This is a genomic window from Peribacillus asahii (assembly GCF_004006295.1).
Taxonomy (GTDB): Bacteria; Bacillota; Bacilli; order Bacillales; family DSM-1321; genus Peribacillus; species Peribacillus asahii_A.
The window spans coordinates 3,267,549-3,382,891 of record NZ_CP026095.1 but is presented as its reverse complement, the minus strand read 5'-3'; the positions used below and the strand labels follow the sequence as shown (position 1 = coordinate 3,382,891).

Here is a 115,343-nt window from a genome sequence, read left to right as displayed (position 1 = left end):
TAATGCGTTACATGCCAGTTTTTAACGTGGCCATCTTCCTGACTAGAATACATACACATCGGTGCCATAACAATTCGATTTTTAAAAGTTACACCTTTGATAGTATAAGTAGAAAAAAGCTTAGCATTCATGTTAATCTCACTCCTTATTTCCTTAAATATGAAATTTAGTATAGCAAGTAAAAAAACAATTAGCTAAACATTCGATTTATCCCACACTTAAAGAGTAAAAAGAGCATGAATCAAAAGAGGCATATCCTGTCCCTTTTAATCAGGCTCTTTTTATACTTAAGAATCTAGCGAAATTGGCATAAAATCATGCCGATTTAGCGGGGAACAGCATATTGTGCAAGCTTGTCACTAATTTGTTTCCCCATTCGTTTGGATTGTGCAGTTGCTTCCTCAATACACGCGATAAAAGCTTGATCGACTTCATAATTTTGTAGTACTTTTAATCCTGCTTCGGTCGTTCCGCCTGGAGACGTCACTTCTTTTCTTAAAGTAGCTGGTGATTTTGTGGAATGCTTAAGCATTTGGGCAGCACCTAGCATTGTTTGAATGATTAATTGTTTAGCAGTATCGGCATCAAGGCCGAGATCTTGTGCTGACTTTTCCATTGCTTCAACAAGATAATATAGGTAAGCAGGGCCGCTGCCGGATAGACCTGTTACAGCGTCTAGCTGCTCTTCTTCAACAACGACGACAGAGCCGATCGTTTCAAAAAGCGTAATCGCTGTTTGACGTTGTTCCGCCGATGTGTACGCATTTGTACTAATCGCTGTGGCTGATTGCCCGACCGTTGCGGACGTATTAGGCATCGCGCGAATAACGGCTACCTCTTTTGCCGCAATTCCCTCAAGGCTTGCGGTATGAACACCTGCTGCAACAGAGACGAGCATCATCTCAGTTGTAATATATGGTTGAATGGATTGCATGGTAGCTAACATATCTTTTGGCTTTACAGCTAGTAAAACAACGTCGGCTTCTTTCATAGCTTCTTGTATATTCCGTGTCCCTGTTACACCATATTTTTCGTTTAAGGATGCTAATCTAGCTTCATTTGATTTGTTTGTTACGTTAATATTTTTAGGATCTACCACTTGTTGGGCTACTAATCCTGAAATAATAGCCTCAGCCATAGAACCTGCCCCAATAAAGGTTATTTTCTTCATTTTCTTTCGCTCCTTTGTTAAAGTCAAAGGCTCTGTTAGCGAATGTAGCCATGTTTACATCGCATTATGTAACAAAGCCAAATAAAAAAAGATCTCTCATCCATAAAGGACGAAAGATCTTGCTTCCGTGGTACCACCTTTGTTCAACTTTCTCTTTTACGTTCGCTGAAAGCTGCGCTTTAAGATCCTTTAACGTTGGATATACGTCAGGTTTTCCTGAAGGCTCATAAGGTAGGTTCAATACATGAGAGGGTGGTGAAGCCTTGCAGCCAAAAGCGAGCCTCACTCTCTATTCACCGTCATCTATTTACTTGGTCTTACTCATAGCCAAACGATTTAATTACTTGTGATTATGCAGGATAAACAAGTAAACTGTCAATATATAATGTATGCACGATACAAAAAAATAACCACAATTATGCGAAAATAATGACAACATCCAAGAGAAAATGTAAAATATGGATTATATAAGTGTAAGGCTGTTGTGTAACAAATTTTTAATATAATGCTTTGTTAAAGGCTCTTGGCAATCAACAGCATCGTATAACAAAGCCCAATATAATGTTTAAGGTGGATAAAATAATGGTGAACTGGGAGAATAATATCGCAAAGATTGCATTGCCAACACCGTTTGCGGTTGGTGACGTAAATGTATATGTTGTAAAAGGAGATGCTTTAACTTTAATTGATACAGGTCTTAAAACGAAGGAGTCAAAAGAAGCGCTCGATTATAAATTAGGTGAATTAAAGTTGAAAGTAGAAGACATTGAACAAATCGTTTTAACGCATCATCATCCTGATCATGCTGGTGCACTTGATTTATTTGCCCAAGATGTGCCTTTGTATGGCCATAAAAATAATCAGCGCTGGCTTGATGGGAGCGATGAGTTTTTACATATGTGTAATCAATTTTTTCTTGAATATGCAGATTTACTGGGAATTGAAGAAGAGTTAAAAGGGAAACTAACTTACTCTAAAAAAGAGAGAGCATTTTATAATGGAAGAAAGCTTGCTGCTTTTTTAACAGAAGGCGATGAAATACCGGGTTTACCTAATTGGAGAACGATTGAGACGTTAGGTCATGCACAAAGTCATATATCATTGTATCGAGAAAGTGATGCCGTATTAATCGGCGGTGACCATGTAATTGCTAAAATATCACCCAATCCGATTATAGAGCCTCCACTTTCCCCTGGTGAAGAACGTCCAAAACCATTGCTTCAATATAATGAATCGCTAAGGAAAATACTGAATTTTCCAATTTCGAAAGTGTATTCAGGGCACGGAGAGGAAGTTGAAGGTGTAGAAGAATGGGCTCAATTTCGTATGAACCGCCAGCATGAGCGTGCGATGCAGGTGAAAAAAATGCTGGAAGAAAAGCCGTTAACTGGATTTGAAATTTGTAAGCGTCTATTTCCGAAAGTGTACCGCAAAGAAACTGATTTGACGATGTGGGAGACGATTGGTCAATTAGATTATTTAGAAGACTTAGGGGAGATTAAAAGTGAAATCCAATCGGGTTTAACACTTTTCTCTATTGCGTAATAAGATGACAAGATTAAGAGGAAAAATTGTTGTTATTACAGGAGCTTCTGGCGGGTTAGGAAAAGAGATTGCAATTCAAGCAGCTAAACAAGGAGCCAGTATTGTACTGCTTGCAAGAAGTATGGATAAATTAGTAGCATTGCGTAAGACACTTATTGATACGTTCGGTGTTTCTGTATTTGCATTTGAACTTGATGTCGCGAATTCGAATGAGGTGCAAGCCGTTTTTGAACGAATTGTGAACGAGGTTGGGGAAGTTGATATTTTAGTGAATAATGCGGGGTACGGCATTTTTAAAGAAGCTGCTGAAACCGATATAGATGAAGCTAAAGCGATGTTTGATGTCAATGTACTCGGTTTAATGGCTTGTACAAATAACGTACTTTCTTCGATGAAACGTCGGAAAGCAGGGCATATTATTAATATTGCGTCCCAGGCCGGTAAAATGGCTACACCTAAATCATCGCTCTATTCGGCAACTAAATTTGCTGTACTAGGTTACTCAAATGCGCTGCGAATGGAAGTAAAAGAAGAGGGGATTTCTGTTACAACCGTGAATCCTGGCCCTATTGAGACAAGCTTTTTTGAAACGGCTGACGAATCGGGTAACTATGTCAAAAACATTCAAAAATTTATGTTAAAGCCGGAAGCGGTTGCTCAAAAAATTGTTGAATCCATGTTGACGAATAAACGAGAAATCAACTTACCGGGTTGGATGAATGTGGCGAGTAAGTTGTATTATTTATTTCCTGCAACAGCTGAACTAGTTGGGAAACGAGCTTTTTTCAAGAAATAAAATACTAGCAAGCTGTACTAAAAAGATATACTTTGGTACAGCTTTTTTGTTCAAGGCTATGTTATGGAAGTTTCACTTTATTTTTAATAGCGTTTGTTTCTTGATCCTGCCTTTTGGAAGATGAATGGGTACATATATTTAAAAAACATAAGGAGGCAACATTTTGAAGCGAAAGCTGATAAATTTATTATGTTTGTTTGTGATAATCGGGTTAGTCGGTTGTCACCCTTCTGATACTCAGAAAGAGCGGATTGAAAAAGGGGACACAGGGTTTATTACCGACCTTGATGACAAACGGGTTTTAATTAAAAGTACCTATTATAAGATGACGAAGGAGACCCTTATTCAAGATTTGAAGGGCAGAGAGCTCTCCTATGAGGATTTAGAAATTGGAATGAAAGTAAAGCCATGGTATATAGGAGAGATTAAAGAATCGTTCCCGGCGAAAACGAAGGCAAAGTTCCTTCTTGTGCTGACCGACACCCAAAGCATAGCTGAACAAGAGGCCGTCACGAAAGCGATTAATCACGTGACAGAAGCTGCAAGTCAACGATTTATGGTTCTGCATGTACTCTATGAGGTGAAGGAAAAAGTTTATAGCATTGAGATGATGAATCGTTCTAATACAGACACAAGTTTTACGGTTATGGTAGATGAGCGTAAGAATGAAGTTCTGTATTAATCTGTATAATTAACATTAAAAGCTGTGCAAGCCGATATGCTGCATAATGGAAGGTTATTTGGAAAAAGTAATCCGTCACGAAGATTACGTGAAACCTATTTCTTTGCAAACTTAACTCCAGCGGTTAAGCAATTAGAAAAAATGTGACACAATACTGTGACAATCAACTAAAAAGAAGCTGGCTTGAAAATTTGCATTTTCGAGCCAGCTTCTTTTTCTATTTGCAGAAGTATAATTATTTTCCGAGAATCTCTTTATCTTTAAATGGTTTTGCTTTTAATATGCCTGTGTTGGCAAGCTTAACATCTATATGAATGGCTTGAAGGGCATCTCTGTGTAAATAATCATTTGGCTCATTAAAGTGATGAGCTTGCCAAAATCTGAGCTCTTTTCGATAGAGCGTTCCACCTAAATTAAGCGGGTCAGCGTTGTTTCTTAAGCCTGCTTCAAATGTTTTTCGGATGTCTTGGGCGATTGAAGATTTTAGTGATTTCTCTAGAGCCTTTATACTCTTATGAGATGTAAGTCCTAGAATACGTCCTGATACAGAACAATGAATGATAAACTTTGCTTGATTTCCTTCTATGATTGGTTTAATCTTCGTCTTTGGATGTGCCATGGAAAAATAGGCAAATCCATCTTTTGTTTGGATGTCAACAGGCGTTCTCGTTGTATCTTTTGTCATCCAGCGAACACCTGCCAATTCTTCTTCTGAATACCATGGTTTGGATTTATTGTAGAATAAGGTATAGGCACCATCAATGGTGAATGTTTTTAGTTTCTTCTTACTATTATCCTTCCAATCTTTTGCATTCCATGCAATGGACGGGACTATGGCTGTTACTGCTGCTTCTCGATATTCGGCAATAAATTCTTGAATCGTAATGGGCCTGATGAAAGAGCGGTTTCTATATACTTCATCAGGAAAATGAAGCTCAGAATACATAGGAGATAAATTGAAAAAGCCAGTAATCTTAAGGAGCTCATCTAGTGGCTTTTTCGTAACAAAAAAATTGCTTGAATAACGGATAAAGTTATTACGAAAAGCAGCGTCAATAATGTCATTAATATCTTGCTTTAAGGCATTTTCTGTCAGGATAAACGTATGAACGTGTCCAAGAAATAAACGTTGCTGTGCTGTTTTGTATAAGTTATTAATCGCTTCTGTAATCGTTTTTCCACTATTATGACCTATATAGGATCTTGAAGGAGTAGTTGGCTTTACTTCTTGTTTGGCTACTCCAGCGAAATCAATTAGTTGGACATATACAATATACTTTCCGTCTTTATAATCAACCCCGAAAGTTGTGACATAGTGTATGTCCTGTATGTTTTTTTGATCCCAGCAACCAGATAAGAATAGCAGACAAATCATGAGTACCAAGCCTTTTTTTATAATCCTTTTCATGTTTGCCCCCCTTTTCTTGTTTGATCGATTGTTGATTCGTTCCTTTTGCTCGCCCATTTCCACGGCTTTTTTAAGAAGGAAACAACCATTTTGTGTAGAGTAGCAGGTGAGAAATCATTCATGTATGGAATGCCAAATGATTCTAAGCTTGATAGGAGAGCGGTTGTTATAATAAAACCGATAATTAAGCCATATATGCCAAGAATAGAGCTAAGAAACAGAATCGCAAATCGAAGTACTGTGACAGCACCTGTTAAAGCTTGGTTAACAAGTGTAAATGAAGCAACAGAAGTGATGGCTGCGACTACAAGCATTGTTGGGGATGTTAAGCCTGCACGAATGGCTGCATCTCCTACAATTAATCCTCCAACAACAGCAACCGTTTGTCCAACAGCTTTTGGAAGACGGACGCCTGATTCGCGAAAAAGTTCAAATAATGCAAGCATAAGAAACATTTCCATAGTTGCAGACAGCGGTAAACCAAGACGTGAGACACTGATTGTGGCAAGTAAGGTAAACGGGATTTGTTCGATATTAACGGTAGAAAGCGCGACCCAAAATCCAGGTATTAATATTGAGAGAAAAAAACCTCCAATACGCAAAATTCGCTCAAATGAAACGTAAAAAAAAGGAAGGTTAGAGTCTTCCGCTGTTTTTACTTGTAGAAGTAATGTCGTGGGAGCGACGATAACTGTTGGCTGCCCATCAATAATTAGTATGAATCGCCCTTGATTTAAACACTCGACACAATAATCAGGACGACTTGTATAATCTGTCAGCGGAAAAAGGTTGAGTGTATGTTCTGAGATTAACTCTTGTAGTTGTTGACTACTTGTTAGAATATCAATATTTAGCTCATTTATTTTTGCTGTAACGGTGGTCACTAAAGAAGGTTCAATAATATCATCCATATATAACAGGACAACTTTTGTTTGACTACGTTTACCAACAATGAATTCTTTTACTGTGAGGGTGGAAGTTCGTAATCTTTTTCTGATTAAGGCGACATTGACGGATACATCTTCAATAAAGCCATCGCGTGGTCCACGAATAGACACTTCAAAAGCAGATTCTTCTGGCTGACGATTTGGGACTTCGGGGACGGCAATTGAATATAGTTGTTGTTTTTCTTCAATAAAAATAAGTACTTCTCCACCAAAAATGAATTGGTATAAAGATTCGGAGTTACCATCAAAGGGTATTGAACGAAAATCCATTAAGGTATTTGTAAAGGAGTCATCTCGTTGTTTATTTTTATCTTCTTCAATATAAATAATTTTTTCGAGATCTTCTAAAATATGGTCATTCAATTCTGCCATATTGACGAGACTAGGAGCAAAAAAAACGAGCATTTTGACTGGACGATTGGTCGTACTTGAAAAAATTGTTTTAAAATGAACATCAGGGCTATTGGAAAATTGATTACGAAAGGTATCATCTGTATATTTTTTAGTTTCGTTTTTAAACAGCTTCATTTTTCTTCACCTTTCTTCTTGGTTTCAATAGGGCACAAATAAAAAACAGAAGTCCGAGTGCGTGTAGAAAATAAGCGGTATTTGTAAAATAATAGTTTTTCATAAAGGTGTAAAACGTAATATTGCTCCATGGGATAAGCGGCATGATTACGACTAATAAAGAAAGAAACATAAGAATGATTTTTTTGACAGCTGGTTTTTGAAGATTTAATAAATCGACAATCATAAACATAGGTAAAACAACGCGAATAAAGGCACCTGCCAGCCATTGATAAATAGAGAAAAAATCTGTATGTGAAATGTATTTGCCAATTTTTAATAAGCGCCATTGTTCATAAGAAGGATGGCGTAATTCGCTAGATAAAATAGGACCAAATTCAGCAAGTGCGCCAGTAATCGGCCCAACCATAAGGATGATTAACATAATCGTTAAAGAGACGAGTGTTTTCGCTTTAAATCGTTTGGCATCTGTAAAGTGATGTTGCAAAATAACAAGAAAAAGAAGCTCTAAAAAGCCATTGGAGGCATAAATAATCGCTTTTGCTCCATGAAAATAGCCTTGTTCAAACAATGGAAATAAAAAATGAAAATTTTTCTTTGGCATATTCCCAGTAGAAACGAGGATGCCTAATACAACGACAATAGGTAGCAGTAGAGCTGAATTAATCGATATAGCACGAAGCCCTGCCTGTGCAAGAAAAAAACAAACAATAGCAAAGGGAAGGACGATTGCAAGTAATGGCGTTTCAAAAAGAAAGCTCGATATAACCCAATCTACCGTATCTTTAATGGTGACGAGTATAATTGATAGTAGATAAAGAATGATCAGCCAAATCGTTACTTTAGCGAATCGTTTTCCTATTCTATTTTCAAGCCATATATGGAGGGGTTCCTGTTGCTTTCGTCGTAAAATAAATAATAAAAGAACAACAAAGAAACAAGCAATTCCGCATGTAACTAACGTCCAAAACCAAGCATCTCGACCAGCTGTATCAAAAAGAATAGGTATAATCATCACATGATTAAAGAGACCGATGGATAGGGAGAGTACAAAAAACATCTGCGTCGAATCAATTTTTTTCATAATAAAGACTCCGGCTATTTTTTTATAGCTTAAGCGGAAAAGTAAAAAATATTCAGTAGGGGAATGATTCAACAGAAAACGATGGATTATGTATAATGAATAAGTTAAGGAGGGGCTTATATGTATATTGAATGGACAGAGAAAGCTTTAACGAAAGTAACGGAGAAGATGAATGGAGATAGTGGGTATCTGCTATTAAAATACGATACAGATGATTGCGGCTGCGCAGTTAATGGAGTAACCGCGCTTTGGCTCGTTCAGGAGCTGGATGCAGATTTCGAGAAGATTGATACGAATGGTCCAACTATCTATGTAGAGAAGTCGAAAATGATTTATTTAGATGAAATGATGAAAATTGATTTTGTAGAATCAGCGAATTGTTTTATGCTTAAAAGTCCGAATGAAATTTTAAACCCGCGGCTTAGTTTTTATCGGAAATAGTTTACACGAATAAGGCTGTCTTGAAGTTGATTAACTCTTAAGACAGCCTGGTGTATGTTCAGCAACATACCACTACCACATTGGTTCATCCTTATTGTTTAGCTTATATAGAAAGGGCATCCAAATCAGTGCTAAAACAATTGTTATGAATTGTAAAGATACAATGACTTTAATAGGCAAGTTGAATGATACTAATGGCACGGAGCTTAAGCAAGGCATGACTGACAATAGGCTTATTTGGTTTCTTGACTTTTTTGATATATATTGAAATGTTTTGCAGGAGGAGCATTTGAGCTTATTTTTAAACGTAAACATTTTGCAAAATGTTTCTCTCCAACTCCATTTAGCATAACAATGCTGACAGGTCGGCATAATTAAGCACCTTCTTCTTTATCATAAACATATGTTTCTAAAAATAGTTTAATTTGTGTTTCATATTCTTCAGGATTTTCGTTATAGGACTGGGCATGAGCCCCTTTTTTCGCTAAGTAAATCTGTTTTGGCCCTCTTTTTTGCTCGTATAAGGCTTGTGTCATGGAGGCAGGAATGAAACGGTCGGGTTCACTATGGATAAATAAAATGGGTTTTTGAATATTGTTTACATAGTCAATTGGAGAGACCTCACTTGTCCAGTAGCCATCGCGAAGTTTAATGAAAGCGCGACCGATTGGGAAAACAGCCCATGACGGTACAGGAACTTCCTGGCTCATTTGATGTTTAATTTGTTCCTCGAAGTTTGAGAAGGGACAATCAACGATATAAAAATCAGCCGTATCTTCAAGCATCCCAGCGTATAAAAGTGTCGTTACGGCTCCCATCGATTCACCGTGAATACCAAGCATAATGTCGTTTCCTTTGCGTTTCTTTACCTCAGCTATAACGGCTTGTAAATCAAATTTCTCATAATGACCGTAACTGCTCGTTTTACCGCCGGATTCACCATGACGGCGATGATCGTAGATAACGGCATTAAATCCAAGTTTCATAAACATATCGGCATATTTAAAAGAATTGATTTTATTTTCGGTAACACCGTGACAAATAATGATCCATTTTTTTGTATTATGGGGTTCGATTAATACACATTTTAACGAATAGCCTTCTGGAGAGGGAATGAGGAGTTCTGTTCTTGGTAATGCTCCGAACTCTTTTACACTAAAACGTTTCGCCTCAATTTCGCGATTTTGTATAAAGGCATCTTCTTTTTTCTTCATAAACATAATGCGATTGGACATATACATTCCGATGCCTATTACATAACTTAGAATGCCTGCGATAATAACCCACCATTTTTTCATGAAATTCCCTCCTCTTGCTATTATTGTATCATTCTAAGCAAGAAATCAAAACAGAAGTTGTGTCCCATGATATAATAGTGGCAACGTAAGGGAGGGGTTTACTAATGAGCAAAAAACAATCGCGTACTCATACGTCAAAAAAACAAACTCAAGATGATTCCTTAAAATTAGGGGATCTCATTAATGGAGATATCATGTCTAAGCTTCGCCAAACACAAAAAGAATTAACAGAAGCTGCACAGGTAAAAAAAGAAGCAGAAGAAGCGAGAAAGCGTGAAGAACGGAAACGACGCGAGAAAAATAAATCGTTTGAAGAGCTGTTAGAGGAAAGTAATTTAGATTGGAAAAATTATAAATAAAGAAAAGTCCCATATGTCATGAAACGGATATATGGGACTTTTTCGCAGATAAAGGATTAATCTCGATGGATATGATACACATTCGCTTTTGTAAGCTGGCGTAATACTTGCAGTTCTTCAGAAGATAGAGTTTTACTTCGAACAGCTTGACAATTTTCACGCAATTGAGCGACAGAGCTTGCTCCAGGAATTACAGCAGCGACAGTCGGTTCAGCGAGAACATATTGCAGAGCTGTTTCATTCATTTTTCGAGGAGACAACTTGTCCTTTAATAACGGAAGCAGTTCTTTTAATTCATTATAGCTGTAGTCTAAATATCCGTCCGCGTTTAATTTACTTAATATGCGTTCACTTAATAATCCTTTTGCCACAGGCCCGCGAGCGATGATGCTAATGTTTTGTTCTTTTAATAAGGGAAGCCATTCTTCAGGACGACGGTCAAGCAAGCTATATTGCATCATAACTGAATCTATATGAGATTTCGCTGCATATTGTTTAATGACATTTGGTCGAATAGAAGAAATCCCGTAAGCGCGAATATAACCCGCTTTTTTTAATTCCTCAAATGTATCAATTACTTCGTCTATATTGTCTTCCATTGTTCCTCCATGAAGTTGATACAAATCGATATAATCCGTTCTTAGACGTGTTAAGCTATCTTTAACGACTGTTTTGATGTAAGCACTTGAAGCATCCCAACTCCAGCCATTTCGGGCTTCATTCCAACGATTTCCGACTTTCGTTGCGAGGATGACTTGATCTCGGCAGGTTTTTAAAGTTTGACCGACAATTGCTTCATTCATGCCGTAATCATATAAATCAGCTGTATCAAAATATGTAATCCCTTCCTCTAAAGCAGCATGAATAATATCCGCCGCTTTTTTTTCATCGGTTCCAAGTGACATACAGCCTAATCCGATTTCTGAAACCTTTATTATAGAGCTTCCTAGTTTTCTTGTTTTCATTGTATGTACTCCTATTTCTCATTTTCTTCCTCATTTTACCTTAATTTTTAGTGGAGCGTGAAATGATTTGTTTTTTCATCATTTCATGAAAAAGAGGCTATTTGTTAGCCTCGATAGATTAAACAGTTTTTCGTTGTGAAGCAACAGTTTGTTGATGAACATCAGTAATCCATTCGTTCACATATCGATAGTGATGTTGCGATTCTTGGAGTTTTTGTTTAATTTCCCACGCTTTACCCGAGAATACAATACCTTTTTCCAACACGTATATTTTCATCAAATCGACCTCCACTGTTATTATGGTAAAATATATGAAGTTTCATGCTAAATAGAACAAAGGAAGTGGACAAGTTGAAAAAATTTGAAGAAAAAACATTGTCGTCACAAAAAATATTTACGGGAAAAGTGATTAGCTTACAGGTAGATGACGTTGAATTACCGAATGGAAAGACAAGTAAGCGAGAAATTATTAAGCATCCAGGTGCGGTTGCGGTCATTGCTATTACAGACGATGGGAAAATTGTGATGGTTGAACAGTATCGAAAAGCAATGGAAAGAAGCTTAGTGGAAATTCCTGCAGGAAAGCTTGAACCAGGGGAAGAGCCATTAAAGACGGCAGAACGTGAATTAGAAGAAGAAACAGGCTATGTATGCGAGCGACTGGAGCATGTCATTTCTTTTTATACATCCCCAGGGTTCGCCGATGAATTAGTGCATGTATATGTCGCTCATCAGTTATCGAAAAAAGAAGATGCTGCGTCATTAGATGAAGATGAATTTGTTGAAGTGATTGAGCTAACACTAGAGGAGGCGCAACAATATATAGAGGAAGAAAAAATTTATGATGCAAAAACAGCGTATGCTGTGCAGTATTTGCAACTAATGGAGGCGTTACAAAAATAGATGAAAGACTTGTATGCTGATTTACATATTCATATCGGCAGGACCAAGAGCGGCAAGGCCGTTAAAATTACCGGAAGTAAATCATTAACACTTCAGCATATTCTTGAAGTAGCTAGTCACCGTAAAGGCCTAGATTTAATTGGTATTATCGATTGCCATTCACCAGAAGTAATTGGAGAAATAGAAGAGCTTATTCAAAGTGGTGAACTATTTGAACTGCCAGGAGGAGGCCTGCGGTTTCAACAGATGACAATTATTCCGGGAGTGGAAATTGAAATTTATGATGAACATTGTTACGGACCGATTCATGTGCTTGGCTTCTTTCCGAGTATTGAAACGATGAAAGCTTTTTCAAGTTGGATGAGTGGTTATGTGAAAAACATTCATTTAAGCTCACAGCGTATCTATTGTGATGGAGTGACTCTGCAAAATAAGGTTCGTTCATTAGGGGGACTGTTTATTCCAGCACATGTGTTTACTCCCTTTAAAAGCCTTTATGGAAAAGGAGTCAAAACAAGCTTAAGTGAAGTGTTCGACCCAGCAAAGATTGATGGGATTGAACTGGGTCTTAGCTCGGATACACCAATGGTACAGGATATACAAGAGTTGCAGAAATACGTATTTCTAACAAATTCTGATGCGCATTCATTAGGAAAAATTGCTCGTGAATATCAAAAGCTTCGATTAGAAGAAGCGAGCTTTTTAGAATTGAAAAAAGCATTGCAAGAAGTAGAGGGGCGAGCTATCGTTGCGAATTATGGCTTGAATCCGCTGCTTGGCAAATATCATGAAACGGTTTGTGGAGAATGCTATCAAAAGGTGAATGCCGGAGAAACATCTTGTCCAATATGTCACAGCAAACAGATTATCAAGGGAGTTTCAACGAGAATTAAAGAGCTATCTAGTAAAATTGAACATCATCGACCACGCCCGCCTTATATTCATCAAGTACCACTCGATTTTATTCCAGGCCTCGGGCCAAAATCATTGGAGCGATTGCTTCAGGCGTTTGGGACAGAAATGAATATTTTACACCGAGTAGCGATAGAGGAATTAGTCGAGGTTGTTCCCGACAAGCTAGCTCATTATATTGATTTAGCTAGAAATGGGAATTTGTCTTTTGAAGTAGGTGGAGGCGGCAAATACGGGAAAGTTAAAATGTAACGCATAAATCCAAACAACTCACATAGATTCTAGTAAGTGGAGTTGGGAGGATGAAAAATGAAAAAACGATCTGCCGTACAAAATGCCGTAATCCATCATATTACTGAACATTCCTCACTATACGTATTTATTACTGTCCTCTTTTTAATGGGGGTTATTTTTGGAGCCGTGCTTGTGAATAGTTTAAGCTTTACACAAAAAGAAGATTTGTTCTATTATTTATCGCAATTTTTTGGACAAGTTTCAGATGGGCAAATCGCAGCTACACATGAAATGTTTCAACAAAGTGTGCTTCATAACTTAAGATATATCAGTTTCATTTGGATTTTAGGTATTTCGATTATTGGTTTACCAGTCATTTTAATTTTATTATTTTTAAAAGGCATGGTCGTGGGCTTTACAGTTGGTTTTTTAGTCAATCAAATGGGATGGAGTGGATTTTTATTATCCTTTGTTTCCATTTTGCCGCAAAATATTTTTCTTGTACCTGTTTTTATTATTATTAGTGTGTTAGCTGTGTCGTTATCGATGAAAATGATTAGTCGTATTTTTTTAAAACAAATTCGCACACCGTTAAAGCCGGTGATTATGCGTTACATATTTTCTCTTGTTTTTTCACTAGTATTTATAGTAGTGGCAGGAGGGATTGAAGCATATATATCACCATCTATTATGAAAAGTGTCGTAAGTTTACTTGCTGAATAATGTAGAAATTCATGTATTTCTACTATAAAAGCTTATCCGTACTATTTGTTTAAAAATTTATTTGGAAAATTTCTTTTTATTTCAGAGGAAATGTATTTTGACAGTTTTCCCTCATTTGATATAATGGAACAGATATAGCGGCGCGGGAGGGAATTACGTATGGAAGAAAGAATAGATAGAATCAAAAAACAGTTGCACTCGTCCAGCTACAAATTGACACCTCAACGAGAAGCGACCGTCCGCGTTTTACTTGAACATGAAGAGGATCATTTAAGTGCTGAAGATGTTTACCTCCTTGTCAAAGAAAAGTCGCCGGAAATTGGCTTAGCAACCGTTTACCGTACATTGGAGTTATTAACGGAATTAAAAATCGTAGATAAAATCAACTTCGGAGATGGAGTATCCCGTTATGATTTAAGACAAGAAGGCGCTGCACATTTTCATCATCATCTTGTTTGTGTTGAATGTGGTGCAGTGGATGAAATTCAAGAAGATTTGCTTGAAGACGTCGAAGCGATTGTAGAGCGTAACTGGAATTTCAAAATAAAAGATCATAGACTAACCTTTCATGGTATTTGTCATCGCTGCCATGATAAAGAAAATGACGATAAAGATGAATAATAGAAAGCCTTTTCCTGTACCCGGAAAAGGTTTTCTGTTTTTTTACAGCTAACAATTGTATCCTGCTTCAAGGCTCTATGAGAAAGGAGTACTGTAGGGAATGAAAATGAAGTTTCAATCTATCTTTCATCTATATGTATAAAACTTGTCTTACTGGGCATAGATTGGACATATAGAGATTGGTTGAGAGGAGAGAGTGAATGAAAGCTTCATTAGCCCTTATACTGCATACTTGTAAAGTTTTAATTCTTTTTGTGGGCTTCACTGTTCTTTTTTATATTGGAATGGTATGGTTAAATCAAGAATATCAAAGTTATCATCGTTACGATGAACCAGAAGGAGCAGCCATTAAAGTAACAAAAGCTGTTGACTCTGATAGCAATACATGGCTTGACCGTTTATTGTTGTTTTATTTAGATGGGGAGTAATGCAAATGGAAGATCAAATACGAGATTTTATTCATTTTTTAACAATTGAAAAAGGACTAGCTAAAAATACGATTGTCTCTTATGAACGTGATTTGAAATCGTATTGGCATTATCTTAAAAATATAGAACAAATTAATGAGTGGAATGATTCTAGGCGAGTCAATATTATGCATTTTTTAGCTCAGTTAAAGGATCAGGGAAAATCGTCGAAAACAGTAGCGCGTCATATTGCTTCCATTCGCTCGTTTCATCAGTTTCTACTTCGCGAAAAAGTAACGAATCAAGATCCAACCGTACATATTGAAACACCGCAGCCTGAGAGAAGTTTGCCCAAGGTACTGAGTATGGAAGAAGTAGAGGCCTTGTTAGAGGCACCGAAAGTGATGGATCATTTCGGACTTCGCGATAAAGCGATGCTTGAGCTTTTATATGCAACTGGGATGAGGGTGAGTGAAATCATTCAACTAGATATAAGTGATGTCCATGCGGCGATGGGGTTTGTTCGCTGTGTCGGGAAAGGGAACAAGGAACGAATTATCCCGATTGGCCAGACGGCATTAACTGCGATTGAAGCCTATTTGCAAAAAGGGAGAGGAAAACTAGCTTCTCATAATCGCACCAATTCGCTCTTTTTAAATCATCATGGCAATCGACTGACGCGCCAGGGTTTTTGGAAAATCCTTAAAAAGTTGACGAAGGAAGCGAATATTGAAAAAGAGATTACACCGCATACATTACGCCATTCGTTTGCAACGCATTTATTAATGAATGGAGCAGATTTGCGTGCTGTTCAAGAAATGCTTGGGCATGCTGATATTTCTACCACTCAAATTTATACGCATATTACGAATGTCCGTATTAAAGATGTGTATTCAAAGTTTCATCCACGTGCTTAGTAGGTACATAGATTAATAGAGAAAGGTCTCTTAGCTGCGGTTGAGAGGCCTAGTTTGTTTTTATCCTGTATTTAACGGACTTTACTATGAAGCTTCACTATATAATGTGGTCGTAAATTGCTTATTGGTCCTTATGAATGATACTATGATGGGTACAGGTTAGCAGTTAGGATATATCCGATTGATTTACTTTTGTAGGAGGAATCGTAATGGGAAAATTTAAACGTATATTTGTCATTGTAATGGACTCTGTTGGGATTGGTGAGGCACCCGATGCCGAGAAGTTTGGGGATAAGGGGGCCGATACGTTAGGACATATTGCAGAGCGGATGAATGGCTTACATATGCCAAATTTGGCTAAGTTAGGATTAAGTAATATTCGGGAGATAAAAGGTGTGGAAAAAGCGGAACATCCGCTTGCCTACTATACGAAAATGCAGGAAGCATCAACAGGAAAGGATACGATGACAGGTCACTGGGAAATCATGGGTCTTAATATTACGCAGCCTTTTCAGGTGTTTCCAAATGGTTTTCCCGACTCTTTAATCAAAGCTTTGGAAGAGAAAACAGGGCGCAAAATAATTGCGAATAAGCCAGCGAGCGGCACAGCTATTCTTGAAGAGCTTGGGGAAGAACATATGAAGACAGGAGCTCTTATTGTTTATACATCTGCTGACTCTGTACTCCAAATTGCTGCACATGAAGAGATTGTTCCACTTGACGAACTGTATAATATTTGTGGAATAGCCCGGGAAATGACGTTAGCGGATGAATACAAAGTCGGCCGTGTCATTGCTCGTCCGTTTATCGGAGAGCCAGGTCACTTCAAAAGAACGTCAAACCGTCATGATTATGCGCTAAAACCTTTTGATCGAACGGTAATGGATGAATTGAAAGATGCAGGCTTAGATGTACTAGCTATCGGGAAAATTTCCGATATCTTTGATGGGGAAGGAGTAACGGAATCTTTACGAACTGTGTCCAATATGGATGGTATGGATAAACTTGTGTATACAGTTGAGAAAGATTTTACGGGTCTAAGCTTCTTGAATCTTGTTGATTTTGATGCCTTGTTTGGACATCGCCGCGATCCATTAGGCTATGGGAAAGCATTAGAGGAATTTGATGCACGATTGCCAGAAGTATTAGATAAACTAACGGAGAATGATTTATTAATGATTACGGCTGACCACGGAAATGATCCCATTCATCATGGAACAGACCATACACGTGAATATGTGCCTCTATTGATTTATTCAAAACGTTTTCAATCCGGCGGTCGACAACTGCCTATTCGTCAAACATTTGCAGATATTGGTGCGACGGTAGCAGATAATTTTAAGGTGAAGATGCCTTCGTATGGAAAAAGTATGTTAGCTGAATTAAATGAAGGAGGGGCTTGATGATGTACGAGCAATTAGAAAAGGCAGCTGCTTTTATTAAAAGTAAGATAACAGACGTTCCTTCAGTTGGTTTAATTCTTGGTTCAGGCTTAGGTGTTTTAGCGGCTGAAATTGAACAGCCTATCGTATTACCTTATCAAGAAATTCCCAATTTTCCTGTGTCTACTGTGGAAGGACATGCAGGGAAATTGGTAATTGGAAAGCTGAGCGGTAAAACAGTAGTGGCTATGCAGGGGCGTTTCCACTTTTATGAAGGATATTCTATGAGTCAAGTGACATTTCCGGTCCGGGTTATGAAATTATTAGGTGTGGAAACACTAATTGTGACTAATGCTGCGGGAAGTGTAAATGAAAGCTTTACTCCTGGAGATTTAATGCTCATTACTGATCACATTAATTGTATGGGAACTAATCCTTTAATCGGTTCCAATGATGCACGTTTTGGCCCGCGTTTTCCAGATATGTCAGAAGCGTATAATAAAGAACTGCGAAGTTTAGCTAAACAAATTGCTGCAACGCAAGGGTTAGATCTTAAAGAAGGTGTGTATGTCGGTAATACTGGTCCCGCTTATGAAACACCAGCAGAAGTAAGAATGGCAAGGGTAATCGGCGGGGATGCAGTTGGAATGTCGACTGTTCCTGAAGTGATAGTGGCAAGACATTGCGGTTTAAAAGTACTTGGTATTTCTTGTATGACTAATATGGCTGCCGGTATTTTGGATCAGCCACTATCTCATGAAGAGGTTATTGAAACAACGGAAAAGGTGAAAAGTCGTTTTTTACGCTTTGTTAAAGAAATTGTAAAAGAGTTGTAAGCCATTTACGAAAGTGAGGAACTTCAGATGAGAATGGTAGATTTGATTGAAAAAAAGCGGGATGGACACGAGTTAACGACGGAAGAAATGACGTTTATTATTCAAGGTTTTACCGATGGTTCGCTTCCTGATTATCAAATGAGCGCCTGGGCGATGGCTGTATATTTTCAAGGACTAACGGAAAGAGAATGTGCGGATTTAACGATGGCAATGGTTCAATCAGGTGATCAGATTGACTTATCTAAGATTGAAGGAATTAAGGTTGATAAACACTCTACAGGCGGGGTAGGCGATACGACAACACTCGTATTAGGACCATTGGTTGCTTCTGTGGGGGTGCCTGTGGCAAAAATGTCAGGGCGTGGTTTAGGTCATACAGGTGGAACTGTAGATAAGTTAGAAGCAGTTGCTGGTTTTCATGTTGAAATAGAAAATGAACAATTTATTGAACTTGTAAACAAAAATAAATTGGCTGTCATCGGTCAAAGTGGAAATTTAACACCAGCGGATAAAAAGCTTTATGCGCTTCGTGATGTCACTGCAACGGTTAATAGTATGGGGTTGATTGCAAGCTCGATTATGAGTAAAAAAATTGCAGCGGGTGCCGATGCGATTGTTCTCGATGTGAAAACAGGCGCAGGGGCTTTTATGAAAACCCTCGAAGACTCGGAGGTATTGGCTCATGCGATGGTTCAGATTGGGAATAATGTCGGTCGCCAGACAATGGCTGTTATTTCTGATATGAGCCAGCCGCTTGGCTTTGCGATTGGGAATGCACTTGAGGTTAAAGAAGCCATCGATACACTGAAAGGTGAAGGCCCTGAGGATTTAACAGAGCTTTCTTTAACACTTGGAAGTTATATGGTTTATTTAGCGAAAAAAGCAAGCTCTTTAGATGAAGCAAGAGCGCGATTGACACAAGCTATTCAAGACGGTTCTGCACTTGAAACGTTTAGAAAATTTCTAATTGCTCAAGGTGGTGATGGTTCTGTCGTTGATCATCCTGAAAAGCTTCCACAAGCATCCTTTGTTTATGAACTTCAAGCAAAAGAGTCCGGTTATGTTTCTGAAATTGTAGCGGATGAGATAGGTACAGCGGCTATGCTGCTAGGTGCAGGAAGGGCGACAAAAGAGTCCGAAATTGACTTAGCGGTTGGCTTAGTGCTTCGTAAGAAAATTGGTGATTATGTTGAGCAAGGCGAATCACTCGTTACCATTTACAGCAATGTTGAAGATGTAAAAGTTGTTAAGGAAAAGTTATATAATCACATCTCTATTTCTAAAGAACAAGTATCGCAACCGACACTTATTTATAAAGAGATTTTACAGTAAATATAGTGACAAAAGGGCATCTCAATAGTTGAGGTGTCCTTTTTATTCATTTCTTCATAACTTTGGCTCGGCTGAATCCAATAATGCCCAAATTGTTCAATCAACAATATTGTTTAATATAGCGTAACTTTTAAAATAGCTTCTGTATAAATTTGGATTTAGTGGTAAAAATAAATGCTATACAGAATGGAGGGTATGGAGATGAAGCGGATTCTTTCTCTATGTTTAACGATGTTATTAACAACAGGCTTGACAATTCCTTATGCACAAGCCGTAGAAAAAAAAGAAGTAGAGCTAGCCGAAAATGCAAAATCAGCCATCTTGATTGAACGAGATACGGGAACGGTTTTATACGATAAAAATGCGGATGAAAAGCTTTCCCCTGCTAGCATGACAAAAATTATGACGTTGTTATTAATTATGGAAGCGATTGAAAAAGGAGAGCTTTCTTTAAAAGAAAAAGTCCGAACGAGTGAATATGCGGCTTCCATGGGTGGTTCACAAATTTTCCTTGAGCCAGGAGAAGAAATGACAACCGAAGAAATGCTCAAAGGGATTACGATTGGTTCAGCTAATGATGCATCGGTAGCGATGGCAGAGAGATTAGCAGGATCAGAAGAAGCGTTTGTGAAGAAGATGAATGAAAAGGCCGCACAGCTAGGCTTGAAAAATACAAAATTTCAAAATGCAACAGGTCTTCCAGTAGCTGATCACTATAGCTCAGCCCACGATATGTCTGTTATGGCAAAAGAATTATTGAAATATTCATTAATTACGAAGTTTACGAGTACGTATGAAGATTATCTTCGTGAAGATACAGATAAGAAGTTTTGGCTTGTCAACACCAATCGACTAGTAAAGTTTTATCCAGGTGTAGATGGATTAAAAACAGGATATACAGCAGAAGCAAAGTATTGTTTAACAGCTACTGCTAAAAAAGGAGATATGCGTGTAATTGCCGTTGTATTTGGGGCCTCTACTCCAAAAGAACGTAATGCTCAAGTGACTAAAATGTTAGATTATGCTTTTGCACAATATACAACTCATCCGATTTACAAAAAGGATGAAAAACTAGCTGAGGCTAAAGTGAGCAAAGGAGAGTCGAAGCTGGTTACAGGTGTAACAAGTGAACCTATTTCGATTTTGACGAAAAAAGGAAGTACAGCTAAAGACTTTACAAAGAAAATTACGATGAATCAAGACTTAAAGGCACCGATTAAAAAAGGAGACCAAATTGGTACACTTCAATTGAAGAAAGACGGAAAAGTATATGTAGAATCACCAATTATTGCTAAAGAATCAGTGGAGGAAGCTAGCTGGTGGCAGTTATATAAGCGTGCATTCGGCATGTTTTCACAAACAAAATAGCATAAAATGTCATATCCACACATAAATGTACTAGTTTAGGCGAATGAACACTACTTTTGCCTATAAGAAGGAAAATAGTAAAGAAAAGGAGAATTTGACTCATATAGAAACGAGAGAAGGGAGCTGTTTCGTGTGAGTCTTGCTATTCAACTGGAAGCAAAGAATGGCGTATTATTAATTCGCCTCAATGGAGAATTAGATCATCATACAGCGGAGGAGTTACGTACACAAGCAGAAAATGCAATTCAAAAACATCAGATAAAGCATATTGTATTGAATTTGGAAGAGCTTCATTTTATGGATAGCTCAGGACTTGGTGTGATATTAGGACGCTATAAGCAAATTCAGAAGAATAAAGGGGAAATGGTTATTTGTGCAATTTCCCCAGCTGTAAAGCGGTTATTTGAAATGTCCGGGTTGTTTAAAATTGTGAAAGTAGAACGATCAGAAAAGAACGCTTTGCAAAGACTGGGGGTAGCGTAAATGATGAAAAATAAAATGGAAATTCAATTTTCGGCATTAAGTCAAAATGAATCCTTTGCCAGAATTACCGTTGCAGCATTTATTGCCCAGCTGGATCCAACAATGGATGAGTTAACAGAGATTAAAACGGTTGTATCGGAAGCCGTTACGAATTCGATTATTCATGGGTATGAAAATGACCCAAATGGTGTGATTTATATTGCAGTCATCTTAGATGGAGACACTATTGAACTGACAATTCGTGATGAGGGTATCGGTATTGATGATGTAGAGGAAGCGAAGCAACCGCTTTTTACGACAAAACCCGAGCTTGAACGTTCCGGCATGGGCTTTACGATTATGGAAAACTTTATGGATGAAATTCATGTGATTTCTCATCAAGGCGAAGGCACCATTATACGATTAAAAAAGCACTTAGCGAGAAATAAAGCGTTGTGCAATTAAGGAGACTTGCCTATGGATGTGGAGGTTAAGAACGGGAAAACAAAAAAAGACCAGGTCCATTTAAAAGACGAAGAATTGCGGAGACTAATCCGAAGCAGCCAGAGCGGGGACCAAGAAGCGCGCGATTTAATCGTTCAAAGTAATTTAAGGCTAGTATGGTCCGTTGTTCAACGTTTCTTAAATAGAGGGTACGAGCCGGATGATTTATATCAAATTGGTTGTATCGGTCTATTAAAGTCTGTTGACAAATTCGATTTATCGTTTGAAGTCAAGTTTTCAACATATGCTGTACCAATGATTATTGGTGAAATTCAACGTTTCATTCGAGATGATGGTACAGTTAAAGTAAGTCGCTCTTTAAAGGAAATGGCTAATAAAATTCGCCGTGCTAAAGAAGAGCTTTCAAAGACGTATGGACGCGTTCCGACTGTGAACGAGATAGCTGAACATTTGGAGCTTTCTCCAGAAGACATTATTTTAGCACAAGAAGCTAATCGTAATCCATCCTCTATCCATGAAACCGTATATGAAAATGACGGCGATCCCATTACGCTGCTAGATCAAATTGCGGACCAAAGCGATACAAAATGGTTTGATCAGATTGCTTTAAAAGAAGCGATTCATGAATTGGATGAACGAGAGCGGTTAATTGTATTTCTAAGATACTATAAAGATCAAACACAGTCTGAAGTAGCCTCGAGACTTGGGATTTCTCAAGTTCAAGTATCTAGGCTGGAAAAGAAAATTTTACAACAAATGAAAGACCACATGAATCATTGATTCATGTGGTCTTTCATTTGTGTTGTTTGTTCAATACTATTTAACACAACTAAGAAGTGAAATTTGTTTGTTAATTATTGGTTATCTATTTCTTTCTGCATTTTCACTTAGTTGCCAATCCATACTACATATAGGAGAAAATTAACGGTCTGGATGTGAAAGCAATGGATTTGATTTATCTTAGAATGCGAAATCGAGTACACGTACAGAAAAATCAACAAGTGAGGTTGAAAGATGTTGCGAAATTTATTGGAGATGATAAGCAGGTAAAAAAAATTGAAGAAGAGGTTCTACTTACTGTAACACACGAAGATAAAAATATTATTATTATCGATTTGGTTCAGGTTATTGAAGCTATTCAAGCGATTGATCAATCTATAGAAATTCAAACATTTGGTCCATCTCAGACAATTATTGAAGTAATCTATGAAAAACAAAAAGTTTCTTTTTTAGCTTTTACCGCTGTTTGGTTGTTGTTATTCCTTGGAGCTGGCATGACGATTATGAACTTTCATGTAGATGTCAGTATGGGGGAAGTGCATCAAAAGCTCTTCACGCTAATTACTGGAAGAGAGGATAGAAAGCCGTTGCTTATTCAAATTCCGTACAGTTTCGGTCTTGGAATTGGGATGATTCTCTTTTTTAATCACTTCTTTAAAAAGCGCTTTAATGAAGAGCCAAGTCCGCTCGAAGTGGAGATGTTTAACTATCAACAAGATTTAGATCAATATGTCATCATGAATGAAAATAAGGAAAGTAATCGTCATCTTGATAACCGGTAAAGTTGTACTCGGTCTCTTTATTGGTCTTGCGAGCGGTTTTGCGGTTGGAGCGGGCTTTGTAGCATTTGTAACCGTGTTGGGAGTTATTCCGAGACTAACTCAGCTTACAAAAACGATGCAGTTTATTCATTATTATGAAGCGGCTATTATTGCAGGCGTTGTAATTGGAGGTTGGCTTGGTTTACAAGAAATTAAGCTTTTTTGGACGAAGTGGCTGTTGATGCCGATTGGTCTTGCCGATGGCATTTTTAACGGTATGCTGGCGGCTGCATTAACAGAAGTGTTAAATGTATTTCCGATTCTTGCTAAACGAATGGGCATTCAAGAAAAAGTCATTTATTTAATGATGGCGCTTGTGTTGGGGAAAATCATTGGCTCCTTATTTCAGTGGATTTATTATGTGGATTTATAAAGGAACTTGGTACCGAAAGGAAGACATTGGATGGGACAGAAGAGAAAAGTGATTTTGATAACAGACGGCGATATTTATGCAAAAAAGGCTGTAGAATTTGTTGCTCACGAAATTGGAGGTCGCTGTATTTCGATGTCACAAGGAAATCCAACTGCTTGTTCTGGAGCAGAACTTGTTCGCCTTATTCAACAAGCAAAGAATGATCCCGTATTAGTAATGTTTGATGACAGCGGCTATGTAGGAGAAGGCGCTGGCGAACGGGCAATGCGCTATGTTGCTAATGATCCTGCGATTGAGGTTCTGGGCATTATTGCTGTTGCCTCAAAAACGAGAAGGGAGGAATGGACGAAGGTAGATGTATGTATTGACCGTGATGGTAACTTAACACCAAATGGAGTCGATAAGTATGGAGTAGAGGAATTTGAATTAGGGCAAATTACAGGGGACACTGTTTATATAATAGATGAATTGAAGGCGCCTATTGTCGTTGGGATTGGGGATATCGGGAAAATGTCACATCGAGATGATTATAAAAAGGGTGCACCAATTACGAGAATGGCCGTGGAAATCATATTAGAAAGGAGCGGTAACTATGAGTTCAGAAAGCAAAAAGAACATGACACCGATCTCTAATAAAGTATCAGAAGTAGAAGCCTATATGAAAGAAAGAGTGGGGCTGGGTAAAAGTTATGATATAGGCGTAAGAAAGATAAAGATTTTAAAGAAAGATGTTCATATGTATTATGTAACGGGTCTCGTCGATTCGGCTTTGATTGTTGAGATTCTAGAAGAATTGGTTGATTGTAATGATACGGAACGAGCAACATCGAAAGTAGCAGAAATCGTAGAAAATAGAATTACTCACCAACAGGTTACACCGATTGAGACGATGGATGAACTTGTCGATCAAGTTCTCTCAGGTTTAATTGTCGTCGTGGTTGACGGGACACCAATAGGATATGTGGTGGATGTCAGAACTTATCCGGGACGTCAGCCGGATGAGCCAGACACAGAAAAAGTGGTTCGTGGATCGCGGGATGGCTTTATTGAAAATATTGTGATTAATACCGCACTAACAAGAAGAAGAATTCGAGATGAAAGACTGCGCTTTGAAATGTTAAAAGTAGGCGAAAGATCTAAAACAGATGTCGCACTTGCTTATATAGATGGCCTTGCAGATGCTGATTTAATAGATATTATTCGTAAGGAATTGAATAGAATTAAACTGGATGGTTTGCCAATGGCTGATAAAACCGTAGAGGAATTTATCGTGAGGCAGGGCTACAATCCTTATCCGCTTATTCGCTATACAGAACGAGCGGATATAGCAGCTGCCCATCTTCTAGAAGGTCATGTTATAGTCTATGTTGATACTTCACCGAGTGTTATTTTAGTACCGACAACGATTTTTCATCATATGCAGCATGTTGAGGAATTTAGGCAGTCCCCAGCGGTAGGGACATTTGTTCGATGGGTGCGTTTCTTAGGAATTGCGGCCTCATTATTTTTACTGCCGGTTTGGTTTTTATTCATTCTTGACCCAGGACTATTACCAGAGAAACTGGAATTTATCGGACCGAATGATAAAACGAAAATTCCGATTGTTGTACAAATCTTTATAGCTGAAGTGGGGATTGAATTTTTACGATTGGCCGCCATACATACTCCGACCTCGCTTGCAACCGCAATGGGCTTAATTGCGGCCGTATTAATCGGGCAAATTGCGATAGACGTTGGATTATTTGTTCCTGAAGTGATTCTATATGCCGCTGTAGCAACGATAGGTACATTTGTGACACCAAGTTATGAACTAGGGGTCGCCAATAAAATAGCCCGCTTAGCCATACTTGCTTTAGTCGCCATATTTGAGGTGCCGGGTTTAATGATAGGTTTCACTTTATACTTTATTTTGTTAGCGGGTATAAAGGCATTTAATACACCATATTTATGGCCATTGTTACCTTTTAATCCAAAAGCTTTTTCTCATATTTTATTGAGAAGACCAGTTCCGGGCTCCATCCTAAGACCGAGTGTTGTGCATCCACGTGATAAGTACCGCCAGCCACCTGAATCTAATGGTTGATGTTGTCGAAAAGTTATGGTAATTTAATTTTATTCGAAAAGCGCGAAAGCTGAAATAACATGAGACTGACTATAGGATGAGAGCTAAACTCCGATTTGACAATCTTATAAGTCTGCCTCATTTATATACGATATCGCTTTTTAAAGGGAGAAAGGTGGAACAAAGATGCATTTGTACGGAACTGGGCGCGTCAATGACTTAGGACATCTTGAGATTGGCGGGGTCGATACGATTGAACTTACGAAACAATATGGAACACCGTTATACGTTTATGATATAGCACTAGTTCGCGAACGAGCAAGAGGGTTTAAAAAGACGTTTGAGGAATTAGGAATTGCAGCACAAGTTGCCTATGCAAGTAAAGCATTCTCCTCAATTGCTATGATTCAAGTGGCAGAGCAAGAAGGTTTATCGTTAGATGTTGTATCTGGAGGAGAGCTATATACAGCGATTAAAGCGAATTTTCCAACAGATCGCATTCATTTCCATGGGAATAACAAAAGTGAAGAAGAACTGCATATGGCGTTAGATTATCAAATTGGTTGTATCGTCGTAGACAATCTTTCAGAACTAGAGTTGCTAGAAGAAATTTGTGCAAAGCGCGAACAAAAGATGAGTATCTTACTTCGTGTAACACCGGGGATTGAAGCACATACACATGATTACATTTTAACAGGTCAGGAAGACTCCAAGTTTGGTTTTGATTTAATGAATGGACAGGCGGAAGCTGCATTACGCCAAGCGTTAAAAAGTAATTGGATTGAAGTGTTAGGATTACATTGCCATATCGGCTCTCAAATTTTCCAAACAACAGGATTTATACTAGCTGCTCAAAAAATCATCGGTCAATTAAGAAATTGGCAGGCAGCTTTTAACTATCAGCCAACAGTATTAAACTTAGGCGGTGGTTTTGGTATTCGTTATACAGAGGAAGATGAACCACTTCCAGCTTCACAGTATGTAGAGGAAATTGTACGTGAAGTACAAGCCCAAATTGCAGATTCAGACTTAACAATGCCGGAAATCTGGATTGAACCAGGTCGTTCACTAGTCGGTGATGCTGGTGTAACCTTATATCAAGTCGGTTCAGAAAAAGAAGTGCCGGAAGTAAGAAAGTATTTAGCTGTTGATGGAGGGATGAGCGATAATATTCGACCAGCTTTATACGAAGCAAAATACGATGCAGTCTTAGCCAATCGTCCACTTGATCCCGTGGAGGAAACGGTAGCCATTGCGGGGAAATGTTGTGAAAGCGGCGATATGCTAATTTGGGATTTACCTTTACCGAAATCAGGCCGCGGCGATGTGTTAGCTGTTTTCTGTACAGGAGCTTATGGCTATAGTATGGCTAATAACTATAACCGGATTCCAAGACCAGCTGTTGTGTTTGTAGAGAACGGGGAAGCCCGTTTAGTTATTAAGCGTGAAACATATGAAGATCTTGTTCGTCTTGACTTGGCTCTTCATGAAGTGGTCGATTGTAAATAATATAGTCTATCAAAAAAAGAACGTACTCGAACACATACACTTTAATAATAATTTAGTACATCACGATATAGTGGTGTACTTTTTTGTATATATAAATTTGATAGTAAATCTAGATCTGGAAAATAACCATTGTCCGGCTTGATTTATGTATTTTACAATATATGAATCTTCCCTTAACAAGCCCTTAATACTATTAAAATATGATAAAACTTGTAGACAATATGGGGAGGGGAAAAAATGTTTAATAAAAATTTCAAAAAGAAACTATTACCTTTTGCAGTCGTTTCATCATTAGCTCTTACAAGTTTTACGGGATCTGTCTCAACTGCTGAAGCAAAAGGGGAAAATCAAAATAATGCTAAAGTGAAAAATGTCATTTTCCTTATTGGGGATGGAATGGGTGTATCTTATACATCGGCACATCGTTACCTTAAAGATGATCCTGCTACAAAATTTGCAGAAAAAACGACTTTTGATCAGTATTTAGTAGGTCAGCAAATGACATACCCGGAAGATCCAGCTCAAAATGTAACAGATTCAGCTTCTGCAGCAACTGCTATGTCGGCTGGTATTAAAACGTACAACAATGCAATTGCGGTTGATAATGACAAAACGGAAGTGAAAACGGTTTTAGAAGCAGCAAAAGAAAAAGGAAAAGCAACGGGACTTGTTGCAACATCAGAAATTACTCACGCTACGCCTGCTTCATTTGGTTCACATGATATTAGCCGTAAAAATATGAATGCAATTGCTGATGATTATTATGACGAGCTAATTAACGGAAAACATAAAGTAGATGTTCTTTTAGGTGGAGGAACAGACCTTTTTATACGTCAAGATCGAAATCTTGTAAATGAGTTTAAAAAAGACGGCTATAGCTATGTGACAAATCGTGACGATTTATTAAAGAATAAGGATGAACAAGTTCTTGGTTTATTCGCTCCAACAGGTCTGCCTAAAATGATTGACCGTGAAAAAGATACACCATCATTAGAGGACATGACACAATCAGCAATTGATCGTTTAAAGCAAGATAAAGACGGTTTCTTCTTAATGGTTGAAGGCAGCCAAATTGACTGGGCTGGACATGACAATGATATCGTTGGCGCAATGAGTGAGATGGAAGATTTCGAAAAAGCATTTAAAGCAGCTATCGAATTTGCTAAAAAGGATAAGCATACACTAGTTGTTGCAACTGCCGACCACTCTACAGGTGGATATTCAATTGGTGCTGACGGAATCTATAACTGGTTTGGCGAACCGATCAAAGCAGCAAAACGTACCCCTGATTTCATGGCTCAACAAATTATAGATGGGGCAAGCGTTGAGGAGACATTAAAACAATATATTAATCTCGATTTAACGGACAAAGAAATTCAATCTGTTAAAACTGCAGCTGAAACTAAAAACTATACAAACATCGACAATGCCATTGAAAACATTTTTAATGAACGTTCACACACTGGATGGACAACTGGCGGACATACCGGTGAAGACGTACCAGTCTATGCTTTCGGACCATCAAGTGAAAGATTTGCGGGACAAGTCGATAATACAGATCATGCCAAAATTATCTTTGACTTGCTTAAATCTAAAGTTGTTATTAATGATAAATAATAACAACCGTACAAATGTCTTAATCAGCCTTGGGGTGTAAACCCCTTCAAAATCGTTCCTTTTCATTTTGGAGGGACTAGACTCTACAATAAAAAAGTTCCCATTGCTACATTTTGCACAATGGGAACTTTTAGTAAAAAAACGGATGGGAGCTCTATTATGAAAAAAGCAATTTTTCTATTTATATCATTATCTCTTCTACTAATAGGTTGTTCAAATAACAATACTGAACAATCTGTCGCTACAGAAAATCAATCCGATACAACAAATTCCTCTAGCACAATTCCTAGCTACTATAATGATTATATTCTTAATCCTCAAGTATCAGATGACAGATCCATACAAGATGTAGGAGAATCCTCTCGAGATAAAAGAGGTGAATTAACATTACAGGCAATAAAAAATGACAGCCAAACATACAAAATAGATTCAATTGAATTGACAATAAGAGAAGCAAAAATTCTGCATTTTAAACCAGATTACAGTTTGATTGATTTCTTTCATTCTTATACACACGATGAAGAGTTTGATTTTGTGAAAATGTTCGTAGAAATAAAGAATACATCGGATAAACCTCTTAAATTCGCACCGGCAGCAATCGTTAGTACAAGTTTAGGTGAAAAAAAGACATGGGAAGATGATATTTACCTTGAAGAGTTAAATGGAGAAATTGAAGCAAATGAAACAAAAAAGGGTAATGTAGGTTTTATCATTAAAAAGTCTAAAATTGACTTCATTGAGATTACGACAAGTGATGTTTTTAATGAAAAAGAAGAAAAACTAAGTGACGCTGAAAAAATCAAGCTTGAATTCTAAAATATTAAGAGGAAACTAGAGTGATGCTTACATATAGGCATCGCTCTTTTTATTCAACGAATTTAACAAAAGTAGTATAAAAAAGGATAGATAAGGCAAGTGGTTTTCCTTATCTATCCTTATGTGCAATATTTTATGAAATTTCACCGTTATTAAGTAAGTGATTGCGTTAAGTGCAGGATAAACCTATTGGAATAGCGCTTTAATTGCTTCGATTAAGTTGGCAAAGCCTTCTTTAATTTTATCAATAAAAGATTGACCTTCTTCCGATTCAAGGAAGGCATCTAGTTTTTCTTTTGCTTTTGTTAATTGATCGCCTACAGCGTTCCAATCAATATTTAATTCTTTTAATTTATTAAATAAATCTTGTAAATTTTGAATTTGTTCTTCTGTTAAGGTGATATTAAGGTCCTGAGCAGCGGAATCAATAATTGTCCGAAGCTCCTCTGGTGTTTCCGGTTTATTGGCTGCCATTTCTTCTTTGATTTTTGTCATTAAAGCAGCGGCTTGTTCTGTACCAATCTCATCGCCAAGTTTTGCTGTTGTAACCATTTCCTCATTTGCGGCCTGTTTGACATCTTCAGGAATCACTTTATCAGAAGAAACTTCATATGCTTTAATAATTCCTGTTAAAGCAGCGGTTCCAGATACTGGAATCGGGGCTGTAACATAAATTGTAGCGTCTTTTACCCCAGCTGTCGCTAAAGCATTAATATACATTTCCTCGGTTACCCAGTTAATATTCTTCGATTCGACCTTTAATCCTGTCCCGGCTTGTTCAAATGTTACAGCAGAAGATGAGATCGCCTTTGTACCGATTAAGGCTTTTGAAATATAGCTTCCTAAATATTCATGTTCTTCGGCATTGCTAACTGTAATCGTTTGTACATCTTGTGGAGCTTTCATTTCTGCTAATAATGTATTTTTTTGTTCAGGTGTTAGATTTTCACCAAGCGTTACAATCATTTCTCCAACGGCTACATCAGCGAACGCTTTATATGGAACAAGCATACAAAGCATAATCGTTAAAATGAACCATTTTTTCATTAGTTTTCGATTCATTGTTTTTCCTCCTTCGTCTATATAGACGAATGTAATTATACAAAAGCAACATTCTGTGTATCATTTAAATTCACTCCTCAAATGTAGTAAAAGACAAGGAGAATTGCAAGTGAAATTTATCGATAATAGTATTGATCAAATGATTTTTAGAGGATGAACCCCTCGTTTTATACGTAATTAGCTAAAGATGAGTAAGGAAAGAATTACTATTTAGATAAACCTGTTTGAGCAGTAGATAAAGGACATTTTGGGGATATTGAAACGGATTGAGTTTTTATGTATGATAGTAATGTCATAGATGAGCTCTTGAATGTGAAACGGAATCGCTGAAATCATTAAGTGAATAACAAAACGTTATTTAGTAACGAGGGATAATATGTTAATCAAGTATAAAAAGATGTATGAGAAGTTTGCTATGGGTTTATTGTCTTTTATGCCGGATGAAAGAGATATTAAACAGCTTCAGCAAACAATGAAGAATTATGAAACGAACGAAAACTTTCAATTATTTCTTTGGAAAGATGAAGACATTATCGGTTTAGTAGGAGCTGAAATTTTTACGAATTCAATTGAGATTCATCATATATCTGTTAACCCTGCATTTCGTCAACAAGGTGTCGGAAAATCAATGATTCAAGCTTTAAAAGAGGTTTATTCTGATAAAGAATTAAAAGCAAATGAGTATACGGGTGCTTTTCTAGGGAAGTGTGAAAACAGAGGGTGACGATTTCGTCAGCCTCTGTTTTCACGTATACGAATCATTCGCTGTCGTTCCCGCTCTTGGATAACCTCTGAACGGTCACGCATAAGATGCTTATGGATAATGTGAGGATTATGAGGGTCACTGTCATTACACCAAGTGAACCCTGCTTTGCGGCATTCTTTGATACATTGTTGAATGAGTTGTTTATCGCGTAATGGGAGATGGATGCTTTCATACGGCTGGTGATTCATCATTCGCTTGCGAGTATATTCAAGCAAGCGTAAAAGCTCGTCTACCTCTAAGCCGAGTTGCTGTAATTCTATCGTATGAGAAGCTAAATTGTTAATGGCTTTTGAGATTGTTCGAATTGCACCAGGCATATTGCCTCTTCGTTGATGATACAAGGCGACAGCGATCTGGATTAGCCCGACCCAATGCGAGTCTTTTTCTCTTGGAGCTACTTTTTTCCAGTATTCTTCAAGGATTTCATGACACTCGAAGTAATCTCGATCACCATGGAAGTGAACTAAGAACAATATATATTCATTAGGATAGTTCAATATAATCCTCCTTTGTAGGTATAATATTTCATTTTATCATAAGCGATTTCTTAGATTATGGTAAACAATATTATTGATTGACAGAGTCATATAATGTGGTGATTTTTTATCAGCGTGTGTTCTTATTAAGTTTATGTACCATCATTCAAAATAGTAAAGGCTGATTGCATAACAATCAGCCAAGTTTACGACGGTTGATTAAAACCAAGATGCACCAACGATTATTAATAAAATGAACAATACTACGATTAACGCGAAACCGCCACCGTGAAATCCTACATTACCCATATAAGTACCTCCTTTGAATGCTTACTTGTTATTACATTTCTAGGTTATGTAAATTTGAAGAATATGATTGGGCAAGGGCCTAGTATTATAAAAACTACGAAAGAAAGATTTCAGTTTCATAGTTAGGATGGGACTTGGACAAACTTCTGGAATCCTCTATACTGAGACTAATAACAATAGCACAATAATGGGCTAAATTGATTTAAATGCGGGGTTTGAAAATGAGTTATAATATAAAAATTGATGCTTTTGAAGGTCCGATGGATTTACTCCTTCATTTAATCAATCGCCTTGAAATAGATATTTATGATATTCCAATGGCTGAAATTACGGATCAATATCTTGGTTACATTCATACGATGCAGCATCTTGAACTGGATATTGCTAGTGAGTACTTAGTAATGGCGGCTACGCTTCTTGCGATTAAAAGCAAAATGCTGCTGCCAAAGCACGAAGAAGAGCCTATTTTTGATGATGAGGATGAAGGATTTGAAGCTGATCCACGTGATGAACTTGTTGAAAAGCTGTTAGAGTATAAGAAGTATAAACAGGCTGCTCTTGAATTTAAAACATTGGAAGAAGAGCGAAGTTTAATGTTTACAAGGCCGCCAAGCGACTTGTCGCAGTATGCAAAGGATGCATTAAGTGGACCGCAAGATTTAAATATTAGTCTTTATGACATGCTTGGGGCACTGCAAAAGCTACTTCGAAGACAAAAGCTACAAAAGCCTATATACACAAAAGTAACCAAACAAGAGCTTTCTATTGACAAAAGAATGGCTGAAATTTTATCTGAATTAAGAACGATAAAGGGCAGCAAGCGTTTTTATGATTTGTTTTCAGAGCCTGTGAAAGAACATATTGTCATTACGTTTCTTGCCTTGCTTGAATTGATGAAACAAAATGACATTGTCGTCAAACAAGATGACAACTTTTCGGATATAGTAATTACAGCTAAGGAAGGTGTAGAGTAAGTTGGAGAGTAGTAAATGGAAGGGAATTGTAGAAGCTTTGCTTTTTGCCTCAGGAGACGTTGGATTGTCGATTGCACAACTGGCTTCTGTCCTCGAAATCACGGAGTATCAAGCAACGGATCTTATTGAAAGTTTAAAAGAGGATTATGAAAAAACAGAACGAGGCATTCAGCTTGTCGAAATGGCCAGTGTGTTTCAGTTCGTTACCAAACAAGAGCATTCTGAGTATTTAAAAAAGCTCGTGGAATCTACTAGTTCACATAGCTTATCACAAGCAGCGTTAGAAACATTAGCCATCATCGCTTATAAGCAGCCCATTACAAGAACGGAGATTGAAGATATTCGCGGAGTGAAGACGGAGAGACCCATTCAGACACTTGTTTCGAAAGTACTGATTAAAGAGGTTGGGCGAGTAGAAGGAACAGGCAGAGCCTATTTATATGGAACAACGAAGGAATTTTTAGATTATTTTGGTTTAAATTCTTTAGAAGAATTACCGCCAATCGCTGACCCGATAGATGAAGGCTATGAAAATGAAGAAGCGGATTTATTTTTTGAAAAATTTCAGCAAACAATTGAATAACCTTTTTATATATAATTGTGATAATATGGAAAAAATGAATAAATACTGAAGCGATTTGGGGAGGGTTCTCGAATGGGGAATACTATTGTAAAATCTCAGCTTAAAGATGTACAAATTTTTTTAGAAACAACGGTAGCCAAGCTCGAAGATTTTTTAAATGAAATAACGTATTCTAAGCTTCAAGAAGAACGAAGCGGTGGAGAAAGTTATTATAAAGGAATTCTTTCAACTCTTCGTAGATTGCTTGTTGGTTGTGAAGAAGGTTTAGAAGTGTGTCAAATTATTCTTCATAACGAAATCTTTAATAAAGCAGCAGCCGAAAAAACACTATATAAAATTTATCATCAATGTATTGAAGAGTATTTTTCCCCTAAATCTGATTGTTGGTATGAAGATAGTCGTGCTGCTTACACAGGAAGAAATTCGATTAAGTTTCATGAAGCTGTACCTGATTCCATTCCAGCGATTTTAAAAGAGTTAGAGAGTGGATTTCAGGCGATGCGTGAGGAATTAGAGTTTTATGAAACGGATTATCGAACGAAAATGATGCAATCCAAATAAGGCAAAAAACAGCGAGGAGCGTAGTCCTCGCTGTTTTTTTGTACGAAGTTGTATAGGTGCAGCTTAAGCCTCTAGCTAAAAGAGAAGTTAGAGGCATTCAAAAATCTTTGCATAAGTTACTGTTTTTTTCATATCTACAAATGAGAGAGAATTTGATTAGAAAAGGAGCGATTGAGATGTCACAAATTCAGGACTATGCGAAAGAGGTACAAGCTTGGGTTACGGAAATGACAGGTTTTTTAGAAAAAAATCGTCTGACAGAACAACATGTTTTGGAGCAGCTTAACAGATTGTCTCAGTTATCATATCAATTACAAAAGGATGATGCCACGAAGGAAGAGATGACAAAGGTGGAGAAGGAAGTAACCCTCGCTTTTCGGGAAATCAATGATTTAATGAACAGAAATACTAGAAGCCGTATCGATCAATCTGTTCCGATAGGGAAACATACACTGCCGCCGCTTCCTTATCCTTATAATGCTTTAGAGCCTGCTATCTCCGAGGAAATTATGCGCCTGCATCACGACAAGCATCATCAATCCTATGTAGACGGACTAAATAAAGCGGAACTGATGATGAAGCGTGCAAGAGAGACAAATGATTATTCACTATTAAAGCATTGGGAAAGGGAAGCTGCTTTTCATGGGTCAGGACATTATTTACATACGTTATTTTGGGAGGGGATGAGTCCGAAGGGAGGCGGCCAGCCAAAGGGAGCGTTACTGAAACAAATAGAGAAGGATTTTAGTAACTTCGCAAGCTTTAAGAAGCAATTTAGCGAGGCTGCTAAGCAAGTGGAAGGTGTGGGGTGGGCATTATTAGTGTGGGTGCCGCGTACTCGGAGACTTGAGGTTCTTCAGTCGGAACGGCATATGAATTTAACGCAATGGGATACCATTCCGATTCTTGTCCTAGATGTATGGGAGCATGCGTACTATTTACAATATAAAAATAACCGGGCAGCTTATGTGGATCAATGGTGGAATATCGTAAATTGGCCGCAAACAGAAAATCGCTTTATGGAGGCAAAGAAATTAGTTTGGAAACCGTATTAACGGTTTAATTCCATAACATAGCTTAAAGAAAAGGCTATGGTGAAAGATGTGTGGAATCGAGTTTTTATACAGCAGGCTCAAAAATTGTATGAGCAGCAATAATATTCACTAAAGCCTGACGAAAAAGAAGAAAAGAGGTGCGTTTTCTAATCATAACCCTTGTCCTTCTGCATAGACTTGTACAAAGACATGAGAAGGAACGAGGGGAATTCATGCAGGCTAAAGTGAGAGGTTTAGCGATCATTTGTATCGTAATCCTATTATTGATAGCTTACTTTCCAACAAAAGCAACGACCCAAGGGATAGATGTTAGTGCTCGCAGTGCGATTTTGATGGATGAAACGAGCGGTCGAGTCATCTATGAAGTGAATGCACATGAAAAAAGCCGGATTGCGAGTATTACAAAAATTATGACGGCAATTCTTGCGATTGAATCAGGGGAGTTAGATGAAATTGTAACGGTAAGTGGGAATGCAGCGGGTACAGAAGGGTCGTCTTTATATTTAAAAGAAGGAGAAAAGATTAAACTGGAAGACCTTGTATATGGGTTAATGCTTCGATCGGGTAATGATGCAGCTATAGCAATCGCAGAGAAAGTTGGAGGGAGCTTTGATGGATTTGTTTGGATGATGAATCAAAAGGCAGAGGAGATTGGGATGAAGGACACCAATTTTTCCAATCCGCATGGACTAGATACGACAGAAAATCATTATTCCACAGCCTATGATATGGCGTTGCTTACCCGTTATGCCATGCAAAATGAAATATATGCAAAAATCGCGGGAACAAAAGAGCATCGTGCTCCAAACTCTACAGAAGGCTGGGACTATGTCTGGAAAAATAAAAATCGATTGCTTACACAATTATATGAATATACTACGGGGGGGAAAACAGGGTACACAAAGCTTGCGAAAAGAACGCTTGTAACGACAGCAACAAAAAAAGAACATGACTTAATTGCTGTTACAATCAATGCCCCAGATGATTGGAATGACCATATCCATATGTATGAGTCTGCTTTTAAAGCGTATAAACCGACTACGGTGTTAGAGGAAGGGGTTTTATCTGATCTTAATGTAAAGTTCTATAACAAACATGTATATATTCAAAATGAATTCACGTACCCATTAACAAGAAAGGAGCAAGAACAAGTTGAAGTCAAAATTAAATTATTAAAGCCGAAAAAAGAATGGGATGAGCGAGAGAGGATTCCTGAAATTGTGGGGAAAGCTCATATTTACTTAAATGGCGAAAAAATCGGTACACGTACGATTTTTTATGGACAATCACAGGAGACATTTAAGCAGGAATCATTCGGGTCATCCTGGTTGAATTTGTTTCAAACCGTGTTAGGAATGAAGCGTTATGGTTAATTATATTTGGGTTGGTATGACGGTGATTGGTGTTTTATTTGCTATCGTTAACGGGACGATGGATGAGGTAAATAAAGCGTTATTTGTTAGTGCAAAGGAAGCAGTTACCCTAAGTATAGGACTTATGAGCATTCTTGTTTTTTGGCTAGGTTTAATGAAAATTGCCGAGAGTGCAGGATTGCTTGAAAAATTATCTTTCTTATTTCGTCCGCTGATGAGATGGCTGTTTCCTGATATACCGATAAATCATCCAGCAATGGGCTATATCTTATCGAATATGATGGCGAATACATTTGGTTTAGGCAATGCAGCGACACCGCTTGGAATTAAAGCGATGGAACAAATGAAAGAGTTAAATGGCGGCAAAGCTAAAGTAAGTCGTTCGATGGTTACTTTTTTAGCGATTAATACGTCAAGTATTACGCTTATTCCGACGACCGTCATTGCGATTCGAATGAATTATGACTCAAGTAATCCAACTGATATTGTGTTCCCAACTATTATGGCGACGGCGATATCCGCGGTAGGTGCGATTATGATTGACCGATATTTTTATTATAGGAGAAAGCGGAACGGGAGGGAGTAGCATGGCTTGGATCACAACGATTTCAGTTTGGCTCATTCCACTTCTGATTTGTACAATTTTACTGTACGGAACGTTTAAGAAGGTTCCGACGTATGAAACATTTGTTGAAGGCGGAAAAGAAGGTATTACAATGGCTTTTTCCATTATCCCCTTTTTAGTAGGGATGCTTGTTGCTATCTCCGTCTTCCGCGCTTCCGGGGCATTAGATTATATGATAGGCTTTGTGAAGCCTGTACTTGCTTTATTGCATGTTCCGGCAGAAATTGTACCGCTTGCGATTATTCGACCGATTTCCGGAACAGCTGCCCTTGGGATGACGAGTGACTTGATTTCCGTATATGGACCTGATTCTTTTATTGGACGACTTGCAGCGACGATTCAAGGAAGTACAGATACAACGTTTTATGTACTAACCGTTTATTTTGGTGCTGTTGGGATTAAGAAAATGGGGGATGCTTTAAAAGTTGGGCTGCTAGCGGACTTGATAGGAATTATAGCTGCTATTCTAGTTGTTAGTTTTGTATTTGGAATGCAGTAAGTGACAAACAGAGCGACTTTTACGCTCTGTTTTATTTTATTTTTATAATATTTTACATAAAATACATAATTTTGGAATAAAAAGTAGAGCTATGCTACACTCAGAGTAATCACGATTATAAAAAACCTTTTGTTTTTGCATCACACTATGTAATAATTGTATGATTGTGTTGAAATATACAATGAAAACAGAATTATTATGAGGTGAGAATAGATGGAAAGACTGCAAAAGGTGATTGCTCATGCTGGATTAGCTTCACGTCGTAAAGCAGAAGAGTTAATTAAAGAAGGAAGAGTAAAGGTGAATGGAACGGTTGTGAAAGAGCTTGGGGTTAAAGTAGGGCCGAATGATCGAATAGAGGTAAATGAAGTACCCCTGCAAAAGGAAGTACCTGTTTATTTCTTATTTTACAAGCCGCGCGGTGTTATTTCGGCAGTAGCAGATGATAAAAATCGCAAGGTAGTGACGGATTACTTCCCGCATGTTGAGGAAAGAATTTATCCAGTTGGTCGTCTTGATTATGATACATCTGGTTTATTGCTAGTAACGAACGATGGAGAATTTGCAAATGTACTCATGCATCCAAAGCACGAGGTGGACAAAGTATATGTAGCAAAAGTAAAGGGCATTCCACTTCGAGAACAGTTAAGAAAATTAGAAAAAGGAATTATGCTTGAAGACGGAAAAACAGCTCCGGCGAAAACAAAAGTGCTGTCGGCTGATAAGCGAAAACAGACGGCGATTATAGAAATTACGATTCATGAAGGTCGAAATCGTCAAGTTCGTCGAATGTTTGATGCTATTGGTCACCCTGTGCTGAAACTAAAGCGAGAGCGCTATGGCTTTTTGACACTACATGGCTTATCTGCGGGCGATGCGAGAGAATTAACGCCGCATGAAGTGAAACAAATGAGAGCTCTTGCTTTAAATGAAGGAAAGAAAAGATAATGAAGAGCTTTAGTTAAATAGGACATGTTTGTCATCTACCCTTTAAACATAAAAAAACGTTATTGTCGTGTTGGTCGATGATGTAATGTTAAGAAAGAATTTTGCGTGGCTTTAGGGGGATTTGTATGGATAAAAAGAAGCGACGCCTAATGATGAGAACAGTCATTCTTGTACTTTTAGGTGCAGCTTTAGTGTATGCGCTTTATACGAATTTTACAAAAGATACAGCTAATCAAATACAAATGGGCTCAGAAGCCCCTAACTTTGTGTTAACGGATATGGATGGCAACGAACATAAATTATCTGATTATAGAGGTCAAGGCGTGTTGTTGAATTTTTGGGGTACGTGGTGTAAGCCGTGCGAATATGAGATGCCTTATATGGAGAATCAATATCACGCTTATAAAGATCAAGGGGTGCAAATACTGGCCGTTAATGTTGGCGAATCAAACTATGCTGTAAATAATTTTGTCTCAAGACATAATCTCTCTTTTCCGGTTATGATTGATAAAGGGCAAGAAGTTCAAGTAGCTTATCGTGTCGATCCACTTCCTGTCACATTTTTAATAGATAAAGAAGGGAAAGTGATTGATAGGATTACCGGAAGTTTAACAGAAGCAAAAATTCAACAGCATATGGAGAGAATTAAACCATAATAATGGGGAGTTTTTGGTATGGATGAATTGAAATGTGAATGCGGTCATGCGAACCCGGTTGGCACAATTTTATGTGAGGCATGCGGTAAATCATTGGGGAATCGTCAAAATGAAAATAAGCTTTTGGATATGCGGTATGAAGGCAGTGCAAGGCGATCACAAACGTATAATAAATCAATCATTGATAAGATTTGGAACTTTTTTTCCTCTGTAAAGGTTGGTGTATCACTTATTGTCATTGCGCTCGTCGCATCGTCAATTGGTACTATTTTCCCGCAAGAAACCTACATACCAAGTACCATCCCAGCTTCAGAATACTATGAACAAGAATACGGCGTTTTCGGGAAATTGTATTATCTTTTAGGTTTTCATAATTTGTATAGCTCTTGGTGGTATTTGGTGATTATTGGGATGCTGGGGATGTCAATCCTAATCGCTAGTATTGACCGCTTTTTTCCCCTTTATCGTTCATTAAAAAATCAAAAAGTAGTTCGTCATGATAGTTTTATGCAACGACAGCGTATATTCGGAATAACGAATGTATCGGATCAAGAAGTGAATCTTGAACAAATTACAGAACGTTTAAAGAAGCAGCGTTATCGGATTCGTGAGGAAAATGGGAATATATTAGCTGAAAAAGGTCGCTTTTCTCGGTGGGGTCCTTATGTAAATCATATTGGATTAATTATCTTCTTAATAGGTGGCCTGCTTCGATCAGTTCCAGGCATGTACGTGGATAAAGTAGTATGGCTGCGCGAGGGGGAAATGAAAGAAATTCCGGGAACAAACGGAGAATATTACTTGAAAAACAACGCTTTTATTTTTGAAGTATACGATAAAGAGAATAAAGAAGACGAAGCATTTGTGAAAGCAATTGAGAAAACAGGAACGGCGATTGCTAAAAACTATCAATCGAATGTGACTTTGTATAAGCAGGAAGGAAAAGTACTTCCTGGTGAAAAGCCGCGGCTCCAAAAAGTAAACGACTTTGAAATTAAGGTGAATGAGCCGTTAAAACATGATCATTATGCCTTATATCAAGTAGATTACAAGCTTAGCGAGTTTAGTAAAATGTCTTTTCACTTAATGAATAAGAAGACCGAAGAGAAGTTTGGTACATTAACGATTGATTTAAATGATCCGCAACCTTCTTATCAGCTCAAAAAGGGGTACGCTGTGGAATTAATGAGTTATTTCCCAGATTTTGAGTTTAAGGAAAATGGCGAACCAACAACGAAAACAAGACTACCGAATAATCCTGCTTTTATTTTTAAAATGATTACACCGGATAAGCCTGAAGGTGAAGTGAGCTTTGTCGCTATTAGAGAAAATATCGAGCCGGCAGGAGAAAACGTATACAAAATGGCATTTGCCGGCGTTGAAACGAGAAATGCGACAGCACTTACAGTTCGTAAAGATTTAACATTAGGTATTTTGTTTGCGGGTGGAATCATTTTTATGATTGGTGTCGTTCAAGGGGCTTATTGGAATCATCGCCGAATTTGGGTGAAACGAAAAGGGGAAGAAATTTGGATAGCCGGTCATACAAATAAAAACTGGCACGGTTTGAAGCGGGATATTGCACTAGTCGTGCAGACAACACCTCTTTTTGAACCGACAGATCAACTGAATGAGGAGAAATCCTCTAATAAGGGGGAGGAAATGAGTGGCTGAGTTAAGTGGAAATCTTCTATATGCCTCGTTCTTTTTATATTTAATTGCTACTTTTCTGTTCGGAGGATCTATTCAAGATAAAAAAGGGGCAGAAGAGAAGAAACAAAATAAATGGGCGAAACTAGGCATTATGATCACGATTATAGGATTTGTTGCTCAAATTGGCTACTTTATTATGAGATGGGTGGCAGCTGGGCACGCTCCAGTTAGTAACTTATTCGAATTTACGACCTTTTTTGGAATGATGTTGGTAGGAGCGTTTATATGGATTTATTTCCTTTATAAAACGCCTGCACTCGGTTTGTTTGCTTTACCAGTTGCTATTGTTATTATTGCCTATGCAAGTATGTTTCCAAGAGAGATTTCGCCATTGATTCCAGCACTTCAAAGCGACTGGCTGCATATTCATGTCACAACAGCCGCATTAGGACAAGCTGTACTAGCCATTAGTTTTGTAGCGGCCATTATCTATTTAGTAAAGGCTGTCGACCAAACACGCTCTAATAAGCGTACGTTTTGGTTAGAAGTTGTGATGTTTGCTTTAATGTGTACCATTGGCTTTGTTATTGTGAGCTCTACCTTTGCGATGACAGGTTATAAGGAAAGTATAACTTGGGTCGATAAAAAAGGAGCTGAAGCGGAGTTAGAGTATCATATTCCATCGCTAATCGGGCCGAATGAATGGACACTAGCTGATGAAAATCAGATGAAACCACTTATTGAAGTACCTGCCATTATTAATGCTAAAAAGCTTAACACGGTTGTTTGGTCTGTTGGAGCAGGTTTTATTTTATATGGTCTATTCCGATTAATTGTACGAAAACGGGTGGCGGCTTTTATTCAGCCCATTGTGAAAAATGTAAATTTAGATTTAATTGATGAAATTAGTTATCGCTCCGTTCTTATTGGATTTCCAATCTTTACGCTTGGTGCCTTAATCTTTGCGATGATTTGGGCGCAAATAGCCTGGACACGTTTTTGGGGATGGGATCCAAAAGAAGTATGGGCACTCATTACTTGGCTATTTTATGCAGCGTTCTTGCATTTGCGTTTATCACGAGGGTGGCAAGGAGAGAGATCTGCTTGGTTAGCTTTGATTGGCTTTGGAATTATTATGTTTAATTTAATCGCTGTTAATCTTGTACTTGCAGGCTTACATTCTTATGCTTAAATGAAGAAAGATAGATTATTAAAAATAGAGGGCTTTCGATAGAAAAGGAAATTTCTATGAAAGCCTTTTTTATTTTCTTGGCTCTGTTATACGATGCTGTTGATTTTGTTTCATTTATGTAAGACAAAACTAACAAGATTATTTAACAAAGCTATTTTCTTAGCAGTTGTGGCAAAATGGTGAAATATTTACCGGAATCTTATGATTTACCTGTTTTTAGGTAGTTTCTTTTGAAAAAAAATTAGAAATAATAGTATTGATTTTGTAGAATAAAGAGTAAGGAGGTTGGTTAATAAATGGATAATTCTGTTAAAATTCTTGTAGTGGATGATGAAGAAAGAATCCGCCGATTATTGAAAATGTATTTAGAAAGAGAAGAATACATAATTGATGAAGCTGAGAATGGCGATACTGCCTTAACAAAAGCACTAGAAAATGACTATAATTTAATCTTATTAGATATAATGATGCCTGGGAAAGATGGAATAGAGGTTTGTCGTGAATTAAGGGAGAAGAAGGCAACGCCTATTATTATGTTGACCGCTAAAGGAGAAGAGGTTAACCGAGTACAAGGCTTTGAGGTGGGGACGGATGATTATATCGTGAAGCCATTTAGCCCTCGGGAGGTTGTTCTTCGTGTGAAAGCGCTGTTACGTCGTTCAGCAAGTACGAATTATATTCAGGCAGAAACGACAGCAAAGGACGTGATTGTTTTTTCTCATTTAACAATCGACAATGATGCACATCGTGTGTTAGCTGATGAAAAAGAAGTTTCGTTAACACCGAAGGAATATGAATTGCTGTATTTTCTAGCGAAATCCCCTGATAAAGTGTTTGATCGCGAACAATTGCTAAAAGAAGTTTGGCATTATGAATTTTTTGGAGATCTTCGAACTGTGGATACACATGTAAAACGGTTGCGTGAAAAATTAAACCGTATTTCCGAAAATGCCGCCAAAATGATTGTTACCGTTTGGGGTGTCGGCTACAAGTTTGAAGTTATTAATGATTAATGTTATGGCGTAGTGTAGTCGGGAAACTATGGGGAACGATTTTATTATTAGTATGTTTTGTTTTATTGGTGTTAACGGTTTTATTGGTAGAATTTTTTGAGAACTTCCAAATTGAAACCGTAGAGAATGATTTAACGAAGGTAGCAAAACAAATTGTCTCTGTTACGAATGATCATTCTAATACTATTGATGTATTACAAATTTCCTCAGAATTAATAGGGGATGAAACAAAAATGCTTGTTTTACATGATGAGGAAATTGTTTTTTCATCATTAAGTGATGTGAATAATCAAATTACACCTCAGTTTCTTAAAGAAGATAAGGATTTATTAAAAGTTTTTACCGATGAAAAGATTGTCAAAAAGGAAATGATGCTGCCAGCTAGTAGTAAGGATGAAGAAAAAGTTTCGGCCATTGTCGTTGGAATTCCTCTTGAGTTAAATGGTGAAAGAGATGAAGTCTTTTTAGTTCAATCTCTTGAGTCGATGGAAGAGGCGATTCAGTCAACGACTCGTTTTATTTTATTAGCAGCTGGTGTTGCCATTATTTTGACAACGATTTTTGCTTTCTTTTTATCTACAAGAATCAATGCTCCACTTAGAAAAATGAGAGAAGCGGCACTTGCTGTTGCTCGCGGAAAGTTTGATACAAAGATACCTGTTCTTACACAAGATGAAATTGGCGAACTAGCGATTGCTTTTAGCCAAATGGCAAAGCAGCTGAAGTACAATATGACTGCTCTGAGCGAAGAAAAGGAGCATTTAGCGAGCATTTTAAGCAGTATGGCGGATGGAGTCATCACCTTTAGTAAAGATGGTACCATTTTAGAAGTGAATCCTCCGGCTGAACGTTTTTTACAAGGAGTATATTTTGAAAAAGGTTTTTCTTCTGAAGGAAGCAAGAACGTACCGCAAGTTTTGATGAATTTATTTGATGAATCAGAGCGTCAAGGAAAAGAGCAGATTGGTGAAATTACATTACAGGGGCATCATTGGGGGCTGATTGTGAGTCCTTTATATAGTAATGATGGAACGATTCGAGGGGCTGTTGCTGTGATTCGGGATATAACCAATGAGAGACGTATGGATAAACTGCGTACAGATTTCATTGCGAACGTATCTCATGAATTAAGAACTCCGATTTCGATGCTGCAAGGCTATAGTGAAGCGCTTGTAGATGATATTGCTGGAAATGAAGAGGATAAAAAAGAAATGTCCCGTATTATTTATGATGAATCGTTAAGAATGGGACGGCTAGTGAATGATTTACTAGACCTAGCAAGGTTAGAATCGGGAAATATGCGCTTAACATATGAGCAAGTGGAATTAATGTCGTATTTAACGAGAATTACAAGCAAGTTTCAAGTTATTGCTAAAGAAAAAGACATTAAGTTATCAGTTGATTTAGAAGATACTAAAATAGAATGGGATTTCGATCCAGATCGCATCGAGCAAGTTTTAACGAATTTAATCGATAATGCGATTCGTCATACTTCGAAAGATGGAAGCGTTGAAGTCGGTCAAAGAAAGAGTGATCGAGGCGGTTTGATTATTTATGTAAAGGACACAGGTTCTGGTATTCCTGAAGAGGATTTGCCATTTGTGTTTGAACGCTTTTATAAAGCCGATAAAGCACGAACAAGAGGACGTTCTGGAACAGGACTAGGCCTTTCAATTGCTAAAAATATTATTGATGCACATGAAGGGTATATGTCGGTTAATAGTCGGTTAAATGAAGGAACGATGTTTAGTTTTGTGTTACCAATGCGTAAAAAAAATAAGTAATAGAAAGACAAGGAGTGCAAGCTGGTTTCGTGCACTCCTTGTCTTTTTTTGTAGCAGTTTATGATAGAGAGGGTAGGAGAGCTATTTTTTCGCTAAGGCTATGTTCAAGAATCTTGTTGATTTATCCCACACTTAACGGGCAGTAGAAACCCGCTGATGGAAGTTTCACTTTATAGAACTTTTGACTTGTATGAGCCAAAAATCAAAAACGTTATGTAACAGAACCTCCGCTACAAGGCGCGTTTGCTAAATAGTATTCATTTAATCATAAGAAAATGTTCTAAAGGGGCGATTATTGTCATACTTTAAGCAAGTAGAATGCTTAGGAGGAATGATGGATGCTGCGGGAGTATAGTATACGTTTTTTAATTGTTATGATTATTGGGGCTTGTGTAATGCTGCTATTTATTACAGGCAAATTAGGACAGGCATCAAGTAATGAATTGAATCGGTTGTGGGAGAAGGAGGGTGGAACGACGATTGTATATGTTGATTGTACATACGATATCGAAACGCATATAGGATAAGTTTTTAGTGGAAAGGCTATGTGAGTCATAGTATTAAGTCATACGTTTTTGGCTCATTTGTGTGAGACTGCGCTCTCTCTAAATGAGCCAAAAATCGTATGGTAACAATATTGATTAACCAATTCATTAAAATAGAGACATATTTTCTACAAGCGTAATACCTGCAATCTTTTCTACCATTTTTTTTGTTTCCGGATCTAATGATTTGTCGAATGTAAGAACCATAATTGCATCGCCGCCGGCTTGTTTACGACCGACTTGCATCGTTGCGATATTGACACCTTGATCTCCGAGAACTTTTCCGACATTCCCGATAACACCTGGTTTATCTGTGTGTTGAATATAAAGCATATTCCCTTCAGGTTCAAAGTCAATTTTAAAGCCGTTTAGGCTGACGATACGAGAGCTGTAATTTTCAATATAGGTTCCGCTAATTGTTAATTCGCGTTTTTCACTTTTTACTTTGAGGCTAATTAGGTTTGCGTAGCCTAACGTATCTGCAGCGATTTTTTCACCTATTGTGATACCGCGTTCTTTTGCAACTAATAGTGCATTTACTTCGTTGACGGGTAAATCAATTCTTGTTTTGAAGAATCCAGAAAGTAAGCTCTTAGTTAAGATAGAGGTATCGAAATCTAAAGATTCACCAGCATATGTTACTGAAATTTCCTGAATGCCTTCTTTGATGAGTTGAGAAGCAATCATACCTATATGTTGTACAAGTTGATAGAATGGTTGAACTTTATCAAATACTTCTTTTGAAATAGCGGGCAAGTTAATAGAATTAGAAACAGGATTTCCATTCAGATAAGTCAGAACTTCTTGAGCGACTTGAACAGCTACATTTAATTGAGCTTCTTTTGTTGAAGCACCTAAATGGGGTGTTGCAATCACTTGATCAAGCTCTAATAATTTGTGGCCATGCGGCGGCTCTTCAACGAAGACGTCAAGTGCTGCTCCGGCTACTTGTCCTTCGATAATTGCTTCATATAAATCATCTTCATCGATGATTCCACCACGAGCGCAATTTAAGAAATATACGCCTTTTTTACAAGTTTTTAAGTTTTCCTCATTGATTAAACCTCTTGTTTCATTTGTTAAGGGGGTATGCACCGTAATAATATCGGCTTTAGGTAATAGTTCTGCTAACGGTAGGACTGTAACGGCCATCTTCTTAGCACGGTCAGTTGTTAAGAATGGATCAAATACAACAACTTCCATTCCGAATGCTTTTGCACGCTTTGCGAGTTCTCCACCGATACGACCGAATCCAACAATACCAAGTGTTTTTCCGCGGAGTTCAATACCTGTGAAAGAAGAACGTTTCCATTCTCCAGCCTTTAAAGAAGTAAATGCTTGTGGGATGTGACGGACAAGAGAAGACATCATTGCAAATGTATGCTCACATGTAGAAATGGTATTTCCATCTGGAGCATTTACAACAACAATTCCACGTTTGGTTGCGGCTGGAATGTCAATGTTATCAACACCAACCCCTGCACGTGCAATAATCTTTAATTGCGGCATGCGTTCCATTAATTCTTCGGTTACTTTTGTTGCACTTCGAACTAGAATTGCATCAATTTGGTCAAGCTGCTTCTCTGCTTCGCCGACGGTTTTTTGAATAAGTTCAATGTGGGTTGCTTCTAATAGGGGTCCTAATCCTTCAGGTTTGATGGCATCTGCTACTAAAATGCGATACACGTCATGAACACCTTCCTAGAAAAAATTATCTTAAACTTCAGTTAATTTTACAATCGGAACGGATAACTGTCAATGTTATGGGGATTAGGCAAGGGAGTATAAAAAGCGAATAAATGTAATGTGAGATATATAATTATACGTATTTTATGACATTTTTATTCAAAAAACATTTTTTGTTTGCGTTATCATTTCACATAAACGAATAATGTTTGATTGTTAAATATTGTATTTCTATTATAATGAAGAGAGAAGGCTCATTCTTTTTTGATTATGTAAGGGAAATTTTTTAACCTGGTTAATTTTAGAAAAAAGCTATTCAAATAAAGAAAAAACAGATATAATAAATGCGTAGTAGTATAATAATTTTATAGGTCTATCTTCGGGGCGGGGTGTGATTCCCCACCGGCGGTGATGAAGGAGATTCCTTCTCAGCCCGCGAGCCTTGGTTAAGGCAGGATTTGGTGAGATTCCAAAGCCGACAGTATAGTCTGGATGGGAGAAGATGGAGGTTCTTGTAGACGTTCAAAAGATGATATATTGAGCGTGTGTTTGTCGAATCCTTTAATTTCTCCTTTTAATTCCATCGGAATTAAAGGGTTTTTTATTGGACACAAACCGTTTAACAGAACTTGTCCTCTTTTTCGGAGTAGATTAGAAAAAGAAGGAGAGAGAATGATGAAGGTACAAAAGTTAGTGACTTTAGCAATGCTTACGAGCGTCTCTTATGTTTTGATGCTCCTGAACTTTCCGTTTCCGGGGTTCCCAGTTTTTTTGAATGTGGATTTTAGTGATATTCCCGCTTTAATTGCTGCGATAATCTTTGGTCCTGGAGCAGGAATACTAGTAGAATTTGTTAAAAACTTGTTAGATGCGATTATGACAGGAAGTTTAACAGCGATTCCAGTCGGACATATTGCGAACTTTACAGCAGGGATTTTATTTGTTTTACCAACCTACTATGTATATAAAAAAATTCGTTCTGTAAGAGGAATGACTTTTGGGTTATTTGCTGGAACGATTTCAATGGCTGTGTTGATGAGTGTTTTAAATTATTATATCTTCTTACCTGCCTATACATTTTTCTTAGGAGCAGAGGCGATGTCTGGTTCAGAGGCTCGAACATTTGTCACGACTGCTATTTTGCCATTTAACCTTATAAAAGGTATATTGATTACAGTTGTGTTTATGTTGATTTTTGCTAAAATGCAAACGTGGCTTAATAAACAAGCCTTATATAAAAATATATGAAGAAAAAAATCGAACGTTTACCGTTCGATTTTTTTTGTCTAATTTGACTAAATAGTATGGGGTAAGGATATGCTAAAAGATGGATGGGAACGATAGTTTTGCATGAAGTGAATCTCGAATCGTTCGATTAGCAAAGTTAAAAAAAAGCCATTTCTGTGTAGGGAAATGGCTTGTTCTTTTATTCGAATTTTAGTGCATCGCCGTCAAATGCTTCATCAGCCACTTTAATAGAATCTGTTGGGCAGCCTTCAAATGCATCCATCATATCATCTAGTAAAACATCTGGAACTTCAACTGTTCCTTGGTTATCATCTAAAGTTACGAAAGCAATGCCTTCATCATCGTAATCATAAATATCTGGGGCAGCTGCGCCGCATGCGCCACATGCGATGCATGTATCTTTATCGACGATTGTAAATTTTGCCATATATAAAACTCCTCCTAATTGGATAATAACATGAGTTATTTATTCACATAGTTTCACCTTATTCCTATTGTACGGCTGAATTCCGCATTTTTCAATAGGAAATCTAGCTAAAAAATTCCTCATGGTATACGAATAACCAACAAATGAAATATCATGTACTTTTTATTTGCTAAAAAAGAACAAAATTTGTCTTATTTGGAGGATTAGAAATACACTTTATCTCCATCTTTGTTACAATGAAAGCATCATTAGGGAAAACAAAGGGTGTGAGTGTACATTTGGCAAATTATTTGCAAGTTATCATCCTCCATACAATCAAAAAATTTCAAGGTGAGCGATCCATTTATGCCATTTATCATATGTTGCAAGGAAAAAAATCTTCACAAACTATTCAAGATGCTCATTTATTTCGTTTGACTAATGTTTTTGGAACAATTCCTCACTTTACTCGAAAACAGCTGGTTGATACCATCCAAAATCTTGTTGAACATGGTTGGATTACAGCTAAGGAAAAATCAGATGTTTTTATTATTACACAAAGTGGAGAGGAAGAGCTTGCTCAATGTGAACCAATCCCAACTCGATTAAATGGATGGAAGTATCAAAATGTGGCTCCTGTTTTTTGGGGCAGATTGAATTTGTTAATTCAAACGCTCTCCCATATTGTTCACAATGAAACCAAGTTTTATCCGATTCAACGGCATACTAAAATTCAACAATCCGTAAAACAATTTTTACAAAAGAATCGTCAAAATCGAGAGTTGATGGCTCAGCATTTGTATGAAGAGTTAACCGATTTATTGGAGAGACAAAGTGATAGGCATCAAACGATTTTTGTTAGAAAATTAACAGGTATAAATCGGGTAGGACAGACTTTTGACCAAATTTCAAAAACGATGCAGCTTGATGAGTGGTATGTGCGTTATGTATTTCTAGAATCCCTGCACTGGATGTTTTATGAAATAGAGAAAACATTTACGCAATATCGCCTTTTATCTTCTCTTATAGGAGATTTACAGCAGTCCCGTTTAACGCAGTCTACACAAACGACGCTACAGTTTATTCAAGCAGGTCGAACGCTAACTGAAATTGCGAACATTCGTCGCTTGAAGGTTAATACAATTGAAGACCATCTCGTTGAAATTGTATTAGTGGATAAACAATTTCCGATTCATGAATATGTGACGAGTGCTGTGGAAGAGAAAATACTGCAGGTAATGAAGAAGCTTCAAACAAAACAGCTAAAGGCTATTAGGCAATCGTTAGCAGATGAAGCTATTAGCTTTTTTCAAATTCGGCTTGTATTAGCGAAAGCGGGTGACGAATTGTGAATTCTTTGGAAGAAATACTGGAACACTACTTTGGATTTACTGAATTTCGGCCAGGGCAGAAGGAAGTGATTTCTTCCTTATTAGCAGGACAACATCTATTGGCCATGCTGCCAACGGGTACAGGTAAATCTTTATGCTATCAATTGCCTACTTATGCCTTAAAGAAACCGACATTAATTGTCTCGCCATTATTATCTTTAATGCAAGATCAAGCGGAACAGCTCAAAGTGAGAGGCGAGAAAAGGGTATTAACATTTAACTCTTTTTTAACCCTTCAGCAAAAGAAGGAGGCACTTAGTCAATTATCTTCGTTTCGATTTATTTTTATATCACCTGAAATGCTGGCGTTAGATTATGTAATCGGGGCGATTCAACAAATTGAAATCGGGTTATTTGTTATTGATGAGGCACATTGTATTTCGCAATGGGGCTATGATTTTAGACCGGATTATTTAAACTTAGGAGAAGCTCGACAAAAGCTGGGGGAACCATTAACGCTCGCTTTGACAGCTACAGCAACAGAAGAAGTTCGAAAGGATATTATTGAAAAGCTTGAGATAAAGGATATGAAACAAATCGTTTCGACTGTTAATCGACATAATATTGCACTGTTTGTGGAGAAGCTGTCTCGTTATGAGGAGAAGTTAGAACGGTTGGTACAGCTTGTTCAACAGTTTTCAGGCAGTGGCATTATTTATTTTTCTTCTAAGAAGGCAGCGGAGTCCGTAAGTGAATATTTGCACAATCAAGGAGTCAATCGAATTGCTTATTATCACGGAGGAATGGAAGCAGATCAAAGAATGCTCATACAGCAACAATTTATTACGGGTCAATTGCAGATAATTTGTGCAACAAGTGCTTTTGGAATGGGAGTTAATAAACCAGATATACGGTTTGTCATCCATTTTCATTTGCCGGCGACAATGGAATCGTATGTACAAGAAATTGGAAGGGCAGGTCGTGATGGAGAACAAAGTGCTGCTGTTTTATTATATAGTGATGGAGATGAGGGACTGCCATTACATTTGATGGAGCAACAGCTTCCAACAGATTCTCAAATAGAAGGTGTACATGCAGAGCTTTTGAAGAGTGGCGAGGGCATGATGGACATATTAAAGCCTATGCAGGAGCAACTGTGTCATCAATTTTCTTTAAATGAAGTTCAGTTTCGAATGATTGCTCAGTTTTTGGCAACAAAGCAGGATGTAGCGAAGCCGATTGAGTTGTTTAAACAGTATTGTTATACGCGAAAAAGCAGGCATGCGCAGAAGCTGGAGCAGTTATTGCAATGGGTTAGAGACTCAACTTGTCGACGCCTAGGGATTGTGCAGTACTTCGAAGAGAATCAGGCTGTTGACAATCCAGTTTGTTGCGATTGCTGCGGCATGGCGATTGAGCAAGTCATGGAACGATGGCCTCCTATTGTTGAACGACAACAAGCGAACTCTTTTTATTGGAAAAGGGAGTTAGCTTCTATTTTATCCATTAAAGGAACAGAGGAATGAAAAATAAACAAGCTGAACTTATTAACCAACTTTCTGATAAGGAATTACTTTATAATTTGCTTTTGACGCAAATTATTCTCTTAACGATTTCGTTTTTTTTAGGTATTATTTTATTTAGAGATTATTCTGCTTTTTTCGACTTGTTTCATCTCGGTGATATTCGTATTATAACCATTGGTCTACCTATAGGAATTCTCGTCGTCCTGTATGATTTGTTTATGATGAAAGTCACACCAGCTCGCTTTCATGATGATGGGGGGATTAATGAAAGAATCTTTTCTAGTCTCTCCTCCCCAATGATTATTGTGGTCACGTTTCTAATCGCCTTTTGTGAAGAAGTGCTGTTTCGCGGAGTTTTACAAACACATATTGGGCTAGTTTGGACAAGTATCATTTTTGCTGTTGTCCATTATCGATATTTATTTAATTGGTATCTATTTGTGAATGTTATGATGCTGAGCTTTGGTCTCGGTTGGTTATATGAGGAGACCAGGAATTTGTGGATAGTTATTATGGCTCATTTTGTTATTGATATGCTTCTCGGCTTAATTATTAGAAAAAAGAATAGAAAGGGGTGCCTTACATGAGTGCAGAAAGAAAACCAAAGGAACTAGATATACATACTGAACCTGCTCAGAGATTGACACCTCTTCCGACTCGAAAATCGGTACACCAGAAGAAAAAGAAAAGAAGTAAAATGAAAGTTAAAATCCCTGTTATTCAGCTATTAGCTTTATTCTTTATTTTACTTCCAATTGGATTTCTTACTGCATACTATTATTTTCAAAACTCGGACCAAAAGGCGGCTCAAAATGAACCGAAGGAACCAACAAGTACTACCGAGGTTGTGGAACAGGTGGATGATGATGAGCTAAAACAAAATATTCCGACGATGGCAACGGCTGAAACAAAAGAGGATCAAGAGGAGAAAACGCAAGAATCGAAAAAACAAGCGAACAAAAGTAATGATGAAGAAGAGAAACAGGCTTCGGTAAAAAAAGAGAATGACAAACAAGCGAGAACAGACACAGAAAAAGAAGAAGAAAAATCAACAACTGTAAAAGAGAAAGAGCAGGGAGCAAAAGAAAAGTTAACAAGTGCTAAAGAAGAACAGCCGAAAAAAGAAGAATCCTATAACGTTGTGTATCATACAGTTCAACCGCAGGAAACGGTATTCAGTATTTCAATGACCTATTATAAATCGAAAGAAGGGATTCCGTTAATTCAAACATGGAACAACTTAAACGGAAATAATATATGGGTTGGACAGAAATTAAAAATTCCAATAAAGAAATAAGCAGTAAACATTCTGAAAGTTATTTCAGGATGTTTTTTGCGTTGGTATCATAGGATGTCGTACTTGTACATATAATGGGGTGAGTGTTTTTTATGCCGTTCTAAATTCATCCCACACTTAACGGGCAGTAAGACCCCCACCTCAAGCTTATGAGGAGTCAAAGAAGATAGGTGGGGGACAACTGCCCGTAAAGGTCCGATTGGTAAGTTTCACCAATCAGGTTCGTACGGTCACTTGATTGAAGCGAAGCGAAAATCTTAGTGATCGTAGAACGTGGCTAACCATCAGTGGGGGATGAAGGAAAACCCCCACTGATGGAAGTTTCACTTTATTGAACAAGGAGGCGCTTATGAATGGAGTCAGCTATTATTATGTTAGATGAACATACAGATCAAGCGACGAAACAAATGCTGCAACATGTAGTTGAGCGAAAGAAGAAGTTTGAAGCATTACAACAAAAACATCAAATGATTTTATGGATCACGATTAGTGTCACCGTTGTTTTTATCTTATATTTGTATGTCTATGTAATGGTACCTTACTCTTATTCTTTTTTCGACATGTTCTCAGCTTTTGTTAATCAATCTAATCACGTTTTCTTTCTCCTAGTTACAATGGGGATATTCGGATATTTAACGATGGTAAAAAATAAAATGGAGAAAGCAGAGAAGGAATATCAACTATTACGTTGTGAAATTATTAATAAAAGTAAAATGTTATGGGAAAAAGAATCTGAATGGAAAAATCGTCATAAGGTATTTGAAATGATGAAGAAAAATTATGATATTAATCTTTATCATGAGAATAAATAAGTCTGAACATTTCGCATTCTGCTTACAAATATGGTTAGATAGATACAGGCAGTTTTTGTAGAAGAAAGAAGGGTAAAACATGCAGTATATTGTGGTGTTTATCATCATTGTTTTGATTGTGCTTATAATTGCGCTAACAGTGCTTTCGTTTTATATGTACCGAACAGCTCAGTTAGAGCGGATTGTATATCAAGATTTATATTTCTCTAACTTGCCTAAACATTTTGGAGATGTACGGATTTTTTTTATTTCAGATGTACATAAACGAATTATTTCAGATCAAATTATTGCTAAAGTGCAACAGCAGGTGGATCTTGTGATTATTGGAGGAGACTTAACAGAGCGTACTGTACCTTTTGCTCATGTTGAACAAAACTTAGCAAAATTAAAAAATATAGGGGCCCCTCTTTATTTTGTATGGGGAAATAATGATTATGAAGTCGATGTTCATGAACTGGATGCGCGACTATTACAATACGGAGTTACAATTTTGGCGAATACGGCTGTACATTTGGAAGCAAAACAAGGAGAGAAAATGACGTTGCTCGGCATTGAGGATATAACGGTGGAACGAGATCGTTTAGATATGGCGTTAGCAGATGCATGCAATGTCAAAGACGCCTTTCGAATTTTAGTGAGCCATAATCCGAAAGTGAAAGCTCAGGTGCAGGAGGAACATAGGATTAGTCTTGTTCTTTCTGGTCATACGCATGGGGGGCAAGTTCGTTTCCTTGGATATGGACCTTATAAGCTAGGCGATACGGAAATGTTTAATAACTGTGTATATGTAACGAGCAATGGGTATGGGACAAGCACTATTCCGATGCGACTTACGGCAAAGCCTGAAACTCATTTGTTTACGTTAAAAAGGGGACATCATACGAGCATCGGTGAAAAGAAGGAAGTACAATTTTAGAGCAATGTTTTAACGATTCAGGCATGAAGAATCGTTTTTGATAAGGTTTTGTTATAGAACGCTGTTTATGCACCTTGATTATCGATCTTCATATGATGTATGAAGATGGTAACCAGGGGGCATTTTTTATGAAGTCGGAGAGGCTTACAAATAATAAAATTAAAATCTTTTTAACTCTCGATGATTTAATGGATCGGGGCATAACAAAAGAAGAAATTGTAGGAAATTCCCTTAAGGTGCATAAGCTTTTTCAAGCTATGGTAGAAGAAGCATGTGAAAGTTTAAATTTTATAATGAGCGGATCGATTGCTATTGAAATATTTTCACTGCCTGCACAAGGATTAATTATTATTGTAACAAAAGAGGAGGAAGAAGACTTTGCAGAGGAAGAAGACTTTGTCAACCTACAAGTGAAGTTCGATGAGTCTCCCCATATTTTATATGCTTTTGATGAGTTTGAAGACGTTATCCAGTTAAGTCATCAACTGCTAAATCAAGGTGTATTCTTGAGTACGCTATATGTTTATAATGAACGTTATTATTTACTAATCGAAAATGTGTCAGAGGAAATCTATCATAAAGTGATTTCATTGGCTGCAGAGTACGGATATGCGTCTACATTGACACTATATCGAATAGGGGAATATGGAGCGTGTATTCTGGAAAAAGAAGCGATTGAAGTGCTCACTTCTTATTTTCACTTATAGAAAAAAGAGTTCCCTTGCATAAATTTGTGTAATCTAATTACTATATAGTATAAGATTACAATTTCATCACAAAGTAACGGCGAGTTAAGTCCTCGGCTTCAGAATCGAAAAAACAAACGAAGGATTAGTGAGCCGCGACTTGTAGAACGGGATGAACACTCAGTGCAGGAAATAAGGGGAAATCCTCACTGAGTGACGTTTTATTTTATCACTCTTTTAGTGATTGTAGAATAGAGTTACCCATCTGTGAGTCTTTTGCGGTTAGAAGGAATTTTAGTTGGAAAGTTTTCGTTATTTTTTTTAAATTATGAAACATTTTGATTCTGTTTTTTAACCTTTGCATAAATATATGGAAGGTGTATACTATCACATGAGTGCCGTATTATATGATAAAGTAGGAGGTACATAAATGGTGTCTACAAAAGGGAATGACCCTCAACATGATGAAGAAAAAAATGACGTGTTAAGATCAACTCAAACCATTATACATAAAGCTTTAGAAAAGCTCGGATATCCTGAAGAGGTGTATGAGTTATTAAAAGAACCATTGCGTTTATTAACGGTGAAAATACCTGTGCGTATGGATGATGGTTCTGTAAAAGTGTTTACAGGTTATCGTGCGCAACACAATGATGCTGTTGGACCAACAAAAGGTGGAATTCGTTTTCACCCAAACGTAACAGAGCGTGAAGTAAAAGCGCTGTCGATTTGGATGAGCTTGAAATGTGGCATTGTGGATCTTCCTTACGGAGGCGGGAAAGGCGGAATTGTGTGTGATCCGCGCAATATGTCATTCCGTGAGTTAGAAAAATTGAGTCGAGGATATGTGCGGGCGATTAGCCAAATCGTTGGTCCTACAAAGGATATTCCAGCTCCAGATGTGTTTACAAATTCGCAAATTATGGCATGGATGATGGATGAATATAGTCGAATGGATGAGTTTAATTCTCCGGGCTTTATTACAGGGAAGCCGCTTGTACTTGGTGGTTCTCACGGGCGTGAATCGGCGACAGCCAAAGGTGTGACCATTTGTATTAACGAGGCGGCTAAAAAACGTAATATCGATATCAAAGGGGCTCGTGTTGTTATTCAAGGCTTTGGAAACGCGGGCAGTTTTTTAGCGAAATTCATGCATGATGCGGGGGCAAAAGTAGTTGGAATTTCAGATGCTTACGGTGCTTTGTACGACCCGGAAGGTTTGGATATCGATTACTTATTAGATCGTAGAGATAGCTTTGGAACGGTAACAAAGCTGTTTAAAAATACAATTACAAATCAAGAACTGCTTGAATTGGATTGTGATATTTTAGTACCAGCAGCGATTGAAAATCAAATCACAGAAGAAAATGCAAACAATATTAAAGCGAAAATTGTTGTAGAGGCAGCAAATGGTCCGACAACGATTGAAGCTACACAAATTTTAACCAATCGTAACATCCTTCTTGTACCGGATGTACTAGCTTCCGCTGGTGGCGTAACTGTTTCTTATTTTGAGTGGGTTCAAAATAATCAAGGTTACTACTGGAGCGAAGAGGAAGTCGATGAAAAGCTTGAAAAAATTCTTGTGAAGTCGTTCGATAATATTTATAATTTAGCACAATCTCGTCACGTAGATATGCGTTTAGCTGCGTATATGATTGGTGTGAGAAAAATGGCAGAAGCATCTCGCTTCCGCGGCTGGATTTAACATTGAAAAGAAGAGAAAAAACTTCTATCATTAACTTGATAGAAGTTTTTTTATGCACTTAAAATATATGGCAAGTTAATGTATGGAACGTTTTAGTGTTAAGACGGTGTGGAATCATTCAGGATTCATATACTATTCATAGAACGAGTGTCATATGAGATAAGGTGGTTATATAGAGACCGTGTTAATATAGAACCTGATTGTAAATGGATGTACATATGTTTTAGGTAGAACGGATGTAGTGCAGAGGAGCGAGTAAACGTGCAGAAGGAAGATGTAATCATTATTGGCGGAGGTCCTTGTGGGCTTGCTGCGGCTATTGCTTTAAAAGATGTGGGGAGAAGCGCTTTAATTATCGAAAAAGGAAATGTAGTAGAATCCATTTATCGTTATCCAACACATCAAACATTTTTCAGTTCGAGTGAGAAATTAGAAATTGGTGACGTGGCATTTATTACAGAAAATCGGAAGCCAGTACGAAATCAAGCATTATCTTATTATCGCGAAGTCGTGAAACGTAAACAACTTCGAGTAAACGCATTTGAACGAGTGCAACAAGTTCAAAAACTTGCAAACGGTACTTTTCATGTAGTGACTTCGAAAGCGGAATACGAAGCATCCTTCGTTGTTGTGGCAACTGGTTATTATGATAATCCAAATTATATGAATATTCCCGGTGAAGATCTTCCGAAAGTGTTTCATTATTTTAAAGAAGGTCATGAATACTTTGATTGTGATGTAGCGGTTATTGGAGGTAAAAATTCGAGCATTGATGCGGCGCTTGAACTTGTGAAAGCAGGGGCTCGAGTGACCGTGCTATACCGGGGAGCAACTTATTCTCCAAGTATTAAACCTTGGATTTTGCCAGAGTTTGAAGCGTTAGTACGCCATGGTATGATTAAAATGGAGTTTCATGCTGAGCTAATGGAAATACAAAAGGAACAAATTATTTATCGAGTGAAGGATGAAGTCAAAACGATGCGCAATGATTTTGTGTTTGCTATGACGGGATATCATCCTGATCATCATTTCTTGCAAAAAATGGGTGTTGAAATTGATCAAGACACAGGACGTCCGCTCCATCACCCTGAGACGATGGAGACAAATGTAAGTGGTATTTATATTGCAGGTGTTATTGCAGCCGGTAATAATGCTAATGAAATTTTTATTGAAAATGGCCGCTTTCATGGGGCTTTGATTGCAGCGCATCTTATAAATCAGCATATGAATGATAGTAAGTGAGGACAACTATAATGATTCATGGTGTGTTATGATGATATTGGAGGATGTAAGAAATGAAACAAAAAATCTCTTTAATTACAACAGGCGGTACAATTGCTAGCCAAGAAACGAAGAATGGGATGCTTGCCTCTGGTGCTCTAAGCGGAGAGGAACTCGCTTCATTTTGTCAATTACCAAAAGAAATTGATGTGAAGATTGTAGACCTTTTGCAAATTCCAAGCATGTTTATGGACTTTACTACAATGGCACAGTTGAAACGAGCAATAGAAGAAGAATTAAAAGATCCAACTGTGACAGGTATTGTTGTGACGCATGGCACGGATTCATTAGAAGAAACAGCGTATTTCTTAGATATTACACTTGCAGATGATCGGCCGATTATCGTAACAGGCTCACAGCGTTCCTTGCAACAAGCAGGTACAGATGTATCTTCTAATTTAAGGAATTCTATTCTAGCAGCGGCTAGTCATTCATTACAAAACATCGGAGTTGCTGTTGTTTTTAATGAACGAATTTACTCGGCTAAGTATGTAAAGAAGGTGCATGCCTCTAATTTACAAGGATTTGCAACGTTTGGATATGGATATTTAGGTATTATTGATAATGATACCGTTAGTGTATATCAAAAACCGGTACATCGAGACTATTTTCAAATAAAAGAAGCTATTCCGAGAGTGGACATTATAAAATGTTATACTGGAGCGGATGGAATCTTTATTGAAGCGGCAGTAGCCCAGGGTGCACAAGGGATTGTATTAGAAGGTGCTGGAAGAGGACAAGTCACTCCAAGCATGGTAGAAGCTATTCAAAAGGCTCTTAATCAAGGTGTTATGGTTGTTATAACGACAAGTACCGAAGAGGGTCAGGTGTATCCTGCTTATGATTATGAAGGAAGCGCTTATGATTTACAGCAAAGAGGTGTCATTCTTGGGGCGGATTATGATAGCAAGAAAGCGAGAATTAAACTTGCTGTTGCGTTATCTAGTGGTATCGAATTAAAGGATAAGGAGCTATTTTAAAGGTTACTTTGAAAATAAACGAATAGTATACAATAATGTTTATATTTCAGGTTGCCTGTAATATAGCCAAACCAAAAAGAAGAGAGGTCAGTAAATGCTGATCATATTGTCAGCTGCCATTGCCCCTGGCTTGGCTCTGCTTAGTTATTTTTATTTAAAAGATCAGTATGATACGGAGCCTATTTCAGTTGTATTAAAGACGTTTTTATATGGTGTCTTTCTTGTATTTCCAATTATGTTTTTACAATATGTGTTGGAAACAGAAGGTGTTTTTAAGACGGATTTTGGTACAGCTTTTTTCTGGGCATCCCTTTTAGAAGAGTTTTTTAAATGGTTTATTTTAATGTTCGCAATCTATCAACATGTTGCTTTCGATGAACCATATGATGGTATTGTTTATGGAGCAGCTGTTTCATTAGGGTTTGCGACGATGGAAAATATTTTGTATCTATTAGCCAATGGTGTGGAGCATGCTTTCGTAAGGGCGATGCTGCCTGTATCGAGTCATGCTCTATTCGGTGTGATTATGGGGTATTATTTAGGAAAAGCCAAATTTGCAGTCGTAAAAAACCGCTATTATGTATTGGCTGCTTTAGTTGTGCCGTTTCTTCTTCACGGTGTATATGATTATATTTTGATTACCCAGAAAATGTGGGTGTACTGGATGATGCCGTTTATGATTTACTTATGGTGGTTTGGTTTGAAGAAGGTGAAACGAGCACGAATTTTATCAGATTTTCATGCAACTAAAATGGCTTCTAGATATTAATAGAAAATAAAGTGAAACTTCCAGCAGTGAGGGGCTTACTGCCCGTTAAGTTTGGGATGAATTTCGGAGTGTTGGCATTATTTGCCCACTCCGTTTTTTATTGACTTGGAATAAAAATGTCGCCACAGCAGAAAATAGGGTTACGTTAATTTATGAAAAGAGGAGTGTTTTTGATGAAAGGAATTTCGTCAAAATGGAAATGGCTCATAGTCTTTGTATGTATCATGATGAGTTGTGTGTGGATTCCTGATGCAAGGATACAAGCCTTTTCAAGTCAAGTAATCCAGCGTGGTTCAATAGGTGATGACGTAATTGAGCTTCAAGCAAGGCTGCAAAACATTGGATATTATCATGGAAAGATTGATGGGGTATATGGCTGGGGAACGTATTGGGCACTTAGAAATTTCCAACAGGACTTCGGTTTACCGGTAGATGGTTTAGCTGGTACTACAACGAAAAACAAGTTAACAAAGGCATCTAATTTTAATCGGGAATTTGTTCATGGCCAAATCAATAAAGGAAATGAATTTACTTATTATGGTGGAGTGGATATTGACAAGCAGGTAAAGCAGAAAACAACAACGCCTCCCTCAAATGGGACTTCAAACGCGAATAAGGGTACTGCAGGCTCGCAAAATGCACCAGCACAAACTGCAACAACGTCTGCTAGTTTACCGGAAGGATTTTCGCAAAATGATATTCAATTGATGGCAAATGCGGTATATGGTGAATCACGCGGTGAGCCGTATGTTGGTCAGGTTGCGGTTGCTGCTGTCATTTTAAATCGAGTGCAAAGCCCTTCGTTTCCGAATACGGTTTCGGGAGTTATTTTTGAACCTGGAGCTTTTACTGCTGTAGCAGACGGTCAAATTTGGTTAACACCGAATGAAACGGCGAAGGAAGCAGTCGTTGATGCTATTAATGGGTGGGATCCAACTGGAAATGCCGAGTATTACTTTAATCCTGACACGGCAACAAGCGGATGGATTTGGTCAAGGCCTCAAATTAAAAAAATCGGCAAACATATTTTCTGTAAGTAAAGAGGTGAGATAGATTGATTAGGAATATATTGATTGGTTTATTAGCAGTTGCTGTTGTTGGAACAGGGTTTTGGGGGTATCAAGAGCATAAAGAAAAAAATGCCGTGCTTGTTCATGCTGAAAACAATTATCAACGTGCGTTTCATGATTTGAATTATCAAATGGATTTATTGCATGATAAAATTGGTACAACACTTGCGATGAATTCTCGTAAATCATTAAGTCCAGCCTTAATAGACGTATGGAGAATCACGTCGGAAGCTCAAAACGACGTCGGCCAACTCCCACTTGCATTGATGCCGTTTAATAAAACAGAAGAGTTCTTATATGATATCGGTAATTTTAGTTATCGGACGGCCGTCAGAGATTTAGAGAAAGAACCGTTAACCGACCAAGAATATAAAAACCTTAAATCACTTTATAGTCAGTCAAGTGAGATACAAGATGAGCTAAGAAAGGTTCAATATGCCGTAATCAAAAATAATCTTCGTTGGATGGATGTGGAACTAGCTCTAGCCTCAAATGACGAAACGGTAGACAATACGATTATCGATGGATTTAAGACGGTTGAGAAGAAAGTGTCAGGCTATACGGAGACAAATGCCCAAAATCCAACCTTTTTATCAACAAACGAAAAAGATGATATCTATCAGCATGTAGAAGGGAAAAGAATCTCCAAAAAAGAAGCTATTGCAATTGCAAAAAAGTATGCGAATTTTGAAGGAGATTTAGAAGTAAGGGTTGAAGAAAACGGAAAAGGGTCGGACTATGGCTTTTATAGTGTCAGCTTGTTAGAGAAAGCGACAGATGTTGAAGTCAATATGGATATCACGAAAAAAGGTGGTTATCCAATCTGGTATTTAAACAATCGAGCGGTCAAACAAGCGAAACTAGATTTAAATCAAGCTTATACAAAAGCGAGCAATTTTTTAAAGAATCATCAGTTTGATTCACTCGATTTATTTGAGAGTTCACAGTACGATCAAATTGGTTTATTTACTTTTGTTGCATCTGTGGATGGGGTGCGAGTGTATCCGGATTCGGTAAAAGTGAAGGTTGCTTTGGACGATGGTTCTATTATTGGTTTTTCAGCTGATGAGTATTTGCAAGCTCATAAGTTACGAAGTATTGATGATGCTAAAATTTCTGCGGATAAAGCAAAAGAGCACATTAATTCACAAGTTAAGATTATGGAGCAAAGAAAAGCAATTATTATTAATGATATTGGTGAAGAAGTGCTTTGCTATGAATTTCTTGGAGTCATTGATAATGACACATATCGTATTTTCATTAATGCAAAGGATGGTCAAGAAGAAAAGGTAGAAAAATTGAAAAATTCAGAGCCTGTATATGAAAATATGTTGTAAATGAAGAAAAGGAGAGGTGCTGAAGTACCTCTCCTTTTCTATTGGTTAAACGGTGAATGAAACATAGCAGTTCTTTCCATACTGGTAGTAAACCAGTGAAGGAGATGTTTCCGATGAAAGCAGTGGAAAGAATTATTGTAAAGTTAATTATTATTCAAGCTCTATTTTTAGGCTTAGTTCAAGTATTGCTAAGCTTAGAAGATAATATGATTCCATTAACTAAGCTCTCTCAATATGAAGGGGTAAATAGTAATAATTACACAAAAATTATTGAAACATTTGAAGGTGTTTCAGAGTAGTAAATGGGCTATGTGAAACACTAATGTTAATCACGTGATTTTGAAATCGTATTAAGCCTGATTCATGAAATGCTCGGGGGGTTTATATGCAATGAATTCAAAATCAACGGTGTCATATACCAAGGCGGATAAATGGAAATATATTAATTTTTTTCGTGATTTTGCTGAGCAGACAACAGCTGCTTAAGTCGCATACAAACAAATACTATGATAGGTTCTCGTGGTTATAATAGTTCGTTTGCGAGGATAAATCATGTGTTTTAATTAAGAATGCAGCGGCTTTTATTAATGATTTTTCCGCTTTTTGTGATAAAATGAAAAGGTAATAAATGAATCAGCAGGATTGTCAGGATTGTCAGGATTACAGGAGGCATTAATGAACAAGAAAATATCAATTGCAATTGATGGACCAGCAGCTGCTGGAAAAAGTACAATTGCAAAAATTGTTGCAGAAGCGTGTCATTACATATATGTAGATACAGGTGCGATGTATCGAGCTCTAACGTACAAAGCATTACAACAAGCGGTATCGATTATGAACGAAGAGGATTTGTTTACGCTATTAATGGAAACGGAAATCGAATTGCAGCCAAGCGAACATGGACAACTCGTTTTTGTTGATGGCCAAAATGTCACATCAGACATTCGAACGCATGACGTAACAAATTCTGTTTCAGAAGTAGCGAAGCATCGACTTATTCGTGAAGAAATGGTCCGCAGACAGCAGTTGTTTGCAGAAAGTGGCGGCGTTGTAATGGATGGTCGAGATATTGGTACACATGTCTTGCCGAACGCAGAAGTCAAAATTTTTATGATAGCTTCCGTAGAAGAGCGTGCTGAGCGTCGACATCAAGAAAATATTAAAAAAGGGTTTCAGTCAGATATTGAACAATTAAAAAAAGAAATTGCTATGCGAGACAAATTAGATTCCGAACGTGAAGTATCACCATTAAGAAAAGCAGAAGATGCCATTGAAATTGATACAACTTCGCTCAGCATTCAACAAGTAGTGGATCGAATCATGTCTTTAGTTCAAGAAAGGACACGATGAGCGTGAATTTGTATAGATTTGCGAGAAACGTTGTAAAAATTATTTTAACACCTATATTTCGAATTCAAACGGTTGGAAGAGAAAGCTTTCCAAAGGATGGCGGCGTACTCATTTGTGCGAATCACATTGACAATTTGGATCCGCCGGTTGTGGGGATTACTTCTCCAAGAGATATTCATTTTATGGCAAAGGAAGAATTGTTTCATGCACCGATTTTAAAGCAGCTTTTACCGAATATCAATGCTTTCCCTGTCAAAAGGGGGTTGAGCGATAAAGGTGCGCTTAAAATGGGTTTAAAGATTTTAAAAGATGGAGAAGTGCTAGGATTGTTTCCTGAGGGGACGAGAAGTAAAACAGGAGAGCTGGGGAAAGGGCTTGCAGGAGCTGGATTCTTTGCTTTGCGTACGAATGCTGTCGTTGTACCTTGTGCTATTATTGGGCCATATAAGCCGTTTCGAAAGTTAAAGGTTGTTTATGGAAAGCCAGTTGATTTTAGTCAATACCGTGAACAAAAACTATCTGCAGAAGAAGCGACAGAAATAATTATGGATGAAATCAGAAAATTAATTTCTGCACACAAATAATTCTTCTTACTTGACAATTTTCTGGTTTTGTTGGAATTTATAAAAAAGGATATTTTTTCCTTAGTTAATAGATTATAAAGATTGTATATAGTTGTTTACTTTTTTTAGAAACAATGAAAGAACAATATAACCAATAAATAATAGAAAATCTGCTGAGCAGTCATGGGTTAAGGAGGAGTTAGTAATGACAGAAGAGATGAATCAAGTTAAGTACCAAGTAGGGGATCAAGTAAAAGCGATTGTTACAAAAGTCGAAGAGAAACAAGTGCTTGTTAATGTTGAAGATGGTCAAACGCAAGGGATTATTCCGATTAGTGAGCTTTCTAGTCTTCATATTGAAAAGGCGTCTGACGCTGTTTCCGTAGGAGATAAGCTTGAACTTGAAGTGACTAAAGTAGAAGAAGAAGCTCTTATTCTTTCAAAAAGAAAAGTCGATGCGCTAAAGGCCTGGGATGATCTTGAAAAGAAATTTGAAAGCGGCGAAGTGTTTGAAGCCGAAGTAAAAGATGTTGTGAAGGGCGGCCTTGTTGTTGATTTAGGCGTTAGAGGGTTTGTTCCTGCATCGCTTGTAGAAGATTATTTCGTTGAAGATTTCACGGATTATAAAAACAAAACATTAACATTTAAAATTGTTGAACTGGAAAAAGAAAAAAATCGTTTAATTCTTTCTCATCGTGCTGTTGTTCAAGAAGAAAAGGCAAAGCAAAAGCTGACAATCTTAGATACGATTCATAGCGGGCAAGTATTAGAAGGAACAGTTCAACGTATCACAAACTTTGGTGCATTTGTGGATATTGGTGGTGTAGACGGCTTAGTTCATATTTCGCAGCTTTCGCATCAGCATGTTGATAAGGCAACAGATGTTGTTACTGAAGGAGATAAAGTACAAGTTAAAGTTCTTTCAGTAGACCGTGATAATGAAAGAATTTCCCTATCTATTAAAGAAACGCTTCCAGGGCCATGGCAAGGTGTTGCTGAGAAAGCACCGAAAGATTCTATTCATTCTGGTGTTGTAAAGCGTTTAGTTTCATTCGGAGCTTTTGTCGAAATTTTTCCTGGAGTAGAAGGACTTGTTCATATCTCTCAAATCTCCTTTAAACATATTGCTACACCTCAAGAAGTATTAAAAGAAGGGCAAACAGTTCAAGTGAAAGTTCTTGATGTGAATGAAGCAGAACAACGTTTATCGTTAAGTATTAAAGAATTAGAAACACCGAAAACGCAACATATTTCCGATTATGAATTACCTGAGGAATCAAAAGGATTTCAACTAGGAGAGATGATTGGAGATCAACTGAAGAAATTAAAATAAGTAGATGGTGATAGCCTTGGAAAGAGCTAAACGAAAATTAGATCATATCCAGTACGCATTACAAACAGGTCAACTAGGCTTAACAGGATTTGATGATATTTCGTTTGTTCACCAAAGTTTACCAGGCATTGCACTTGAGCAGGTGAATCTTGCTACGAAAATGGGCGAACTTCAATTAAGTTCGCCCATTTTTATCAATGCAATGACTGGAGGCGGAGGGAAAACAACGGAAGATATTAATCGAGATTTAGCGATAGTGGCAAAAGAAACGAATATCGCTATGGCAGTTGGCTCGCAAATGTCTGCGATTCGTGATGCTAGTCAATTGGCATCTTATGCTATTGTTAGAAAAGAAAATCCGAAGGGGATTATTATTGGAAACGTTGGGGTTGAGGCGACAGTTGAACAGGCTTTACGAGCTTGTGATATGTTAGAAGCGGATGCTCTGCAACTTCACCTTAATGTGATTCAAGAGTTAACGATGCCTGAAGGAGATCGAGATTTCTCCAAGTCACTTGCAAATATTGAAGAGATTAGTAAAAGGCTTCATGTCCCTGTTATTGTGAAAGAAGTTGGCTTTGGAATGAGTAAAGAAACGATTGCACAACTTGCCTCAGTTGGAGTGTCGATTGTTGATGTTGGAGGTTTTGGAGGCACAAATTTTGCTAAAATTGAGAATGAACGACGAACGAAAATGCTAAACTATTTTAATGATTGGGGAATTCCTACTGCAGCATCGATTGTAGAAGCTGTCTCTTTATCAAAAGGTCTCTTTGTTATTGCTTCTGGAGGGGTGCAAACTTCATTAGAAATAGTTAAAAGTATGGCGCTCGGAGCAAACAGTGTAGGATTAGCGGGTTATTTTTTGAAAATGTATAAAGAACAAGGGGTTTATGGCTTAATTACAGAGATTATGAATCTACAAGAAGAGCTAACATATATGATGACTGCTCTTGGAGCCGCTACAATTGAAGAATTGCAACAAGTGAAATTAGTGATTTCAGGGAAAACGTATCATTGGTTAACTCAAAGAGGAGTTGACTGCTCAATATATGCAAAGTGATAAAGAAGCAAAGAGCTTAATCTTTGCTTCTTTACTTTGTCTAGCCCCTCAAGCTGCTTTGATTCAGCCCGATAAAGTGAAACTTGCATCAGTACTTCACTTTCTAGCTTTTCAACGATTGATGGAATGACTAAGGAGCTCTACATTCTATTAATGTTCATTTCTTTTCCTAGATTCCTCTGGACTTTCTAACCTGGTTGAACCGGAATAGTGCAGCGATTGATCACGGTCGGATTCAACGCGGCGGCTTTGTTTTAATTTTTTCTCTTGGCGATCTTTACCCACGTAAAACACCTCCTCTTTGTAAGATAACTAAATCTTGTTTTTTTATTCCTTAAAGATAACGGATAGAATTTAGCTTGATTTAAGGTTTATCCGATTGGAAAACGAGCCATAATGGTATGCAGGGAGGTGCTCGCCGTTGGATGGTTTATTTTTTTATTGGATTATGTGGATGGTTTGGGTATGTGTGATGTTTTTTGTTCCAAAAGCGGTGCCTTTTCGATTTGCTTTATTATTTCACCTTTTAGCCGTCCTTTTGTTAACTCGCTATCATTTAACCGTATACACGTTCACTGTTCAATTAAGTGGATTGTATATGTTTATTGTTCTATGTATAGCGATACGCAGGCTTTATTTGTGGAAAACCATCGAGATCATAATCAGTTGCTTTATTATGGCGTTAGCTTATGCAAGTTTTCATTTATTTGTTCTGCTTGATCCAATTTGGGTCATTATAAAACCGATATATTTACAAGGTATTTTCCTAAATTACTTAGTGTTATTAGTCATAAAAGAGTGGGAATTACGTATCGCTGTTCTAGTATTAGGCATGTTATTTGGTGATTGTCTTTTTGCGGGTTTACTGCAGTACCAGTCCTTGCCTTACGCTGCTCTTTCCTTTGCTTGGCATGACGGTGTTGCTTTCGTATTAGTTATCCAATTAGCTTGGGTATGCTTAGAGTATATAACTACATGGTTGTATACACATTCTCAAAATAGATTTTTATTAAAAGAAAAGCAAGGATAAGGTACGAAAAACCGTTCATCTTCGCCTTTTAGATAGACAATCATTGTTGATTATTGAAAAATTTGATACTATAGGATAGTTAGTGGATAAAAGGCTTAAATTAGATGATATAGAACAAACTTAAATATAGTTATTCTTTAGCTTCTGCTTGTAGGCTTGTCAATTGGCAAGCTGTCTTCGTTTTGAGTCGTTTTTTCATTGGATATAGTCCATGGAAGTTAAGGATGTTATGTAAAGAAGTTATTTGCAAGACATATATGAATTTCATCGTTTGATTGTCCATTAATAAGCAGTCAGTCCCTAGTTAAGACGAAGAGGGATTGAGGAACAACTGCTTGTAAAGGTCTGATTGATTCAACTAACACTTAATGGGCGTTTCCTAATGAATACAGTTTCGCTTTATACAGAGATACAGATGAGAAAGGGTGAAAAGCAATGCCGAAACCGGTTGTTGCAATTGTTGGTCGTCCAAATGTAGGGAAATCAACAATTTTCAATAGAATTGTTGGCGAGCGCGTCTCGATTGTAGAAGATATTCCAGGTGTTACAAGGGATCGAATCTACAGTTCAGGTGAGTGGCTGACATATGATTTTAACATTATTGATACAGGAGGAATTGATATTGGCGACGAGCCTTTCCTCGAACAAATTCGTCAGCAAGCTGAAATTGCTATTGATGAAGCTGATGTAATTATTTTTATGACGAATGGGCGTGAAGGTGTTACAGCTGCTGATGAAGAAGTAGCGAAGATTTTATATAAATCAAAAAAACCTGTCGTGCTGGCAGTGAATAAAGTCGATAATCCAGAGATGCGAGAGCAAATTTGGGATTTCTATTCATTAGGTTTTGGCGATCCGTATCCGATTTCTGGATCACACGGCTTAGGTTTAGGGGATTTACTTGATAAAGTAGCGGAATATTTCCCGAAATATACTGGAGAAGAATACGGAGAAGACGTAATTAAATTCAGTTTAATTGGTCGTCCAAATGTTGGGAAATCTTCTCTTGTAAATGCCTTGTTAGGAGAAGAGCGTGTTATTGTTAGTGATATTGAAGGAACGACACGGGATGCGATTGATTCTCCTTATACATATAATGGGAAAGAATATGTCATTATTGATACAGCAGGGATGCGAAAAAAAGGGAAAGTGTACGAAAGCACGGAGAAATATAGCGTTTTGCGTGCATTAAGAGCGATTGAACGCTCCGATGTTGTTCTTGTTGTATTAAATGCAGAGGAAGGGATCCGTGAGCAAGATAAGAAAATCGCTGGTTATGCGCATGAATCTGGAAGAGCTGTCATTATTGTTGTGAACAAATGGGATGCGATTGAAAAAGATGAGAAGACGATGAAGGAGTTTGAAGAAAATATTCGTGCTCATTTCTTATTCTTGGATTATGCTCCGATTGTTTATTTATCAGCATTAACGAAAAAAAGAACCCATACATTAGTGCCAATTATTGATCGAGTAAGTGAAAATCATGCTCTCCGTGTTCAAACGAATGTGTTAAATGAAGTAATTATGGACGCGGTGGCTATGAATCCAACACCGACACATAATGGCAGTCGTTTGAAAATTTATTACACGACTCAAGTGGCCATTAAACCACCGACATTTGTTGTATTTGTCAATGATCCCGAACTATTGCATTTCTCTTATGAGAGATTTTTAGAAAATCGGATTCGTGAGGCCTTTGATTTTGAAGGCACACCGATTCGAATTTTTGGACGCCAAAGAAAATAGAAAGGGCGATGCTTACAATGGTGAAAGTGAAAGAAAGTATTGCGGTGATTGGGGCTGGAAGTTGGGGGACAGCTTTAGCTATGGTTTTGGCTGATAATCAGCATGAAGTTAGGTTATGGGGACATAATCAGAAGCAGATTGATGAAATTAATCAGTTCCATATAAATGAAAAATATTTACCAGGTATCCAACTTTCCGAAGCGATAAAAGGCTATTTTTCTTTAGAGGAAGCATTAGAGGGAATAGAGACCATTATTTTGGCTGTTCCAACAAAGGCGTATCGTGAAGTGCTGGGGAACATTGCTGTTTTGGCGAAACAGCCGCTTACAGTTGTACATGTGAGTAAAGGGATTGAGCCCGATACGTTATTGCGTATTTCTGAAATGATTGAAGAAAATGCTTCGCCAACCTGGCTGAAAGATGTCGTTGTACTTTCCGGACCAAGTCATGCAGAAGAAGTCAGCTTACGACATCCGACAACGGTTACCGTTTCTTCGAAAAATATGAAGGCAGCTGAGAAAGTACAAGATTTATTTATGAACCACCATTTTCGGGTCTATACAAATCCTGACTTGATTGGAGTCGAGATTGGCGGAGCGTTAAAAAATATTATTGCATTAGCTGCCGGGATTACAGATGGACTTGGTTATGGAGATAATGCCAAGGCTGCTTTGATTACGCGTGGTCTTGCTGAAATTTCAAGGCTTGGAACGGCAATGGGAGCGAACCCTTTGACATTTTCTGGACTGACGGGTATCGGTGATTTAATTGTGACATGTACAAGCGTTCACTCGCGTAACTGGAGAGCGGGGAACATGCTAGGAAAAGGTCAAAATCTTCAAGATGTGCTCGACAATATGGGAATGGTTGTTGAAGGTGTCCGGACGACTAAAGCTGCTTATCAGCTAGCGAAGAAATATGAAGTAAATATGCCGATTACAGAAGCTCTTTATGGTGTGCTTTTCAATGGACAAGATCTAAAGGGTGCTGTTGATCAATTGATGACACGCATGAAAACGAGTGAGATGGAAGAATTATTTAATATTTTAGACAGCAGACAACAATAGTCATACATTGTTTTAGTATATAAATAAAAGAATTTTCTGAAAATAGGCATTTGAGGAGACCATTTTTTGTTTATATGCATACAATGCAACGATAATAAACTAGTAATTTGACCTCGGTATGGGGCATTTAGTCAAATGACAGAAGATATTTTAAATATCTTCTGTTTTTTTTGCTAAGTGATGGTGGATAAAACTTTGATTTTTGGTTTATTTCATACAGGAAGATAACTCATTTATCCAATTATTTTACAGTATATGGTATAATAAAATGGGAAAAGGGGTGGTATTTGGATGACGCCTGGATTGCAAAAAATGTGGATTTCATTTGCTGGAATGGGTTTTATGTTTATTTCCCTTTTATTTATTTATGTTAGTCGTTATAAATTAAAAGGTATTTGGAAGGGACTTGCAGCGGTCATTGCTTATACATGTATGCTTTTAGCTGGTTTTATTATTTTTGTAGTAGTAGTGAGTGGACCTACTGGTTGATTGCGAGGCGATGAGGATGAGAATTTTTGTACAATTGATAGCAGTAATTAGTATTTCCTTTCTTTTAGGAGGATGTCTATATCCTCAAGCAGAAAAACTAAAAAATCAAGTTCCTTATAAAGCACAGATTGACATGGTCCAAAGTGCAGTTGATCAATTTCAAGAAGCTGAACAGGGCATTTTGCCGATTGACACGAAAGATGCGACAACACCGATTTATCATAAATATGTGATAGATTTTTCAAAGCTTTCGCCAAAGTATATGGCAGAGTTTCCTGAAAATGCTTATGAGTCTGGTGGCTTTTTTCAATATGTATTAGTGAATGTAGAAAACGACCCGACTGTGAAATTATTAGATGTTCGTGTCGCTCAAAAAATACAAGACTTAACTTTACGCTTAAATGCATATCGACAAGCAAATGGTTATCCTCCGTTTAAAGAACGGTTAGCGAACCACGTTTTTACGTTAGATTATGAAAAGTTAGGGTTGAAAGAAGCACCTACTGTGACAAGTCCCTTTTCACAAAAAGAACTTTCTCTTATTGTTGATGGAGAAGGAGAGATTTATGTCGATTATACTCCTGATTTATATGAGGCATTACAACAGTATGAAGGAGAGGTTAAGCAAGGGGATGACATTCGTGAAATTTTAGTGAAAACAAGTGATTTTGTCCCAGCGTACTCTCTTGCTTACACGATAAATCACGAACGAACAAAACCGGTATTTCTTGAACAATAGCTGTAGACAAGATTTCGGTTTGATCATACTTAAGACAGTAAGTATAAACTGTGTTCCAATCTCATTTAGGAGATTATAAAATTATTGAATTGTGAATCATCGTTTTGATACCCAGCATAAGCAGCTTAGTCCTTGAAATCTTGGTTTGCTCATCTGCTGAAGTGAAAGAGCGAATTGATTTTTCTGGGTTCGCAAACAGCTGTTGGGGTTAATCAAGTCGTTTGCGCTTTCGTTCTTTGCTATCATATGCTCACATTTTTTCATACAAATTTGTCATAACCTTTTTTCTGCAAAATATATTGTAGGGGAAGGGTTATTTTCATTCTTCTTAACTATTAAAATAACAATTCTTATATACATGCAGGGGGAAGGGAGAAGAAGTTCAAAATAACCGGAATAATTTTTTAGGACAACAACATAGATATGGACTATCCAATATAAATGAAAGTGGATAAATGAGATCCCAAAACGCTAATTTCGGGAGGGGATACCTTGGAAAAGGTGGATATTTTTAAAGATATTGCTGAGCGTACAGGCGGTGATATTTATTTAGGAATTGTTGGAGCTGTGAGGACCGGAAAATCGACATTTATTAAAAAGTTTATGGAACTTGTCGTCCTTCCTAATATAGCGACAGAAGCAGATCGTGCTAGAGCACAGGATGAATTACCTCAAAGTGCAGCTGGGAAGACGATTATGACAACAGAGCCGAAATTTGTTCCGAATCAGGCTGCTTCTATTCATGTTGCTGAGGGGCTTGACGTTAATATCCGTCTTGTCGATTGCGTAGGATATACCGTACCAGGGGCTAAAGGTTATGAGGATGAGAATGGGCCAAGAATGATTCATACGCCGTGGTATGAGGAGCCAATTCCATTTCACGAGGCAGCGGAAATTGGCACACGTAAAGTTATTCAAGATCATTCTACACTAGGTGTTGTTGTAACGACAGATGGAACGATTGGTGAAATTCCACGTAGCGATTATTTAGAGGCAGAGGCACGGGTTATCGAGGAGCTGAAGGAAGTTGGTAAGCCATTTATTATGATTATCAACTCTGTACAGCCGCATCATCCGGACACTGATTTACTCAGAGAGTCGCTTCAAGAAAAATATGATATTCCTGTACTTGCCATGAGCGTCGAGAGCATGCGTGAATCAGATGTATTAAATGTTTTACGTGAAGCATTATATGAATTTCCTGTGCTCGAAGTGAATGTCAATTTGCCTAGCTGGGTAATGGTCTTAAATGAAAATCATTGGCTGCGTGAAAGCTATCAAGAAGCCGTTAAAGAAACAGTGAAGGATATTAAAAGACTTCGCGATGTAGACCGTGTTGTTGGGCATTTTAATGAATTTGAATTCATTGATCATGCGGCCTTAGCAGGAATTGAGATGGGGCAGGGAGTAGCCGAAATTGATTTATATGCTCCAGAGGAATTATACGATGATATTTTGAAGGAAATTGTCGGAGTTGAGATTAGAGGAAAAGATCATTTGCTAGCTTTAATGCAGGAATTTGCTCATGCGAAAGCAGAATATGACCAAGTCGCAGAAGCCCTTAAAATGGTAAAGCATACGGGTTATGGGGTAGCGGCCCCTTCATTGCATGATATGAGTCTTGATGAGCCGGAAATTATTCGCCAAGGTTCTCGGTTTGGTGTACGGTTAAAGGCAGTAGCACCATCTATTCATATGATTAAAGTAGATGTCGAATCGGAGTTTGCTCCAATTATCGGTACAGAGAAACAGAGTGAGGAGTTAGTTCGTTATTTAATGCAGGATTTTGAAGAAAATCCATTGTCCATTTGGAATTCTGAAATTTTTGGTCGGAACTTAAGCTCCATTGTTCGCGAAGGAATTCAGGCAAAGCTGGCAATGATGCCTGAAAATGCCCGTTATAAATTAAAAGAGACCCTTGAACGGATTATTAATGAAGGATCGGGTGGTTTAATTGCTATTATTTTATAGTCCATCCACTTCGTTTTATAGTGTGTTAGGCCACTCCTTAGGGAATGGTCTTTTTTCTTGCTTTATTTAATAGCACGGTCTTACACAAATGAGCTATAAATCAACAGCGTCATATAACAGAAGCTTTTTATTAAAAAAGTCATCTAGAAATCGAATATATATTTATAAAGTGATATATTTAAAAGATAAGTGCATTTATTGTAGAAAAAACGTGAATTTAATCAGATTTTCACTCTTTTTTTCCATAAAAGATTATACTCATGAAAAGATTGCCATTATTTTTTGAATTTCCTTGCTAAGCAAATAGGATTTGTGATAATCTACATACAGAAAACGCGTTATAACAGCGATTTCGGCTAGTTTTAAATAGTTAGCATAAATAATTTTTATGGAGTTTAACCAAGAATCCCCTAGTAAGCAGTTTGAGCTTTAAGGGAATATATAATCTATTTAGAACGGGTAACAAATCACTATTATGTCGTGGTAATAATGATTTTTTATAAAGATCCTTTTTTGGGAGGAGGTGAATGGCATGAACAAAACAGAACTAATTAATGAAGTTGTAGCAGCAACTGAAATTTCTAAGAAAGATGCTACAAAAGCTGTTGATGCTGTTTTTGATACAATCTTAGAAGCTTTAAAAAATGGAGATAAAGTTCAACTAATCGGTTTTGGAAACTTTGAAGTACGTGAACGTGCGGCTCGTAAAGGTCGTAATCCACAAACGGGTGAAGAAATTGAAATTGCAGCTAGTAAAGTGCCAGCTTTCAAACCTGGTAAGGCACTGAAAGATGCTGTGAAGTAAAATTATACATACGGGTGCTTACCGTGAAAAGGGACCGCGTGCAAACGCGGTCCCTTTTTTTGCTTCTTATTTTCTATGTATGATAAGATAAAAGATGGTGTAAAAGAAAGTATAAACCTATTTGTTAGTTTTCGTTTATAATCTGTAGGCTACCTTCAGATTTTCTATTTACGTACGCAGTACACAGTTTACCTTTGACCTTCTGTTTAGTCAGAGGAACAGGTTGTACTTATACGATGGATTTAAACTTGCCAGCAGTGTCGAAAGGAATTCTATGCAGCCAATTGATAAATGCTAATCATATAAAAAATTCATGGGCGTATTAGGAGGAAAAGTAATGGCAAATGTGAATCATGCCAAAATTGAAGAAGCAGTGAAGATGATTTTGGAAGCAGTTGGGGAAGATCCGGAGCGAGAAGGTTTACTTGATACTCCACAGCGAGTAGCGCGAATGTATGAAGAAATTTTCTCGGGTTTAAAACAGGATCCGAAAGAATGTTTCGAAACGGTTTTTGGAGAAGATCATGAGGAACTTGTGCTTGTGAAAGATATTCCTTTTTACTCAGTATGTGAGCATCATTTAGTTCCTTTTTACGGAAAAGCCCATGTTGCATACATTCCGAGAAATGGACGAGTGACAGGATTGAGTAAATTAGCGCGTGCTGTAGAAGCGGTGTGCAGACGTCCGCAACTTCAAGAGAGAATTACAGCAACAGTGGTTGACGCGATTATGGATAAACTTGAACCACACGGCGCAATGGTCGTTATTGAAGCGGAACATATGTGTATGACAATGCGCGGGGTGAAAAAGCCTGGTTCGAAAACGGTTACATCTGCTGTAAGAGGAGTATTTGCAGAAGACTATCGAATGCGAACGGAAGTATTAGCCTTTATTAAAGAGTGATAAAGTGGAGAGGATAAAAGCATGGAAAATAAAACGATTAATGAATTTGTAGTTATTAAAGCGTTAGAAGATAGTGTAAATGTCATCGGGTTAACAAGAGGGACCGATACTAAATTTCATCATTCTGAAAAATTAGATTCTGGAGAAGTGATGATTGCTCAATTTACGGAGCATACCTCAGCCATTAAAATTAGAGGGGCTGCTAAAATTTATACAGCTTATGGAGAAGTAGAGAGTGAGTCTAAAAAAGGATAATTTAATCCTGAGTACTTGTACACCATTTATCGTTTGATTTGTGACGAAAGTTTAGTTATTACAGTATAGAGGCATTCCATCTGATTGTTTTTATGGTATAATGGTGTGTGTTTTATACAAAATGTACAGATTAGACGAGTAATGAATTTTTGCGTCGGCCTTTATGTAAAGAACCTGATGAACGATTTTCTTTCATGGGCTGTGCGCTTTACTTAGTAGAATACTCCTTGCTGGCTTATTAGGGCAGAGGCGGGAATGCATTTAAAATTATCATTCGGGGATGCAGGGTGATCTCAATTGTTAAACATAATAAATGATGTAAAGGAATTACGGCAATTAATCGAAACAAAAGCCCATCATTCTTATTTACAAAAATATATAGAAGAGCCATTTGTTGATGAAGATAAGCTGCTGTTACTGTGGGGCTTGTTTAACGAATTGGAGATTTCAGACAATGAACGGAATCATTATATGCTGTCGACGATGCTTGTTCAAATTGCACTAGATACGCATGAAAAGGTATCGAATACAAATGTAATGGGGAGTCCGGGTTTACTTAAGAATCGTCAATTAACAGTTCTTGCTGGGGATTATTACAGTGGTCTGTATTATCAAGTGCTGGCGGAAGTGGGAAATATTAATATGATTCGTGCGCTATCAAGCGCTGTCAAAAAAATCAATGATCATAAAATTCTTTTGTATCAATATACGCTAAATAACATCCCTGCTTTGCTCAATAGCTTCCGGGCAGTAGAAGCTTCGTTAATTTATAAAATAGCGGAATATTATCAAAAACCTGTTTGGATGGATGGAGCAGAGAATCTGTTGTTATTAAAACGATTGTATCGAGAAAAAGAGCAGTATCGGGAAACAGGACAATCTCTTCTTGTAGAAGGGATACGTCTCATTTTATTCCCTCATATAGCAATGGAAGTAGAACTTTCTAAAGAACAACTGTTACAAGTGGAAAATACGATGGATTCTTGTATTGAGTATGCGATACAGTCTGTCAAACAGTCAAAAGGTGAACTTTCTTTAGCTAATGTGGAACTTCATCAGCGGATGGATGACATGTTATCGTTTACAGAGCTTAAAGTAAATTCATATGTGAAAGAAGGGTGAGCGATGGAACAGTCTAAAGAGCAAAAAGTTCATCATGTGTTTGAGAAAATTTATGGCAATTATGACACGATGAATTCAGTCATTAGCTTTCAACAACATGTTAAGTGGCGAAAAGTGACAATGAATAAGATGAAGGTTCCTAAAGGGGCTAAGGCGCTTGATCTTTGCTGCGGAACAGCAGATTGGACGATTGCACTTGCTGACGCGGTTGGAGAAACAGGGGAAGTATATGGCTTAGATTTTAGTAAAAATATGCTGAAAATCGGTAAAGAAAAAGTACAAAACCGTAAGCTTAATCAAGTCACATTATTGCATGGGAATGCGATGGATCTTCCATTTCCTGATAATAGTTTTGATTACGTGACCATCGGTTTTGGACTTCGAAATGTACCGGATTATATGCAAGTTTTAAAAGAAATGAATAGAGTATTAAAGCCAGGGGGTATGGGGGTATGTCTGGAAACATCTCATCCAACTTTATTTGGCTTCAAGCAATTATTCTCTTTTTATTTCCGTTTTATTATGCCGGTGTTTGGGAAAATATTCGCTAAAAGTTATAATGAATATTCATGGTTGCAAGAATCAGCCCGAGATTTCCCAGGGATGAAAGAGCTTGAAAACATGTTCAAGCAAGCTGGTTTTGAGCAAGTGAGTTATAAGGCTCATACCGGCGGAGTAGCGGCAACTCATTTCGGGATTAAACCAAATTGAGCATGTTAGCAATGAACAAAGCTGGGTGGAATGTATGAAATATAAATTGAAGTATTCGTTTTTAAATTCTGATTTACAATTAGTTGAAAAAGAATTGGAAGCTGCTATTCATGCCGATTCAAGTGTTTTGACAGAGGCCTCCCTTCACTTGCTGCAATCGGGAGGGAAGCGAATCCGGCCTGTTTTTGTATTGCTAGCTGCAAGGTTTGGCGATTATGATATCCATGTTGTAAAGCATGTAGCAGCGACGCTGGAGTTGATTCATACCGCTTCATTAGTGCATGACGATGTTGTCGACGATGCCGATTTACGTCGTGGATCTGCGACGATTAAGTCTAAATGGGACAATCGTGTTGCTATGTATACGGGTGATTATATTTTTGCGCGGGCACTTGAAATGATGAGCGAGATTAACAATCCACGGGCACATCAGATTTTAGCGAATATTATGGTTGAACTATGTCTAGGAGAAATTGAACAAATTAAGGACAAATTTAATTTCGAACAAAATTGGCGGATTTATTTTAGAAGAATTAAACGGAAAACAGCCTTATTGATTGCCTCTAGTTGTCAATTAGGAGCTATTGCTACAGGGGCCGATGAAAGGATACAAAAAAGGCTGTTTAGATTCGGTTATTATGTCGGGATGAGTTATCAAATCATGGATGACATCTTAGATTTTACCGCTTCAGAAGCAGAGCTTGGAAAACCTGCAGGCAGTGACTTGCTTCAAGGAAATATTACATTACCTGTATTAATTGCGATGAAAAATCCTGCTTTAAAGGAAATCATCAAAACGGTGCATGAGGAAATGTCGAAGGAAGATATGGGGGTAATTATTCAGGCTATTAAAGCATCCGGAGCCATCGAACAAGCCACAAGGATTAGTGATCAATATTTGGAAAAGGCTTTTAGAGAATTAGAAGGGTTACCTTCTAATAAAGCTCGAAAAACGCTGTCTCAAATTGCGCAAAACATTGGAAAAAGAAAGTTCTAGAGGTTTTTTATACTTAGAGTTGCGAAACTTAACAAATGATGATAAGATTTCTAGGTGATTGCCTGAAAAAGGCAAATAATTTTGATACATAGTAGGAGTGACTATAATGGAAAGAACATTTTTAATGGTAAAGCCTGACGGCGTACAACGTAATCTAATCGGAGAAATCGTTTCTCGTTTTGAAAAGAAAGGCTTCCAACTTGTAGGAGCTAAATTAATGCAAATTTCTCAAGAATTAGCTGAGCAACATTACGGTGAGCATAAAGAGCGTCCTTTCTTCGGCGAACTAGTTGATTTCATTACATCAGGCCCAGTATTTGCAATGGTATGGGAAGGTGAAAATGTTATCGCAACAGCTCGTCAAATGATGGGTGCTACAAACCCTAAAGATGCTGCTCCAGCAACAATCCGTGGTGATTTTGCAGCAACTGTTGGTAAAAACATTATTCACGGTTCTGATTCACCAGAAAGCGCAGTACGTGAAATTGGTTTATTCTTCAAAGAAGAAGAAGTAGTAGAATACTCTAAATTAATCAGCGAGTGGGTATACTAATTCAATATATGGCAATCAAGCAGGTTTTTCGTTTTAAACGAAAAATCTGTTTTTTTTATGTCTTTTGGCACTTGATTATATTTAAATTAGTAAAGATTTGTATCTTTAAGCCGATATACACAATGAATAGTATACATAAAAATAGATGAAGGGGTCGGAGCGATGCCTCGAGGGTACGAAGAATTTACTCAAAATATAAAAAAACTAACAGGAGTTGATCTTTCCTTATATAAGGAAGGGCAGATGAAGCGAAGGCTTACTTCTCTTTACGAAAAAAAGGGATGCAAGTCGTTTCAAGAATATTTTCGAGTGATTCAATCTAATCATGAAGCATTGAATGAATTTTTAGATCGAATGACGATTAATGTGTCTGAATTTTATCGAAATCAAAAACGATGGGAAGTATTAGAAAAGAAAATTCTGCCTTCACTTTTAGCTTCTTCAAAGAAATTAAAAGTTTGGAGCGCGGCTTGTTCGACAGGAGAAGAGCCTTATACGATTGCAATGATTTTATCCAACTTTATGCCGCTTCATCAAATTGATATTTTAGCGACAGATATTGATGAAAATGTGATTGCACGAGCTAAGCTAGGTTTATATCCTGAACGTTCCTTGGCAGAGGTTCCTGCTAATATGAGGCAAAAATATTTTACACAAGAAGGCAGCGGCTTTTATAAAGTAGCAGATGAAATTAAACGAACAGTAACGTTTAAAAAACATAATTTGCTTGCGGACCGATTTGATACGGGGTACGATTTAATCGTTTGCCGTAATGTACTTATTTATTTTACAGAAGAAGCAAAGAACACGCTGTATGAGAAATTTAGTACGGCTTTGAAGAAAGATGGCGTGTTTTTTGTTGGAAGTACAGAGCAGATTTTTAATCCGATTAACTATCAATTAGAAACGCTTGATACATTCTTTTATAAAAAGATTTAATGATAAAGGGCTATATCCGTTTTAAACGGAGGGTCCTTTTTGTTTGAGGCATTGTTAAACAATCATGTATAATCTCCTACAAATCAACATGTCATATATATAAACTGCTAATTGACTTCTAGTACTCGTGCTTTATCCCTTGTTATATTAAAGCAATAGCGTTAATCAAATGAGTTAGCAATTAACACTGATGTTTAAATAAAGCCTTTTTGTTAAATAACGGTAGAAAGGGTAAGCTAGAAGCAGTTCATTTGGAGGTAATTGACTTAATATTCCGTAAAAGATAGGAGAGTTCGTGATTAAAATATATCGAAAAAAGTCGATAACGTGTAAAATAATATAAGGACGTAAAACAAAAAGTCATTTTGTTTCTTTCATATTCCCACTTTTCTTAAAATTGTGGTATATTGATACATACATCCTTTAAAGTGCTAAAAGGGGGCAAATCAAATGAGATATTTAACAGCTGGGGAATCACACGGTCCACAACTGACGACAATTATTGAAGGATTGCCGGCAGGAATGCCGATTGAAAATGTTGATATTAATGAACAATTGGCGCGTCGCCAAAAAGGACATGGCCGTGGCCGCAGAATGCAAATTGAAAAGGACACAGCGTTTATTTCGTCTGGAGTGAGACATGGCTATACGCTTGGATCACCAATTGCTTTAGTCGTTGAAAATGATGACTGGAAGCATTGGACAAAAATTATGGGCAGTGAAGGACTTACAGAAGAAGCAGCCGAAGAAATTAAACGAAAAATTACTCGTCCACGACCAGGTCATGCCGATCTGAATGGTGGAATTAAATATGGTCATCGCGATTTACGAAATGTATTAGAACGTTCATCAGCTCGTGAAACAACAGTTCGGGTAGCAGCGGGAGCGGTTGCTAAAAAATTATTATCTTTGCTTGGAATTGAAGTAGCTTCACATGTAGTAGAAATTGGAGGCATCAAGGCAAATCCAGCACCTTATGAAAGTATTCAACAATTGCAAGAAGTAACAGAAGCATCGCCTGTTCGTTGTTTTGATAAGGAAGTAGAACAACAAATGATGGATGCAATTGATGATGCGAAGAAAAAAGGCGATTCTATTGGTGGAATTGTAGAAGTGATTGTGGAAGGAATGCCTGTAGGTGTTGGAAGCTATGTGCATTATGATCGAAAACTTGATGCAAAGCTTGCAGCAGCTATCGTCGGGATTAACGCCTTTAAAGGTGTCGAAATTGGTTTAGGCTTTGAGGCAGCGCATCGCTTCGGCAGTGAAGTGCATGATGAAATTGCATGGGATAAGGAAAAAGGCTACTACCGTAAAACAAACCGTTTAGGCGGCTTTGAAGGTGGAATGACTACAGGAATGCCAATTGTTGTCCGCGGTGTGATGAAGCCAATTCCAACACTGTATAAGCCATTAAAAAGCGTAGATATTGATACGAAAGAAGTATTTGAAGCAAGCGTTGAACGTTCAGATAGCTGTGCCGTGCCAGCAGCAGCAGTAGTGGCTGAAGCTGTCGTTGCATGGGAATTAGCAGTAGCGATTGTAGATCAATTCCCTTCCGATCGTTTTGATCAGTTAGCAGATTATTTGAAAGCGTATCGAGAAGAAGTGAAGGAGTTTTAATTCATGGAATCGATTACGGTTAAAACATCCTCTAAGCAATACCCGGTATTTATTGGGAAACAAGCAATCGATACATTGCCGCACTTCATCGAGAGTCATGTATCGAAAGCCAATAAAATTTTAATTATTACGGATGAAAAAGTGGCAACACTTCACTTAGAAGCTGTTCAAGCAGTGCTGTCGGCTACGGGTAAACAAGTGTTTACACATATTGTCCCACAAGGGGAATATGCGAAAACATTTGATGTGTATTATGAATGTCAAAGCTATTGTCTATCACAGCAACTCAATCGAAAGTCATTAATTATCGCTCTTGGAGGCGGTGCTGTCGGTGACCTTGCTGGTTTTGTTGCAGCTACATTTATGAGAGGCATTCCGTTTATTCAAGTGCCAACGACATTGCTTGCTCATGATAGTGCTGTCGGTGGGAAAGTAGCGATTAATCATCCGCTTGGTAAAAATATGATTGGTGCTTTCTTTCAACCGGAAGCAGTCATTTATGATTTGAACTTTCTTGCAACATTACCCGAGCAGGAATTACGATCAGGTTTTGCGGAAGTGATTAAGCATTCCTTAATTGCAGATAGAGAATTCTATCATTGGTTAATGACAAATATTCAAGATTTGACGAAGATTACCGATGAACAATTTTTCAAGATGATTAAAAGAGGAATTGAGATTAAAGCAGCGGTTGTGGAAGAAGATGAGAAAGAAAATGGCGTACGTGCTTATTTGAATTTTGGACACACTCTCGGGCATGCAGTAGAGGCTTCTATGGGGTATGGTAAGTTTACACATGGTGAATCGGTGTTAATTGGGATGGTATACGCGCTTAAACTAAGCCAGAAAAAGCAACAGCTTGTATTTGATTACAATTCTTTTGTGGAGTGGGTTCAAGCGTTGGGGTATCGAACAACGATTCCGAAGCATCTGAAGATTGAGCCGTTATTACAGCTCATGAAAACGGATAAAAAATCTGTTACCAATTCAGCGACATTCGTTCTTTTAGAACAGGTTGGTGCACCGTTATTAACGGAAATGGCGGATGAAGACCTATTAAATGAAATGGCGAATTTCATCGAAAGATAATGGGAGAGGACGGAGAAATAGTGATTAGAGGGATAAGAGGTGCAACGACGGTCGAACATGATACAGAAACCGAAGTAATGGCCGCGGTTGAAGAGTTAATGGCTGAGATGATTGCGGCAAATGATATTGACCCTGAGATGGTTGCTTCTGTATTTTTTTCTGCAACGGATGATATTAGCTCTGTCTTTCCAGCAAAGGCGTTACGAAATATAGAAGGCTGGAGATATGTTCCCGTTACTTGTATGGCTGAAATTGCAGTCGAAGGGGCCTTAACATCTTGTATTCGAGTAATGCTTCATGTCAATACAACGAAATCTCAACGAGAGATTCAACATATTTATCAAGCTGGTGCAAAAGTATTGCGACCAGACTTAGCAGAATAATTTATCTATAGAGGTGAGCGTAATGAAATGGAATAAGGCAGTGCTTTCTTTAAAGCCTTACCAACCTGGTAAATCAACAGATGAAGTAAAACGTCAATATGGACTTGAAAAAATTGTGAAATTAGCTTCTAATGAAAATCCTTTTGGTTGTTCAGAACAAGTAAAGAAAAGTATTCAAGAATTTAATAATTCTTTTGCCATTTATCCAGATGGCTATGCAACCGTGCTTCGTTCAGAGGTTGCTAAGCATACTGGAGTTAAAGAAACAGAGCTTATTTTTGGAAATGGATCAGATGAAAATATCCAAATTATTTCACGAAGCTTACTTGGACCGGGGAAAAATACAGTAGCTGCTACAGGAACATTCTCACAGTACCGTCATAATGCAACTCTTGAAGGGGCGGAAGTGCGTGAAGTACCTCATGCGGATGGCGACCATGATTTAGATGCTATGCTTGCAGCTATTGATGAAAATACGGCTGTCGTTTGGGTATGTACACCGAACAATCCAACAGGAAAGTATATTCTAGAACAAAAGCTGCGTTCTTTCTTAGATCAAGTACCTGAAGATGTACTTGTTGTGTTAGACGAAGCATATTCTGAATATGTTGTGGCAGAGGATTATCCACGAACAAATCATTGGCATAATACATATAAAAATATTATTGTGCTACGTACTTTTTCAAAAGCTTATGGTTTGGCAAGTCTTCGTGTAGGGTATGGAATTGCTTGTGAAGAGATTATTCAAAGATTAGAGCCCGCACGTGAGCCATTCAATGTTAATACATTAGGGCAAATAGCGGCTGTTGCGGCTCTTTCTGACCAAGAATTTATCGAAACGTGTCGTGTGGCAAATCGAAAAGGTATGGAGCAGTATTACCAATTCTGTGAACAGGAAAATCTATCGTATTATCCTTCACAAGGAAATTTCATTTTCATACATTTTAAACAAGATGCGGATGAGGTTTTCCAATACTTGCTTGAGCGTGGTTTTATTGCTCGTTCTGGTAAATCATTTGGTTTCCCAACTAGCTTGCGTATAACGGTTGGTTCTCAAGAAGAAAATGCAGGTATGATTGAAGCTATTAAAGGGTTTTTGCGTGCCGCTTCAGAGAAATAACTAAGGGAAGCCTCCAAGTCTAATAGATGGTTATTGTAAAGCATTTTGTAAATCGAACCTAATCATGTTTTACAATATAGCCAAATATATAGAAAAAAGCGACGAAGTGGTTCTCGAGTAGATGAGCCACTAGTCGTCATGATATTTATACTATCGTCGAATGTTCAGGATTTCTAAACAAAGGGCATTTGAACGGGCAGTATAAAAAGCGGAGGGAAGCAATGTGAATGGTAAGGTTTTTATAATTGGTCTTGGCCTAATCGGCGGGTCGTTAGCAATGGCTATTCGTCAAGCTCATGAAAGTGTTCATATTGTTGGTTACGATGTGAATGAAAATAATATTCAACTCGCTAAATTACTAGGCATTGTAGATGATTCTGTTGATTCTATTGCAGAAGGTGTTCTTGAGGCGGACTTAATCTTACTTGCTGTTCCGGTTGATCAAACAGAAAAAATTGTTATACAATTAGCGGATATGAAGCTGAAAGATGATGTGATTGTAACAGATGCTGGCAGTACAAAAAGTACTGTAGTGGAAGCTGCAAAGCATTTAATGAATCGAGGCATTACTTTTATTGGCGGTCATCCGATGGCAGGGTCACATAAAAGTGGGGCTGGGGCGGCTAAACCCCATTTATTTGAAAATGCTTTTTATTTATTAACACCTTCAGATGACCACCATACGAAGGAAATTAATCAATTGAAAGAATGGTTAAAAGGGACAAGAGCGAACTTTTTAGTTGTTAGTCCTCATACGCATGATTGGTTAACAGGTGTCATTAGTCATTTTCCTCACATTGTTGCCGCGGGACTTGTTAAGCAAGCGCAAACATATAGCGAAGAAAATGAGCTTGTTGCGCGATTAGCAGCCGGAGGCTTTCGCGATATCACAAGGATTGCTTCAAGCAGTCCAGAAATGTGGCGTGATATTCTTCTACATAATCGCGATGTTCTTTTGGATTTAATGGACGATTGGATCATGGAAATGGCACATATTAAAGAGCTTGTCGCAAATCGAGATAGTGGAGAAATTTATCGCTTTTTTGCTGAGGCAAAGGTATTTCGTGATGATATGCCAGTTCATGCAAAAGGAGCCATTCCTGCCTATTATGATTTATATGTCGATATTCCAGATACACCAGGGAGTCTCGCTGAAATTACTGGCTTGCTGGCACAAAAAGGGATTAGTATTACAAATATTCGCATTATCGAGACGCGAGAAGAGATTTATGGAGTGCTCGTTATTAGCTTCCAAAATGAAGAGGATCGCTTAAAAGCAGCAGAAGCTATCGGAAACTATACGACTTATGAAACGATTTTGGCGTAATTTTAAAAAGTAAAGGGTGATTGCGTGAATACAAAAATATTGCAAACAGACATACAATCATTACGTGGAGAAATTGCCGTTCCGGGCGACAAATCTGTCTCGCATCGTTCCATTATGTTTGGAGCCCTTGCTAATGGGGAAACAATTGTTACAAACTTTCTTCCTGGTGCAGATTGCTTAAGCACAATCGCTTGTTTTCAAAAGATGGGGATTACGATTGAACAGACGGGCAAGCAGGTTCGTGTGATTGGAAAAGGGTTTAAAGGATTAACAGAACCAAGTGAAGTGCTCGACGTTGGTAATTCTGGAACTACAATACGATTGATGATGGGGATTTTAGCTGGACAAAACTTCTCTGCTACATTAGCAGGTGATTATTCAATTGCTAAGCGAACAATGAAGCGAGTTGTTGAACCGCTTCGAGAAATGGGCGCTGCTATTGATGGTAGAAATAATGGGGAATTCACTCCGCTTCACATTCGTGGAGGAAGTTTAAAACCAATTCGCTATAAGCTTCCAGTTGCTAGTGCTCAAGTAAAATCTGCTATTTTGTTAGCAGGCTTGCAGGCTGAAGGAGAAACGGTCGTTATTGAGCCAGAAGAAACGCGTGACCATACAGAGCGAATGATTCGTCAGTTTGGCGGACAAGTGGTAAAAGAAGGTCAAGAGATTAAAGTGCAAGGTAATCAAGTGCTCACAGGTACTGAAATTTATGTGCCGGGAGATATTTCATCTGCTGCTTTCTTCATGGTCGCTGCCGCTATTACACCAAATAGCGAAGTAGTGTTGAAAAATGTCGGACTTAATCCGACACGAGTAGGAATTATTGAAGTTATGCAAAAGATGGGGGCGGATATTACGGTTGAAGAGCTTCCGTCAAAAGGTGAACCAATTGGTACGATTACCGTTCGCAGTTCGAAGCTTAAAGGCACGACAGTAAGTGGAGAGTTAATCCCGCGTTTAATTGATGAAATCCCTATTATCGCTCTTTTAGCAACACAAGCTGAAAGTACGACCGTTATACAAGATGCAGCTGAATTGAAAGTGAAAGAAACGAATCGTATTGACACGGTTGCTCATGAGTTATCGATATTAGGGGCGGATGTGAAACCGACGGATGATGGTTTAATTATTCAAGGCGGCACACCGCTTCACGGTGGAGAGGTAACGAGTCATGGTGACCATCGAATCGGCATGATGCTTGCTGTTGCTGGTTTAATTGCTAAAGGAAAAATTGAATTGCATGACCCTGCTGCAATTAATGTATCCTATCCAGAGTTTTTCGAGCATTTAGGACAGTTGATTTAAAGATGGTGTATGAGTTGAGCTACGTCCTTCATGTAGGATAGCGATAGATGCCCTTCCTAATTGATTTGCTGAAATCAATTGGGAGGGGTTTTTATGTGCCTGTTTCTTTATACGATATAACAACTAGCACAAAAAGTATGTGCATCCAATCGAGAATAAGCCGAAAATATGGTTCAAATAGCGAAAAATGTAGAAAGCGTATCAGATATTGCCAAGATTTTAAATGCTAGTGTAAGTGCATGTACTGTATAGTACAGCAATCTTAGCTAAAATAGGTCAAAATTCAACAAGGTTATATATAATAAATGATAGAATCCTAATTTTTAACACCCACTGTAAAATACATGTTTACGGTGGGTTTTCTTTATCCATCTGGAAAAATTGTAAAAAAATCACTTTTGATAGAAAAAGGAGAATGAGTATTAGGTGGAGAATGTTATTTTAATCCTTTTTTTAAGTAAGCGATGCTGAACAGCGTACGAAAATACGGTTTCACATGAGATGAGCTAAAGCAAAAAGTTGTGTGTACTCGTAAGGAGGCCAGCAACCGAGAATGGAAATAATCGATAGGTATGTGATAAACTAAGGACGGTTTGATTAATGAGCGATAAAGGAAGGAAATATGTATGAGTTCAGTAGATAAAGTGTTACAACTTTTAAAAAAAGGGGAATTAACGGAAGCAACTTCACATATAAATCGAATAACAACAATGGAATCAGCGGAGAATATATTATCATTAGCTGAAGAAATCTCTCAATTAGGGTTCTTGGATGAAGCGAAGAGATTGTATGAACATTTGCTTCAATTATATCCAGGAGAAGGAGAATTGCTTATTTCGATTGCTGAGATTTTAATTGACAGTGATCAAGAAGATGAGGCAATGCTAATGCTTGAACAAATAAGCTCCGATGATGAGATGTATCCAAGTGCTCTTCTTTTGGAAGCCGATTTGTATCAGTTGCAGGGAATGGATGAAGTAAGTGAAAGAAAGTTGCTTCAAGCGAAAGACTTATTGCCTAGTGAGAGTATTATTGATTTTGCCCTAGGAGAGTTATATTATCAGCAAGGAAGAAATCAAGAAGCCATTTCAGCATACATAAAGGTATTAGAACATGAGGAAGAAATTGGTGGAGTGAATCTAAATCAACGTCTTGCTGAGGCATTAAGTGGGGCAGGAAAGTTCGAAGAGGCACTTCCATACTTTGAGAAGGCACTCGAAAATCATTTGGAAATTAATACGTTATTTGAGTATGCGCTGACTGCTTATCAAGCGGGAATGTATCAAACAGCCATCCGGAAATTTGTCGAATTGAAGGAGCTAGATCGTGAATATCACTCGATGTATTTATATTTAGCTCGTGCTTATGAACATCTTGAAAATGTTGACGAAGCACTAAAGACAGTAAAAGAAGGAATTCGAGCAGACGAGTATAATAAAGAGCTGTATTTCTTTGGCGGCAAGCTTGCTTTGAAAAAAGGATTAGACGAAGAAGCGGAAGAATTCTTCAAAGAAGCGTTAGCGCTTGACCCAGGTTATTTAGAAGCGACTCTTACTTTATTAAAATTGTATATGCACCAAGAAAAGTATGAAGATGCGCTTGAATGTATGGAAGAAGTACGAAAATACGGCGAAGATGACCCTCAATTTGATTGGATTGAAGCTGTCAGCTATCAACAATTAGAACAATATGAAAAGGCATTAAATAGTTATCATAAAGCATATAATGCATTTAAGCACAATGAAGATTTCTTAGAGGATTATGGTTTCTTTTTAGTAGAAGAAGGAGACCGTACTACAGCCAGAGAAGTATTTACTGCATTACTTCAAAGCAACCCTGCTAATGATGAATATGTACAAATCTTAGAGAGACTTCATGAGAACTAGGGAGAAGATACGAAGCCGAAATGAAAAAAATATCAAGACAGAGGAGGGAATTCATGATGGCTGCCCCTGTTTCTGTGAACGAGAAGAAGGATTTTATTCGCTGGTTTTTAAATCATTATCAATTGAAGCGTAGGGAATGTGTGTGGATTTTAAATTATTTGATGAGTCATGATCAATTGATGAAGAAAGTGCATTTTGTTGAAAGTGCCCAATACTGTCCGCGTGGATTGATTATGTCGACTCATTGTGTCGATGAAGTACCATTTAGATTTTATAAAGCTAATATTATGACTACAGATGCTGAAAAATCTTTTCATGATATTCGACTAAACCGTGATGAAGAAATTTTTATTCAACTTAATTTTAAGTCTGCCTACTCCTCTCATCAATATGCGGCAGTGTTAGAAGAAAATCCTTATATGCCTAAATCCAAAATTGCTAATGAAAAAGATCAACAGCTAGTTGAACAATTTTTAGAAAACAGTATCGTCTCTTTCCAAAGGGAGCGCCTCCTTAAAAAGATTGATGAAGCACTTGATCAGCATGATGAAGAAGCGTTTAAGAGTTTAACGAAAAAACTTCATTCTTTAAAAGTTGACTTAAAATGATAATGAACGCCTTTCCGTTTATCGGAAAGGTTTTTTTATTGTATCGCTCTGTGTCAATAACATTGTGGAATATTATTGGAGTTTAATAATAAAAACTAGTTTTTTATGAATAATAAGGATATATAGTAGGGATATTCCACTAAAACGAAAGATGATACAATAAAAAGGAGTTGATTATACAAAAATTAGGAGTGGTGAATCGGTATGAAATGGAATGCAACAGATGTCGAATTATATATAACAGCTAAAGAATATGTGGATACGGCGTTAGTGCCGCTTATTCCAATTTCCTTTGATGATCGAATGAAACAATTATCATCTATGAGTGAATTTCTATCCATTTTAAGTACGGAAATTGAAAAAAAATTTAAAGGTCGTATTTTATTAATTCCGACGTTTCATTATGTAATGGATGACGAAAAAAAGGTCGAAGGATTACAAATTTGGGAAAGGAAATTACAGCAAGCCGAATTTAACCACATTTTTTTCTTAACATCCGATATTAACTGGAAAAAAGAGGAGAGTTATCTGTCTAGTTCACTCGTTTGGATTCCAGCTATTAACTTAGAATCCTTGCCAATGGAACAGGCTAGAGAGGTAATGAAACAACAAGTAGAACAAATTATTTCCTTATTTATGAATGAATGGGAAAAAGGGGATTAAGGGGCGTTTTTTTTGCTTTTTATAAAACATTTGGTATCTTTTGGAATTTCCAAATATTGACCTTGGTAAATTATTGATATATCATGGAATTGTCCTAGTTTTATAGTGTTACTATGAATGGGTCTATTTGACTCGATTTAGTAATAAGGGGGGGAAAATGCATGAGCAAGCGCAATGTTTCGCGTCGTCAATTCCTTAATTACACACTAACTGGTGTAGGTGGTTTTATGGCAGCAGGTATGTTAATGCCAATGGTTCGATTTGCAGTTGATCCCGTTCTTGCGGGAGGTGGTGAATCAGACTTTATTGCCACAAAACAAAAAGTTAAAGATCTTAGTACCGAACCAACACGAGTGGACTTCAGTTTTACCCAAGTTGATGGCTGGTATGAATCAGAGGTAACAAACACAGCTTGGGTGTATAAAACCAAGGATGGCAAGATTGTAGCCTTATCGCCTATCTGTAAACATTTAGGATGTACAGTAGACTGGGGCGGTGACAAAGAACATCCAGACCAATTTTTCTGTCCTTGTCATTATGGGCGGTATACAAAAGACGGGATGAATGTGAAAGGAACACCACCGATTAGTCCACTTGATGTTTTTACAACAAAAGAGAAAGATGGAATTCTTTATTTAGGTCAACTAAAACCACATGGGGAGGCGTAAACATTGTTAACAAAAATTTATGATTGGGTTGACGAACGTTTAGATATTACGCCGCTATGGCGGGATATAGCTGACCATGAGGTTCCAGAGCATGTGAATCCTGCCCATCATTTTTCAGCATTCGTTTATTGTTTTGGGGGATTAACATTTTTTATTACCGTTATTCAAATTCTTTCAGGTATGTTTTTAACAATGTACTATGTGCCTGACATTAAAAATGCATGGGAATCGGTTTATTATTTACAAAATGAAGTGGCTTTTGGCCAAATTGTCCGTGGAATGCACCACTGGGGAGCGAGTTTAGTCATTGTTATGATGTTCCTACATACTCTTCGTGTGTTTTTCCAAGGAGCTTATAAAAAACCACGTGAATTAAATTGGATAGTAGGCGTTTTAATCTTTTTCATTATGTTAGCTTTAGGTTTAACAGGTTATTTATTGCCATGGGATATGAAAGCATTATTTGCGACAAAAGTAACATTAACAATTGTAGATTCTGTGCCATTGATTGGCCCGGCTATGAAAACGTTAATAGCTGGAGATGCAACGATTATTGGGGCACAAACATTGACTCGATTCTTCGCCATTCATGTGTTCTTCTTACCAGCCGCTCTTTTTGCTTTATTAGCTGCTCACTTTTTGATGATTCGTAAACAAGGAATTTCTGGTCCACTGTAAAGTGTGAATGAAACCGTTTTAAAAATCAGATTAATCAGAATTATAAAAACCTTTTCATGAAGGAGGGGGATTATTTATGCACCGTGGGAAAGGGATGAAATTCGTTGGAGATTCTCGAATTCCTGCAACGGGTCGTAAACCGAATATTCCGAAAGACTATTCCGAATATCCAGGAAAAACAGAAGCATTTTGGCCAAATTTCCTTTTAAAAGAATGGATGGTAGGAGCGGTTTTTCTTGTCGGTTATTTATGTTTAACAGTCGCACATCCATCTCCGTTAGAGAGAATTGCGGACCCGACGGACACAGCATATATTCCATTACCTGACTGGTACTTTTTATTTCTTTATCAATTATTGAAATACACGTATGCGTCAGGCCCTTACAATATTATTGGAGCGCTTGTAATTCCTGGTTTAGCCTTCGGGGCGTTATTACTTGCACCATTTATCGATCGTGGTCCAGAGCGAAGACCGGCTAAACGTCCATTTGCGGTAGGATTTATGCTGCTGGCACTATCGGGAATTGTGTATTTAACTTGGGAGTCAGCGGCTCACCATGACTGGGAAGCTTCTAAAAAGCAAGGAGCTATTATAGAAGGAGCGGAGTTTGATAAAGAAAGCGAAGGTTATCAATTACTTGATGCCAACGGCTGTATTAGCTGTCATGGAGCTGAATTAACGGGCGGGGCAGCTGCACCGAGTTTAGTAGATACTGGTTTAACACCTGAAGAAATCGCAAATATTGCGGTTAAAGGTCAGGGTGGGATGCCAGCTGGAATGTTTAAAGGAAGCGATGAAGAATTAGAGAAATTAGCTGAGTTCGTTTCGAGTTTGACAGCAAAATAAAGTGAAAAAACTGATGACTTTTGTTATCAGTTTTTTATTTTGTATTGAAAAAAAGCAAGGAGAATGAAAAACTTGGATTTATAGGGGAAGAAAGGGTAAGATGAGAATATGAGACGTTGAAAGAGGGAACTTATATGAATTGGATGTATAGTATACTAGCTAGCAAGCAAATCCTTCTGCTGCTATTACTAGTTAATATTTTTGGAACAATCTATGGGTATATATGGTATGGGAATCAATTGACAGAAACGCCTGATATCTTTTTGGCCTTTGTACCAGACAGCCCAACAGCTAGTTTATTTTTTGTCTTTGTCTTGTTTGCTTTTGTACTTAAAACAAATTGGGGCCTTATGGAGGCTTTAGCGATTATAACATTGTTTAAGTATGGAATATGGGCTGTTGTGATGAATATATTAACGCTTATAACAACAGGATGGTTGCCATGGGAAGGCTATATGTTAATTGCCTCTCATTTAGGGATGGCGGTTCAAGGTGTGTTATATGCTCCTTTTTATCGCATCAAGCTTTGGCATCTCATTGTCGCCGCCATTTGGACGATTCATAATGAGATGATTGATTATGTGTTTAAAATGATGCCGCGTTATGGGGATTTAATGCAGTATATGGATGCTATTGGCTATTTTACATTTTGGCTTAGTTTATTTTCTATTTTTGTTGGCTGGTATTTTGGCTATCGTAAAGATCGCTTGGCCCTTAGGATTTAGGATCTGTTAGATTCCAGCATAGGACGTCTGTACTTGTTATAGGTATAAGATAAAAATTTGGTCTACTCTTGTTTTCTTATTCATATCGTGTAGTAGAGATATGAGGAGGGACAAGGAGTATGCTTAAAAAAATCTTATTATGCATCATCGCATTATTAATTGTGATCCAACATCCTGCTTTTGGACAAACCTCTTCAAGTTTAGAGCAATTAGATGCTCTTTCTGATAAGGCGCTTGAAATGACAAAACTAAAGCGATATGAAGATTCAGAAGCCATGTTAACGCATTTTTCAGATGTATTTTTACAGTTAACGGCAGAAGAATCGATTTTTGATATGGATGAATTACGTATTATAACAGTAGCTCATAACGAGGCGTTAGGCGCGGTTCAGGATGAGGAGATTACTGATAGTGAGAAGGTTAACGCCGTAACTAAGTTCCGTTTAGTCATTGATGCTGTTAAATCGACTCACCAACCACTGTGGACGAACATGGAATCTTCGATGATGGATACATTTAGTCAAACAAAAGAAGCAGCTCTTCAACAAAATGCCGATAAGGTTGAAGAAGAACTGTCTACATTATTTGCTCAATACGATATGATTTATCCGAGCTTGAAGGTGGATTTATCATCGGAAACGATTCAGCAATTGGATACACGCATTCATTTTCTTAATCAAACGCGCACAGACTTAATGACTGATCAACAGGCTCAGCGTGAATTAGACGCACTTCGCTATGATTTAGAATCAATTTTTGAAAATATGGAAGAGGATGAAGCAGATCCATCTCTGTGGTGGGTTATTATAACGACAGGAAGCATTATTATTAGTACACTTTCTTATGTTGGGTGGAAAAAATATGCTGCTGGTAAAAATGAAATTAAAACACGAAAGAAACAAGATGATGAATACTAGGTATATAGGAACACTATATTTGACATGAAATCCTTCGTTTCATACAATAAAAATAACTACATTATGAGGAGGACGCTATGTTTTTCGTTTATTTGGCGATTATTATTTTAATCCCGATTTATGCACAAATGAAAGTTAAAAGTACGTATAAGAAGTATTCACAAGTTGCTGCATCTTCAGGAATGACGGGGGCTGAAACAGCACGGGCAATTCTCGATCAGAACGGCCTTTATCATGTACGCGTAGAGGAAACGCCAGGGGTGTTATCTGATCACTATGATCCACGTGATAAAACAGTTCGTTTGTCAACAGATAACTATCATGGACATTCTGTAGCTGGTGTGTCAGTTGCTGCTCATGAGGTTGGCCATGCGATTCAAGATCAAGAAGGTTATGCATTTCTTCGTATTCGCCATGCATTAGTACCGGTTGCGAATTTCGGGTCAAATATATCGTGGATTTTGATTTTAATTGGGATGCTTGCAAGTATGTCAGGCTTGCTGCTTGCTGGTATTATCTTTATGGCAGCAGCTGTATTGTTTCAAATTGTGACGCTTCCGGTAGAATTTAACGCCTCTTCACGAGCAATGGACCAAGTCGTCGCTTTAGGAGTTATTCGCAATGATGAAGAGCGTGAAACGAAAAAAGTTTTAAATGCTGCCGCTATGACGTATGTAGCAGCTGCGTTAGTCGCTGTACTAGAATTAGTTCGTTTAATTTTAGTGTATACGGGTATGAGAAGCGAAGATTAATCAAAGAAGGGATTCCTAATTCGGAATCCTTTTTTTCGTTATGTACAAGAGCATTTCGGTAAGTCTTAATGTCTAGTGTAAGAGCATAGCTCCTCTATGTCCGATTTACTTGAAAGGTGAAGTCCAAGAACGGCTCCACCTTCTAGCTTGCCACTTTCGCGCTTTTTATGAGTGAAGCGGGTTTTTATTTTCATCTAATGTAAACCCTTCTCCTAGTACATCATGTACTTCACTAACGGAAACAAAGGCATGTGGATCAATAGAAGTAATAACGTTTTTCAGGCGAAACAGTTCATTTTTACTGACTACGCAATAAAGAACTTCTCGTTGTTGTTTTGTGAATGAACCGTATCCGTTTAAGACGGTTACCCCTCGATCCATCTCTTTCATTATTTTTTTAGAAATTTCCACGTTTTTTTCCGAGATAATGATGGCTCCACGTGCAGAGTAGGCTCCTTCTTGAATAAAATCAATGACCCGCGCTCCAATAAAAACAGCAACAAGTGTATACATTGCTTCTCGATAACTTAAATAAGTCAGGATAGATAAACCGATTACCATCGCATCAAACATAAACATGGCTCGTCCAATGCCAATCCCGAAATAGCGGTTTGCAAAACGGGCAATAATATCCACTCCTCCTGTTGTTCCTCCGTAACGAAAAATAATGCCGAGTCCAACCCCGATAGATACCCCAGCAAATAGTGAGACAAGCATTAAATCGTTTCCAAGAGCCATCGGAATTTGGTAGCGTTCGAAAATCCAGAGCCAGAAAGATAAGCCGACCGTACCAATAATGGTATAATAAAAAGCAGTTCTGCCTAAATACTTCCACCCAATAATAAAAAGAGGAATATTTAAAAGCAAGTTTGAATAAGAAGGTTTGAATCCAGTTAATTGATATATAATCAGAGTGAGACCGGTGAATCCGCCTTCCGCTAAATTATTTTGCATATTAAAGTGAACTAAGCCAAATGCAAAAATGGCTGCTCCTAACAGGATCAATACAATATTTTTGATTCGTAAGCTATGGTTCATATTGAGTACCTCCAAAGCTTAATATACGTTCAATCTAGTCATTTTAATCAAATGACTCGTTTCTTATGAAGTTTCCTGTGGTGACCCGTGCTCAAAATGTTGTCATTAGCGTCAGTTTTAGCTAACATAATGAGAGTAGATTTTAAATTGCAGCTATTGTTAATTAACAGAGTCATTTAACATAGCTGATTGTACAAATTGTTGGAAGAATGGGTGACAAGATGGACAAGCCAAAAACGATGCAAGAAATGCAAGCTGAAGTTGACCAATATATTAGTCAATTTAAGGAAGGATATTTTAGTCCGTTAGCGATGCTAGCGCGTTTATCGGAAGAACTTGGTGAATTAGCAAGAGAAGTTAATCATTATTATGGAGAAAAGCCAAAGAAAGCGACAGAAGAGGCTAATACAATTGACAATGAATTAGCGGACATGCTATTTGTGATTATTTGCTTCGCCAATTCACTAGGCATAGACTTACAAAAGTCACACGATCAAGTCATGCATAAATTTGCAACACGTGACAAAGACAGATGGACAAAATTAGAAGACTAGAAGGGGTAGAAACAACATGGCAAATATTAAAGTAATCGTAGCAGGTCCACGCGGGAGAATGGGCTTGGAAGCAGTGAAATTAGTACATAATACGGAACATTTTGATCTTGTAGCCGTTATTGATCGCAAACATAATGGGGAAAATCTTTCCGATGTAGAAGGTTTTCAAGGAATTGATGCGCCTATTTTTTCTGATATAAAAGAATGTTTTTCAAAAGTGGAAGCAGATGTACTAGTTGATTTAACAACACCAGAAGTAGGGATGTATCATACGGAAACAGCTTTGCAATATGGCATTCGTCCAGTCGTTGGAACGACTGGTTTTACAAAAGAGGATTTAGCTAAGCTTGATGCCTTAACGAAGGAAAAAGGGTTAGGCTGTATCATTGCCCCTAACTTTGCCATTGGTGCTATTCTTATGATGAAATTTTCGCAAATGGCTGCTAAGTATTTTAAAGATGTAGAGATTATTGAAATGCATCATGATCAAAAGCTGGATGCTCCATCAGGAACAGCAGCTAAAACAGCAGATTTAATCTCTTCTGTTCGTGAAGCAAAAGTTCAAGGACACCCAAGTGAAAAAGAAACGATTCCAGGAGCACGTGGTGCAGATGTGGAAGGGATGCGTATCCATAGCGTTCGCTTGCCTGGTCTTGTTGCACATCAACAAGTGTTATTTGGAAGCGCTGGTGAGTTATTAACGGTTCGTCATGATTCTTTTAACCGCGGTTCATTTATGTCGGGTGTAAAGCTTTCTGTTGAGACGATTATGAATCTTGATGTGCTTGTCTATGGTTTAGAAAATATTATCGAGTAATATACAGAGGAGCGGGAATTTATGAAAATCGCTTTAATTGCCCATGATAAGAAGAAAGAAGATATGATTGGATTCGTCACAGCCTATAAAGATATTTTTGCACAACATGAGTTATTTGCTACAGGGACAACAGGAAAAAGAATTATTGAGGAAGTTTCATTACCTGTTCATCGCTTTCATTCGGGTCCCCTCGGTGGTGATCAGGAGATTGGTGCGATGATTGCAAAAGATGAAATGGATATGGTTTTGTTTTTCCGCGATCCACTTACACCGCAGCCGCATGAACCAGATGTAACAGCTCTTATTCGTCTTGCGGATGTTTATCAAGTTCCGCTTGCTACAAATATGGGAACAGCAGAAGTGCTCGTAAGAGGTTTAAAAGATGGCTTTATGGATTGGCGTAAACTAAGAGATAATTAAGGTGAACTATATGAATGAAACAATAGATATATTAGCTTTTGGCGCTCATGCTGATGATGTTGAAATCGGCATGGGTGGTACGCTTGCGAAATATGCGCAAATGGGAAAGAAGATTATGATTTGTGATTTAACAAAAGCAGAAATGTCTTCTAATGGAACGGTAGAACGAAGAATTGAAGAGGCAAATCAGGCAGCTAAGATTTTAGGTGTTGAACGAATGTCACTGAATTTACCTGATCGTGGATTGTATATGAAAGAAGAGTATATCCAAGAAATTATTACAGTGATTCGTACATATAAGCCGACTCTCGTATTTGCGCCATATACAGTGGACCGACATCCCGATCATGGGAATGCAAGCCGTTTAGTAGAAGAAGCTGTCTTTTCTGCAGGTGTTCGTAAATATATGGAGAATGCCGGATTGGGTACACACCGTGTACAAAATGTCTATTTTTATATGATTAATGGTTTTCATAAGCCGGATTTTGTTATGGATATTTCAGCATTTATGCAAACAAAAATAGATAGTCTTAAAGCGTATGAAAGTCAATTTGTTAAAAGTGATGCAACGATAGATACGCCGCTTGTAAATGGCTATATCGAAACAGTAGAAGCACGTGAGCGGATGTTTGGAAAAGAAGTGGGAGTAACATATGCAGAAGGCTTTATGTCGAAAAAGCCGCTGCTGATTAATGTCGATTTATTAGGAGAATAATATGAAGTTGAAAATTGGGATTACGTGTTACCCAACTGTAGGTGGGTCAGGGGTTATTGCTACTGAGCTTGGTAAACTGCTTGCTGAAAAAGGACATGAAATTCATTTTATCTCGACAAGTCTGCCATTTCGTCTGAATAAAATGTATCACAATGTATATTATCACCAGGTAGAAGTGAATTCTTACTCTGTGTTTCAGTATCCCCCTTATGATTTAGCGCTTGCTAGTAAAATGGCCGAAGTAATACAACGGGAGAATCTTGACATTCTGCATGTGCATTATGCGATTCCACATGCGGTTTGTGCGATTTTAGCCAAACAGATGGTTAAAACCGATGTGAAAATTGTGACGACTCTTCATGGTACCGATATTACTGTCCTTGGAGAGGATCCTTCGCTCACCAATTTAATTAAATATGGCATTGAACAATCTGATGTCGTCACCGCTGTTTCTTCTTCGCTTGTTGAACAAACACAGGAACTAATTGCTCCTGATAAGGAAATTAGGACGGTTTATAATTTTATTGATGAGCGCGATTATCATAAGGTAGATTCCAGTTATTTACGCACGGAATATGGCATTGAAGAGCATGAAAAAGTTATCATTCATGTTTCGAATTTTCGGACGGTGAAAAGGGTAACTGATGTAGTGCGCACTTTTCAATTAACTGCCGAGCAAGTACCTGCTAAGCTTTTACTCGTTGGGGATGGACCAGAAGTGACCGTCGTTTTAAAACTCGTTCGAGATCTTGGTATAGAGGAGCGAGTATTATTTCTAGGAAAACAGGATAATTTGGCTGAACTTTATTCGATAAGTGATTTAATTCTTTTATTATCAGAAAAAGAAAGCTTTGGTCTAGTGTTATTGGAAGCAATGGCTTGCGGTGTCCCTGGCATTGGTACAAATATTGGCGGTATTCCGGAAGTTATTGTGGATGGTGAAACGGGCTTTTTATGTGAAGTAGGAGATGTAGAAACGGCAGCAGCCCATGCAGTTAAACTGCTGCGTGATGATCATCTCCATCAACACTTCTCGAATGCAGCTTTTAGACGAGTTCATGAAACATTCGGCTCAGCTTTTATTACCGCTCAATATGAAGCGATTTATCGAAAACTTCTCGTTCGATAAGGAGGACTCACATTGATGGATTCATTATTTATACAGGCTGTGCCGATTATTGAAAGAATCGAACAAGCAGGATATGAGGCCTATTTCGTCGGCGGTTCAGTTCGTGACCAGATTATTGGCCGAGCGATTCACGATGTCGATATTGCTACATCAGCAACGCCAGGAGAGATTAAAGCAATCTTTCCACGCACTGTAGATGTTGGAATTGAACATGGGACCGTTCTTGTTATCGAGAAACATGGTTCATATGAAATTACTACTTTTCGAACAGAAAGTGGCTATAGTGATTTTCGCAGACCAGATGAGGTAAGATTTGTCCGATCATTAACGGAAGATTTAATGCGTCGTGATTTTACAATGAACAGCATGGCTATGGATAAAAACGGTAATATCATTGATCCCTTTGGCGGTCAAAAAGCAATCATGGATAAGAGAATTGTTACCGTTGGCAATTCTTATGAACGATTTCATGAAGATGCTTTACGGATGATGCGAGCGATTCGATTTGTAAGTCAACTTGGCTTTACATTGGATTCAGAAACATTGCGTTCCCTTCAAGAAAATGGGTCACTGCTAAAGCATATTGCTATCGAGCGTGTCCATGCTGAATTTGAAAAGCTTTTGGCAGGACCGTATCGTGTTCAAGGTTTACAGCTTTTAGTGCAAAGTGAGTTATATAAATATATACCACGTTTACATAATCAAAAAGACACGCTTAAACAACTGACAGCGCTGCCAATTGATACACTTAGTGTTAGTGAAATTTGGGCACTGTTACTGATTCAAGGGCGTGTAGAAGATGTTTCGTCATTTTTACGTGATTGGAGGCTGCCCGTAAAGCAAATTAAAGCAATTCAAAGAGTCGTTTTCTTTGCGGATAAACCTTCATCCTTTGTAGAACATGTATATGATTTGTTTGAAATTGGATTAAGTGAAGGAGTTCAGGCGGCTAAAGTTAGAGCGGTCGTTCATGGAGACAGCGTGTCTGATGCAGAGGCTTTGGTACGGAAAAAGTACGCTGATTTAGTCATTAAAGACATGTCGGAGCTCACGGTTGGCGGTGCTGATTTATTAGCTTGGCATAACGTGAACCCTGGTCCATGGCTAAAAGAATATTTACAAATGATTGTAACAGCGGTATTAAAAAGAGAAGTGGAAAACGATAAACAGAAAATAAAGGAGTGGCTAGTACAGTGCAATCTGATGTAAGAACGAAGCTAATAGAAGCCTTTTCAAATGCCAATGGAACATTTATTTCAGGTCAACAGATTGCAGACTATATCGGATGTTCAAGAACCGCTGTTTGGAAGCATATTGAAGATTTGCGAACAGAAGGCTATGTTGTCGAAGCGGTCCGAAATAAAGGCTACCGAATCATTACAACACCTGAAAAAGTGACAGCCAATGAGATTCAACTTGGTCTACAAACGAAAATACTTGGGAAAAAAGTTCATTATGAGGAAAGCGTAGAGACAACACAGAAAATTGCTCATAAGCTTTCAAATGAGGGAGCTCCTGAAGGAACGCTTGTCGTAGCTGAAGAGCAAAGAGGTGGAAAAGGGAGACTGATGCGTCCTTGGTATTCACCGAAATATACGGGAGTATGGATGAGTTTAATTTTACGGCCATCGATACCTTTTCATCAAGCCCCTCAGTTAACATTGCTTGCCGCTGTTGCTGTTGTTCAAGCGATTGAAAATACAACAGAGTTGAAGCCGCAAATTAAATGGCCGAATGATATTTTAATTAATCGTAAAAAAGTAACAGGTATTTTAACCGAATTACAAGCAGAGTCTGATCAGATTCATTCTGTTATTATTGGAATCGGGATGAATATTAACCAAAAACAAACGGATTTCCCTGAGGAACTGCAAGATATTGCTACGTCTCTTGCAATAGCTGGCGGACAAAATATTTCACGCGCAAAAGTCATTCAAGAAGTGCTTATACGTTTAGAAGCGTTGTATGAGCTTTATCTAGCAGAAGGGTTCTTACCAATTAAAGGTTTGTGGGAAAGCTATGCTGTTAGTCTTGGTCAAGAAATTAAAGCAACGACTGTGAATGAGACGATTGTTGGAAAGGCATTGGGCATTACAGATGCTGGTGTATTACTTCTAGAAGATCAAAATGGCAAAGTTCATTCTATTTATTCAGCAGATATTCATATTTAACGAATGGACCATTGTATATAGTGTTGTTAATTGGGACTTCTTGTTGAAAGGAGTCCCTAATTGTTTCATTAACAAGATGATTCATCAGAGTGCGTGAACAATTTTTGACGAAATGTGAAAAATTATAATAGAAATTTTTGACGGGGCTTGTTATAATGCAAGTGGGCAGTATCGAGAGAGCTGCACCTTTATTTGCCCAAAAAATTTGAAAATCTGCCTTGATCCAATGGGACAGGGACGGAGGGATGAAACTTCTGATGTTAACAAAGAGATTAGCTAATGATTTATAAACTGTAGTTGGAACGATATTCGTTCATGCGGTTTTTTATTTAGCTAGTCTCTTTTTTACGTAACGAAACTAGACACCAGTGCAGTCAACTGATGTTTTCATCTCCTCTATAATAAGGGGGAACGTTATGAAATTATCTGGAGATTTTTTGAAAATGAAGCAAAATAAAGAAAAGATTGTGATGCTGACGGCTTATGATTATCCAGCAGCGAAGCAGGCGGAGCAAGCGGGAGTCGATATGATTCTCGTTGGAGATTCGTTAGGAATGGTTGTGTTAGGATATGAATCGACAATTCCTGTTACGGTCAATGATATGATTCACCATACAAAAGCAGTGAAACGTGGAGCTCCTCATACATTTGTTGTAACGGATATGCCGTTTATGAGCTATCATCTTTCTCTTGATGAAACGTTAAAAAATGCTACACGCATTATGCAAGAAGGCGGAGCTGATGCGGTTAAAGTAGAAGGCGCAGGTGAGGTCGTAGAAAAGATTGCCGCAATGACCAACGCTGGTATTCCTGTTGTAGCGCATCTTGGTCTAACGCCGCAATCTGTAGGAGTTCTTGGTGGTTATAAAGTACAAGGAAAGAGCTTAGAAGCAGCTCAGCAACTATTAGAGGATGCGAAGAAATGTGAAGCGGCTGGAGCTTTAGCCATTGTGTTTGAGTGTGTTCCTCATCAAGTAGGTACACTTGTGACGGAAGCGCTTTCTATACCAACAATTGGAATTGGTGCTGGAGTGGATACAGATGGACAAGTTCTTGTGTACCATGACATTCTTTCGTATGGAGTTGATCGTGTTGCGAAATTTGTAAAAGTATACGGAAATGCTAATGAATTAATGAACCAAGCCATTTCACAGTATGTAAGCGAAGTGAAAACGGGTGAGTTTCCAACACAACATCATACTTTTACGATGAAAGAAGAAGAGCTGATGGCTTTATACGGAGGAGTCAAATGAAGATTGTTACTACTATAGCAGAATTAAAGCAAGCTTTACGGGCTGAGAAACAGAACGGAAAAAGCATTGGATATGTTCCGACGATGGGGTTTTTACACGAAGGTCATGTGAGCCTGATGGAGCGTGCACGCAAGCAAAATGATATCGTTGTATTAAGTATTTTTGTAAATCCATTACAGTTTGGACCCAATGAAGATTTTGAGACATATCCACGTGATATTGAACGAGATGAGAATATTGCTAGAAATGAAGGCGTGGATTATATCTTCTACCCTCAAGTAGAAGAAATGTACGGCTCAAAGCCATCTGTTACTGTACGAGTAGAAAGTCGTACAGATTGCTTATGCGGGACAAAACGTCCGGGACACTTTGATGGTGTTGCGACGGTTTTAACGAAATTTTTTAATATCATTGGCCCAGATAAAGCGTATTTTGGGCTAAAAGATGCTCAGCAGGTGGCAGTCGTGAGCGGGCTGATTGAGGACTTTAATTTTCCAGTAGAACTTGTACCGGTTGATATTGTTCGAGAGGAAGATGGCTTAGCTAAAAGTTCACGAAATGTTTTTTTAAGTGAAACAGAGCGCCAAGAGGCGAAAGAGCTGTACCAAGGTTTATTGCAAGCGAAAAAAAGCAATTGAAGCTGGCGAGAGAGACCCAAATCAAGTTGCTCAGATTGTAGAGAATCATATTAACACGCATACGAATGGTACTATTGACTATGTTGAAGTATACCGATATCCAGAATTGCAACCAATGGAAACTCTTTCAGGGCACATCATTATTGCAATGGCTGTGAAGTTTGCAAATGTTAGACTCATTGATAATCTTACACTAACAATATAAAAGCTTAGAAAATAGGGGGAGTTTCCATGTTTCGTACAATGATGAATGCCAAAATCCATCGTGCTCGTGTAACAGAGGCGAATTTAAATTATGTAGGCAGCATTACAATTGATGAGGATATCCTTGATGCGGTTGGTATTTTACCTAATGAAAAAGTAGCAATCGTCAACAATAATAATGGAGCGCGTCTAGAAACGTATGTGATTGCCGGGGAAAGAGGAAGCGGCGTTGTTTGTTTAAATGGTGCAGCAGCAAGACTTGTCCAGCCAGAAGATGTTGTAATTATTATTTCCTACGTTATGGTAGCGGAAGAGAATCTTCCTAATCACAAGCCAAAAGTAGCGATTATGAATGAGCATAATGAAATTGTTGAATTAATTTCCCATGAACCAGCAGCAACAATTATGTAAGAAATGAACCGGCTGAAAGCGATGAAACGCTTGAGGTCGGTTTTTCTTGTTATCAAGATTGAACGAATTGTAAAGTTTCTAGTATTATATAGAAGTTTCACTTTATTTCTTCTTTGTGGTATAAAAAAGTGAGGGAAACAAGGAAAGTAAGTTTGAGGTGTACAAAACATGACACAACGATATGTAGTGATCGATTTAGAAACAACAGGGAATTCTTCGAAAAAAGGAGATCGAATTATCCAGTTTGCGGCAGTAGTGATCGAAGAGGATCAAATTGTTGAGGAATTTTCGACCTATATTCATCCAGAACAAGAGATTTCTTTGTTTATTGAAGAGTTAACCGGAATTAGCAATGAGACAGTAAAGGATGCTCCTATTTTTGAAGAGGTGGCGGAACACATTGTGAGCTTATTGGAAGGCGCTTGTTTTGTTGCTCATAATGTCCTGTTTGACTTATCGTTTTTACAAGAAGAGTTGACTCGATGCGGGCATGAGCCATTTTACGGGTCTACATTAGATACAGTTGAGTTAGCAAAAATATTAAAACCGACTTCCGATGGTTACAAGCTTCATCAGTTAGCAAAGGAAGATCGTATTGAGCATTTACGGCCTCATCAAGCTGATAGCGATGCGTATGCAACGGCTTTATTGCTGTTATCATTTAAAGAAAAGCTGCTAAGTTTGCCTTTAATGACGTTAAAGCAGCTTTATCGATTGTCTTTTTCATTACAAAGTGAAGTGTCGGAGCTCATTAATGACTGTATGGCTATCAAGCTATCTAAGGCTGAAGTGCATGAGCCCAATCTTGTTACCTATCGAGGACTTGCTTTTAAAAAGGGCAAGCAAGGATTAGAAGATAACTATCAAGAAAATGAGTATCCAACCGATCGACAGATGAAAATAAAGATGTTAAAAGCAGCGTTTCCTGAGTTTGAGAGTCGATTCGGGCAGCTGCAAATGATGGATGTCATTTATGGTTCTTTTGAAAGCGAGAAGGATGCTATTATTGAAGCCGGTACAGGGATTGGTAAATCGTTAGGATACTTACTGCCAGCGGTTTATTTTGCGAAAAAAAAGCAACAGCCTGTCGTTATTTCTACTTATACATTACAGCTTCAGGATCAGCTATTGCAAAAGGAAATACCGAAGTTAAAGGAAATCCTTCCCTTTGACTTTCAAGCTGTTCTTCTAAAAGGACGAAGCAATTATTTGAGTTTAGCAAAGTTTGAGCGAGCTCTTCGAGAAAAAGATGATCATTATGAAAGTGCGTTAACCAAGATGCAGATTATCGTTTGGCTAACAGAAACTGAAACAGGTGATCGGGATGAATTAAACTTGTCGAGCGGCGGGCAGCTCGTATGGAATCGACTGCAAAGTGATCATTTCGTCTATCCAGGGTTAAAAAAACCATGGATAGAGATGGATTTTTTTGAGAAAGCAAAACGGACGGCGGCAAGAGCAGATTTGATTATTACCAATCATGCTTTTTTAATGACAGATTTAATAACAGACGATGCTATTTTACCAAAACAAGGCTATATCATCTTAGATGAAGCTCATCATTTAGAACAGGCAGCTTCTAAACAATTTGGACGTCGCCTTGATTATATATTTGTCAAAACGTTTTTGAACCGTCTTGGCACGTCTGAGCAAAAACAGCTTTTGTATCGTTTGGAACGAATCGTTGCTAATCATGGGCTAGAAGTAGAAAGAGCTAAAGAAAATTTAGATGGAAAACTGACAGATTTTGCCTATGAGTTCGAGCAATTATTTGTTATCATTGCGAACCAGACTAATAAGTTAGTAAAAGGAATCGTTCCTAAGCGGCTTGCTTTCAAAATAGAAGAACGCATTCATTGGCAGCGAGCAACATTGTTAGCGGAACGATTATATGATCTGCTTCAGTCCATTGTACGTCTGTTAGGAGAAAAATTGGATGTTCTAAAACAGCATGAAGCATCTTTAGGAAAAAATGCGTTATTTTATGTAAATGATTGTGAAGTGATTCTTGGGCATTTTATTGAAACGAAAGACATCCTTTTTGAATTTTTTATTCAGCCTAGAGAGGATTATATTTACTGGCTGGATTGTATAAATACATCTATGCCAAATGGAGTTGTTTTATCTGCTCAGCCTGTACTAGGAAGCGAAGAATTGTGGAATGCATATTTTGGTCAACAAAAAAGTGTGATTATGACATCGGCAACCCTTTCTGTTAAGCAATCGTTTCAGTTTTTTAAAACACAGTTAGGTATAGAGAAAAAAGACATCTATACCGCAAGCTTTCCTTCGCCGTTTCATTATAAAGAACAAGTAAAAGTACTTGTTCCGCGCGATATACCTGATATTCAAACATTGTCGATTGAAGAATTTGCAGAAGCATCTGCAAATTACATTATTGCTGGTGTTCAAGCGGCACAAGGTCGAACGATGGTGTTGTTTACGTCGCATGAAATGTTACGCGCTGCTTATTATACGATTAAAGACTGTGGTTTATTGGATGACTATACGCTATTTGCTCAAGGGATTTCGGGCGGAAGTAAGATGAGGCTGCTTAGAAACTTTCAAACGTTTGATAAAGCCGTTTTATTTGGGACGACAAGTTTATGGGAAGGAGTCGATATTCCAGGTGAAGACTTGTCTTGCTTAATGATTGTTCGCTTGCCGTTTTCGCCACCGGATGAACCTATAACGGAAGCTAGATGTCAGTTGTTAGCTAAAAAAGGAAAGAACGCTTTTTCCAGCTATTCTTTACCTGAAGCGTTGCTAAGGTTTCGACAAGGATTTGGTCGGCTCATTCGTACGTCCAGCGATCGTGGTGTATTGGTCGTGCTTGATCGACGTGTTTTGACGGCTAAGTACGGAGTAGAATTTCAACGCGCGCTTCCGCCTGTGGAGTGGCAGGAAGTATCGATCAATGAAATGGCGACGGTGATTGAAGAATGGGTATAAGACAATTGTTCCATGTTCTTGAAAAGAATGCGTTCCATAATAGGGTGGATTAACGGTTTTTGGAAGTAGAGTCTTCAACAAAGGCGCAAGAATAAAGGTTCGACATGTATGGATGTTCAGTGTTTGTGAAGGCTCTATTATATGACATTGTGACCGTGGTCTCACAGGCTTTTTAGCAGAGCCGAAAGATGTGTTATCCACAATATTATGTAAAAAAATTCTTTGTGAAAATAATTATAATTTTTATAAAATAATAAAGAAAATGAACGATGAACCTGATATAATGTGAAATGAAGTGATGTCAAACCCCTTAATCTGACAGTGATTATTGACAATTTTCAGGTGATTGGAGGATGGATTTTCATGGAGAGCAAAGTTGAAGTGATTTCAACAGTCAAGGTGCAAGCTTCACCTGATTTATATAAAATTGTCGATGCATTGAATCGAAATCTGAAAAAACAAGATTTAATGTTTGGGTTGGCATTGGATTCAGAGAATCAAAAACAAGCTATCTTCACCATTTATCGTACATAGAAAGAGGGAAGAGATTGAAAAAGTGGTTAATCATTTCTTCTGTTCTTGTTGTTTGTTTTTTCGTCTTCGTGGCGGGTGCCTATATTAGAGCATTACAACCGAAAAATGAGGCGGCAGACATTGCGCTTGCAACAGCAGAAGAAAAAGCGGGAATAGAAAAGATGGATGAATTTTACCTGTATAATGGACACGAGTCTTATTCAGTGGTTGTCGGTACAACAAGCGGTGGAGATAAGCAAATCGTGTGGATTCCCGAAAACGATGAACAAAAAGTTGTCGTTGAACATGCCCGCAATGGTAAGTCTAAAGAAGACATACTTTCAAAGGTTAAGAAAAACCGTAATCCTGCTGAGATTGTATCTGTTAAGCTTGGAATGGAAAAAAATGTGCCGCTTTGGGAAGTGACGTATTTAGACGAGTCCAATAGCTATAACTACGATTATTACGATTTTAAAACAGGTGAATGGCTTAAATATTATCGCAGTATATAGAATGGAGGATTTTTTAATTATGAAATTAGCAAAACGAGTTCAAGCATTAACACCATCTACTACATTGGTTATTACAGCAAAAGCAAAAGAACTAAAAGCTCAAGGATTAGATATTATTGGACTAGGAGCAGGGGAACCAGATTATAATACACCAGCTCATATTATTGAAGCAGCGGTTCAATCAATGAATGAGGGGCAAACAAAGTATACGCCATCTGCTGGTTTACCAAAGTTAAAAGAAGTAATTATTGCTAAATTAAAGAAAGACCAAGGCTTAGACTATACACCATCTGAAATAATCGTTGGTACTGGTGCGAAGCATGCTCTATATACGTTATTCCAAGCGATCCTGGATGAAGGCGATGAAGTGATCGTTCCGACTCCATATTGGGTAAGCTATCCTGAACAAATTAAATTAGCAGAAGGAACACCTGTATATGTAGAAGGAAAAGAGGAAAATCAATACAAAATTACAAAAGAGCAGTTAGAAGCAGCTATCACAGACCGTACAAAAGCGATTATCATTAATTCACCAAGTAACCCAACTGGTATGCTTTATACGAAAGAAGAGTTACAAGCGCTAGGAGAAGTATGTTTAGCACACGATATTCTAATCGTATCTGATGAAATTTATGAGAAATTGGTTTACGGTGGTGCACAACATGTATCAATTGCACAGCTTTCACCACAATTAAAAGAACAAACAATCATCATTAATGGGGTATCTAAATCTCATTCAATGACGGGCTGGAGAATTGGATACGCTGTAGGGAATGAAGCAATCATTAAAGCGATGACAAATTTAGCGAGCCATAGCACATCTAATCCTACAACAACAGCTCAATACGGAGCAATTGCCGCTTATGAAGGCACACAAGCACCAGTTGAAGAAATGCGTCAAGCATTTGAAAGTCGTCTAAATACAATTCATGCTAAATTAGTAGAAATTCCAGGCGTAACATGTATTAAGCCTCAAGGTGCGTTCTACTTATTCCCGAACGTAAAAGAAGCAGCTACATTAACTGGATATAGCAATGTTGATGATTTCGTAAAAGCGTTACTAGAAGAAGCGCTTGTTGCTGTTATTCCTGGTTCAGGTTTCGGTGCGCCTGATAACATTCGTTTATCTTATGCAACATCTCTTGAGCAGTTGGAAAAAGCCGTTGAAAGAATTCATACATTTGTTACAAATAAATTAGCATAATAATACCTATTGAAAAGCTTGCAGGCTGTAACAAACCTGCAAGCTTTTTTGCTTTATTAAAGGCGCGTGAAGCAGTAATTTCACACGCAGAAGCTAAAAATCATATGAGTCAATGTTATTTAGCAAGGTCTTATAAAAAATGAACTGCGCTCGGCTTTTCTCGTTAAAATTATCCGCTTATTCGAATGCTGTGATTCATGTTATACTGAAATGGAGGTGTTCAAATATATGATAAAAGATCAACTGCAAGCGTGGTTTAAGCAAGGAACGCTTACCATTCCAACTTACTTATTAACTCATTATAAAATGATGGGGTTAAATGAACAGGAACTTGTCCTTTTACTTCAACTTCAAAACTTCACAGAAAAAGGGAATTCCTTTCCGACTCCTTCTCAATTATCAGAAGTCATGACATTTCAGGAATCGGAATGTCTGTTTTTAATTCAAAGCTTAATACAAAAAGGCTGTATTGGAATAGAAGTAGAGAAGAGTCAGGAATTTGGAAATGAGAAATATACTTTAGAGCCGTTATATGAAAAAATGCTGACCAGCTTTTTATTAACATTAAAAAAAGAGGAAGCGCTTGAAGCGCAACAATCAAGCGAGAGCCTTTATACGATTGTAGAACAAGAATTTGGCCGGCCTCTATCTCCATTTGAATGTGAAACATTGGCTATGTGGATAGATGATGGTCATGAGCCGGATATTATTAAAGCCGCTTTAAGAGAAGCGGTCATTTCAGGGAAAATAAACTTTCGCTATATTGATCGAATTTTATTTGAATGGAAGAAGAATGGAATCAAAACACTAGAACAAGTACGTAAACAAACACAGAAATTTAGAGCCTACCAAAAACGAGATCGTACACAAGAGCAAACATCTTCTGTAAAAGATATACCGTTTTATAATTGGCTTGAACAATAAAAAGGAGAGTACCTATGTTAACGAAAGCTCAAATTCGTCATTGTTTGGATGTTATGGCCGATATGTATCCAGATGCCCATTGTGAGCTCAATCATTCAAATCCGTTTGAATTGGTCATTGCGGTTGCTTTATCAGCGCAATGTACAGATGCGCTCGTCAATAAAGTAACGAAGAATTTATTTCAAAAATATAAAACACCGGAAGATTATTTGGGTGTATCACTTGAAGAGCTGGAAAATGATATTCGCTCTATTGGATTATATCGGAATAAAGCAAAAAATATTCAAAAGCTCTCTAAAATGTTAATTGAGGATTATGGAAGAGAGGTGCCACAGGATCGCGATGAATTAACGAACTTACCTGGTGTAGGCCGTAAAACAGCCAATGTCGTTGTTTCCGTTGCATTTGGTATTCCAGCTATGGCTGTGGATACTCATGTTGAAAGAGTGTCCAAGCGTCTTGGTATTTGTCGCTGGAAGGATAGCGTATTGGAAGTAGAAAAAACGTTAATGAAAAAAATTCCACGTGAAGAATGGTCGATTACGCATCATCGACTTATTTTTTTTGGCCGTTATCATTGCAAAGCACAATCACCGCAATGTGAGACATGTCCGTTGCTTGACTTATGTCGAGAAGGAAAGAAACGAATGAAAAAGGTTATAGCTCCATGAGTGGAACGAATCGGTTACGTGTTCCAATAGAACTGCAATGTTCTTTGTTTTTTTTTGAAACAGAAATCGTTGTGCCTGTTCGGGATATACAAGAGTGGGGAGAACTGGATAAGTGTATAATATTTCCTTATGACATTGCTTTTTTTGCTGGAATAGAGGTATATAAACCGTGGGAACATGTTCATAAACATATCCCTGATCTTTTGGGGAAGTGGAAAGAAATAGAGGAGTCTTGTCGTACCTACTTTACGGAACGGCAAGCTAAACGGGCTCTAGAGCCGATGAAAGAGGGAATCGCTCTTTTATTTATGATGTTGTTTTGGGTGCATGGTAAACCTGTGTATCTGCGGGATTGGCCATTACACGTCGATACACTTGATATTAAACCAGTGAATGCAGTAGAACGTTTAACCTTTATTATGCAAGGTCCAGCACGCTATCATGCTTTTATTCAACTGAGCGAATTGTTTCGCGAATTAGAAAAGCACTATGTAAAGAATCAAATAAAAAATCGCCTAAGGCAGTGAGCCTAGGCGATTTTTTATTTGATTATTGGCTTTGGTCCGTTTCACCGGGATCTGTTGTTTCTTCTTCTACTGCACCATCTTCTTCATCATCTTCTCGATTTCCTGGGTTATTATTGGAACCATTGCCATTGCCATTACTATTGCCATTATCATTTTCATTACCGTTACCATTTCCATTATTTTTATCTGGATTGTCTGGGTTAGTTTCTGGATTGTTATTCTCTTGGCCTGGTGGTGTGCCATCATTTGGCTGTTCCTGTTCAGGGTTCGTTTCTTCAGGATTTTCTTCAGGATTTTCTTCTGAACCACCCTCCAGTTCAGGATCTTCGTCAATTAGCTCTTCTTCTTCTGTACCATCAGGTATTGAAACGGAAGCTGAAACAGGTTTACTAGATTGACCATTCACAGTAGCAACAACTGAGAATGTATACGTACTACCAGGTGTAGGAGCATTCATCGTTAAGCCCATATCCTTTGTTGACGAAAGAACGGTTGCAGCTCCACCATCGACAGATACTTTTACCTCAAATTGAGGTGAGTCTTCTGGCTTTGGATAGCCCCATGATACATTAATAGCGTTACTTTCAGCATTATAGCTTGCGGATACACCTGTTGGTGCATTGGATTCTTTTTCTTTTTCTTTTTCCTTTTCTTCTTCTGTTTCTTTAGTATACTCTGTTGTGACTTGTTTTGGTTCGTGTCCTTGTACATAATACTCATAAGTTATTTGATCGCTAGGTGTGTATTGGTTAGCCTTTACAGCGGGATTTGACCCTTTAATAATGCCTACTTTTACGACACTGCTTGGCTGTTTAAAGTCTTCGGTTTGTTTTCCATTCGACACGTATTGCATGATGTTTTTGAAAATATACTTTGGTATTCTTTGAGAGGATTCTCCGAGATAATCAAAATCCTCCTTCGAACTATTATTATATCCAGCCCAAACCGTGAGTGTATAATTTGTTGTATACCCGGCCATCCAACTGTCTTTTACAGCAGAAGATGGAATATTATGTTCCGCTCGTTCAGCTGGAGTAAAGTTTGTTGATCCTGTTTTACCGGCTACCGGAAGACCTGGAATATTCGCAAGTTGACCAGTACCGTAGCTTTCTGAAAGAACACTCTGCAACATATTTGAAACGATGAAGGCTGTTGAGTCTTTCATAACCGGCTCTGATACGGTTTTATTTTTAATTTCTGTTTTATCACGTAAAACGATTTTTTTAATGGTATGCGGCTTATTATAGATACCGTTATTTCCAAAGGCACTGTAAGCACCGGCTAGTTCCAATGTAGAAACTTCCATTCCGCCGCCGAGTGCAGATGATTCAACAATTCCTTCTTTCGGGAAGGAGATGCCTAGATTTGTAGTAAATTGTTTAGCATTGTCTAAACCTACTTCTTGTAATGTTTTTACAGCAGGAATATTCAATGAACGACCTAGTGCTTCACGAACAGTCATCGTACCGTAATGGCGACCAGATGCGTTTTTAAGCGGTGTGCCATCGCTATACGCGTAAGGTTCATCGGTAATTTGATGATACGTAGACCAGTTTAAATATTCAACCGCTGGACCGTAGTCAATAATCGGTTTAATCGTTGAACCTGGAGAACGTTTCGTATCTGTTGCATAGTTCCAACCGCGTTTTACGGTTGTATTGCGTCCGCCGCCTATAGCTCGTATTTCGCCTGTTTGTGTGTCGAGCAGCGTAATACCAGCTTGAAGGGTTTCGTTTGGATAGCTGATGGTATCATTGCTATTTAATAGATTAAAGACATATTCTTGAGCATCTTTATCAATCGTTGTATAGATTTCAAGTCCATCTGTAAAGATGTTATAGTCGCCCATTTCTTGTACTTCCTCAATTACTAAATCGACAAAGGCATCATAAGGCGTTGTGTCCACTTGACTTGTATCTTTTGGTTTTAATCCTTCTTCAATGCTCTTGCTTTGAGCGTTTTTCATTTCTTCGTCTGAAATGTATCCGTGTTTATTCATTAAATGTAACACTACATTGCGGCGTTCTTTTGCTCGATCTGGGTGTCCGTATGGTTCATAGCGACTTGGGCTTTGAGGAAGACCCACAAGCATTGCTACTTCATGTAATTCTAATTCATCTAAATCTTTTCCATAATACGTTTTAGCAGCCGTTAAAATCCCATTTGCACTATTAGCGAACCAGATTTTATTGACATACATTTCTAGTATTTCTTCTTTTGTATATTTACGTTCAAGCTGAATAGATAACCACATTTCTTGTACTTTTCGTTTAATCGTTTTATCTGGTGTTAGATAAGAACGCTTGACGACTTGCTGCGTAATCGTACTACCGCCTTGTGACCCGAATCCGCTAGTGATATTAGCCATAACAGCGCTAGTGAAACGAAGGAAATCGACCCCGTTATGTTTATAAAATCGACTATCCTCCGTTGCTAAAAAGGCGTTTTCAACGAGATCTGGAATGTCTTCATAATTGACGTAATCGCGCTTTTCTTTACCGACTTCGGCTAATAATTCGCCGTCTACATCTCTAATTTTTGAAGAAACGGGATCTTTTAACAAGCTTTCATCTAATTTTGGAGCATCGCTAATAAAATAAGCTAAAGTTCCTAATCCAGCGAGTAGAACGACAATTCCAATTGTTACGAGAGTCAGAAAAATTCGTTTGAGCAACGTCTTAGGCTGTTTAGGGCCTTTGGATTCCTTTTTCTGTTTTTCCGCTTGTTTACGACGTCGTTCGCCTCGCGTTGTATATTTTTCATCCATGATGCTAACCTGCCTTTCTAAACAAACATACTAAAAATTTTCTTTAATAAGTAAATCTATTACTTTAATATAGTCAATTCTTGGTTGAAAGCCAAGAGGAATCTTTGTTGAGGTTGTCTCTACCTCTTGGATTGTAATGGATTTACGCCCCCCAGCATGCATTCTTTCCCAATAAACAAACAACTCCTTTGCAGGCATAAGGTAAATCGTATCCGTTATCGAAAAGCGCATAATGACAAAAGCAATTCCTCCTTGTGCCGTAACAGCCTGCATATGCTTAATCTGATGGTCGTGAAAGTTTTTTAATGGAAAGGAAGCCGTGCTCTTTGTTTCCTTCGCTTCAAAATCAATATATTTTCCTTTATATACACCATTATAATCAGTTGTTGATGCCTGTTTAAAGTAGGCCTCTTTAATAATTGCGGCACTTCTTTTAGGGTAATGGACATCAACGATTTGAATCGGCGTTGGTTTTTTGTGAATAACAGCAATTCCATTTGTTAAGTAGTATTGATTGGTTTCGTTTAAATCGTCCTCCAATGTTTTTCCTCGATTACTATAGCTCATTTCTTTTGAGTGTGAGGGTTTTATTTTAGCTGGTTGCGGCATAAATTTACGCCCATTGGGATAATGAAAGGCCAACGTTCTTCCTCCTTTTTCACCTAATCGTATGATAGCAAAAAAAGTGAAAAAAAGGTGAATAAAACGAATCATTTCTCAAAACGATAGAGAATAGTTACGAAAAAACTATAAAATTGTCACATTTTACCGTAAATGGTTATGTAATGACAGTAATGTCGT

123 protein-coding genes, 2 pseudogenes and 1 riboswitch (1 of these 126 only partly in view) are annotated in these 115,343 nt (G+C 37.8%); of the genes and pseudogenes, 107 read left to right on the top strand and 18 right to left on the bottom strand.

Features of this window, described 5'->3' with window-relative positions; genetic code table 11:
- Positions 1-131: the 5' end (the start) of an NADPH dehydrogenase NamA gene (gene namA / locus BAOM_RS16705; protein ID WP_127761252.1), read on the bottom strand. The gene continues 883 nt to the left of window position 1, outside the view; 131 of the gene's 1,014 nt are visible here — the first part of the coding sequence; it begins with the start codon at positions 129-131; its stop codon lies beyond the left edge, outside the window.
- A 194-nt stretch (positions 132-325) separates the two neighbouring features.
- On the bottom strand, positions 326-1,171 hold the full coding sequence (gene proC / locus BAOM_RS16700; RefSeq protein WP_127761251.1) for a pyrroline-5-carboxylate reductase: 846 nt from the start codon (positions 1,169-1,171) through the stop codon (positions 326-328).
- A gap of 582 nt (positions 1,172-1,753) precedes the next feature.
- On the opposite strand from proC, the gene BAOM_RS16695 reads away from it, so the two are divergent.
- The 4 genes and pseudogenes from BAOM_RS16695 to BAOM_RS25210 form a co-directional block, all read left to right on the top strand.
- The gene (locus BAOM_RS16695; protein WP_127761250.1) at positions 1,754-2,716 is read left to right on the top strand and encodes an MBL fold metallo-hydrolase; all 963 of its coding nucleotides are present in this window, start codon (positions 1,754-1,756) and stop codon (positions 2,714-2,716) included.
- A 4-nt stretch (positions 2,717-2,720) separates the two neighbouring features.
- Positions 2,721-3,512, top strand: coding sequence for an SDR family NAD(P)-dependent oxidoreductase (locus BAOM_RS16690; RefSeq protein WP_127761249.1), 792 nt, complete (start codon positions 2,721-2,723; stop codon positions 3,510-3,512).
- Between the two features lie 163 nt (positions 3,513-3,675).
- A complete protein-coding gene (locus BAOM_RS16685) occupies positions 3,676-4,194 on the top strand; it encodes a DUF3221 domain-containing protein (RefSeq protein ID WP_127761248.1) in 519 nt (172 codons plus the stop codon).
- A 9-nt stretch (positions 4,195-4,203) separates the two neighbouring features.
- Positions 4,204-4,341 (top strand): annotated as a pseudogene (locus BAOM_RS25210) (acyl-CoA dehydrogenase); the annotation flags it as partial.
- A gap of 88 nt (positions 4,342-4,429) precedes the next feature.
- On the opposite strand, the gene BAOM_RS16675 reads toward BAOM_RS25210, so the two are convergent.
- Genes BAOM_RS16675 through BAOM_RS16665 form a run of 3 tightly spaced genes read right to left on the bottom strand, consistent with a single transcriptional unit; the run spans position 4,430 to position 8,161 of the window.
- Complete coding sequence (locus BAOM_RS16675; RefSeq protein ID WP_164853269.1) at positions 4,430-5,602, bottom strand: Ger(x)C family spore germination protein; 1,173 nt, start codon at positions 5,600-5,602, stop codon at positions 4,430-4,432.
- Positions 5,599-7,077: a spore germination protein gene (locus BAOM_RS16670; protein WP_127761246.1), complete on the bottom strand. Its 1,479-nt coding sequence runs from the start codon at positions 7,075-7,077 to the stop codon at positions 5,599-5,601. Before BAOM_RS16670 ends, BAOM_RS16675 begins: the two co-directional genes overlap by 4 nt.
- On the bottom strand, positions 7,064-8,161 hold the full coding sequence (locus BAOM_RS16665) for an endospore germination permease (protein ID WP_127761245.1): 1,098 nt from the start codon (positions 8,159-8,161) through the stop codon (positions 7,064-7,066). The genes BAOM_RS16670 and BAOM_RS16665 overlap by 14 nt, the downstream gene beginning before the upstream one ends.
- A gap of 120 nt (positions 8,162-8,281) precedes the next feature.
- On the opposite strand from BAOM_RS16665, the gene BAOM_RS16660 reads away from it, so the two are divergent.
- Complete coding sequence (locus BAOM_RS16660) at positions 8,282-8,602, top strand: iron-sulfur cluster biosynthesis family protein (RefSeq protein ID WP_127761244.1); 321 nt, start codon at positions 8,282-8,284, stop codon at positions 8,600-8,602.
- A gap of 72 nt (positions 8,603-8,674) precedes the next feature.
- Here the strand turns inward: BAOM_RS16660 and BAOM_RS25590 are convergent, their stop codons facing one another.
- Together BAOM_RS25590 and BAOM_RS16650 are read right to left on the bottom strand one after the other, a co-directional pair.
- Complete coding sequence (locus BAOM_RS25590; RefSeq protein ID WP_127761243.1) at positions 8,675-8,974, bottom strand: TIGR04104 family putative zinc finger protein; 300 nt, start codon at positions 8,972-8,974, stop codon at positions 8,675-8,677.
- Positions 8,975-8,976: 2 nt separating this feature from the next.
- Positions 8,977-9,900, bottom strand: coding sequence for an alpha/beta hydrolase (locus tag BAOM_RS16650; protein WP_127761242.1), 924 nt, complete (start codon positions 9,898-9,900; stop codon positions 8,977-8,979).
- 104 nt (positions 9,901-10,004) lie between these two features.
- Between BAOM_RS16650 and BAOM_RS16645 the strand changes: the two genes are divergently transcribed.
- Positions 10,005-10,259, top strand: coding sequence for a YqkE family protein (locus tag BAOM_RS16645; protein ID WP_127761241.1), 255 nt, complete (start codon positions 10,005-10,007; stop codon positions 10,257-10,259).
- A 56-nt stretch (positions 10,260-10,315) separates the two neighbouring features.
- Here BAOM_RS16645 and BAOM_RS16640 read toward each other — a convergent pair whose 3' ends face one another.
- Together BAOM_RS16640 and mciZ are read right to left on the bottom strand one after the other, a co-directional pair.
- Complete coding sequence (locus BAOM_RS16640) at positions 10,316-11,224, bottom strand: aldo/keto reductase (RefSeq protein ID WP_127761240.1); 909 nt, start codon at positions 11,222-11,224, stop codon at positions 10,316-10,318.
- Positions 11,225-11,342: 118 nt separating this feature from the next.
- Positions 11,343-11,501 carry a Z-ring formation inhibitor MciZ gene (gene mciZ, locus BAOM_RS16635; protein ID WP_127761239.1) on the bottom strand — a complete coding sequence of 53 codons (159 nt, stop codon included), beginning with the start codon at positions 11,499-11,501 and terminating at the stop codon, positions 11,343-11,345.
- Between the two features lie 74 nt (positions 11,502-11,575).
- Between mciZ and BAOM_RS16630 the strand changes: the two genes are divergently transcribed.
- The 20 genes from BAOM_RS16630 to BAOM_RS16535 all read left to right on the top strand — a co-directional run bounded on the left by BAOM_RS16630 (position 11,576) and on the right by BAOM_RS16535 (position 29,764).
- A complete protein-coding gene (locus BAOM_RS16630; protein ID WP_180319790.1) occupies positions 11,576-12,127 on the top strand; it encodes an NUDIX domain-containing protein in 552 nt (183 codons plus the stop codon).
- The gene (locus BAOM_RS16625; RefSeq protein ID WP_127761237.1) at positions 12,128-13,291 is read left to right on the top strand and encodes an endonuclease Q family protein; all 1,164 of its coding nucleotides are present in this window, start codon (positions 12,128-12,130) and stop codon (positions 13,289-13,291) included. It abuts the gene before it with no gap.
- 57 nt (positions 13,292-13,348) lie between these two features.
- A complete protein-coding gene (gene spoIIM, locus BAOM_RS16620; protein ID WP_127761236.1) occupies positions 13,349-13,996 on the top strand; it encodes a stage II sporulation protein M in 648 nt (215 codons plus the stop codon).
- A gap of 159 nt (positions 13,997-14,155) precedes the next feature.
- Positions 14,156-14,617, top strand: a complete 462-nt coding sequence (fur, locus tag BAOM_RS16615) for a ferric iron uptake transcriptional regulator (RefSeq protein WP_127761235.1) — start codon at positions 14,156-14,158, stop codon at positions 14,615-14,617.
- 200 nt (positions 14,618-14,817) lie between these two features.
- Positions 14,818-15,045 carry a YqzK family protein gene (locus BAOM_RS16610; RefSeq protein ID WP_127761234.1) on the top strand — a complete coding sequence of 76 codons (228 nt, stop codon included), beginning with the start codon at positions 14,818-14,820 and terminating at the stop codon, positions 15,043-15,045.
- Positions 15,046-15,050: 5 nt separating this feature from the next.
- Positions 15,051-15,941, top strand: coding sequence for a site-specific tyrosine recombinase XerD (gene xerD, locus BAOM_RS16605; protein WP_127761233.1), 891 nt, complete (start codon positions 15,051-15,053; stop codon positions 15,939-15,941).
- A gap of 209 nt (positions 15,942-16,150) precedes the next feature.
- Complete coding sequence (gene deoB, locus BAOM_RS16600) at positions 16,151-17,344, top strand: phosphopentomutase (RefSeq protein ID WP_127761232.1); 1,194 nt, start codon at positions 16,151-16,153, stop codon at positions 17,342-17,344.
- On the top strand, positions 17,344-18,159 hold the full coding sequence (locus BAOM_RS16595; protein WP_127761231.1) for a purine-nucleoside phosphorylase: 816 nt from the start codon (positions 17,344-17,346) through the stop codon (positions 18,157-18,159). The genes deoB and BAOM_RS16595 overlap by 1 nt, the downstream gene beginning before the upstream one ends.
- A 27-nt stretch (positions 18,160-18,186) precedes the next feature.
- Positions 18,187-19,491, top strand: coding sequence for a pyrimidine-nucleoside phosphorylase (locus BAOM_RS16590; protein ID WP_127761230.1), 1,305 nt, complete (start codon positions 18,187-18,189; stop codon positions 19,489-19,491).
- Positions 19,492-19,692: 201 nt separating this feature from the next.
- Positions 19,693-20,859 (top strand): D-alanyl-D-alanine carboxypeptidase family protein, encoded by a 1,167-nt coding sequence (locus BAOM_RS16585; protein ID WP_127761229.1) that lies wholly within the window; start codon positions 19,693-19,695, stop codon positions 20,857-20,859.
- A 132-nt stretch (positions 20,860-20,991) separates the two neighbouring features.
- On the top strand, positions 20,992-21,342 hold the full coding sequence (gene spoIIAA / locus BAOM_RS16580) for an anti-sigma F factor antagonist (protein ID WP_127761228.1): 351 nt from the start codon (positions 20,992-20,994) through the stop codon (positions 21,340-21,342).
- Positions 21,343-21,345: 3 nt separating this feature from the next.
- Positions 21,346-21,786 (top strand): anti-sigma F factor, encoded by a 441-nt coding sequence (spoIIAB, locus tag BAOM_RS16575; protein ID WP_119115632.1) that lies wholly within the window; start codon positions 21,346-21,348, stop codon positions 21,784-21,786.
- A 12-nt stretch (positions 21,787-21,798) separates the two neighbouring features.
- Positions 21,799-22,566, top strand: a complete 768-nt coding sequence (gene sigF, locus BAOM_RS16570) for an RNA polymerase sporulation sigma factor SigF (protein ID WP_127761227.1) — start codon at positions 21,799-21,801, stop codon at positions 22,564-22,566.
- Positions 22,567-22,730: 164 nt separating this feature from the next.
- Positions 22,731-23,348: a stage V sporulation protein AA gene (locus BAOM_RS16565; RefSeq protein WP_127761226.1), complete on the top strand. Its 618-nt coding sequence runs from the start codon at positions 22,731-22,733 to the stop codon at positions 23,346-23,348.
- Positions 23,338-23,760, top strand: a complete 423-nt coding sequence (locus BAOM_RS16560; protein ID WP_164853341.1) for a stage V sporulation protein AB — start codon at positions 23,338-23,340, stop codon at positions 23,758-23,760. Before BAOM_RS16565 ends, BAOM_RS16560 begins: the two co-directional genes overlap by 11 nt.
- Before the next feature lie 30 nt (positions 23,761-23,790).
- Positions 23,791-24,393 carry a stage V sporulation protein SpoVABEA gene (locus tag BAOM_RS16555; RefSeq protein ID WP_127761225.1) on the top strand — a complete coding sequence of 201 codons (603 nt, stop codon included), beginning with the start codon at positions 23,791-23,793 and terminating at the stop codon, positions 24,391-24,393.
- Positions 24,353-25,843 carry a spore germination protein gene (locus BAOM_RS16550; RefSeq protein ID WP_127761224.1) on the top strand — a complete coding sequence of 497 codons (1,491 nt, stop codon included), beginning with the start codon at positions 24,353-24,355 and terminating at the stop codon, positions 25,841-25,843. Before BAOM_RS16555 ends, BAOM_RS16550 begins: the two co-directional genes overlap by 41 nt.
- A 165-nt stretch (positions 25,844-26,008) precedes the next feature.
- A complete protein-coding gene (gene lysA, locus BAOM_RS16545; protein ID WP_127761223.1) occupies positions 26,009-27,331 on the top strand; it encodes a diaminopimelate decarboxylase in 1,323 nt (440 codons plus the stop codon).
- A gap of 237 nt (positions 27,332-27,568) precedes the next feature.
- Complete coding sequence (locus BAOM_RS16540; protein WP_127761222.1) at positions 27,569-28,948, top strand: alkaline phosphatase; 1,380 nt, start codon at positions 27,569-27,571, stop codon at positions 28,946-28,948.
- Between the two features lie 159 nt (positions 28,949-29,107).
- Positions 29,108-29,764: a hypothetical protein gene (locus BAOM_RS16535; RefSeq protein ID WP_127761221.1), complete on the top strand. Its 657-nt coding sequence runs from the start codon at positions 29,108-29,110 to the stop codon at positions 29,762-29,764.
- A 186-nt stretch (positions 29,765-29,950) separates the two neighbouring features.
- Here BAOM_RS16535 and BAOM_RS16530 read toward each other — a convergent pair whose 3' ends face one another.
- Positions 29,951-30,811 (bottom strand): DUF1002 domain-containing protein, encoded by an 861-nt coding sequence (locus tag BAOM_RS16530; RefSeq protein WP_127762611.1) that lies wholly within the window; start codon positions 30,809-30,811, stop codon positions 29,951-29,953.
- Between the two features lie 391 nt (positions 30,812-31,202).
- Between BAOM_RS16530 and BAOM_RS16525 the strand changes: the two genes are divergently transcribed.
- Positions 31,203-31,550 carry a GNAT family N-acetyltransferase gene (locus BAOM_RS16525; protein WP_127761220.1) on the top strand — a complete coding sequence of 116 codons (348 nt, stop codon included), beginning with the start codon at positions 31,203-31,205 and terminating at the stop codon, positions 31,548-31,550.
- Positions 31,551-31,558: 8 nt separating this feature from the next.
- On the opposite strand, the gene BAOM_RS16520 is transcribed toward BAOM_RS16525, so the two are convergent.
- Both BAOM_RS16520 and BAOM_RS16515 read right to left on the bottom strand, forming a co-directional pair.
- A complete protein-coding gene (locus BAOM_RS16520) occupies positions 31,559-32,089 on the bottom strand; it encodes a DUF309 domain-containing protein (protein ID WP_257467394.1) in 531 nt (176 codons plus the stop codon).
- A 198-nt stretch (positions 32,090-32,287) separates the two neighbouring features.
- Complete coding sequence (locus tag BAOM_RS16515; RefSeq protein WP_119115393.1) at positions 32,288-32,377, bottom strand: YjcZ family sporulation protein; 90 nt, start codon at positions 32,375-32,377, stop codon at positions 32,288-32,290.
- 221 nt (positions 32,378-32,598) lie between these two features.
- On the opposite strand from BAOM_RS16515, the gene BAOM_RS16510 reads away from it, so the two are divergent.
- From BAOM_RS16510 to BAOM_RS16445, 14 genes are all read left to right on the top strand, one after another.
- The gene (locus tag BAOM_RS16510) at positions 32,599-33,351 is read left to right on the top strand and encodes a segregation/condensation protein A (protein WP_127761218.1); all 753 of its coding nucleotides are present in this window, start codon (positions 32,599-32,601) and stop codon (positions 33,349-33,351) included.
- A gap of 1 nt (position 33,352) precedes the next feature.
- On the top strand, positions 33,353-33,934 hold the full coding sequence (gene scpB / locus BAOM_RS16505; protein ID WP_127761217.1) for an SMC-Scp complex subunit ScpB: 582 nt from the start codon (positions 33,353-33,355) through the stop codon (positions 33,932-33,934).
- A gap of 72 nt (positions 33,935-34,006) precedes the next feature.
- The gene (locus BAOM_RS16500; protein WP_119115390.1) at positions 34,007-34,495 is read left to right on the top strand and encodes a YpuI family protein; all 489 of its coding nucleotides are present in this window, start codon (positions 34,007-34,009) and stop codon (positions 34,493-34,495) included.
- A 176-nt stretch (positions 34,496-34,671) separates the two neighbouring features.
- Positions 34,672-35,550, top strand: a complete 879-nt coding sequence (locus BAOM_RS16495; protein WP_127761216.1) for a superoxide dismutase — start codon at positions 34,672-34,674, stop codon at positions 35,548-35,550.
- 212 nt (positions 35,551-35,762) lie between these two features.
- Entirely contained in the window at positions 35,763-36,923 is a 1,161-nt protein-coding gene (locus BAOM_RS16490; protein WP_127761215.1) for a D-alanyl-D-alanine carboxypeptidase family protein, read from the top strand.
- Positions 36,916-37,509 carry a nucleoside recognition domain-containing protein gene (locus BAOM_RS16485; RefSeq protein ID WP_127761214.1) on the top strand — a complete coding sequence of 198 codons (594 nt, stop codon included), beginning with the start codon at positions 36,916-36,918 and terminating at the stop codon, positions 37,507-37,509. Before BAOM_RS16490 ends, BAOM_RS16485 begins: the two co-directional genes overlap by 8 nt.
- A gap of 1 nt (position 37,510) precedes the next feature.
- Complete coding sequence (locus BAOM_RS16480; RefSeq protein WP_119115386.1) at positions 37,511-38,047, top strand: spore maturation protein; 537 nt, start codon at positions 37,511-37,513, stop codon at positions 38,045-38,047.
- A gap of 213 nt (positions 38,048-38,260) precedes the next feature.
- Positions 38,261-38,995 (top strand): 23S rRNA pseudouridine(2605) synthase RluB, encoded by a 735-nt coding sequence (rluB, locus tag BAOM_RS16475; protein ID WP_127761213.1) that lies wholly within the window; start codon positions 38,261-38,263, stop codon positions 38,993-38,995.
- A 125-nt stretch (positions 38,996-39,120) separates the two neighbouring features.
- Positions 39,121-39,651 (top strand): thiol-disulfide oxidoreductase ResA, encoded by a 531-nt coding sequence (gene resA / locus BAOM_RS16470; protein ID WP_127761212.1) that lies wholly within the window; start codon positions 39,121-39,123, stop codon positions 39,649-39,651.
- 18 nt (positions 39,652-39,669) lie between these two features.
- Positions 39,670-41,325: a cytochrome c biogenesis protein ResB gene (gene resB / locus BAOM_RS16465; RefSeq protein WP_127761211.1), complete on the top strand. Its 1,656-nt coding sequence runs from the start codon at positions 39,670-39,672 to the stop codon at positions 41,323-41,325.
- Positions 41,318-42,496: a c-type cytochrome biogenesis protein CcsB gene (gene ccsB, locus BAOM_RS16460; RefSeq protein ID WP_127761210.1), complete on the top strand. Its 1,179-nt coding sequence runs from the start codon at positions 41,318-41,320 to the stop codon at positions 42,494-42,496. The genes resB and ccsB overlap by 8 nt, the downstream gene beginning before the upstream one ends.
- Before the next feature lie 296 nt (positions 42,497-42,792).
- Positions 42,793-43,509 carry a response regulator gene (locus tag BAOM_RS16455; protein WP_127761209.1) on the top strand — a complete coding sequence of 239 codons (717 nt, stop codon included), beginning with the start codon at positions 42,793-42,795 and terminating at the stop codon, positions 43,507-43,509.
- Positions 43,509-45,293: an ATP-binding protein gene (locus BAOM_RS16450; RefSeq protein ID WP_127761208.1), complete on the top strand. Its 1,785-nt coding sequence runs from the start codon at positions 43,509-43,511 to the stop codon at positions 45,291-45,293. Before BAOM_RS16455 ends, BAOM_RS16450 begins: the two co-directional genes overlap by 1 nt.
- Positions 45,294-45,631: 338 nt before the next feature.
- The gene (locus BAOM_RS16445; protein WP_127761207.1) at positions 45,632-45,820 is read left to right on the top strand and encodes a hypothetical protein; all 189 of its coding nucleotides are present in this window, start codon (positions 45,632-45,634) and stop codon (positions 45,818-45,820) included.
- A gap of 126 nt (positions 45,821-45,946) precedes the next feature.
- Here BAOM_RS16445 and serA read toward each other — a convergent pair whose 3' ends face one another.
- Complete coding sequence (serA, locus tag BAOM_RS16440) at positions 45,947-47,524, bottom strand: phosphoglycerate dehydrogenase (RefSeq protein WP_127761206.1); 1,578 nt, start codon at positions 47,522-47,524, stop codon at positions 45,947-45,949.
- Between the two features lie 371 nt (positions 47,525-47,895).
- A riboswitch (FMN riboswitch) is annotated at positions 47,896-48,032 on the top strand.
- Positions 48,033-48,196: 164 nt separating this feature from the next.
- On the opposite strand from serA, the gene BAOM_RS16435 reads away from it, so the two are divergent.
- Positions 48,197-48,772, top strand: coding sequence for an ECF transporter S component (locus tag BAOM_RS16435; RefSeq protein WP_286676278.1), 576 nt, complete (start codon positions 48,197-48,199; stop codon positions 48,770-48,772).
- 178 nt (positions 48,773-48,950) lie between these two features.
- On the opposite strand, the gene BAOM_RS16430 is transcribed toward BAOM_RS16435, so the two are convergent.
- Positions 48,951-49,199: a ferredoxin gene (locus tag BAOM_RS16430; protein ID WP_127761205.1), complete on the bottom strand. Its 249-nt coding sequence runs from the start codon at positions 49,197-49,199 to the stop codon at positions 48,951-48,953.
- A gap of 278 nt (positions 49,200-49,477) precedes the next feature.
- On the opposite strand from BAOM_RS16430, the gene BAOM_RS16425 reads away from it, so the two are divergent.
- The 19 genes from BAOM_RS16425 (at position 49,478) to BAOM_RS24590 (ending at position 67,330) form a co-directional block, all read left to right on the top strand.
- Positions 49,478-50,530 carry a YpbB family protein gene (locus BAOM_RS16425; protein ID WP_164853267.1) on the top strand — a complete coding sequence of 351 codons (1,053 nt, stop codon included), beginning with the start codon at positions 49,478-49,480 and terminating at the stop codon, positions 50,528-50,530.
- Positions 50,527-52,035, top strand: a complete 1,509-nt coding sequence (locus tag BAOM_RS16420; protein ID WP_257467390.1) for a RecQ family ATP-dependent DNA helicase — start codon at positions 50,527-50,529, stop codon at positions 52,033-52,035. Before BAOM_RS16425 ends, BAOM_RS16420 begins: the two co-directional genes overlap by 4 nt.
- On the top strand, positions 52,032-52,622 hold the full coding sequence (locus tag BAOM_RS16415; RefSeq protein ID WP_127761203.1) for a CPBP family intramembrane glutamic endopeptidase: 591 nt from the start codon (positions 52,032-52,034) through the stop codon (positions 52,620-52,622). The genes BAOM_RS16420 and BAOM_RS16415 overlap by 4 nt, the downstream gene beginning before the upstream one ends.
- On the top strand, positions 52,619-53,332 hold the full coding sequence (locus BAOM_RS16410; RefSeq protein ID WP_127761202.1) for a LysM peptidoglycan-binding domain-containing protein: 714 nt from the start codon (positions 52,619-52,621) through the stop codon (positions 53,330-53,332). The genes BAOM_RS16415 and BAOM_RS16410 overlap by 4 nt, the downstream gene beginning before the upstream one ends.
- A gap of 353 nt (positions 53,333-53,685) precedes the next feature.
- The gene (locus BAOM_RS16405; RefSeq protein ID WP_127761201.1) at positions 53,686-54,144 is read left to right on the top strand and encodes a YpbF family protein; all 459 of its coding nucleotides are present in this window, start codon (positions 53,686-53,688) and stop codon (positions 54,142-54,144) included.
- Positions 54,145-54,223: 79 nt separating this feature from the next.
- Positions 54,224-55,060, top strand: a complete 837-nt coding sequence (locus tag BAOM_RS16400; RefSeq protein WP_127761200.1) for a metallophosphoesterase — start codon at positions 54,224-54,226, stop codon at positions 55,058-55,060.
- Between the two features lie 128 nt (positions 55,061-55,188).
- Complete coding sequence (locus tag BAOM_RS16395) at positions 55,189-55,767, top strand: genetic competence negative regulator (RefSeq protein ID WP_127761199.1); 579 nt, start codon at positions 55,189-55,191, stop codon at positions 55,765-55,767.
- A gap of 409 nt (positions 55,768-56,176) precedes the next feature.
- Positions 56,177-57,454 (top strand): Glu/Leu/Phe/Val family dehydrogenase, encoded by a 1,278-nt coding sequence (locus BAOM_RS16390; protein ID WP_127761198.1) that lies wholly within the window; start codon positions 56,177-56,179, stop codon positions 57,452-57,454.
- A 261-nt stretch (positions 57,455-57,715) separates the two neighbouring features.
- A complete protein-coding gene (locus BAOM_RS16385; RefSeq protein WP_127761197.1) occupies positions 57,716-58,696 on the top strand; it encodes a YpdA family putative bacillithiol disulfide reductase in 981 nt (326 codons plus the stop codon).
- Positions 58,697-58,749: 53 nt separating this feature from the next.
- A complete protein-coding gene (locus tag BAOM_RS16380; protein WP_127761196.1) occupies positions 58,750-59,715 on the top strand; it encodes an asparaginase in 966 nt (321 codons plus the stop codon).
- Between the two features lie 94 nt (positions 59,716-59,809).
- Positions 59,810-60,484: a glutamic-type intramembrane protease PrsW gene (prsW, locus tag BAOM_RS16375; protein WP_127761195.1), complete on the top strand. Its 675-nt coding sequence runs from the start codon at positions 59,810-59,812 to the stop codon at positions 60,482-60,484.
- 224 nt (positions 60,485-60,708) lie between these two features.
- Complete coding sequence (sleB, locus tag BAOM_RS16370; RefSeq protein ID WP_252283557.1) at positions 60,709-61,524, top strand: spore cortex-lytic enzyme; 816 nt, start codon at positions 60,709-60,711, stop codon at positions 61,522-61,524.
- Between the two features lie 14 nt (positions 61,525-61,538).
- The gene (gene ypeB, locus BAOM_RS16365; RefSeq protein ID WP_127761193.1) at positions 61,539-62,891 is read left to right on the top strand and encodes a germination protein YpeB; all 1,353 of its coding nucleotides are present in this window, start codon (positions 61,539-61,541) and stop codon (positions 62,889-62,891) included.
- Between the two features lie 113 nt (positions 62,892-63,004).
- Complete coding sequence (locus tag BAOM_RS16360) at positions 63,005-63,190, top strand: YpfB family protein (protein ID WP_127761192.1); 186 nt, start codon at positions 63,005-63,007, stop codon at positions 63,188-63,190.
- A gap of 376 nt (positions 63,191-63,566) precedes the next feature.
- A complete protein-coding gene (gene cmk, locus BAOM_RS16355) occupies positions 63,567-64,241 on the top strand; it encodes a (d)CMP kinase (protein WP_127761191.1) in 675 nt (224 codons plus the stop codon).
- A gap of 2 nt (positions 64,242-64,243) precedes the next feature.
- Positions 64,244-64,825 (top strand): lysophospholipid acyltransferase family protein, encoded by a 582-nt coding sequence (locus BAOM_RS16350; RefSeq protein ID WP_127761190.1) that lies wholly within the window; start codon positions 64,244-64,246, stop codon positions 64,823-64,825.
- Between the two features lie 184 nt (positions 64,826-65,009).
- Positions 65,010-66,137: a 30S ribosomal protein S1 gene (gene rpsA, locus BAOM_RS16345; RefSeq protein ID WP_127761189.1), complete on the top strand. Its 1,128-nt coding sequence runs from the start codon at positions 65,010-65,012 to the stop codon at positions 66,135-66,137.
- 16 nt (positions 66,138-66,153) lie between these two features.
- Positions 66,154-67,200 (top strand): type 2 isopentenyl-diphosphate Delta-isomerase, encoded by a 1,047-nt coding sequence (gene fni, locus BAOM_RS16340; protein ID WP_127761188.1) that lies wholly within the window; start codon positions 66,154-66,156, stop codon positions 67,198-67,200.
- Positions 67,190-67,330: a hypothetical protein gene (locus BAOM_RS24590; protein WP_164853266.1), complete on the top strand. Its 141-nt coding sequence runs from the start codon at positions 67,190-67,192 to the stop codon at positions 67,328-67,330. Before fni ends, BAOM_RS24590 begins: the two co-directional genes overlap by 11 nt.
- A gap of 20 nt (positions 67,331-67,350) precedes the next feature.
- Here the strand turns inward: BAOM_RS24590 and BAOM_RS16335 are convergent, their stop codons facing one another.
- The gene (locus tag BAOM_RS16335; RefSeq protein ID WP_119115360.1) at positions 67,351-67,485 is read right to left on the bottom strand and encodes a YpzI family protein; all 135 of its coding nucleotides are present in this window, start codon (positions 67,483-67,485) and stop codon (positions 67,351-67,353) included.
- A gap of 136 nt (positions 67,486-67,621) precedes the next feature.
- Between BAOM_RS16335 and BAOM_RS16330 the strand changes: the two genes are divergently transcribed.
- From BAOM_RS16330 to BAOM_RS16190, 29 genes are all read left to right on the top strand, one after another.
- The gene (locus BAOM_RS16330) at positions 67,622-68,230 is read left to right on the top strand and encodes a YphA family membrane protein (RefSeq protein ID WP_127761187.1); all 609 of its coding nucleotides are present in this window, start codon (positions 67,622-67,624) and stop codon (positions 68,228-68,230) included.
- Between the two features lie 435 nt (positions 68,231-68,665).
- Complete coding sequence (gene der, locus BAOM_RS16325) at positions 68,666-69,976, top strand: ribosome biogenesis GTPase Der (RefSeq protein ID WP_127761186.1); 1,311 nt, start codon at positions 68,666-68,668, stop codon at positions 69,974-69,976.
- A gap of 17 nt (positions 69,977-69,993) precedes the next feature.
- Entirely contained in the window at positions 69,994-71,043 is a 1,050-nt protein-coding gene (locus BAOM_RS16320; protein WP_127761185.1) for an NAD(P)H-dependent glycerol-3-phosphate dehydrogenase, read from the top strand.
- A 291-nt stretch (positions 71,044-71,334) separates the two neighbouring features.
- The gene (locus BAOM_RS16315; protein ID WP_119115356.1) at positions 71,335-71,532 is read left to right on the top strand and encodes a DUF2768 domain-containing protein; all 198 of its coding nucleotides are present in this window, start codon (positions 71,335-71,337) and stop codon (positions 71,530-71,532) included.
- Positions 71,533-71,548: 16 nt separating this feature from the next.
- A complete protein-coding gene (locus BAOM_RS16310) occupies positions 71,549-72,271 on the top strand; it encodes a hypothetical protein (RefSeq protein ID WP_127761184.1) in 723 nt (240 codons plus the stop codon).
- A 492-nt stretch (positions 72,272-72,763) separates the two neighbouring features.
- Entirely contained in the window at positions 72,764-74,242 is a 1,479-nt protein-coding gene (gene spoIVA, locus BAOM_RS16305) for a stage IV sporulation protein A (protein WP_127761183.1), read from the top strand.
- A 532-nt stretch (positions 74,243-74,774) separates the two neighbouring features.
- A complete protein-coding gene (locus BAOM_RS16300) occupies positions 74,775-75,047 on the top strand; it encodes an HU family DNA-binding protein (protein ID WP_127761182.1) in 273 nt (90 codons plus the stop codon).
- Positions 75,048-75,384: 337 nt separating this feature from the next.
- The gene (gene folE, locus BAOM_RS16295; protein WP_127761181.1) at positions 75,385-75,951 is read left to right on the top strand and encodes a GTP cyclohydrolase I FolE; all 567 of its coding nucleotides are present in this window, start codon (positions 75,385-75,387) and stop codon (positions 75,949-75,951) included.
- Between the two features lie 21 nt (positions 75,952-75,972).
- Complete coding sequence (mtrB, locus tag BAOM_RS16290; protein ID WP_127761180.1) at positions 75,973-76,206, top strand: trp RNA-binding attenuation protein MtrB; 234 nt, start codon at positions 75,973-75,975, stop codon at positions 76,204-76,206.
- A gap of 297 nt (positions 76,207-76,503) precedes the next feature.
- Entirely contained in the window at positions 76,504-77,328 is an 825-nt protein-coding gene (locus BAOM_RS16285; protein ID WP_127761179.1) for a heptaprenyl diphosphate synthase component 1, read from the top strand.
- Positions 77,329-77,331: 3 nt separating this feature from the next.
- Positions 77,332-78,039 carry a demethylmenaquinone methyltransferase gene (locus BAOM_RS16280; protein WP_127761178.1) on the top strand — a complete coding sequence of 236 codons (708 nt, stop codon included), beginning with the start codon at positions 77,332-77,334 and terminating at the stop codon, positions 78,037-78,039.
- Between the two features lie 34 nt (positions 78,040-78,073).
- On the top strand, positions 78,074-79,036 hold the full coding sequence (hepT, locus tag BAOM_RS16275; protein WP_127761177.1) for a heptaprenyl diphosphate synthase component II: 963 nt from the start codon (positions 78,074-78,076) through the stop codon (positions 79,034-79,036).
- 106 nt (positions 79,037-79,142) lie between these two features.
- Positions 79,143-79,589 (top strand): nucleoside-diphosphate kinase, encoded by a 447-nt coding sequence (gene ndk, locus BAOM_RS16270; RefSeq protein WP_119115347.1) that lies wholly within the window; start codon positions 79,143-79,145, stop codon positions 79,587-79,589.
- A gap of 162 nt (positions 79,590-79,751) precedes the next feature.
- Positions 79,752-80,528 (top strand): CheR family methyltransferase, encoded by a 777-nt coding sequence (locus BAOM_RS16265; RefSeq protein ID WP_127761176.1) that lies wholly within the window; start codon positions 79,752-79,754, stop codon positions 80,526-80,528.
- A gap of 450 nt (positions 80,529-80,978) precedes the next feature.
- On the top strand, positions 80,979-82,151 hold the full coding sequence (gene aroC / locus BAOM_RS16260; RefSeq protein ID WP_127761175.1) for a chorismate synthase: 1,173 nt from the start codon (positions 80,979-80,981) through the stop codon (positions 82,149-82,151).
- 3 nt (positions 82,152-82,154) lie between these two features.
- Positions 82,155-83,240, top strand: a complete 1,086-nt coding sequence (gene aroB, locus BAOM_RS16255; protein ID WP_127761174.1) for a 3-dehydroquinate synthase — start codon at positions 82,155-82,157, stop codon at positions 83,238-83,240.
- Positions 83,241-83,260: 20 nt separating this feature from the next.
- A complete protein-coding gene (gene aroH, locus BAOM_RS16250) occupies positions 83,261-83,623 on the top strand; it encodes a chorismate mutase (RefSeq protein ID WP_127761173.1) in 363 nt (120 codons plus the stop codon).
- A gap of 22 nt (positions 83,624-83,645) precedes the next feature.
- Positions 83,646-84,743, top strand: coding sequence for a histidinol-phosphate transaminase (hisC, locus tag BAOM_RS16245; protein ID WP_127761172.1), 1,098 nt, complete (start codon positions 83,646-83,648; stop codon positions 84,741-84,743).
- Between the two features lie 223 nt (positions 84,744-84,966).
- Entirely contained in the window at positions 84,967-86,070 is a 1,104-nt protein-coding gene (locus tag BAOM_RS16240; protein WP_127761171.1) for a prephenate dehydrogenase, read from the top strand.
- A gap of 36 nt (positions 86,071-86,106) precedes the next feature.
- Positions 86,107-87,378, top strand: a complete 1,272-nt coding sequence (gene aroA, locus BAOM_RS16235; protein ID WP_373995343.1) for a 3-phosphoshikimate 1-carboxyvinyltransferase — start codon at positions 86,107-86,109, stop codon at positions 87,376-87,378.
- A 626-nt stretch (positions 87,379-88,004) separates the two neighbouring features.
- Positions 88,005-89,264 carry a tetratricopeptide repeat protein gene (locus BAOM_RS16230; protein WP_127761169.1) on the top strand — a complete coding sequence of 420 codons (1,260 nt, stop codon included), beginning with the start codon at positions 88,005-88,007 and terminating at the stop codon, positions 89,262-89,264.
- A 56-nt stretch (positions 89,265-89,320) separates the two neighbouring features.
- Entirely contained in the window at positions 89,321-89,872 is a 552-nt protein-coding gene (locus BAOM_RS16225; RefSeq protein WP_119115626.1) for a ReoY family proteolytic degradation factor, read from the top strand.
- Positions 89,873-90,076: 204 nt separating this feature from the next.
- Entirely contained in the window at positions 90,077-90,535 is a 459-nt protein-coding gene (locus BAOM_RS16220; RefSeq protein ID WP_127761168.1) for a YpiF family protein, read from the top strand.
- Between the two features lie 161 nt (positions 90,536-90,696).
- Entirely contained in the window at positions 90,697-91,203 is a 507-nt protein-coding gene (locus BAOM_RS16215) for a Rieske (2Fe-2S) protein (RefSeq protein WP_127761167.1), read from the top strand.
- A gap of 3 nt (positions 91,204-91,206) precedes the next feature.
- A complete protein-coding gene (gene qcrB / locus BAOM_RS16210) occupies positions 91,207-91,881 on the top strand; it encodes a menaquinol-cytochrome c reductase cytochrome b subunit (protein WP_127761166.1) in 675 nt (224 codons plus the stop codon).
- Positions 91,882-91,957: 76 nt separating this feature from the next.
- On the top strand, positions 91,958-92,728 hold the full coding sequence (locus BAOM_RS16205) for a menaquinol-cytochrome c reductase cytochrome b/c subunit (RefSeq protein WP_127761165.1): 771 nt from the start codon (positions 91,958-91,960) through the stop codon (positions 92,726-92,728).
- A 134-nt stretch (positions 92,729-92,862) separates the two neighbouring features.
- On the top strand, positions 92,863-93,453 hold the full coding sequence (locus BAOM_RS16200; protein ID WP_127761164.1) for a lipoprotein heptaprenylglyceryl N-acetyltransferase LhaT: 591 nt from the start codon (positions 92,863-92,865) through the stop codon (positions 93,451-93,453).
- A gap of 119 nt (positions 93,454-93,572) precedes the next feature.
- Complete coding sequence (gene ypjB, locus BAOM_RS16195) at positions 93,573-94,370, top strand: sporulation protein YpjB (RefSeq protein ID WP_127761163.1); 798 nt, start codon at positions 93,573-93,575, stop codon at positions 94,368-94,370.
- A 77-nt stretch (positions 94,371-94,447) separates the two neighbouring features.
- Positions 94,448-95,122, top strand: coding sequence for a zinc metallopeptidase (locus tag BAOM_RS16190; protein ID WP_127761162.1), 675 nt, complete (start codon positions 94,448-94,450; stop codon positions 95,120-95,122).
- A 165-nt stretch (positions 95,123-95,287) separates the two neighbouring features.
- On the opposite strand, the gene BAOM_RS16185 is transcribed toward BAOM_RS16190, so the two are convergent.
- Positions 95,288-96,160, bottom strand: coding sequence for a YitT family protein (locus BAOM_RS16185; protein WP_127761161.1), 873 nt, complete (start codon positions 96,158-96,160; stop codon positions 95,288-95,290).
- 221 nt (positions 96,161-96,381) lie between these two features.
- Here BAOM_RS16185 and BAOM_RS16180 point away from each other — a divergent pair, with 221 nt between their 5' ends.
- The 17 genes and pseudogenes from BAOM_RS16180 (at position 96,382) to BAOM_RS16100 (ending at position 111,775) form a co-directional block, all read left to right on the top strand.
- Positions 96,382-96,714: a nucleotide pyrophosphohydrolase gene (locus BAOM_RS16180; RefSeq protein WP_127761160.1), complete on the top strand. Its 333-nt coding sequence runs from the start codon at positions 96,382-96,384 to the stop codon at positions 96,712-96,714.
- A 16-nt stretch (positions 96,715-96,730) separates the two neighbouring features.
- Positions 96,731-97,531, top strand: coding sequence for a 4-hydroxy-tetrahydrodipicolinate reductase (gene dapB, locus BAOM_RS16175; RefSeq protein WP_127761159.1), 801 nt, complete (start codon positions 96,731-96,733; stop codon positions 97,529-97,531).
- A 21-nt stretch (positions 97,532-97,552) separates the two neighbouring features.
- Positions 97,553-97,951 (top strand): methylglyoxal synthase, encoded by a 399-nt coding sequence (locus BAOM_RS16170; protein ID WP_127761158.1) that lies wholly within the window; start codon positions 97,553-97,555, stop codon positions 97,949-97,951.
- A 10-nt stretch (positions 97,952-97,961) separates the two neighbouring features.
- Complete coding sequence (gene bshB1 / locus BAOM_RS16165) at positions 97,962-98,666, top strand: bacillithiol biosynthesis deacetylase BshB1 (RefSeq protein WP_127761157.1); 705 nt, start codon at positions 97,962-97,964, stop codon at positions 98,664-98,666.
- 1 nt (position 98,667) lies between these two features.
- Positions 98,668-99,795: an N-acetyl-alpha-D-glucosaminyl L-malate synthase BshA gene (bshA, locus tag BAOM_RS16160; protein ID WP_127761156.1), complete on the top strand. Its 1,128-nt coding sequence runs from the start codon at positions 98,668-98,670 to the stop codon at positions 99,793-99,795.
- A gap of 15 nt (positions 99,796-99,810) precedes the next feature.
- On the top strand, positions 99,811-101,004 hold the full coding sequence (locus BAOM_RS16155) for a CCA tRNA nucleotidyltransferase (protein WP_127762608.1): 1,194 nt from the start codon (positions 99,811-99,813) through the stop codon (positions 101,002-101,004).
- Entirely contained in the window at positions 100,989-101,966 is a 978-nt protein-coding gene (locus BAOM_RS16150; RefSeq protein ID WP_180319788.1) for a biotin--[acetyl-CoA-carboxylase] ligase, read from the top strand. Before BAOM_RS16155 ends, BAOM_RS16150 begins: the two co-directional genes overlap by 16 nt.
- 416 nt (positions 101,967-102,382) lie before the next feature.
- Positions 102,383-103,219, top strand: a complete 837-nt coding sequence (gene panB, locus BAOM_RS16145; RefSeq protein ID WP_127761154.1) for a 3-methyl-2-oxobutanoate hydroxymethyltransferase — start codon at positions 102,383-102,385, stop codon at positions 103,217-103,219.
- Positions 103,216-104,062, top strand: a pseudogene (panC, locus tag BAOM_RS16140) (pantoate--beta-alanine ligase). Before panB ends, panC begins: the two are co-directional and overlap by 4 nt.
- Before the next feature lie 26 nt (positions 104,063-104,088).
- On the top strand, positions 104,089-104,472 hold the full coding sequence (panD, locus tag BAOM_RS16135; RefSeq protein ID WP_127761153.1) for an aspartate 1-decarboxylase: 384 nt from the start codon (positions 104,089-104,091) through the stop codon (positions 104,470-104,472).
- Between the two features lie 168 nt (positions 104,473-104,640).
- On the top strand, positions 104,641-107,424 hold the full coding sequence (gene dinG, locus BAOM_RS16130; protein ID WP_127761152.1) for an ATP-dependent DNA helicase DinG: 2,784 nt from the start codon (positions 104,641-104,643) through the stop codon (positions 107,422-107,424).
- 363 nt (positions 107,425-107,787) lie between these two features.
- Entirely contained in the window at positions 107,788-107,958 is a 171-nt protein-coding gene (locus BAOM_RS16125; protein ID WP_127761151.1) for a YpmA family protein, read from the top strand.
- 14 nt (positions 107,959-107,972) lie between these two features.
- On the top strand, positions 107,973-108,449 hold the full coding sequence (locus BAOM_RS16120) for a cell wall elongation regulator TseB-like domain-containing protein (protein WP_127761150.1): 477 nt from the start codon (positions 107,973-107,975) through the stop codon (positions 108,447-108,449).
- Positions 108,450-108,468: 19 nt separating this feature from the next.
- On the top strand, positions 108,469-109,653 hold the full coding sequence (locus tag BAOM_RS16115) for a pyridoxal phosphate-dependent aminotransferase (RefSeq protein ID WP_127761149.1): 1,185 nt from the start codon (positions 108,469-108,471) through the stop codon (positions 109,651-109,653).
- Between the two features lie 228 nt (positions 109,654-109,881).
- Complete coding sequence (locus BAOM_RS16110) at positions 109,882-110,577, top strand: DnaD domain-containing protein (RefSeq protein ID WP_127761148.1); 696 nt, start codon at positions 109,882-109,884, stop codon at positions 110,575-110,577.
- Between the two features lie 14 nt (positions 110,578-110,591).
- Positions 110,592-111,248, top strand: a complete 657-nt coding sequence (gene nth / locus BAOM_RS16105; protein ID WP_127761147.1) for an endonuclease III — start codon at positions 110,592-110,594, stop codon at positions 111,246-111,248.
- On the top strand, positions 111,245-111,775 hold the full coding sequence (locus BAOM_RS16100) for a YpoC family protein (protein ID WP_127761146.1): 531 nt from the start codon (positions 111,245-111,247) through the stop codon (positions 111,773-111,775). Before nth ends, BAOM_RS16100 begins: the two co-directional genes overlap by 4 nt.
- 22 nt (positions 111,776-111,797) lie before the next feature.
- On the opposite strand, the gene BAOM_RS16095 is transcribed toward BAOM_RS16100, so the two are convergent.
- Positions 111,798-114,542: a transglycosylase domain-containing protein gene (locus BAOM_RS16095; protein WP_127761145.1), complete on the bottom strand. Its 2,745-nt coding sequence runs from the start codon at positions 114,540-114,542 to the stop codon at positions 111,798-111,800.
- Between the two features lie 30 nt (positions 114,543-114,572).
- Positions 114,573-115,184 (bottom strand): Holliday junction resolvase RecU, encoded by a 612-nt coding sequence (gene recU, locus BAOM_RS16090; RefSeq protein WP_119115313.1) that lies wholly within the window; start codon positions 115,182-115,184, stop codon positions 114,573-114,575.
- Between the last annotated feature and the right edge of the window lie 159 nt (positions 115,185-115,343).

Bases quoted from the DNA above. Each gene is read 5' to 3' on its own strand.
- proC (WP_127761251.1), bottom strand. From the start codon at position 1,171: ATGAAGAAAATAACCTTTATTGGGGCAGGTTCTATGGCTGAGGCTATT.
- BAOM_RS16695 (WP_127761250.1), top strand. From the start codon at position 1,754: ATGGTGAACTGGGAGAATAATATCGCAAAGATTGCATTGCCAACACCG.
- BAOM_RS16690 (WP_127761249.1), top strand. From the start codon at position 2,721: ATGACAAGATTAAGAGGAAAAATTGTTGTTATTACAGGAGCTTCTGGC.
- BAOM_RS16675 (WP_164853269.1), bottom strand. From the start codon at position 5,602: ATGAAAAGGATTATAAAAAAAGGCTTGGTACTCATGATTTGTCTGCTA.
- BAOM_RS16670 (WP_127761246.1), bottom strand. From the start codon at position 7,077: ATGAAGCTGTTTAAAAACGAAACTAAAAAATATACAGATGATACCTTT.
- BAOM_RS16665 (WP_127761245.1), bottom strand. From the start codon at position 8,161: ATGAAAAAAATTGATTCGACGCAGATGTTTTTTGTACTCTCCCTATCC.
- BAOM_RS16660 (WP_127761244.1), top strand. From the start codon at position 8,282: ATGTATATTGAATGGACAGAGAAAGCTTTAACGAAAGTAACGGAGAAG.
- BAOM_RS25590 (WP_127761243.1), bottom strand. From the start codon at position 8,974: ATGCCGACCTGTCAGCATTGTTATGCTAAATGGAGTTGGAGAGAAACA.
- BAOM_RS16650 (WP_127761242.1), bottom strand. From the start codon at position 9,900: ATGAAAAAATGGTGGGTTATTATCGCAGGCATTCTAAGTTATGTAATA.
- BAOM_RS16645 (WP_127761241.1), top strand. From the start codon at position 10,005: ATGAGCAAAAAACAATCGCGTACTCATACGTCAAAAAAACAAACTCAA.
- BAOM_RS16640 (WP_127761240.1), bottom strand. From the start codon at position 11,224: ATGAAAACAAGAAAACTAGGAAGCTCTATAATAAAGGTTTCAGAAATC.
- mciZ (WP_127761239.1), bottom strand. From the start codon at position 11,501: ATGAAAATATACGTGTTGGAAAAAGGTATTGTATTCTCGGGTAAAGCG.
- BAOM_RS16625 (WP_127761237.1), top strand. From the start codon at position 12,128: ATGAAAGACTTGTATGCTGATTTACATATTCATATCGGCAGGACCAAG.
- spoIIM (WP_127761236.1), top strand. From the start codon at position 13,349: ATGAAAAAACGATCTGCCGTACAAAATGCCGTAATCCATCATATTACT.
- fur (WP_127761235.1), top strand. From the start codon at position 14,156: ATGGAAGAAAGAATAGATAGAATCAAAAAACAGTTGCACTCGTCCAGC.
- BAOM_RS16610 (WP_127761234.1), top strand. From the start codon at position 14,818: ATGAAAGCTTCATTAGCCCTTATACTGCATACTTGTAAAGTTTTAATT.
- xerD (WP_127761233.1), top strand. From the start codon at position 15,051: ATGGAAGATCAAATACGAGATTTTATTCATTTTTTAACAATTGAAAAA.
- deoB (WP_127761232.1), top strand. From the start codon at position 16,151: ATGGGAAAATTTAAACGTATATTTGTCATTGTAATGGACTCTGTTGGG.
- BAOM_RS16595 (WP_127761231.1), top strand. From the start codon at position 17,344: ATGATGTACGAGCAATTAGAAAAGGCAGCTGCTTTTATTAAAAGTAAG.
- BAOM_RS16590 (WP_127761230.1), top strand. From the start codon at position 18,187: ATGAGAATGGTAGATTTGATTGAAAAAAAGCGGGATGGACACGAGTTA.
- BAOM_RS16585 (WP_127761229.1), top strand. From the start codon at position 19,693: ATGAAGCGGATTCTTTCTCTATGTTTAACGATGTTATTAACAACAGGC.
- spoIIAB (WP_119115632.1), top strand. From the start codon at position 21,346: ATGAAAAATAAAATGGAAATTCAATTTTCGGCATTAAGTCAAAATGAA.
- sigF (WP_127761227.1), top strand. From the start codon at position 21,799: ATGGATGTGGAGGTTAAGAACGGGAAAACAAAAAAAGACCAGGTCCAT.
- BAOM_RS16565 (WP_127761226.1), top strand. From the start codon at position 22,731: ATGGATTTGATTTATCTTAGAATGCGAAATCGAGTACACGTACAGAAA.
- BAOM_RS16555 (WP_127761225.1), top strand. From the start codon at position 23,791: ATGGGACAGAAGAGAAAAGTGATTTTGATAACAGACGGCGATATTTAT.
- BAOM_RS16550 (WP_127761224.1), top strand. From the start codon at position 24,353: ATGAGTTCAGAAAGCAAAAAGAACATGACACCGATCTCTAATAAAGTA.
- lysA (WP_127761223.1), top strand. From the start codon at position 26,009: ATGCATTTGTACGGAACTGGGCGCGTCAATGACTTAGGACATCTTGAG.
- BAOM_RS16540 (WP_127761222.1), top strand. From the start codon at position 27,569: ATGTTTAATAAAAATTTCAAAAAGAAACTATTACCTTTTGCAGTCGTT.
- BAOM_RS16535 (WP_127761221.1), top strand. From the start codon at position 29,108: ATGAAAAAAGCAATTTTTCTATTTATATCATTATCTCTTCTACTAATA.
- BAOM_RS16530 (WP_127762611.1), bottom strand. From the start codon at position 30,811: ATGAAAAAATGGTTCATTTTAACGATTATGCTTTGTATGCTTGTTCCA.
- BAOM_RS16525 (WP_127761220.1), top strand. From the start codon at position 31,203: ATGTTAATCAAGTATAAAAAGATGTATGAGAAGTTTGCTATGGGTTTA.
- BAOM_RS16515 (WP_119115393.1), bottom strand. From the start codon at position 32,377: ATGGGTAATGTAGGATTTCACGGTGGCGGTTTCGCGTTAATCGTAGTA.
- BAOM_RS16510 (WP_127761218.1), top strand. From the start codon at position 32,599: ATGAGTTATAATATAAAAATTGATGCTTTTGAAGGTCCGATGGATTTA.
- BAOM_RS16500 (WP_119115390.1), top strand. From the start codon at position 34,007: ATGGGGAATACTATTGTAAAATCTCAGCTTAAAGATGTACAAATTTTT.
- BAOM_RS16495 (WP_127761216.1), top strand. From the start codon at position 34,672: ATGTCACAAATTCAGGACTATGCGAAAGAGGTACAAGCTTGGGTTACG.
- BAOM_RS16490 (WP_127761215.1), top strand. From the start codon at position 35,763: ATGCAGGCTAAAGTGAGAGGTTTAGCGATCATTTGTATCGTAATCCTA.
- BAOM_RS16485 (WP_127761214.1), top strand. From the start codon at position 36,916: ATGGTTAATTATATTTGGGTTGGTATGACGGTGATTGGTGTTTTATTT.
- BAOM_RS16480 (WP_119115386.1), top strand. From the start codon at position 37,511: ATGGCTTGGATCACAACGATTTCAGTTTGGCTCATTCCACTTCTGATT.
- rluB (WP_127761213.1), top strand. From the start codon at position 38,261: ATGGAAAGACTGCAAAAGGTGATTGCTCATGCTGGATTAGCTTCACGT.
- resA (WP_127761212.1), top strand. From the start codon at position 39,121: ATGGATAAAAAGAAGCGACGCCTAATGATGAGAACAGTCATTCTTGTA.
- resB (WP_127761211.1), top strand. From the start codon at position 39,670: ATGGATGAATTGAAATGTGAATGCGGTCATGCGAACCCGGTTGGCACA.
- BAOM_RS16455 (WP_127761209.1), top strand. From the start codon at position 42,793: ATGGATAATTCTGTTAAAATTCTTGTAGTGGATGATGAAGAAAGAATC.
- BAOM_RS16450 (WP_127761208.1), top strand. From the start codon at position 43,509: ATGTTATGGCGTAGTGTAGTCGGGAAACTATGGGGAACGATTTTATTA.
- BAOM_RS16445 (WP_127761207.1), top strand. From the start codon at position 45,632: ATGCTGCGGGAGTATAGTATACGTTTTTTAATTGTTATGATTATTGGG.
- BAOM_RS16435 (WP_286676278.1), top strand. From the start codon at position 48,197: ATGATGAAGGTACAAAAGTTAGTGACTTTAGCAATGCTTACGAGCGTC.
- BAOM_RS16430 (WP_127761205.1), bottom strand. From the start codon at position 49,199: ATGGCAAAATTTACAATCGTCGATAAAGATACATGCATCGCATGTGGC.
- BAOM_RS16415 (WP_127761203.1), top strand. From the start codon at position 52,032: ATGAAAAATAAACAAGCTGAACTTATTAACCAACTTTCTGATAAGGAA.
- BAOM_RS16410 (WP_127761202.1), top strand. From the start codon at position 52,619: ATGAGTGCAGAAAGAAAACCAAAGGAACTAGATATACATACTGAACCT.
- BAOM_RS16405 (WP_127761201.1), top strand. From the start codon at position 53,686: ATGGAGTCAGCTATTATTATGTTAGATGAACATACAGATCAAGCGACG.
- BAOM_RS16400 (WP_127761200.1), top strand. From the start codon at position 54,224: ATGCAGTATATTGTGGTGTTTATCATCATTGTTTTGATTGTGCTTATA.
- BAOM_RS16395 (WP_127761199.1), top strand. From the start codon at position 55,189: ATGAAGTCGGAGAGGCTTACAAATAATAAAATTAAAATCTTTTTAACT.
- BAOM_RS16390 (WP_127761198.1), top strand. From the start codon at position 56,177: ATGGTGTCTACAAAAGGGAATGACCCTCAACATGATGAAGAAAAAAAT.
- BAOM_RS16380 (WP_127761196.1), top strand. From the start codon at position 58,750: ATGAAACAAAAAATCTCTTTAATTACAACAGGCGGTACAATTGCTAGC.
- prsW (WP_127761195.1), top strand. From the start codon at position 59,810: ATGCTGATCATATTGTCAGCTGCCATTGCCCCTGGCTTGGCTCTGCTT.
- sleB (WP_252283557.1), top strand. From the start codon at position 60,709: ATGATGAGTTGTGTGTGGATTCCTGATGCAAGGATACAAGCCTTTTCA.
- BAOM_RS16360 (WP_127761192.1), top strand. From the start codon at position 63,005: ATGAAAGCAGTGGAAAGAATTATTGTAAAGTTAATTATTATTCAAGCT.
- cmk (WP_127761191.1), top strand. From the start codon at position 63,567: ATGAACAAGAAAATATCAATTGCAATTGATGGACCAGCAGCTGCTGGA.
- rpsA (WP_127761189.1), top strand. From the start codon at position 65,010: ATGACAGAAGAGATGAATCAAGTTAAGTACCAAGTAGGGGATCAAGTA.
- BAOM_RS24590 (WP_164853266.1), top strand. From the start codon at position 67,190: ATGCAAAGTGATAAAGAAGCAAAGAGCTTAATCTTTGCTTCTTTACTT.
- der (WP_127761186.1), top strand. From the start codon at position 68,666: ATGCCGAAACCGGTTGTTGCAATTGTTGGTCGTCCAAATGTAGGGAAA.
- BAOM_RS16320 (WP_127761185.1), top strand. From the start codon at position 69,994: ATGGTGAAAGTGAAAGAAAGTATTGCGGTGATTGGGGCTGGAAGTTGG.
- BAOM_RS16315 (WP_119115356.1), top strand. From the start codon at position 71,335: ATGACGCCTGGATTGCAAAAAATGTGGATTTCATTTGCTGGAATGGGT.
- BAOM_RS16310 (WP_127761184.1), top strand. From the start codon at position 71,549: ATGAGAATTTTTGTACAATTGATAGCAGTAATTAGTATTTCCTTTCTT.
- BAOM_RS16300 (WP_127761182.1), top strand. From the start codon at position 74,775: ATGAACAAAACAGAACTAATTAATGAAGTTGTAGCAGCAACTGAAATT.
- folE (WP_127761181.1), top strand. From the start codon at position 75,385: ATGGCAAATGTGAATCATGCCAAAATTGAAGAAGCAGTGAAGATGATT.
- mtrB (WP_127761180.1), top strand. From the start codon at position 75,973: ATGGAAAATAAAACGATTAATGAATTTGTAGTTATTAAAGCGTTAGAA.
- BAOM_RS16280 (WP_127761178.1), top strand. From the start codon at position 77,332: ATGGAACAGTCTAAAGAGCAAAAAGTTCATCATGTGTTTGAGAAAATT.
- hepT (WP_127761177.1), top strand. From the start codon at position 78,074: ATGAAATATAAATTGAAGTATTCGTTTTTAAATTCTGATTTACAATTA.
- ndk (WP_119115347.1), top strand. From the start codon at position 79,143: ATGGAAAGAACATTTTTAATGGTAAAGCCTGACGGCGTACAACGTAAT.
- BAOM_RS16265 (WP_127761176.1), top strand. From the start codon at position 79,752: ATGCCTCGAGGGTACGAAGAATTTACTCAAAATATAAAAAAACTAACA.
- aroC (WP_127761175.1), top strand. From the start codon at position 80,979: ATGAGATATTTAACAGCTGGGGAATCACACGGTCCACAACTGACGACA.
- aroB (WP_127761174.1), top strand. From the start codon at position 82,155: ATGGAATCGATTACGGTTAAAACATCCTCTAAGCAATACCCGGTATTT.
- hisC (WP_127761172.1), top strand. From the start codon at position 83,646: ATGAAATGGAATAAGGCAGTGCTTTCTTTAAAGCCTTACCAACCTGGT.
- BAOM_RS16230 (WP_127761169.1), top strand. From the start codon at position 88,005: ATGAGTTCAGTAGATAAAGTGTTACAACTTTTAAAAAAAGGGGAATTA.
- BAOM_RS16225 (WP_119115626.1), top strand. From the start codon at position 89,321: ATGGCTGCCCCTGTTTCTGTGAACGAGAAGAAGGATTTTATTCGCTGG.
- BAOM_RS16220 (WP_127761168.1), top strand. From the start codon at position 90,077: ATGAAATGGAATGCAACAGATGTCGAATTATATATAACAGCTAAAGAA.
- BAOM_RS16215 (WP_127761167.1), top strand. From the start codon at position 90,697: ATGAGCAAGCGCAATGTTTCGCGTCGTCAATTCCTTAATTACACACTA.
- BAOM_RS16205 (WP_127761165.1), top strand. From the start codon at position 91,958: ATGCACCGTGGGAAAGGGATGAAATTCGTTGGAGATTCTCGAATTCCT.
- BAOM_RS16200 (WP_127761164.1), top strand. From the start codon at position 92,863: ATGAATTGGATGTATAGTATACTAGCTAGCAAGCAAATCCTTCTGCTG.
- ypjB (WP_127761163.1), top strand. From the start codon at position 93,573: ATGCTTAAAAAAATCTTATTATGCATCATCGCATTATTAATTGTGATC.
- BAOM_RS16190 (WP_127761162.1), top strand. From the start codon at position 94,448: ATGTTTTTCGTTTATTTGGCGATTATTATTTTAATCCCGATTTATGCA.
- BAOM_RS16185 (WP_127761161.1), bottom strand. From the start codon at position 96,160: ATGAACCATAGCTTACGAATCAAAAATATTGTATTGATCCTGTTAGGA.
- BAOM_RS16180 (WP_127761160.1), top strand. From the start codon at position 96,382: ATGGACAAGCCAAAAACGATGCAAGAAATGCAAGCTGAAGTTGACCAA.
- dapB (WP_127761159.1), top strand. From the start codon at position 96,731: ATGGCAAATATTAAAGTAATCGTAGCAGGTCCACGCGGGAGAATGGGC.
- BAOM_RS16170 (WP_127761158.1), top strand. From the start codon at position 97,553: ATGAAAATCGCTTTAATTGCCCATGATAAGAAGAAAGAAGATATGATT.
- bshB1 (WP_127761157.1), top strand. From the start codon at position 97,962: ATGAATGAAACAATAGATATATTAGCTTTTGGCGCTCATGCTGATGAT.
- bshA (WP_127761156.1), top strand. From the start codon at position 98,668: ATGAAGTTGAAAATTGGGATTACGTGTTACCCAACTGTAGGTGGGTCA.
- BAOM_RS16155 (WP_127762608.1), top strand. From the start codon at position 99,811: ATGGATTCATTATTTATACAGGCTGTGCCGATTATTGAAAGAATCGAA.
- panB (WP_127761154.1), top strand. From the start codon at position 102,383: ATGAAATTATCTGGAGATTTTTTGAAAATGAAGCAAAATAAAGAAAAG.
- panD (WP_127761153.1), top strand. From the start codon at position 104,089: ATGTTTCGTACAATGATGAATGCCAAAATCCATCGTGCTCGTGTAACA.
- dinG (WP_127761152.1), top strand. From the start codon at position 104,641: ATGACACAACGATATGTAGTGATCGATTTAGAAACAACAGGGAATTCT.
- BAOM_RS16125 (WP_127761151.1), top strand. From the start codon at position 107,788: ATGGAGAGCAAAGTTGAAGTGATTTCAACAGTCAAGGTGCAAGCTTCA.
- BAOM_RS16115 (WP_127761149.1), top strand. From the start codon at position 108,469: ATGAAATTAGCAAAACGAGTTCAAGCATTAACACCATCTACTACATTG.
- BAOM_RS16110 (WP_127761148.1), top strand. From the start codon at position 109,882: ATGATAAAAGATCAACTGCAAGCGTGGTTTAAGCAAGGAACGCTTACC.
- nth (WP_127761147.1), top strand. From the start codon at position 110,592: ATGTTAACGAAAGCTCAAATTCGTCATTGTTTGGATGTTATGGCCGAT.
- BAOM_RS16100 (WP_127761146.1), top strand. From the start codon at position 111,245: ATGAGTGGAACGAATCGGTTACGTGTTCCAATAGAACTGCAATGTTCT.
- BAOM_RS16095 (WP_127761145.1), bottom strand. From the start codon at position 114,542: ATGGATGAAAAATATACAACGCGAGGCGAACGACGTCGTAAACAAGCG.